110 protein-coding genes, 1 other RNA gene and 1 other annotated feature (2 of these 112 only partly in view) are annotated in these 114,086 nt (G+C 54.0%); of the genes, 54 read left to right on the top strand and 57 right to left on the bottom strand.

The features are described 5' to 3' along the window. The 4 genes in view from O3S68_RS11500 to O3S68_RS11515 are tightly spaced (at most 22 nt apart) and all read left to right on the top strand, a layout consistent with a single transcriptional unit that may run on beyond the window. On the top strand, positions 1-708 hold the 3' portion of the coding sequence (locus O3S68_RS11500) for an SPFH domain-containing protein (protein WP_017455696.1). Its footprint begins 207 nt before the window's first position; the window shows 708 of its 915 coding nt (coding positions 208-915); its start codon lies beyond the left edge, outside the window; its stop codon occupies positions 706-708. After that, positions 705-1,166, top strand: a complete 462-nt coding sequence (locus O3S68_RS11505; RefSeq protein WP_020456828.1) for an NfeD family protein — start codon at positions 705-707, stop codon at positions 1,164-1,166. Before O3S68_RS11500 ends, O3S68_RS11505 begins: the two co-directional genes overlap by 4 nt. A gap of 22 nt (positions 1,167-1,188) precedes the next feature. Beyond that, positions 1,189-3,381, top strand: a complete 2,193-nt coding sequence (locus O3S68_RS11510; RefSeq protein ID WP_269231547.1) for a hypothetical protein — start codon at positions 1,189-1,191, stop codon at positions 3,379-3,381. Continuing rightward, positions 3,351-4,091, top strand: coding sequence for a DUF3142 domain-containing protein (locus tag O3S68_RS11515; protein ID WP_269231548.1), 741 nt, complete (start codon positions 3,351-3,353; stop codon positions 4,089-4,091). The genes O3S68_RS11510 and O3S68_RS11515 overlap by 31 nt, the downstream gene beginning before the upstream one ends. On the opposite strand, the gene cueR is transcribed toward O3S68_RS11515, so the two are convergent. Continuing rightward, the gene (gene cueR / locus O3S68_RS11520; RefSeq protein WP_017455692.1) at positions 4,048-4,455 is read right to left on the bottom strand and encodes a Cu(I)-responsive transcriptional regulator; all 408 of its coding nucleotides are present in this window, start codon (positions 4,453-4,455) and stop codon (positions 4,048-4,050) included. The genes O3S68_RS11515 and cueR overlap by 44 nt on opposite strands. Positions 4,456-4,626: 171 nt before the next feature. Between cueR and O3S68_RS11525 the strand changes: the two genes are divergently transcribed. The 4 genes from O3S68_RS11525 (at position 4,627) to ybaK (ending at position 9,041) form a co-directional block, all read left to right on the top strand. Next, a complete protein-coding gene (locus O3S68_RS11525; protein WP_017455691.1) occupies positions 4,627-4,923 on the top strand; it encodes a TM2 domain-containing protein in 297 nt (98 codons plus the stop codon). Between the two features lie 164 nt (positions 4,924-5,087). Then, the gene (gene copA / locus O3S68_RS11530; protein ID WP_269231549.1) at positions 5,088-7,586 is read left to right on the top strand and encodes a copper-exporting P-type ATPase CopA; all 2,499 of its coding nucleotides are present in this window, start codon (positions 5,088-5,090) and stop codon (positions 7,584-7,586) included. Positions 7,587-7,672: 86 nt separating this feature from the next. After that, a complete protein-coding gene (locus tag O3S68_RS11535; RefSeq protein WP_269231550.1) occupies positions 7,673-8,482 on the top strand; it encodes a TraB/GumN family protein in 810 nt (269 codons plus the stop codon). A 79-nt stretch (positions 8,483-8,561) separates the two neighbouring features. Continuing rightward, a complete protein-coding gene (gene ybaK / locus O3S68_RS11540; protein WP_045509145.1) occupies positions 8,562-9,041 on the top strand; it encodes a Cys-tRNA(Pro)/Cys-tRNA(Cys) deacylase YbaK in 480 nt (159 codons plus the stop codon). 15 nt (positions 9,042-9,056) lie between these two features. Here the strand turns inward: ybaK and ushA are convergent, their stop codons facing one another. Continuing rightward, a complete protein-coding gene (gene ushA / locus O3S68_RS11545; protein ID WP_269231551.1) occupies positions 9,057-10,709 on the bottom strand; it encodes a bifunctional UDP-sugar hydrolase/5'-nucleotidase UshA in 1,653 nt (550 codons plus the stop codon). Positions 10,710-10,879: 170 nt separating this feature from the next. Between ushA and O3S68_RS11550 the strand changes: the two genes are divergently transcribed. Then, a complete protein-coding gene (locus O3S68_RS11550; RefSeq protein WP_269231552.1) occupies positions 10,880-12,079 on the top strand; it encodes an MFS transporter in 1,200 nt (399 codons plus the stop codon). Positions 12,080-12,308: 229 nt separating this feature from the next. Next, positions 12,309-13,985: a YbaL family putative K(+) efflux transporter gene (gene ybaL, locus O3S68_RS11555; protein WP_020456820.1), complete on the top strand. Its 1,677-nt coding sequence runs from the start codon at positions 12,309-12,311 to the stop codon at positions 13,983-13,985. Between the two features lie 78 nt (positions 13,986-14,063). Here the strand turns inward: ybaL and O3S68_RS11560 are convergent, their stop codons facing one another. The 9 genes from O3S68_RS11560 to O3S68_RS11600 form a co-directional block, all read right to left on the bottom strand. Beyond that, positions 14,064-15,368, bottom strand: a complete 1,305-nt coding sequence (locus O3S68_RS11560) for an inosine/guanosine kinase (RefSeq protein WP_269231686.1) — start codon at positions 15,366-15,368, stop codon at positions 14,064-14,066. A gap of 63 nt (positions 15,369-15,431) precedes the next feature. Beyond that, complete coding sequence (gene hemH, locus O3S68_RS11565; RefSeq protein ID WP_020456818.1) at positions 15,432-16,394, bottom strand: ferrochelatase; 963 nt, start codon at positions 16,392-16,394, stop codon at positions 15,432-15,434. Between the two features lie 124 nt (positions 16,395-16,518). Further along, positions 16,519-17,163 (bottom strand): adenylate kinase, encoded by a 645-nt coding sequence (gene adk / locus O3S68_RS11570; protein WP_020456817.1) that lies wholly within the window; start codon positions 17,161-17,163, stop codon positions 16,519-16,521. A gap of 235 nt (positions 17,164-17,398) precedes the next feature. Then, entirely contained in the window at positions 17,399-19,273 is a 1,875-nt protein-coding gene (gene htpG / locus O3S68_RS11575; RefSeq protein WP_269231553.1) for a molecular chaperone HtpG, read from the bottom strand. Positions 19,274-19,381: 108 nt separating this feature from the next. Beyond that, positions 19,382-19,987, bottom strand: coding sequence for a recombination mediator RecR (recR, locus tag O3S68_RS11580; protein ID WP_269231554.1), 606 nt, complete (start codon positions 19,985-19,987; stop codon positions 19,382-19,384). Continuing rightward, on the bottom strand, positions 19,987-20,316 hold the full coding sequence (locus O3S68_RS11585) for a YbaB/EbfC family nucleoid-associated protein (protein ID WP_007373594.1): 330 nt from the start codon (positions 20,314-20,316) through the stop codon (positions 19,987-19,989). The genes recR and O3S68_RS11585 overlap by 1 nt, the downstream gene beginning before the upstream one ends. An 81-nt stretch (positions 20,317-20,397) precedes the next feature. Further along, positions 20,398-22,335 (bottom strand): DNA polymerase III subunit gamma/tau, encoded by a 1,938-nt coding sequence (dnaX, locus tag O3S68_RS11590; protein WP_160271058.1) that lies wholly within the window; start codon positions 22,333-22,335, stop codon positions 20,398-20,400. Beyond that, positions 21,001-21,065: a sequence feature (DnaX frameshifting element), on the bottom strand. (Overlaps the previous gene by 65 nt.) A gap of 121 nt (positions 22,336-22,456) precedes the next feature. Beyond that, positions 22,457-23,008 carry an adenine phosphoribosyltransferase gene (apt, locus tag O3S68_RS11595; protein WP_017459999.1) on the bottom strand — a complete coding sequence of 184 codons (552 nt, stop codon included), beginning with the start codon at positions 23,006-23,008 and terminating at the stop codon, positions 22,457-22,459. A 153-nt stretch (positions 23,009-23,161) separates the two neighbouring features. Next, complete coding sequence (locus O3S68_RS11600; RefSeq protein WP_160271059.1) at positions 23,162-23,539, bottom strand: DUF454 family protein; 378 nt, start codon at positions 23,537-23,539, stop codon at positions 23,162-23,164. Between the two features lie 68 nt (positions 23,540-23,607). On the opposite strand from O3S68_RS11600, the gene priC reads away from it, so the two are divergent. After that, on the top strand, positions 23,608-24,135 hold the full coding sequence (gene priC / locus O3S68_RS11605) for a primosomal replication protein N'' (RefSeq protein WP_020456813.1): 528 nt from the start codon (positions 23,608-23,610) through the stop codon (positions 24,133-24,135). Between the two features lie 13 nt (positions 24,136-24,148). Then, the gene (rsmS, locus tag O3S68_RS11610) at positions 24,149-24,304 is read left to right on the top strand and encodes a pleiotropic regulatory protein RsmS (RefSeq protein ID WP_020456812.1); all 156 of its coding nucleotides are present in this window, start codon (positions 24,149-24,151) and stop codon (positions 24,302-24,304) included. Positions 24,305-24,318: 14 nt separating this feature from the next. Here rsmS and mscK read toward each other — a convergent pair whose 3' ends face one another. Then, complete coding sequence (gene mscK / locus O3S68_RS11615) at positions 24,319-27,675, bottom strand: mechanosensitive channel MscK (RefSeq protein WP_160271061.1); 3,357 nt, start codon at positions 27,673-27,675, stop codon at positions 24,319-24,321. 127 nt (positions 27,676-27,802) lie between these two features. Next, positions 27,803-28,456: a multidrug efflux transporter transcriptional repressor AcrR gene (gene acrR, locus O3S68_RS11620; protein WP_269231555.1), complete on the bottom strand. Its 654-nt coding sequence runs from the start codon at positions 28,454-28,456 to the stop codon at positions 27,803-27,805. Positions 28,457-28,598: 142 nt separating this feature from the next. Between acrR and acrA the strand changes: the two genes are divergently transcribed. The 6 genes from acrA to O3S68_RS11650 all read left to right on the top strand — a co-directional run bounded on the left by acrA (position 28,599) and on the right by O3S68_RS11650 (position 35,332). Further along, complete coding sequence (gene acrA / locus O3S68_RS11625) at positions 28,599-29,792, top strand: multidrug efflux RND transporter periplasmic adaptor subunit AcrA (protein WP_269231556.1); 1,194 nt, start codon at positions 28,599-28,601, stop codon at positions 29,790-29,792. A 22-nt stretch (positions 29,793-29,814) separates the two neighbouring features. Then, positions 29,815-32,964, top strand: a complete 3,150-nt coding sequence (acrB, locus tag O3S68_RS11630) for a multidrug efflux RND transporter permease subunit AcrB (RefSeq protein WP_020456808.1) — start codon at positions 29,815-29,817, stop codon at positions 32,962-32,964. A 528-nt stretch (positions 32,965-33,492) separates the two neighbouring features. Further along, positions 33,493-33,867 (top strand): Hha toxicity modulator TomB, encoded by a 375-nt coding sequence (gene tomB, locus O3S68_RS11635; RefSeq protein WP_045509164.1) that lies wholly within the window; start codon positions 33,493-33,495, stop codon positions 33,865-33,867. A gap of 23 nt (positions 33,868-33,890) precedes the next feature. After that, positions 33,891-34,109: an HHA domain-containing protein gene (locus O3S68_RS11640; RefSeq protein ID WP_017459990.1), complete on the top strand. Its 219-nt coding sequence runs from the start codon at positions 33,891-33,893 to the stop codon at positions 34,107-34,109. A 76-nt stretch (positions 34,110-34,185) separates the two neighbouring features. Then, positions 34,186-34,752 carry a maltose O-acetyltransferase gene (gene maa / locus O3S68_RS11645; RefSeq protein WP_020456806.1) on the top strand — a complete coding sequence of 189 codons (567 nt, stop codon included), beginning with the start codon at positions 34,186-34,188 and terminating at the stop codon, positions 34,750-34,752. 100 nt (positions 34,753-34,852) lie between these two features. Then, on the top strand, positions 34,853-35,332 hold the full coding sequence (locus tag O3S68_RS11650) for a YlaC family protein (RefSeq protein WP_045509168.1): 480 nt from the start codon (positions 34,853-34,855) through the stop codon (positions 35,330-35,332). Here O3S68_RS11650 and pdxR read toward each other — a convergent pair. Beyond that, positions 35,298-36,746, bottom strand: coding sequence for a MocR-like pyridoxine biosynthesis transcription factor PdxR (gene pdxR / locus O3S68_RS11655; protein WP_269231557.1), 1,449 nt, complete (start codon positions 36,744-36,746; stop codon positions 35,298-35,300). The two genes, O3S68_RS11650 and pdxR, sit on opposite strands and share 35 nt — an antisense overlap. 100 nt (positions 36,747-36,846) lie before the next feature. Here pdxR and O3S68_RS11660 point away from each other — a divergent pair, with 100 nt between their 5' ends. Next, positions 36,847-37,548: a GNAT family N-acetyltransferase gene (locus tag O3S68_RS11660; RefSeq protein WP_020456803.1), complete on the top strand. Its 702-nt coding sequence runs from the start codon at positions 36,847-36,849 to the stop codon at positions 37,546-37,548. Here O3S68_RS11660 and ykgO read toward each other — a convergent pair. Both ykgO and O3S68_RS11670 read right to left on the bottom strand, forming a co-directional pair. Continuing rightward, on the bottom strand, positions 37,545-37,685 hold the full coding sequence (gene ykgO, locus O3S68_RS11665; protein WP_025263710.1) for a type B 50S ribosomal protein L36: 141 nt from the start codon (positions 37,683-37,685) through the stop codon (positions 37,545-37,547). The two genes, O3S68_RS11660 and ykgO, sit on opposite strands and share 4 nt — an antisense overlap. Positions 37,686-37,688: 3 nt before the next feature. After that, positions 37,689-37,949, bottom strand: coding sequence for a type B 50S ribosomal protein L31 (locus O3S68_RS11670; RefSeq protein WP_017459984.1), 261 nt, complete (start codon positions 37,947-37,949; stop codon positions 37,689-37,691). Positions 37,950-38,210: 261 nt separating this feature from the next. Here O3S68_RS11670 and O3S68_RS11675 point away from each other — a divergent pair, with 261 nt between their 5' ends. Genes O3S68_RS11675 through O3S68_RS11690 form a run of 4 tightly spaced genes read left to right on the top strand, consistent with a single transcriptional unit; the run spans position 38,211 to position 41,512 of the window. Next, a complete protein-coding gene (locus O3S68_RS11675) occupies positions 38,211-39,239 on the top strand; it encodes an isopenicillin N synthase family dioxygenase (protein ID WP_269231558.1) in 1,029 nt (342 codons plus the stop codon). A 22-nt stretch (positions 39,240-39,261) separates the two neighbouring features. After that, complete coding sequence (locus tag O3S68_RS11680; protein ID WP_269231559.1) at positions 39,262-40,068, top strand: MetQ/NlpA family ABC transporter substrate-binding protein; 807 nt, start codon at positions 39,262-39,264, stop codon at positions 40,066-40,068. Beyond that, positions 40,065-40,856, top strand: coding sequence for a methionine ABC transporter ATP-binding protein (locus O3S68_RS11685; RefSeq protein WP_020456800.1), 792 nt, complete (start codon positions 40,065-40,067; stop codon positions 40,854-40,856). Before O3S68_RS11680 ends, O3S68_RS11685 begins: the two co-directional genes overlap by 4 nt. Continuing rightward, positions 40,853-41,512: a methionine ABC transporter permease gene (locus tag O3S68_RS11690; protein WP_165501864.1), complete on the top strand. Its 660-nt coding sequence runs from the start codon at positions 40,853-40,855 to the stop codon at positions 41,510-41,512. Before O3S68_RS11685 ends, O3S68_RS11690 begins: the two co-directional genes overlap by 4 nt. A 2-nt stretch (positions 41,513-41,514) precedes the next feature. Here the strand turns inward: O3S68_RS11690 and O3S68_RS11695 are convergent, their stop codons facing one another. After that, on the bottom strand, positions 41,515-42,885 hold the full coding sequence (locus O3S68_RS11695; protein WP_269231560.1) for a PTS transporter subunit EIIC: 1,371 nt from the start codon (positions 42,883-42,885) through the stop codon (positions 41,515-41,517). A gap of 276 nt (positions 42,886-43,161) precedes the next feature. On the opposite strand from O3S68_RS11695, the gene O3S68_RS11700 reads away from it, so the two are divergent. Continuing rightward, complete coding sequence (locus O3S68_RS11700) at positions 43,162-44,361, top strand: enolase C-terminal domain-like protein (protein ID WP_269231561.1); 1,200 nt, start codon at positions 43,162-43,164, stop codon at positions 44,359-44,361. Between the two features lie 2 nt (positions 44,362-44,363). Here the strand turns inward: O3S68_RS11700 and O3S68_RS11705 are convergent, their stop codons facing one another. After that, positions 44,364-45,080 (bottom strand): GntR family transcriptional regulator, encoded by a 717-nt coding sequence (locus tag O3S68_RS11705; protein ID WP_045509184.1) that lies wholly within the window; start codon positions 45,078-45,080, stop codon positions 44,364-44,366. Between the two features lie 99 nt (positions 45,081-45,179). Here O3S68_RS11705 and O3S68_RS11710 point away from each other — a divergent pair, with 99 nt between their 5' ends. Continuing rightward, positions 45,180-46,739 carry an EAL domain-containing protein gene (locus tag O3S68_RS11710; RefSeq protein WP_269231562.1) on the top strand — a complete coding sequence of 520 codons (1,560 nt, stop codon included), beginning with the start codon at positions 45,180-45,182 and terminating at the stop codon, positions 46,737-46,739. A gap of 43 nt (positions 46,740-46,782) precedes the next feature. Continuing rightward, positions 46,783-47,328: a flavin reductase family protein gene (locus O3S68_RS11715; protein ID WP_097406268.1), complete on the top strand. Its 546-nt coding sequence runs from the start codon at positions 46,783-46,785 to the stop codon at positions 47,326-47,328. An 8-nt stretch (positions 47,329-47,336) separates the two neighbouring features. On the opposite strand, the gene O3S68_RS11720 is transcribed toward O3S68_RS11715, so the two are convergent. From O3S68_RS11720 to yczE, 7 genes are all read right to left on the bottom strand, one after another. After that, positions 47,337-47,690 (bottom strand): DUF1428 domain-containing protein, encoded by a 354-nt coding sequence (locus O3S68_RS11720; RefSeq protein WP_020456793.1) that lies wholly within the window; start codon positions 47,688-47,690, stop codon positions 47,337-47,339. A 60-nt stretch (positions 47,691-47,750) separates the two neighbouring features. Then, positions 47,751-50,825, bottom strand: a complete 3,075-nt coding sequence (locus O3S68_RS11725; RefSeq protein WP_269231563.1) for a beta-galactosidase — start codon at positions 50,823-50,825, stop codon at positions 47,751-47,753. Between the two features lie 105 nt (positions 50,826-50,930). Then, positions 50,931-52,010, bottom strand: a complete 1,080-nt coding sequence (locus tag O3S68_RS11730) for a LacI family DNA-binding transcriptional regulator (protein WP_269231564.1) — start codon at positions 52,008-52,010, stop codon at positions 50,931-50,933. A gap of 256 nt (positions 52,011-52,266) precedes the next feature. Then, complete coding sequence (locus O3S68_RS11735; RefSeq protein WP_020456790.1) at positions 52,267-52,485, bottom strand: hypothetical protein; 219 nt, start codon at positions 52,483-52,485, stop codon at positions 52,267-52,269. Beyond that, the gene (locus tag O3S68_RS11740; protein WP_017459970.1) at positions 52,482-52,733 is read right to left on the bottom strand and encodes a hypothetical protein; all 252 of its coding nucleotides are present in this window, start codon (positions 52,731-52,733) and stop codon (positions 52,482-52,484) included. Before O3S68_RS11740 ends, O3S68_RS11735 begins: the two co-directional genes overlap by 4 nt. Positions 52,734-52,967: 234 nt before the next feature. Beyond that, the gene (locus tag O3S68_RS11745; protein ID WP_045509194.1) at positions 52,968-53,513 is read right to left on the bottom strand and encodes a GNAT family N-acetyltransferase; all 546 of its coding nucleotides are present in this window, start codon (positions 53,511-53,513) and stop codon (positions 52,968-52,970) included. Positions 53,514-53,646: 133 nt separating this feature from the next. Beyond that, positions 53,647-54,258: a membrane protein YczE gene (yczE, locus tag O3S68_RS11750; protein ID WP_020456788.1), complete on the bottom strand. Its 612-nt coding sequence runs from the start codon at positions 54,256-54,258 to the stop codon at positions 53,647-53,649. Between the two features lie 84 nt (positions 54,259-54,342). Between yczE and yczR the strand changes: the two genes are divergently transcribed. Further along, entirely contained in the window at positions 54,343-55,764 is a 1,422-nt protein-coding gene (gene yczR, locus O3S68_RS11755) for a MocR-like transcription factor YczR (RefSeq protein ID WP_269231565.1), read from the top strand. A gap of 3 nt (positions 55,765-55,767) precedes the next feature. Here yczR and O3S68_RS11760 read toward each other — a convergent pair whose 3' ends face one another. Then, positions 55,768-56,361: a hypothetical protein gene (locus O3S68_RS11760; RefSeq protein WP_269231566.1), complete on the bottom strand. Its 594-nt coding sequence runs from the start codon at positions 56,359-56,361 to the stop codon at positions 55,768-55,770. Positions 56,362-56,516: 155 nt separating this feature from the next. Here O3S68_RS11760 and O3S68_RS11765 point away from each other — a divergent pair, with 155 nt between their 5' ends. Further along, on the top strand, positions 56,517-56,927 hold the full coding sequence (locus tag O3S68_RS11765; protein ID WP_045509202.1) for a GFA family protein: 411 nt from the start codon (positions 56,517-56,519) through the stop codon (positions 56,925-56,927). A gap of 31 nt (positions 56,928-56,958) precedes the next feature. Here O3S68_RS11765 and ffs read toward each other — a convergent pair. After that, positions 56,959-57,055, bottom strand: an RNA gene (gene ffs, locus O3S68_RS11770) — signal recognition particle sRNA small type. Between the two features lie 165 nt (positions 57,056-57,220). Between ffs and O3S68_RS11775 the strand changes: the two genes are divergently transcribed. Further along, positions 57,221-57,532, top strand: a complete 312-nt coding sequence (locus O3S68_RS11775; RefSeq protein ID WP_017458903.1) for an MGMT family protein — start codon at positions 57,221-57,223, stop codon at positions 57,530-57,532. A 32-nt stretch (positions 57,533-57,564) separates the two neighbouring features. On the opposite strand, the gene O3S68_RS11780 is transcribed toward O3S68_RS11775, so the two are convergent. Beyond that, positions 57,565-58,134, bottom strand: coding sequence for a YbaY family lipoprotein (locus O3S68_RS11780; protein WP_020456783.1), 570 nt, complete (start codon positions 58,132-58,134; stop codon positions 57,565-57,567). 215 nt (positions 58,135-58,349) lie between these two features. On the opposite strand from O3S68_RS11780, the gene tesB reads away from it, so the two are divergent. Then, positions 58,350-59,210, top strand: a complete 861-nt coding sequence (gene tesB / locus O3S68_RS11785) for an acyl-CoA thioesterase II (RefSeq protein WP_020456782.1) — start codon at positions 58,350-58,352, stop codon at positions 59,208-59,210. Between the two features lie 84 nt (positions 59,211-59,294). Here the strand turns inward: tesB and amtB are convergent, their stop codons facing one another. The 5 genes from amtB to O3S68_RS11810 form a co-directional block, all read right to left on the bottom strand. After that, positions 59,295-60,581, bottom strand: coding sequence for an ammonium transporter AmtB (gene amtB, locus O3S68_RS11790; protein ID WP_020456781.1), 1,287 nt, complete (start codon positions 60,579-60,581; stop codon positions 59,295-59,297). A gap of 31 nt (positions 60,582-60,612) precedes the next feature. Next, the gene (gene glnK, locus O3S68_RS11795; RefSeq protein WP_002891893.1) at positions 60,613-60,951 is read right to left on the bottom strand and encodes a P-II family nitrogen regulator; all 339 of its coding nucleotides are present in this window, start codon (positions 60,949-60,951) and stop codon (positions 60,613-60,615) included. Between the two features lie 255 nt (positions 60,952-61,206). Beyond that, entirely contained in the window at positions 61,207-62,985 is a 1,779-nt protein-coding gene (locus tag O3S68_RS11800) for a SmdB family multidrug efflux ABC transporter permease/ATP-binding protein (protein WP_097406278.1), read from the bottom strand. Further along, positions 62,978-64,741, bottom strand: a complete 1,764-nt coding sequence (locus O3S68_RS11805) for a SmdA family multidrug ABC transporter permease/ATP-binding protein (protein ID WP_269231567.1) — start codon at positions 64,739-64,741, stop codon at positions 62,978-62,980. The genes O3S68_RS11800 and O3S68_RS11805 overlap by 8 nt, the downstream gene beginning before the upstream one ends. 51 nt (positions 64,742-64,792) lie before the next feature. Then, positions 64,793-65,251 (bottom strand): Lrp/AsnC family transcriptional regulator, encoded by a 459-nt coding sequence (locus O3S68_RS11810; protein ID WP_017458897.1) that lies wholly within the window; start codon positions 65,249-65,251, stop codon positions 64,793-64,795. A 115-nt stretch (positions 65,252-65,366) separates the two neighbouring features. On the opposite strand from O3S68_RS11810, the gene O3S68_RS11815 reads away from it, so the two are divergent. Next, complete coding sequence (locus O3S68_RS11815; protein ID WP_269231568.1) at positions 65,367-66,413, top strand: PLP-dependent cysteine synthase family protein; 1,047 nt, start codon at positions 65,367-65,369, stop codon at positions 66,411-66,413. Positions 66,414-66,455: 42 nt separating this feature from the next. Here the strand turns inward: O3S68_RS11815 and cof are convergent, their stop codons facing one another. Continuing rightward, a complete protein-coding gene (gene cof, locus O3S68_RS11820) occupies positions 66,456-67,274 on the bottom strand; it encodes an HMP-PP phosphatase (protein ID WP_249879645.1) in 819 nt (272 codons plus the stop codon). Positions 67,275-67,384: 110 nt separating this feature from the next. Between cof and O3S68_RS11825 the strand changes: the two genes are divergently transcribed. Further along, positions 67,385-69,082: an SgrR family transcriptional regulator gene (locus O3S68_RS11825; RefSeq protein WP_269231569.1), complete on the top strand. Its 1,698-nt coding sequence runs from the start codon at positions 67,385-67,387 to the stop codon at positions 69,080-69,082. A 66-nt stretch (positions 69,083-69,148) separates the two neighbouring features. Beyond that, positions 69,149-69,844 (top strand): 7-cyano-7-deazaguanine synthase QueC, encoded by a 696-nt coding sequence (gene queC, locus O3S68_RS11830; protein WP_269231570.1) that lies wholly within the window; start codon positions 69,149-69,151, stop codon positions 69,842-69,844. A gap of 97 nt (positions 69,845-69,941) precedes the next feature. Here the strand turns inward: queC and O3S68_RS11835 are convergent, their stop codons facing one another. From O3S68_RS11835 to bolA, 9 genes are all read right to left on the bottom strand, one after another. Then, the gene (locus O3S68_RS11835) at positions 69,942-70,349 is read right to left on the bottom strand and encodes a YbgC/FadM family acyl-CoA thioesterase (protein ID WP_020456774.1); all 408 of its coding nucleotides are present in this window, start codon (positions 70,347-70,349) and stop codon (positions 69,942-69,944) included. 95 nt (positions 70,350-70,444) lie between these two features. After that, entirely contained in the window at positions 70,445-70,828 is a 384-nt protein-coding gene (locus tag O3S68_RS11840; RefSeq protein WP_269231571.1) for a helix-hairpin-helix domain-containing protein, read from the bottom strand. 151 nt (positions 70,829-70,979) lie between these two features. Then, complete coding sequence (gene ppiD, locus O3S68_RS11845) at positions 70,980-72,857, bottom strand: peptidylprolyl isomerase (RefSeq protein WP_160271085.1); 1,878 nt, start codon at positions 72,855-72,857, stop codon at positions 70,980-70,982. A gap of 209 nt (positions 72,858-73,066) precedes the next feature. Continuing rightward, positions 73,067-73,339 carry a nucleoid-associated protein HU-beta gene (gene hupB / locus O3S68_RS11850; protein WP_017458889.1) on the bottom strand — a complete coding sequence of 91 codons (273 nt, stop codon included), beginning with the start codon at positions 73,337-73,339 and terminating at the stop codon, positions 73,067-73,069. A 210-nt stretch (positions 73,340-73,549) separates the two neighbouring features. After that, positions 73,550-75,904 carry an endopeptidase La gene (gene lon, locus O3S68_RS11855; RefSeq protein WP_020456771.1) on the bottom strand — a complete coding sequence of 785 codons (2,355 nt, stop codon included), beginning with the start codon at positions 75,902-75,904 and terminating at the stop codon, positions 73,550-73,552. Between the two features lie 183 nt (positions 75,905-76,087). Further along, the gene (gene clpX / locus O3S68_RS11860; RefSeq protein WP_017458887.1) at positions 76,088-77,362 is read right to left on the bottom strand and encodes an ATP-dependent protease ATP-binding subunit ClpX; all 1,275 of its coding nucleotides are present in this window, start codon (positions 77,360-77,362) and stop codon (positions 76,088-76,090) included. A gap of 125 nt (positions 77,363-77,487) precedes the next feature. Further along, positions 77,488-78,111 carry an ATP-dependent Clp endopeptidase proteolytic subunit ClpP gene (gene clpP, locus O3S68_RS11865; RefSeq protein WP_017458886.1) on the bottom strand — a complete coding sequence of 208 codons (624 nt, stop codon included), beginning with the start codon at positions 78,109-78,111 and terminating at the stop codon, positions 77,488-77,490. Between the two features lie 287 nt (positions 78,112-78,398). Then, entirely contained in the window at positions 78,399-79,697 is a 1,299-nt protein-coding gene (gene tig, locus O3S68_RS11870; protein WP_020456770.1) for a trigger factor, read from the bottom strand. A gap of 349 nt (positions 79,698-80,046) precedes the next feature. Next, positions 80,047-80,364: a transcriptional regulator BolA gene (bolA, locus tag O3S68_RS11875; RefSeq protein WP_017458883.1), complete on the bottom strand. Its 318-nt coding sequence runs from the start codon at positions 80,362-80,364 to the stop codon at positions 80,047-80,049. 298 nt (positions 80,365-80,662) lie between these two features. Here bolA and O3S68_RS11880 point away from each other — a divergent pair, with 298 nt between their 5' ends. From O3S68_RS11880 to O3S68_RS11915, 8 genes are all read left to right on the top strand, one after another. After that, on the top strand, positions 80,663-81,241 hold the full coding sequence (locus tag O3S68_RS11880) for a lipoprotein (protein ID WP_017458882.1): 579 nt from the start codon (positions 80,663-80,665) through the stop codon (positions 81,239-81,241). A 39-nt stretch (positions 81,242-81,280) separates the two neighbouring features. Then, on the top strand, positions 81,281-82,756 hold the full coding sequence (gene ampG, locus O3S68_RS11885) for a muropeptide MFS transporter AmpG (protein WP_020456769.1): 1,476 nt from the start codon (positions 81,281-81,283) through the stop codon (positions 82,754-82,756). 631 nt (positions 82,757-83,387) lie between these two features. Then, on the top strand, positions 83,388-84,335 hold the full coding sequence (gene cyoA / locus O3S68_RS11890) for a cytochrome o ubiquinol oxidase subunit II (RefSeq protein ID WP_017458879.1): 948 nt from the start codon (positions 83,388-83,390) through the stop codon (positions 84,333-84,335). A 19-nt stretch (positions 84,336-84,354) separates the two neighbouring features. Beyond that, positions 84,355-86,346 (top strand): cytochrome o ubiquinol oxidase subunit I, encoded by a 1,992-nt coding sequence (gene cyoB, locus O3S68_RS11895; protein ID WP_269231572.1) that lies wholly within the window; start codon positions 84,355-84,357, stop codon positions 86,344-86,346. After that, a complete protein-coding gene (locus O3S68_RS11900) occupies positions 86,336-86,950 on the top strand; it encodes a cytochrome o ubiquinol oxidase subunit III (protein WP_017458877.1) in 615 nt (204 codons plus the stop codon). The genes cyoB and O3S68_RS11900 overlap by 11 nt, the downstream gene beginning before the upstream one ends. After that, entirely contained in the window at positions 86,950-87,276 is a 327-nt protein-coding gene (locus O3S68_RS11905) for a cytochrome o ubiquinol oxidase subunit IV (RefSeq protein WP_017458876.1), read from the top strand. Before O3S68_RS11900 ends, O3S68_RS11905 begins: the two co-directional genes overlap by 1 nt. Positions 87,277-87,288: 12 nt before the next feature. Beyond that, entirely contained in the window at positions 87,289-88,176 is an 888-nt protein-coding gene (cyoE, locus tag O3S68_RS11910) for a heme o synthase (RefSeq protein WP_017458875.1), read from the top strand. 147 nt (positions 88,177-88,323) lie between these two features. Continuing rightward, the gene (locus O3S68_RS11915; protein ID WP_269231573.1) at positions 88,324-89,685 is read left to right on the top strand and encodes an MFS transporter; all 1,362 of its coding nucleotides are present in this window, start codon (positions 88,324-88,326) and stop codon (positions 89,683-89,685) included. Between the two features lie 41 nt (positions 89,686-89,726). On the opposite strand, the gene O3S68_RS11920 is transcribed toward O3S68_RS11915, so the two are convergent. Further along, complete coding sequence (locus O3S68_RS11920; RefSeq protein WP_160271088.1) at positions 89,727-90,218, bottom strand: YajQ family cyclic di-GMP-binding protein; 492 nt, start codon at positions 90,216-90,218, stop codon at positions 89,727-89,729. 139 nt (positions 90,219-90,357) lie between these two features. On the opposite strand from O3S68_RS11920, the gene panE reads away from it, so the two are divergent. After that, positions 90,358-91,269 (top strand): 2-dehydropantoate 2-reductase, encoded by a 912-nt coding sequence (gene panE, locus O3S68_RS11925; RefSeq protein WP_269231574.1) that lies wholly within the window; start codon positions 90,358-90,360, stop codon positions 91,267-91,269. Further along, positions 91,232-91,825, top strand: coding sequence for a protein deglycase YajL (gene yajL, locus O3S68_RS11930; RefSeq protein ID WP_045509234.1), 594 nt, complete (start codon positions 91,232-91,234; stop codon positions 91,823-91,825). The genes panE and yajL overlap by 38 nt, the downstream gene beginning before the upstream one ends. Positions 91,826-91,917: 92 nt before the next feature. Here yajL and thiI read toward each other — a convergent pair whose 3' ends face one another. Beyond that, positions 91,918-93,366: a tRNA uracil 4-sulfurtransferase ThiI gene (gene thiI, locus O3S68_RS11935; protein WP_269231575.1), complete on the bottom strand. Its 1,449-nt coding sequence runs from the start codon at positions 93,364-93,366 to the stop codon at positions 91,918-91,920. A 213-nt stretch (positions 93,367-93,579) separates the two neighbouring features. Here thiI and xseB point away from each other — a divergent pair, with 213 nt between their 5' ends. From xseB to O3S68_RS11955, 4 genes are read left to right on the top strand one after another with little or no spacing between them, the layout of a single operon-like run. Next, complete coding sequence (gene xseB / locus O3S68_RS11940; protein WP_017458869.1) at positions 93,580-93,822, top strand: exodeoxyribonuclease VII small subunit; 243 nt, start codon at positions 93,580-93,582, stop codon at positions 93,820-93,822. Beyond that, positions 93,823-94,722 carry a (2E,6E)-farnesyl diphosphate synthase gene (ispA, locus tag O3S68_RS11945; protein WP_045509236.1) on the top strand — a complete coding sequence of 300 codons (900 nt, stop codon included), beginning with the start codon at positions 93,823-93,825 and terminating at the stop codon, positions 94,720-94,722. A 24-nt stretch (positions 94,723-94,746) separates the two neighbouring features. Then, positions 94,747-96,609, top strand: coding sequence for a 1-deoxy-D-xylulose-5-phosphate synthase (dxs, locus tag O3S68_RS11950; RefSeq protein ID WP_269231576.1), 1,863 nt, complete (start codon positions 94,747-94,749; stop codon positions 96,607-96,609). Positions 96,610-96,669: 60 nt separating this feature from the next. Continuing rightward, the gene (locus O3S68_RS11955; protein ID WP_045509241.1) at positions 96,670-97,644 is read left to right on the top strand and encodes an aldo/keto reductase; all 975 of its coding nucleotides are present in this window, start codon (positions 96,670-96,672) and stop codon (positions 97,642-97,644) included. A 37-nt stretch (positions 97,645-97,681) separates the two neighbouring features. Here O3S68_RS11955 and pgpA read toward each other — a convergent pair whose 3' ends face one another. The 6 genes from pgpA to nrdR all read right to left on the bottom strand — a co-directional run bounded on the left by pgpA (position 97,682) and on the right by nrdR (position 101,782). Next, positions 97,682-98,197: a phosphatidylglycerophosphatase A gene (gene pgpA, locus O3S68_RS11960; RefSeq protein WP_269231577.1), complete on the bottom strand. Its 516-nt coding sequence runs from the start codon at positions 98,195-98,197 to the stop codon at positions 97,682-97,684. Further along, the gene (gene thiL, locus O3S68_RS11965) at positions 98,175-99,152 is read right to left on the bottom strand and encodes a thiamine-phosphate kinase (protein ID WP_269231578.1); all 978 of its coding nucleotides are present in this window, start codon (positions 99,150-99,152) and stop codon (positions 98,175-98,177) included. Before thiL ends, pgpA begins: the two co-directional genes overlap by 23 nt. A gap of 75 nt (positions 99,153-99,227) precedes the next feature. Continuing rightward, the gene (nusB, locus tag O3S68_RS11970; RefSeq protein ID WP_017458863.1) at positions 99,228-99,647 is read right to left on the bottom strand and encodes a transcription antitermination factor NusB; all 420 of its coding nucleotides are present in this window, start codon (positions 99,645-99,647) and stop codon (positions 99,228-99,230) included. A 19-nt stretch (positions 99,648-99,666) separates the two neighbouring features. Further along, on the bottom strand, positions 99,667-100,137 hold the full coding sequence (ribH, locus tag O3S68_RS11975) for a 6,7-dimethyl-8-ribityllumazine synthase (protein ID WP_020456756.1): 471 nt from the start codon (positions 100,135-100,137) through the stop codon (positions 99,667-99,669). A gap of 89 nt (positions 100,138-100,226) precedes the next feature. Beyond that, positions 100,227-101,330, bottom strand: a complete 1,104-nt coding sequence (ribD, locus tag O3S68_RS11980; RefSeq protein ID WP_020456755.1) for a bifunctional diaminohydroxyphosphoribosylaminopyrimidine deaminase/5-amino-6-(5-phosphoribosylamino)uracil reductase RibD — start codon at positions 101,328-101,330, stop codon at positions 100,227-100,229. Between the two features lie 2 nt (positions 101,331-101,332). Further along, the gene (gene nrdR / locus O3S68_RS11985; RefSeq protein ID WP_017458860.1) at positions 101,333-101,782 is read right to left on the bottom strand and encodes a transcriptional regulator NrdR; all 450 of its coding nucleotides are present in this window, start codon (positions 101,780-101,782) and stop codon (positions 101,333-101,335) included. A gap of 153 nt (positions 101,783-101,935) precedes the next feature. Here nrdR and O3S68_RS11990 point away from each other — a divergent pair, with 153 nt between their 5' ends. Both O3S68_RS11990 and O3S68_RS11995 read left to right on the top strand, forming a co-directional pair. After that, positions 101,936-102,478, top strand: a complete 543-nt coding sequence (locus O3S68_RS11990; RefSeq protein WP_017458859.1) for a DUF3251 domain-containing protein — start codon at positions 101,936-101,938, stop codon at positions 102,476-102,478. 294 nt (positions 102,479-102,772) lie between these two features. Then, the gene (locus tag O3S68_RS11995) at positions 102,773-103,654 is read left to right on the top strand and encodes a nucleoside-specific channel-forming protein Tsx (protein WP_269231687.1); all 882 of its coding nucleotides are present in this window, start codon (positions 102,773-102,775) and stop codon (positions 103,652-103,654) included. 40 nt (positions 103,655-103,694) lie between these two features. On the opposite strand, the gene O3S68_RS12000 is transcribed toward O3S68_RS11995, so the two are convergent. Together O3S68_RS12000 and O3S68_RS12005 are read right to left on the bottom strand one after the other, a co-directional pair. After that, the gene (locus tag O3S68_RS12000) at positions 103,695-104,384 is read right to left on the bottom strand and encodes a helix-turn-helix transcriptional regulator (protein WP_269231579.1); all 690 of its coding nucleotides are present in this window, start codon (positions 104,382-104,384) and stop codon (positions 103,695-103,697) included. A gap of 51 nt (positions 104,385-104,435) precedes the next feature. After that, positions 104,436-104,801, bottom strand: a complete 366-nt coding sequence (locus O3S68_RS12005) for a VOC family protein (RefSeq protein ID WP_020456751.1) — start codon at positions 104,799-104,801, stop codon at positions 104,436-104,438. 247 nt (positions 104,802-105,048) lie between these two features. Between O3S68_RS12005 and O3S68_RS12010 the strand changes: the two genes are divergently transcribed. The 5 genes from O3S68_RS12010 to O3S68_RS12030 all read left to right on the top strand — a co-directional run bounded on the left by O3S68_RS12010 (position 105,049) and on the right by O3S68_RS12030 (position 110,201). After that, positions 105,049-105,729, top strand: coding sequence for an ABC transporter ATP-binding protein (locus O3S68_RS12010; RefSeq protein ID WP_045509262.1), 681 nt, complete (start codon positions 105,049-105,051; stop codon positions 105,727-105,729). Between the two features lie 12 nt (positions 105,730-105,741). Then, complete coding sequence (locus O3S68_RS12015) at positions 105,742-107,139, top strand: ABC transporter permease (RefSeq protein ID WP_269231580.1); 1,398 nt, start codon at positions 105,742-105,744, stop codon at positions 107,137-107,139. Between the two features lie 35 nt (positions 107,140-107,174). Next, positions 107,175-107,966 (top strand): outer membrane lipoprotein-sorting protein, encoded by a 792-nt coding sequence (locus O3S68_RS12020; protein ID WP_269231581.1) that lies wholly within the window; start codon positions 107,175-107,177, stop codon positions 107,964-107,966. Further along, positions 107,963-109,237, top strand: a complete 1,275-nt coding sequence (locus O3S68_RS12025; RefSeq protein ID WP_269231582.1) for a hypothetical protein — start codon at positions 107,963-107,965, stop codon at positions 109,235-109,237. Before O3S68_RS12020 ends, O3S68_RS12025 begins: the two co-directional genes overlap by 4 nt. A 280-nt stretch (positions 109,238-109,517) precedes the next feature. Next, positions 109,518-110,201, top strand: a complete 684-nt coding sequence (locus tag O3S68_RS12030) for a LuxR C-terminal-related transcriptional regulator (RefSeq protein ID WP_020456746.1) — start codon at positions 109,518-109,520, stop codon at positions 110,199-110,201. A gap of 96 nt (positions 110,202-110,297) precedes the next feature. Here O3S68_RS12030 and O3S68_RS12035 read toward each other — a convergent pair whose 3' ends face one another. From O3S68_RS12035 to secF, 4 genes are all read right to left on the bottom strand, one after another. After that, a complete protein-coding gene (locus tag O3S68_RS12035; protein ID WP_269231583.1) occupies positions 110,298-112,196 on the bottom strand; it encodes an ATP-binding protein in 1,899 nt (632 codons plus the stop codon). A gap of 81 nt (positions 112,197-112,277) precedes the next feature. Further along, positions 112,278-113,003: an Hpt domain-containing protein gene (locus O3S68_RS12040; RefSeq protein WP_269231584.1), complete on the bottom strand. Its 726-nt coding sequence runs from the start codon at positions 113,001-113,003 to the stop codon at positions 112,278-112,280. Between the two features lie 16 nt (positions 113,004-113,019). Then, positions 113,020-113,652 carry a response regulator gene (locus O3S68_RS12045; RefSeq protein WP_045509274.1) on the bottom strand — a complete coding sequence of 211 codons (633 nt, stop codon included), beginning with the start codon at positions 113,650-113,652 and terminating at the stop codon, positions 113,020-113,022. Positions 113,653-113,885: 233 nt separating this feature from the next. After that, positions 113,886-114,086: the end of a protein translocase subunit SecF gene (gene secF / locus O3S68_RS12050; RefSeq protein ID WP_020456742.1), read on the bottom strand. 771 nt of this gene lie beyond the right edge of the window; 201 of the gene's 972 nt are visible here — the last part of the coding sequence; the start codon falls outside the window, past its right edge — the gene reads right to left on this strand; the stop codon is at positions 113,886-113,888.

The raw sequence follows: 114,086 nt of genomic DNA on the forward strand, positions 1-114,086 counted from the left end.
TCGCAGGAAGTTATTTCCAAAGACAACGCCAACGTCACCATTGACGCAGTGTGCTTTATTCAGGTAATCGACGCTCCGCGCGCCGCTTATGAGGTGAGCAACCTAGAGCTGGCGATCATCAACCTGACCATGACTAACATCCGTACCGTGCTCGGCTCAATGGAGCTGGACGAAATGCTTTCGCAGCGCGACAGCATCAACACCCGTCTGCTGCATATTGTGGATGAAGCCACCAATCCGTGGGGCGTAAAAGTCACGCGTATTGAAATTCGCGATGTGCGCCCACCGGCGGAATTGATTGCCTCGATGAATGCGCAGATGAAAGCAGAACGTACCAAACGCGCTTACATTCTTGAAGCTGAAGGGATCCGTCAGGCGGAGATCCTCAAAGCCGAAGGGGAAAAACAGTCGCAGATCCTCAAAGCGGAAGGCGATCGCCAGTCGGCGTTTCTGCAGGCGGAAGCGCGTGAACGTTCGGCAGAAGCCGAAGCCCGCGCCACGCAGATGGTCTCTGAAGCGATTGCCGCCGGGGATATTCAGGCAGTGAACTACTTTGTGGCCCAGAAATATACCGACGCGCTGCAACAAATTGGCTCGGCGAACAACAGCAAAGTGGTGATGATGCCGCTGGATGCCAGCAGCCTGATGGGCTCGATCGCCGGGATCGCCGAACTGGTGAAAGACAGCGCCGGCGAGCGTAAAAAATGATTGCCACTCTGCTGCTCGAACATACACACCTCGCCTGGCTGGTGCTCGGCGGCCTGTTGCTGGCTGCGGAAATGCTGGGCGGTAACGGCTATCTGTTGTGGAGCGGCGTCGCGGCGGTGGTCACCGGGTTGCTGGCGTGGGTTATTCCCTTCGGCTGGGAGTGGCAGGGTGTACTGTTCGCCGTGCTGACCATGCTGGCCGCCTGGCTGTGGTGGCAATGGCTTTCGCGGCGGGTAAAACAGCAAAAACCCGCCGACGCGTCGCTGAATCTGCGTGGGCAACAGCTCGTCGGCCGCCGCTTCCAGCTTGATAACGCACTGGTGAACGGTCGAGGCCATATGCGTGTGGGCGACAGTTCGTGGCCGGTCAGCGCCGACGACGATCTCGCTGCCGGAACGCGCGTTGAGGTAACGGCCGTTGAAGGCATCACCTTACGCATCAAAGCCGTAAACGAATAACAATAACGCAAGGATTCAGGGAATGATAAAACGCCGTCGCCTCGCGCTGGGCTTGTGTCTCTCCTTTACCGCCAGCGCACCCGTGCTGGCGTCGTCTGATATCGATAGCTGCACATGGGGGAGCACGGGATGTTTCATCACCAGCCCGCCGGTGCTGGGCATTGATACCGATACCCGTGATAACCTGCTGCGCCTGGTGGATGAGCAAAAAGGATTTTTGCCACTGCGCCAGCCCGTACCGCAAGATTTCACGCGCAGCCGAAGCTTCTATTTCGGTATTCATCACGATGACACTACCGCCCCGGCAGCAACGGCGGAACCCGTTTCCAGTGACGACACCCTGCGCCAGCAAATGAAAGCGCTGGGCATCAAACCTGATGACCAAATTCCCCCCGCGCTGTTGCGCCTGATCGCCGAAGGTGACGCGGCGCAGACAGTAACTGGTGAAGGTTTTGCATCCGATGAGATGGAAAACCGTTTTGTGTCGCGTAATAACGAGACACTTTCTGGCTTTTTCGCCGCCCTGCTGGACGAAAAAGCCTTAACACCGGAACAGCGCCTGGCGCTGGCGAAAGCGCGGACGGCAGCGGATGGCCGCGGTGAAGTCATTATCAATGCACTGAGTTTCCCGCAAGGTTCAGTTGCTCTCGGTTTCCGTACCTATTTACACGGCGCTAACGCTTTCTATGCCGGTGATTATGACGCCGCCGCGCAGGATTTTACTTCGCTCGCCAGCAACCCGCAGCCGTGGCTTGCCGAAACGGCCAGCTATATGTTGATGCGCACCGCGCTTAACGCCAGTAGCGCGAATGCCAACGGTGAATATGGCGATTTCGATGTCACAAAAGTGGACAAATCCCAGGCGCAGAAAGCGCGGGATGCAGCGCTTCATTACCTGAAAAGCTGGCCGCAGGGCCACTACGCAGAATCGGCGCAGGGGATGTTGCGCCGTATCAACTGGTATTTGCAGGACTGGAACACGCTGGCGGCGCTCTACGAACAGGCGCTGTCACAGACGGCCAGCGGTGATGCGTTAATCGCGCTGGTGAATGAAAGCGACAACAAACTTCTCGAATCGGGCGGTGATGATTTTATCAGCACGCCGGATGCCTCGCTGATGACCTTTATCCTCACGCTGCGCCGCCTGCGCGATAACAAATGCGATGAAAAGCATCCCTGTATCGATCAAGCCTGGCTCGACAGCATCAAAGCCGATTTCGACAAAAATAAACGCGGCGATCTGTGGAATTACCTGCGTCTGAAGCTGGCTTTCAGCAAACAGGATTACGCCACCGTGCGCAGCGCCATCCCCCCTGCGCAAACACTGGCACCGCACAATATTCTCGCGTTTAGCGAGCAAGTGCTGTACGGCGAAGCACTGATGGCAGAAAAACAGTGGCCGGAGGCCAAAGCGCACTGGCTGCATCTTTTGGAGCTGAGCAAAGAGGTCGAACAGCAGCAATTGCTGCAGGCCAAACTGGCGGCAACGCTGGTGGAAAGCGACGCGCTGGCGCAGATTTTTACGCCTGACAGCAAGATCACGAATCTGCGTTACCGTTCCTTAGTGCTGAAAACCAAAGCACCACGCGAGTTACTGCGCCAGCAGGCCAGCAATGGGCCAAATAACGAAGAGCGCACCATCGCGCTGCACACGCTACTGACGCGCGATTTGACCGAAGGGCATTACGCCGACTGGTTACAAGACAAACAACTGATCGCCGCGATCGCACCGCCAGTCACTGGCGAAGCGTTTGATGACGTCAATCTGAGCGCATTTACCTGGAAAGGCACCGACAAAGAGAGCGTCTACTTCTGCGCTGCGCTGGAAAAAACGGTTACTACCCTGAGCCAGAAAGCGCAGGATGGCCATGCGCTGAACTGCCTCGGCGAATTTTTCCGTATCACGCAAACCCGCGTTAACCGGGAAACCGACCAGTGGGGTAACGACGCGCTGGACGACGCAACAAAGCTTAACGCTGCGCCCGGCGTCGCGCACCGTCTGGCCTGGTATCAGCAGGTTATCAACGATGCCAAAGCCGAGCCGGAAGATAAGAGCTACGCGCTGTATCGCGCCGTAATGTGTTACGCCCCCTCCGGTTATAACGATTGCGGCGGCGAAGACGTCGATAAATCCGTGCGTAAAGCATGGTTCCAGCAACTGAAAAGCCGTTATCCGGGAAGCGTATGGGCCAAAGAGCTCAAATATTACTGGTAATGGCGCTGGCAGTTGCGCTGCTCTGCCCTGCGGCGTTATCCGCTCAGGGGAAGGCAGCAGCGTACTGGTTATGGTCTGGCGTACGCCCCACGCAAACGCTGCGTGATGCCGATATTGTCTATCTGCATCAGGGCGATGTCGTCAGCGTTGCCGGTCAAACTGTGTTTGAGCGTAAAGGGCTGCCGGTCAATCAGCTTACCTTTCCGCGCATCTGGCTCACGGTGCGTTTTACCACGCTGGATGTGCCGGATGCGCTGTTGTTACGTCTTACACGGCTGTTAGCTCGCTGGCAAGCGGCGGGAAACCATGTCGTCGGGTTGCAGGTGGATTTCGATGCCGCCACCCACCGCCTTGGCAATTACGCGCTGTTTTTGCACCGTCTGCGCCAGACGCTGCCAGCAGACTACGCCCTGGGCGTCACCGGTTTACTGGACTGGGCGAAAACCGGCAGCGTGCAAACCCTTAACGCATTGCCGGTAGATGAACTGGTGGTGCAGAGCTATCAGGGGCGCAGCACCGTTGCGAATTACACCGACTACCTGCCCGCACTTTTAGCGTTACGCATCCCGTTTAAACTGGGTCTGGTGCAGAACGGCTCGCGTGATACACACGAAGAGCAGCAACTCGCCGCCTCCCCGTGGTATCGCGGCACGGTGACATTTATGCTCAACCCTTCGCGTGGTGGCAGCAGCCAGAAAGGTTATCAATAATCGGGCAATCGGCGCTGTCGTCACCAGGGCAGGAATCCGCCAGTGCCAGCAGTTGTACCCGCATCTGTTGCAGTTCGCCAATATGCCGCTCGATCTCGGCCACTTTCTGTAACGTGCGCGCTTTGACATCTGCGCTATGACGGGCCGGGTTATTAAACAGATTCACCAGCTCGCCGCACTCTTCGAGATTAAATCCTACCTGCCGTGCCTGGCGCAGCAGCGTCAACTCATTCAGGTGTTGTTGGTTGTAGCTGCGGTAGCCGTTTTCGCTGCGCAGCGGCGGTGTCACCAGCCCTTTCTCTTCATAGAAGCGAATCGCTTTGCTGGTTAAACCGGTTCTTTTTGCCACATCGCTGATATTCACGTTTCCCCCTCACTGCCAGAACCTGCGCTAATCACTATAAATGGCTGCTATGTAATAAAACAAATATATCCATATTGTTAATGGTTTTTTATTTACCCACCTTGCCGCTTCGCTATAACATGTGGCCGGATATTTCTAAGAATGATAAATGATTTACACACAGGAGTGGTTATGAGTGATATGGCGTTTTGCCGTGGTTGCGGAAAGCAAATACATAAAGAAGCGGTGGCTTGCCCGCAGTGCGGCGCGCCTCAAAACACCGCCGGGAAGAAAAGCCGAATTTCTGCTGCGCTGTTCGCCTTCTTTTTAGGTGGTTTTGGCGCGCATAAATTTTATTTAGGGAAACCATGGCAGGGGATCCTTTATCTTCTGTTTTGCTGGACCTTTATTCCGGCGATCATCTCTTTCATCGAATTTATTATTTATCTGTGCAACTCCGATCAGGAATTTGCCCGTAAATACGGTTGAGTTTTACCCCGCCGGTAATAAACAAACCCCGCCTTGTGTGGGGTTTGTCGTTTATGGAACACCTGTCGCCTCTTTGTCATGATAAAACCTTGACCTTCCCCTTGATGGAAGGTTTAAGCTTCTACACAGTCACTATTGAAGCACCACAACTAAGGAGATTAAGTATGTCTCATACCATAGCGCTAGACCTGGATGGCCTCTCCTGCGGCCATTGCGTAAAACGCGTCAAAGAGAGCCTGGAAAAACGCCCGGATGTAGAACAGGCAGACGTCACCATTGAACGTGCGGAAGTCACCGGCAGCGCCAGCGCTGACGCGTTGATCGAAACCATCAAAGAAGCCGGATATGGTGCGAGCTTAAGCCACCCAAAGGCTAAACCGCTGGCAGAGTCATCACTCCCGTCGGAAGCACTGACAGCGGCCACACCTGAGCTTCCGGCAGCCAGCGAGCTTGATGACAGCCAACAACTGTTGATCAACGGCATGAGCTGCGCCAGTTGTGTCTCCCGGGTGCAAAAGGCCTTACAGGCCGTACCGGGCGTTACGCAGGCACGGGTCAACCTGGCGGAGCGCACCGCGCTGGTTATGGGCAGTGCCCCCGCCGCTGAATTAGTCAGCGCCGTAGAGAACGCAGGCTACGGCGCTGAAGCCATTGAAGATGACATCAAACGCCGCGAGCGCCAGCAGGAAACCGCGCTCGCCACCATGAAACGCTTCCGCTGGCAGGCGATTGTCGCGCTGCTGGTTGGCGTGCCGATCATGGTGTGGGGCATGCTCGGCGATAACATGATGGTCACCGACGCCAACCGCACGCTGTGGCTCATGCTCGGTGTTGTCACGCTAGCGGTCATGATCGTAGCGGGTGGCCATTTTTACACTAGCGCCTGGAAAAGCCTGCGTAATGGCACGGCGACCATGGATACGCTGGTGGCGCTGGGGACAGGCGCGGCCTGGCTCTACTCGATGAGCGTCAATATCTGGCCGCAGTGGTTCCCGATGGAAGCGCGTCACCTTTATTACGAAGCCAGCGCGATGATCATCGGTTTGATTAACCTCGGCCACATGCTGGAAGCCCGCGCGCGCCAGCGCTCGTCTAAAGCGCTTGAGCGGTTATTAGATTTAACCCCGCCCACCGCACGCGTGATCACCGCCGATGGCGAGAAAAATGTACCGCTGGCGGACGTTCAGCCGGGTATGACGCTGCGCCTGACAACGGGCGATCGCGTGCCGGTGGATGGTGAAATCAGCCAGGGCGAAGCCTGGTTCGATGAAGCCATGCTTACCGGCGAACCGGTGCCGCAGGAGAAAAGCTCCGGCGAGAGCATTCATGCCGGGACGGTAGTACAGGACGGCAGCGTGCTGTTTACCGCCAGCGCCGTCGGCAGCCACACCACGCTGTCGCGCATTATTCGCATGGTGCGCCAGGCACAAAGTAGCAAGCCGGAGATCGGCCAGCTTGCCGATCGCATTTCCGCCGTGTTTGTGCCGGTAGTGGTCGCTATCGCCTTGTTCAGCGGCGCTATCTGGTACGTCTTCGGCCCTGCGCCGCAAATTGTCTACACGCTGGTTATCGCCACCACGGTGCTGATCATCGCCTGCCCTTGTGCGCTGGGGCTGGCAACGCCGATGTCGATTATCTCCGGCGTCGGTCGCGCGGCGGAGTTTGGCGTGCTGGTTCGCGATGCCGATGCGCTGCAACGCGCCAGCACGCTGGATACCATCGTGTTTGATAAAACCGGCACCCTGACGCGCGGCAAACCGGAAGTGGTGAGCGTGAAAACGCTGGATATCGACGACGCAACGGCGCTCCGTCTGGCGGCGGCGCTGGAGCAAGGTTCCAGCCATCCGCTGGCGCGGGCGATTATCGAAAAAGCAGGCGCGCAGACGCTGCCGGTGGTCAATCAGTTCCGTACACTGCGCGGGCTGGGCGTAAGCGGTGAGGTCGACGGGCACAGTGTGCTGCTTGGCAACCAGGCGCTGCTGGCTGAGCAAAACGTGGATACCCGCGCGCTTGACGATGAGCTGAACGCTCAGGCAAGCCTGGGCGCCACGCCGGTACTGCTGGCGATCGACGGGAAAGCCGTGGCGCTGTTGGCGATCCGCGATCCGTTACGCGAAGACAGCATCGATGCGCTGCAACGTCTGCACCGTGAAGGCTACCGCCTGGTGATGCTGACCGGTGACAACCCCACCACCGCCAACGCTATCGCTAAAGAGGCGGGTATTGATGAGGTGATCGCCGGCGTGATGCCGGATGGCAAAGCCGAGGCGATAAAAAACCTGCAACAGCAGGGCCGCCAGGTGGCGATGGTGGGCGACGGCATTAACGATGCGCCCGCGCTGGCACAGGCCGACGTGGGGATCGCGATGGGCGGCGGCAGCGATGTGGCAATCGAAACCGCCGCCATCACGCTGATGCGCCACAGCCTGTTGGGCGTTGCCGATGCGCTGGCGATTTCAAAAGCGACGCTGCGCAACATGAAACAGAACCTGCTCGGCGCGTTTGTCTACAATTCGCTGGGTATTCCGATTGCCGCGGGCATTCTCTGGCCGCTAACCGGCACATTGCTCAATCCGGTGGTCGCAGGCGCGGCAATGGCGCTCTCGTCCATTACCGTGGTCAGCAACGCCAACCGGTTATTGCGCTTTAAACCTCATCAATAAATGCCACAACCCCGCCGTTTATCCGGCGGGGTTTGCACCTTCTGGCCGCGCGCGCTAGCATGAGATTTTTCACTCAGGAAGCGCGTATGGGCCTGTTTCAACGATTGAAAACCTTTTTTCTTGCGCTTCGTGTGCCTCATTACCGCTGGCCTGCACTGGATGTGGATTTGCCCGGCGGCCGCCATCTGCACCTAGTGGGCAGTATTCATATGGGCACCTACGGTATGTCGCCGCTCCCGGCGCAGCTCCTGCAAAAACTGCGCGATGCCGACGCGCTCATCGTGGAAGCGGATATCGCCGGTTCGGATTCGCCATTCGACAATCTGCCGCCGGTCGAACCGCTTGAGCAACGCCTTCCCCCTGAACTTCTTACCCGGCTCGACAACACGCTGCAAACCCTGTCGCTTCACCGAGATGAATTCGATCAGCGGCCCGCCTGGCATATCGCGCTGGTATTGCAGGCCACGCAGGCACAGCGGCTGGGGCTACGCCCGGAGTACGGCATCGACTATCAGTTGCTACAGGCGGCGCAGCAGTATCACGTCAATATCATGGAACTGGAAGGCACCAGCAGCCAGCTGGATATCCTGCGCAGGTTGCCGGACGAAGGAAATGAACTGTTGCAGGACACCCTGACCCACTGGCATGAAAATGCGCGTTTATTACAGGTAATGATGAGCTGGTGGCTGGAAAATCCGCCCGCAGAAGATGAACTGACGCTGCCATCAACATTCAGCCAGCCGCTGCATGATGTTTTGATGCACCAGCGTAACCAGGCGTGGTGCGAGCGTTTGTTTGCGCTGCCACCAGGGCACTATGTGGTGGCAGCAGGCGCCCTGCATCTCTATGGCGAAGGGAATTTACCGGCGTTGCTACGCGAAAGAGCGGCGCAATAGCGCAAGATGGTACTATTTTCGCGCACGCGAGCAGGCGTATGCTAAGCGCCGTGAGATGACCGTGGTAAGAAGGATTATTATGACACCCGCCGTGAAGTTACTCGAAAAAAACAAGGTTCCCTTTCAGGTACACACTTACGATCACGATCCCAATGAAACCAACTTTGGTGATGAAGTGGTGCGCAAACTGGGGCTGAACGCCGATCAGGTCTATAAAACGCTGCTGGTGGCGATCAATGGCGATATGAAACATCTTGCCGTTGCGGTCACGCCGGTCGCCGGGCAGTTAGATCTGAAAAAAGTCGCCAAAGCGCTTGGCGCGAAAAAAGTCGATATGGCCGATCCGCTGGTCGCCCAGCGCACCACGGGTTATCTGGTGGGCGGCATCAGCCCGTTGGGGCAGAAAAAACGTCTGCCGACGCTGATTGATGCCCCCGCGCAAGACTTCGCTTCCATTTATGTTTCCGGCGGCAAACGCGGGCTGGATATTGAACTGGCGGCGAGCGATCTGGCAAAAATGCTGGACGCGAAATTTGCCGATATCGCCCGCCGCGATTGACGGATAAGGAGCTGGTTACTGCCAGCTCACCTCCCCTTTAGGTTCGTAAGCATTCACATCCAGCGGTGAGTTTTTCTGGATGTACTCTTTCAGCACTTCAGCGTCAATAAAACCGGTATTCACATAGCCTGCTTTATCATCCAGACGCGGATAGCCATCACCGCCGGTTGCGTTGAAACTGAGCGTTGCCAGACGGTAGCTTTTCGCCGGATCGATCGGTTCGCCTTTGATTTTGAGATCATTGAGCTTGCCGCCTTTCGCCACAAAACTGACGTTGGCGAACTGCGGATACGCGCCTGAATCCGGCTTCATTTGCGCCACTGCGGTGAGATAATCCGTCAGCTCTTTACCGGTCAGGTTGACATACACCAGCGTGTTGCCGAACGGCTGCACTTTCAGCACGTCTTTGTAAGTGATGTCGCCCGCCTCGATAGAGTCACGCACCCCGCCGCCGCTCATCACGGCCAGATCCGCGCCGGTACGCGCCATTTGCGCGGCGAGGATCACATGTGCGAGGTTGGTTTGCACAAAACGAACTTTGCTGCGATCGCCTTCCAGATGACCATTCGCGTTACCGATTTTCACCTCTAACTGCGCTTTACCTTTGTTCTGGAACGGCGTTAACAGGGAGAGCATCTGCGGGTTTTCAGCAATTTCCGGCGTGTAGAGTACGCGCTCGCTTTTGCCGTTGTCGTAGGTGACCTTCTTCTTCAGGTTGACCGGAATCAACTGGTAACGCACCAGTTTCATTTCGCCATTACGGAACTGGAAATCCGCGCGGCCGACATATTTGCCCCACTCATGCGCCTGCACAATCCAGATGCCATTTTGCTGATCCGGCGCGCACGGCGTACCAGGCACGTAATCGACCTGTTTTTTATTTTCAGACGCCATGCAAACCGGATCTTGTGAGTGACCACCCACAATCATTGCCAGCGCGCCTTTTGGCAGGCTGCGTGCCATCTCCACATCGCCCGGCGCATTCGAGCCATGCTCGCCATTGTCGTAATGGCCCATATGCGTGGTCGCCAGAATCACATCCGGTTTTTCGTTTTGTTTCAGCTCAGCAATCACCAGCTTCGCTTCGTCGGCCGGTTTGCGGAATTCGATATCGGTGAAAAACTCCGGGTTGCCGATTTTCGCCGTGTCGTCGGTAGTTAAGCCGATAACGGCAATTTTCAGCCCCTGGCGATTAAACATCATCCACGGTTTAAACAGGCGCTCGCCGGTGCTTTTCTGGTAAATGTTGGCGGAAAGGAACGGGAACTTAGCCCATTTCTCCTGCTGGCGCAGTACGCTGAGCGGGTTGTCGAACTCATGGTTACCCACGGCCATCGCATCATAGCCAATCAGGTTCATGCCGCGAAAATCGGGTTCGGCATCCTGTAAATCCGATTCCGGCACCCCGGTGTTGATATCGCCGCCGGACAGCAGCAGCACGCTGCCGCCTTCGGCCGCTACCTCTTTGCGAATGCCATCAACCAGTGTTTTCTGCGCCGATAAACCATATTCGCCGTAATCACTGCGCCAGAAATGACCGTGATGATCATTGGTATGCAGAATGGTGATGTTATAGGTCTTATCCTGCTCGTAAGCCTGTACCTGCCAGCTGGCAACGCCCATCGCCGCCAGCAGCCCCAGCGTAATGCTCTTCTTTAACAATCTCATGCTTCCCTCCCTGACCCATTGATAAACTGAGAAATTACAGCGCCTGCCAATAATAGACAAATATGTATTCAGAATCGCAACTTCCTTCAAACTTTCAGCAAAGGTATGGTAGTCCGGGAATCATTACCGTGCTTTATCCCTAACCTCTTCTGACAACATACGTGGTATTTATGGCAATCAGTGAAACGTCGCAGACACCGCCTGCTGCGCGCACCTCGTTCGGTATTCTTGCCGCTATCAGCCTCTCGCATCTGCTTAACGATATGATCCAATCCCTGCTGCTGGCGATTTATCCGCTGTTGCAGGCCGACTTTGCATTGTCGTTTGTACAGATCGGTTTTATCACGCTGACCTTCCAGGTCGCTTCCTCGCTGCTGCAGCCGGTGGTTGGCTATTTGACTGATAAACACCCAATGCCGTGGTCGCTGCCCATCGGCATGTGTTTCACCTTAAGCGGTCTGGTGCTGCTGGCGCTGGCGGGAAGTTTTACCACGGTGCTGGTTGCTGCTGCGCTGGTAGGAACGGGTTCATCAGTGTTCCACCCGGAATCGTCGCGCGTGGCGCGCATGGCGTCTGGCGGGCGTCACGGGCTGGCGCAATCCATCTTTCAGGTCGGCGGCAACTTTGGTGCCTCGCTTGGGCCATTGCTGGCGGCAGTGATCATTGCGCCTTACGGCAAAGGCAATGTTGCCTGGTTTGTGCTGGCGGCCCTGCTGGCGATTATTGTGCTGATGCAGGTAAGCCGCTGGTATGCCGCGCAGCACCGGGTGAATAAAGGTAAAAAACCCGTTTCAGTAATCAATCCACTGCCGCGCAACAAAGTGGTGCTGGCGGTTTGCGTGCTGCTGATCCTCATTTTCTCGAAATACTTCTATATGGCGAGCATTAGCAGCTATTTCACCTTTTATTTAATGCAAAAATTTGATTTGTCGGTGCAAAACGCCCAGATGCATCTGTTTATCTTCCTGTTTGCGGTGGCGGCAGGCACGGTTATTGGCGGGCCTGTGGGTGATAAGATTGGCAGAAAATATGTGATTTGGGGCTCTATCCTCGGCGTCGCGCCATTTACCCTGCTTTTACCCTACGCAACCCTCTTCTGGACCGGGATTTTAACGGTGATTATTGGTTTTGTGCTCGCCTCAGCGTTTTCAGCCATTCTGGTTTATGCTCAGGAGCTATTACCAGGCCGTATCGGCATGGTTTCCGGGCTGTTTTTTGGTTTTGCCTTCGGGATGGGCGGCCTTGGCGCAGCAGTATTAGGGCTGGTTGCCGATCATACCAGCATCGAATTGGTCTATAAAATATGTGCTTTCCTGCCTTTACTCGGCATCCTGACCATATTCCTGCCCGATAACCGCCCGCAACACTGATTTCCTCACGGCCAAAGTCATACTTTGGCCGCTGCTTTCTCTTGCCTGCCCGCGCCTGGCGCATGATTTCTGTTACGGATACCCTACAGGCTATCTTTTTTCAGCTAAATTGCCATTTTCTTCATAATTCAACAATTATTCATAAACATAGTGGCGAAAACTGTCATAAACTGTAACGCAGTTGTCGGTTTTTAACCGCGGGATCCACGCACCAACGAAAGGAGACGGAATGCATCACGCCACACCGCTTATCACCACCATTGTCGGCGGCCTTGTGCTCGCTTTTATCCTCGGCATGCTTGCCAATAAACTGCGTATTTCTCCACTGGTGGGCTACCTGATAGCGGGTGTATTGTCCGGGCCGTTTACGCCGGGCTTTGTCGCCGATACCCAACTCGCGCCGGAGCTTGCGGAGCTGGGCGTGATTTTGTTGATGTTCGGCGTCGGGCTGCATTTCTCGTTGAAGGATCTGATGGCGGTAAAGTCCATCGCCATTCCCGGTGCGATCGCGCAGATTGCTGTTGCGACGCTACTGGGTATGGCGCTTTCCGCAATGCTGGATTGGTCACTGATGACCGGCATCGTCTTTGGGCTCTGTCTCTCCACCGCCAGTACCGTGGTGCTGCTGCGCGCGCTTGAGGAGCGGCAGCTTATCGACAGCCAGCGAGGGCAAATCGCTATCGGCTGGCTGATTGTAGAAGATCTGGTGATGGTGCTAACACTGGTGTTGCTGCCTGCCGTCGCCGGAATGGTGGAAAAAGGCAATGTCGGGCTGGCATCGCTGGCGGTGGATATGGGCATCACCATCGGCAAAGTGGTGGCCTTTATCGCCATCATGATGCTGGTTGGCCGCCGTCTGGTGCCGTGGATCATGGCGCGCAGCGCGGCGACCGGCTCACGCGAGCTGTTTACGCTCTCCGTGCTGGCACTGGCGCTCGGTATCGCTTTTGGCGCGGTGGAGCTGTTTGATGTTTCGTTTGCGCTGGGCGCGTTCTTCGCCGGAATGGTGCTCAACGAATCCGAGCTGAGCCACCGTGCGGCGCACGATACGCTGCCGCTGCGCGACGCGTTTGCGGTGCTGTTCTTTGTCTCCGTCGGTATGCTGTTTGATCCGCTGGTGCTCATTGAGCAACCACTGGCGGTGCTCGCTACGCTGGCGATCATCATCTTTGGTAAATCTGTCGCCGCGTTCCTGCTGGTGCGCATGTTTGGCCACTCGCCGCGCACCGCGCTGACCATCGCCGCAAGCCTTGCGCAGATCGGTGAGTTCGCCTTTATTCTGGCGGGCCTCGGCATGTCGCTGAACCTGCTGCCGCAGGCCGGGCAAAATCTGGTGCTGGCGGGCGCTATCCTGTCGATTATGCTCAACCCGGTGCTGTTCACACTGCTGGAAAAGTACCTCGACAAAACCGAGACGCTGGAAGAGCAAACGCTGGAAGAGGCTATCGAAGAAGAGAAACAGATCCCGGTCGATATCTGCAACCACGCGTTGCTGGTAGGTTTTGGCCGCGTCGGCAGCCTGCTGGGTGAAAAACTGATGGCACAAGGCATTCCGCTGGTGGTGATTGAAACTTCACGTACCCGCGTGGATGAACTGCGTGAGCGTGGCATCCGCGCGGTGCTGGGCAATGCCGCTAACGAAGAGATCATGAACCTGGCGCATCTCGATTGCGCCCGCTGGTTGCTGCTGACCATTCCAAATGGTTACGAAGCCGGGGAGATTGTCGCCACCGCGCGTGAGAAGTGCCCGCACATTGAAATTATCGCTCGTGCGCACTACGACGATGAAGTGGATTACATCACCGAACGTGGCGCGAATCAGGTGGTCATGGGCGAGCGCGAAATCGCCAACACCATGCTGACATTGCTGGAAAAACCGCCGGCTGAAGAAGCCGTAACGGGTTAATCCAAAAAAGCCGGAGTGCTTACGCTGCTCCGGCTTTGTCTCATCCTCGTGTCTGCCCGGCTTCGTCGGGCAATCACATTAACGTTCCCAGTATGCCTCTTCGAGGCTGTCTTCGCGTTCCGGCAGACCGCGCGTTGAACGCGGCGAGTGCTGGTTCAGCACCTGGTAACTGACGCGATTGGCGTATTTGCACACCTGTGCCAGCGAAGAGTACGTCAGCCAGTTGAATTTGTGCTTGCTGGAGTTCGGCACGTTGGTGCGGTGGTAGTTGTTGGCGGTGATGTCATGCAGCAACGCCGCGAGTGCGCCATCGCCCGCGCCGTTGGTATTCATGATTTTTTCCGGCCCGCCCATATACGGCGCAATGTGCGAGTAAATGCGCAGCGGATGTTCACAATCTTTGTGGCGCAGCGCACGGCTGAACTCGTACTGGTTAAATTCGGCAATCGCGCCCGGCAGCAAGGGATGCTGGGTTTTGCGCTTCGCTTCGTCTTCGGTGAAACCGGCCATATACAGACCAACTGGGCCTGCGGTACACAGGACGAGATCAACCCAGTCCAGCGCTTTATCGGCCGCCAGCAGCGGATCGCTTTCGCCGGTCAGCGCGTGGCCTTCCTCTTCATTCATCGCCAGAATCGAGACATTCTCTTTAAGGAAATCACGCCACCACTGCGGGTTATCGGCAATCACATATTTGGTGCCGAGCGTCAGCACCACCGGCACGTTATGCTTTTTGGCGTAAGCCACCGCCTGCATGGTGGCTTCCGGCATCGGTTCACCGGGATTACAGCGCACCAGGTAAGAGGAGAGCACCAGCGCAGACGCTCCGGCGATCACCGCTTCCGGGATGCTCTCCGGGCGCAACTGGTTCATATGGCCAGGGCTGATAGCAAAGGTGCGCTCGCCGCTGTCGCTAATCAGCGTGAAACAACGACCAATGGCGCCATCGACGCCTTGCAGATAGTTGAGATCGGTACGGCTGGAGGTGTTACATAGGTAGCGGTAGGCATAACTGCCGATTTTCACGTTGTCGCACATAACACCAAGCAGCACCGAGCGGTCATCCGCCAGCACAGAGTAATTATGCATGGTATTGCCGATGGTGCCCCCCGCGAACTGGTGCGTGATCAAATCGTTCCTGACCAGTTCCTGATAGAGCGCTTCCGCGACATCGTCGGCGATCACCAGCGAATGACCGGCACTGAGGCCGTAACGGGTAATAAACGCATCATCCACTTTCGCCTCGATATCCACCAGCGTCTGGTCGATACCGACAACCCAACACGTACCGGATTCGCTCTCGGGCTGAATTTGTTGTAACAGCGGGTCGCGGGCGTTAACGGGGAAATAATGCTTGGATTTACGTTTACCGGGAAATTTCATGATTGTAATTAGCGCCATACATTCGGGCCGGGAATGTTAACACACTCTCAGCCCGCGCTGCGATCAGCGATATTTGGCCGTCAGATTGACCATCATCTCGATATGTTCAGGAGAATCATTAAGCGCCGGAATGTACTCATATTTTTCGCCACCGGCTTCCAGGAAGAATTCGCGGTTTTGCACGGCGATCTCTTCCAGCGTTTCCAGGCAGTCGGCTGCAAAACCCGGGGACATCACCTGAATATGCTTCACACCTTTTTCGCCGAGCATTTTCAGAGTTTCATCTGTGTATGGCGTTAACCACGGTTCGCGACCAAAGCGTGACTGGAACGTCATCATCACTTTTTCCGGCGGTAAGTCGAGCGCAGAAACCAGCTCGCGTGTCGTATCGCGACAGCGCTGCGGGTAATCATCCCCTTCTGCTGCATAACGCTGGGGAATGCCGTGGTAAGAGAGCAGCAATAAATCCGGCTCGCCATGCTGCGCAAACGAGGCACGCACGCTATTGGCGAGCGCAGCGATGTAATCCGCATTGTCGGCGTAGTCGCGAATAAAGGAGACGCCCGGAATATGGCGCTTTTTCGCCAGAATGCGCGCCAGCTCGTCCCACACGGCGGCAACCGTAGAACAGGAGTATTGCGGATAGAGCGACAGCACCACAATATGCTCGACCCCTTGCGCCAGCAACTCATCGACCGCGCTTTCCAGCGACGGCGAACCGTAACTCATCCCAAGCACGACCGGCACGTCAGGCAAGCGCGCTGCCAAGGCCCGCTGCTGCCTGCGGCTGTAAACCATCAGCGGTGAGCCCTCTTCCATCCAGACAGATTGATAGAGTTTGGCGACGCGGGGAGAACGAATGGGCAGGATCACACCGCGCAGTAGCGGCCACCACAATAAACGCGGCGTATCTACCACACGTCTGTCACTCAAGAATTGCCGCAGATAGCGTTTCACCGCTTCGGGGGTCGGGGCATCGGGAGTGCCCAGATTGGCAAGCAGGATGCCGGTTTTCGCCTGACTCATTCACGCCTCTTAACCTTTTGAATGGTTGGTAATTGTAGCGTAAAAGCGGTTAAACGGAACCCATTGCTGCGATAGGTAAGATGAGAAAAATTCTCACCCGGAGACTCCGGGTGAGCGGGCGCGTTTAGCCGAGGATTTTTTCCAGCTCTGCGCGTACATCAGCAACGGCTTTGGTGCCGTCGACTTTCGCATAGCGCGTGTTACCCGCCTGCGCTTCTTTCTGGTAGTAGCCGATCAGCGGCGCGGTCATCTGATGGTATTCCACCAGGCGTTTACGCACGGTCTCTTCCTGATCGTCTTTACGCGTGGTCAGCTCTTCGCCGGTCACGTCATCTTTGCCTTCCACTTTCGGCGGGTTGAATTTGATGTGGTAAACGCGACCGGAAGCAGCGTGTACACGGCGACCGATAATGCGATCGACGATCAGCTCGTCCGGCACATCGAACTCAAGAACGAAATCAACGTTGATGCCGGCTTCTTTCATCGCGTCCGCTTGCGGAATAGTGCGCGGGAAACCGTCCAGCAGGAAACCATTGCGGCAATCTTCCTGGGCAATACGCTCTTTCACCAGCGCGATAACCAGCTCGTCAGTGACCAGCTTGCCCGCGTCCATGATGTCTTTTGCCTGTTTGCCCAGTTCGCTGCCAGATTTAACAGCGGCGCGCAGCATGTCACCGGTAGAGATTTGCGGAATACCGTATTTCTCCATGATGAACTGAGCCTGAGTTCCTTTACCCGCGCCCGGAGCGCCAAGCAGAATAATACGCATTGCGAAAATCCCCTCAAATGTTGGTTCAATTTTTCAAAAAGCGCTAAAAGATACCACCAGAACGACCCACGCTCAAGGAAGCGGGATCGGCTGAAACGGTTAATGATACGTTTTCTTATCATGCGCAAGGCATAAACGGAAAAGTGCCCGGTAACATCAACCCGGCGCAAATAAGCCCACTGAGAAATAAAAAAAGGGGCCAACGGCCCCTTATCGGTATCAGCTCAAACGCGGCTTATGAAACCAGTAACTGGTTCATGCGGCGAATAAACTGGTTCGGATCTTCCAGCGTACCGCGTTCAGCAAACAGCGCCTGATCCAGCAGTAACTCGACCCATTCTTTAAACTGGGTTTCGTCCTGCGTGTCAGCCGCGCGTTTCACTAGGGCGTGATCCGGGTTGAGTTCGAAAATGTACTTCACTTCCGGCGCATTCTGGCCCGCCGCGGCGAACAGTTTCGCCATCTGGGTGCTCATTTCGTCGGCATCGGTCACTACCACGGCTGGCGTATCGATCAGACGGTGAGTCAGGCGCACTTCTTTCACACGATCGCCCAGCAGCGTTTTCACGCGCTCAACGAACGGTTCCAGCGCTTTCTCGGCTTCTTTTGCGCTTTCATCCACTTCGTCTGCCAGTTTATCCAGCGAAGCGTCGGCTTTGGCAACAGACTGGAACGGCTTGCCGTCGAACTCGGTCAGGTAGCTCATCATCCACTCGTCGATGCGATCGGAAAGCAGCAGCACTTCGATGCCTTTCTTACGCAGCAGCTCCAGATGCGGGCTGCTCTTCGCCGCGGCGTAGCTGTCGGCGGTGATGAAGTAGATTTTTTCCTGCCCTTCTTTCATGCGCGACACATACTCTTCCAGTGACACAGTTTGTGCGGAAGAGTCGTTGTGCGTGGAGGCAAAGCGCAGCAGTTTGGCGATAGTTTCCAGGTTCGCGTGATCTTCGCCCGTGCCCTCTTTCAGCACCAGGCCAAACTGTTGCCAGAAGGTCTGGTATTTTTCCGCGTCATCTTTCGCCAGTTTTTCCAGCATTTGCAGTACGCGTTTGGTCAGCGCGGTGCGCAGGCTGCGCGTCACGCTGCTGTCTTGTAAGATTTCACGGGAAACGTTGAGCGGCAGGTCGTTGGAATCGACCAGGCCACGCACAAAGCGCAGGTAGTTCGGCATGAACTGCTCGGCTTCGTCCATGATAAACACGCGCTGAACATAGAGTTTCAGGCCGTGTTTATGATCGCGGTTCCACATATCCCACGGCGCCTGCGACGGAATGTAAAGCAGGCTGGTGTACTCCTGTTTACCTTCCACACGGTTGTGGCTCCAGATCAGCGGATCGGTAAAGTCGTGGGAGATATGTTTGTAGAACTCGTTGTATTCCTCGTCTTTGATTTCCGCTTTGTTACGCGTCCACAGGGCCTGCGCTTTGTTGATCTTCTCCCAGGAAACCACGGTTTCGCCGTCTTTCTCTTCCTGTTTTTCGATCTCTACCGGCAGCGCAATATGGTCGGAATACTTGCTGATGATCGAGCGTACGCGCCAGTCGTTGAGGAAGTCGTCTTCCCCTTCGCGCAGGTGCAGCGTGATTTCGGTACCGCGATCGGCTTTGGTGATATCGGCAACGGTGTATTCACCCGCACCTTCGGATTCCCAGAACACGCCGTTTTCAGCGCTTTCACCCGCCGCGCGGGTGCGCACGGTCACTTTATCGGCAACGATAAATGCCGAATAGAAACCGACGCCGAACTGACCAATCAGCTGGCTGTCTTTCGCCTGATCGGAACCCATGGATTCCAGAAACGCCTTGGTACCCGATTTTGCAATCGTCCCCAGGTGGTCGATCACTTCATCGCGCGTCATACCAATGCCGTTATCGGCAATGGTCAGCGTACGGTTCTCTTTATCGAAGGAGACGCGCACGTGCAGATCGCCATCGCCTTCGTACAGTTCCGGTTTGGACAGCGCGCGGAAACGCAGTTTGTCCGCCGCATCCGAGGCGTTGGAGATAAGCTCACGCAGGAAGATTTCTTTGTTCGAATAAAGAGAATGGATCATCAAGTGCAGAAGCTGTTTCACTTCAGACTGAAAACCGCGAGTTTCTTGTCCTTTCATTGGGAAAACCTCAACAATGCCATTTACAAGGTAAAAATGCGTTGAGGGAGAAGTGGGGATATTGGCGGGAATTTTCAAGCGGAGGCAAAAATTTCTGCCTCCGTTTGGTTAAAAACGAATCTTGTGGCGGCCGGCCAGCGAGTGCGACAGCGTCGTCCCGTCAACCATTTCCAGTTCGCCGCCCACCGGCACGCCGTGGGCGATACGGCTGGCTTCCACACCATACTGCACGCAAAGCTCAGCAATATAGTTAGCGGTCGCTTCACCTTCTACCGTCGGGTTGGTGGCGAGGATCAGCTCCTGGATTTTCTCGGACGCCAGACGCTGCTCCAGCCGGTCAAGGCCAATGTCGTCCGGGCCGATACCGTCGAGCGGTGACAGATGCCCCATCAGCACAAAGTAGCGACCAGAGAACTGCCCGGTCTGCTCAATGGCGTAGATATCTGCCGGGCTTTCCACCACACAGATTTGACCGTTTTCCTGGCGGCGCGGGTTGCTGCAAATGTTGCAGACTTCCTGCTCGGTGAATGTGCGGCAATCGGCGCAGTGGCCGATTTCCGACATTGCCCGAGTGAGCGCCTGTGCCAGCCGCATGCCGCCGCTGCGATCGCGCTGCAACAGCGTAAACGCCATACGCTGCGCCGACTTCGGGCCAACGCCCGGCAGGCAGCGCAGTGCTTCCATAAGCTGCGTTAACAGCGGGCTGGTCTGCATCAGAACGGCATCTTAAAGCCTGGCGGCAGCGACATACCGGAAGAGACGGAGGCCATTTTCTCTTTCTGCGTTTCGTCAATGCGGCGAGCGGCATCGTTAAAAGCAGCGGCAACCAGATCTTCCAGCATCTCTTTGTCGTCTTCGAGCAGGCTCGGATCGATCTCCACGCGACGGCAGTTATGCGCGCCGTTGATGGTCACTTTCACCAGACCCGCGCCCGATTCGCCGGTCACTTCCAGCTGCGCGATCTCTTCCTGCATTTTCTGCATTTTTTCTTGCATCTGCTGGGCCTGCTTCATCAGGTTACCCAGACCGCCTTTTCCAAACATAGGCTTCTCTCTTTAGCTGTGGTGACTAACCAGAGTGATAAGTCACATTCAGGGTTGAAAACGGGTAGCCGCAGCTGCCCGTCAAAGGGGGCGGATACTCTCTTCGTCCAGATCCGCATCGAAAAAGCGTTGCAGCGTCTGGATGTTGCTATCCGCAATGATCGACTCGCGCGCCTGCGCAAGTTTTTCCTCATAGATTGCCTGGCGCCACTCCAGCGGCGTACGCACTGCCGGATTATCATCTTCAATGATAGTCAGTTCAACCGCCGCGCCATGTAATTCACTCAGCGCCTCGCCCAGCGTTTTCAACGCGCCCTGCGAGTTTAGATGGCGCTGAGAACTACGCAAATGCAGGCATATCCGTTCGCCGTCCTGCTCTTTCCAGGCGTTCAGCGCAACCTGCTCGACCAGTTTCGGCAATTTAAGCTGGCTGACTTCTTTCGCCCAGGCGTCGCGTTCTATCGCTTCTTCCGCCAGTTTTTTCGCCAGCTCGGGCGTTTTTTCATGCTCGAGCGCTTTTTTCAACGCTTTTGGCGTGGCGACAACTTCTTTTACCGTTTCCACGACCGTTGTCGCTTTCCAGCGATAGGCTTCTTTTTTGGCCGGAGCCTGTTCGAGCGCCGACGGAGCCGGACGCGATTGCACGCGCTCGGTCACCGAAGCCAGTCGTTCCAGCGCGGCGTTACTCACCGGCCGCGCGCGGGTTGCGGCTGCCGGTTCACTCTTTTTTGCTTTGTCGGCTCCCTGCGCGCGTTGCAGTTGTCTGCGCGCCGCCAGCACCTGGCTGGTCGCGTCGGGCATCGGTACATCTTGCGGCGGCGGCATCTGCGAAGGCATTTGCGGTGCGACAGCAACCTGCTGCGGCGCGACTACCGCCGTGGGTGCCACGGGAGCAAAAGAGTGTTGTGTTGCTTCCGGCGCGGCCAGCGGCATCCGCGGGTGGAAAGCCAGCGCCCGCAGCAGCGTCATCTCGACGCCCATACGCCTGTCCGGCGCAAACGGCAGCTCTTTGCGGCCAATCAGCAACGTCTGGTAATAGAGCTGCACATCGGCAGGCGGTACCGTACGGGCCAGCTCACGCAGACGGTGTTCAACCGGCGCCATATCGCTGCCAAGCGCCGAAGGTGTTAGCTGAACCATCGCGATGCGGTGCAGTAACGTTTGCATTTCCAGCAGCAAGGCATCCCACTCAACGCCGCGCGAGGCCGCATCGTTCACCAGCGCCATTGCGCGTTCGCCGTTGGCGGCGACGATCGCTTCAACCAGCGAAAGCGCCTGGTCGTCATTGAGCGTGCCGAGCATGGAACTGACCACGTCGGCGGAAAGCTGGCCGTTGCCGCTGGCTATCGCCTGGTCAGTCAGACTCAGCGCATCACGCAGGCTGCCGTCAGCGGCGCGCGCCAGCAGTTGCAGCGCGCGGGGTTCGTGCTCGATCTTCTCGTCGTCGAGAATATGTTCGAGCTGGTTACGGATCTGGTCGACATCCAGCGCTTTAAGATGGAACTGCAGGCAACGAGAGAGAATGGTCACCGGCAGTTTTTGCGGGTCGGTGGTCGCCAGCAGGAATTTGACATGTTCGGGCGGCTCTTCCAGCGTCTTTAACAGCGCGTTAAAGCTGTGACGCGAGAGCATATGCACTTCATCGATGAGATAAACTTTGAAACGCCCACGCGCCGGTGCGTACTGCACGTTGTCCAGCAGATCGCGCGTGTCTTCCACTTTGGTGCGCGAGGCGGCGTCAATCTCGATTAAATCAACAAAGCGGCCCTGCTCGATTTCGCGGCAGTTATCACAGACGCCGCACGGTGTGGCGGTAATGCCGGTTTCGCAGTTAAGCCCCTTCGCCAGCAAGCGGGCAATAGAGGTTTTTCCGACACCACGGGTGCCAGAAAACAGATACGCATGATGGATGCGTCCTGAGGATAAGCCGTTCGCCAGTGCGGTCAGCACATGCTCCTGGCCGACGACGTCAGCAAAAGTTTGTGGTCGCCATTTTCGGGCTAAGACCTGATAACTCATTGGCAGGCTCTGAAACGCTGGAAGGTGGATTTACGAAGGGATAATGCTAACACAGCCAGGCTGTGAATACACTCCATCCCTCAGGCATGAGGAATGGAGGTAATTGGCGTAAACAGCGCGATTAATGGCCCGGGAACGGCACCAGGCTGTAGCTGGTAATGCCCTGTTTTTGCAGGCGCTGTTCGCCGCCGAGGTCGAACAGATTAATGATAAATGCGGCGTCGGTTACTTCACCACCCAGACGGCGAATCAGTTTTACCGTCGCCTCAATGGTGCCGCCGGTTGCCAGCAGATCGTCCACCACCAGCACTTTATCGCCTGGCTGGATCGCATCAACGTGGATCTCTAACTGATCGGTGCCGTACTCCAGCTCATAGCTTTCGGCGATGGTTTCGCGCGGCAGTTTACGCGGTTTACGCACCGGTACAAAACCGACGCCCAGACCGAGCGCGACCGGCGCGCCAAACAGGAAACCGCGCGCTTCGGTACCGACAACTTTGGTGATCCCGGCGTTTTTATAACGTTCAACCAGCAGTTCAATGCTGAGAGCGTACGCTTTCGGGTCTTCCAGCAAACTGGTGACATCACGGAACAGGATGCCCGGTTTCGGGTAATCCTGAATGCTTTTGATGCTGTTTTTAAGAAATTCAAGCTGCTGCGCAGTCGCTGTCATGGATTTTTTGCCTGATAGAAACGGTATTACTCACGGTACGCGCGTTGAAGGCTTGATGTAACCACTGATTAACATTTAATCAGCCGCACCCGTGCTCGAAAACGCTCGAATTTACTGGCAGTCCGCCACAATTGCAACTGCCTTCGCTGCGCTTTATGGTTTTTGTTGCTTTGCGTCAATCACCGGGATGCGCCACATAAAGAAAAGCAGACAGGACAGAATGACCAGTAACAGAATTCGAACCCATAGCATGTTCACGAAATATAATGAAATGGCGAACGTAACCAGGATGACCGCAATCGCACGCGGCTTCGCGCCCGGCGGCATCGCACGGTACTGCTGCCAGTGGCGCAGATAGCCGCCAAACCAGGAACGGTAGAGTAACCACTGGTGAAAACGCGGCGAAGAGCGGGCGAAGCACCATGCCGCCAGCAATATAAAAGGAGTGGTTGGGAGCAGCGGCAACACCACGCCGAGCGTACCAAGGGCTACCGCCAACCAGCCTATGATGATTAAAATAGTGCGTTGCATAATGCGAATCGTTATCAGGATGAGCGGCTAATGTAGCACAGTCAGGATGATTTACAGGGGGAAGACGCGTGAAAAGCGCCGTGCTTTTACAGAGGCTGGAACAACAACTCGCGACGCTACGCCAGCAGGTCGCACCGCTGGCGCATCACGCCACGGTTAGCGCCCGTTTTGACAGGCATCTTTTTCAAACCCGCAGTACGCGGATGCAATCTTATCTTGATGAAAGTACAGCGAATATGGCGGCGTTACGCCACGCGGTTGAACATGGGCGGGTAGAACAAGTGGTCTGGCTGGCGGAGCATTTGACCGCGCAAATCGCGGCGTTGACGCGTGAAAGCGCCGTCTGGTCGTTACGCGAGTGGGATCACGCATCGCCGGGCATCGCACGCTGGCAGCGCAGACGCCTGAAGCATCAGGAGTATGAGCGTCGGCTGCTGGCAATGAAACAAGAACGCGAACAGCGTTTGCGCTCGGTCACTACGCTTGTTGAACAGCAACAGTTGCAGAAGGAAGTTGAAGCGTTTGCCGGCAGGCTCACCCGTTGCCGCCATGCGCTGGAGAAGATCGAAGGCGTGCTGACGCGCTTAACCCGTTAACCCAGGAGAGAGAATGTCACTGGAAAATGCCCCGGATGAGGTCAAGCTGGCGGTGGATTTGATTATGTTGCTGGAGCAGCACGATATTGCGCCTGAGCTGGTGCTCAAGGCGCTGGAGATTGTTAAAAAAGATTTTGAAAATAAACAACTGGCTGCCCCTCTTCCGTAAGAGGGGCCATATTTTTACTGCCCGACCGACGGTGTCGGATCATCACCTTTTAGCTCACGCTTCACTTCGGTCAGCTCTTCACCTTTACCATTACGCAGGTGCACTTCCAGCTGATTGAAGGCGATATCAATATTATTCTCGCGACACAGTTTATCGATGGTGCGGTTGAGCTCATCCACCGTATAGCTGCGATCGCGCAGTTCACGCACATACAGACGCAACTCGTGATCCAGCGTACTGGCGCCAAAAGTAGTGAAGAAGACGGACGGTTCCGGATCGTGCATCACTTTTGGATGCTCCATCGCCGCTTTCAACAACACTTTTTTCACCTTGTCGAGATCTGAACCATAGGCCACGCCAATGCGGATCACCACGCGGGTAATGGTATCGGACAATGACCAGTTAATCAGACGTTCGGTGACGAACGCTTTGTTCGGGATGATGACCTCTTTGCGGTCAAAATCGGTAATAGTAGTGGCACGGATACGGATTTTGCTGACCGTACCGGAGAAAGTACCAATTGTTACCGTATCGCCTATGCGCACCGGGCGTTCAAACAGAATAATCAGGCCGGAAACAAAGTTACCGAAAATTTCCTGTAAGCCGAACCCCAGACCAACCGACAACGCGGCTGCCAGCCATTGCAGTTTATCCCACGAGACGCCAAGCGAGCCGAACACGGTTAATGCGCCAACGGCAATAATGACGTAATTAAGGATAGTAGTGACGGCATAAGACGAGCCCTGGCGCATATTCAGCCGCGAGAGGATTAGCACTTCAAGTAAGCCCGGTAAGTTGCGGATTAGCGCCCATGCCACCACAAAGACAATCACCGCAAACAGCAAGCTGCCAAGCGTCACGCTTTTCGTCACCGCCGCACCAGCTTCAGTGCCGTTGTAATGCCACAGGGTGATGCTGTCGAGATAGGCGAAAACGGTGATCAAATCAGACCAAATCGCCCAGAACACCACGCCAAACAGCGCGACCATCACCAACATCGTGATACGCAATGTTTGCTGGTTAACCTGTTCCAGCGCAATGGTCGGTTCTTCTTGCGGTTCAGCCCCTTCTGCGCCCTCTTTCACCATATTCTGCCGACGCGCCAGCGCACGACGATACGCAATACGGCGTGCCGCTACGCTTAACCCTCGCAGCACCGTCTGGTAAAGCAGGTTCCAGATAATGACCAGGTAAACCGTTTCAATCCAGCGCCCCGAGAGGCGCAGCGTGGTGTAGAAATAACCTGTCGCCGTCAGCACCATTAAGGCAATCGGTACAATCGCCAGCACGGTGACCGTCACCAGACGAATGCTGTGCGACTCTTTATCACGCCAGCTTTCGCGGAACATCGGCCATACCAGCGCGGTGATCACCAGCAAGTTGACCAGAATGACAAACTGCCCGATCACATCATCCATCAGATGCAGCGGGGAGAGTTCTGATACCACCGACCAGAAGTGCAGCGGCAATAATGCCAGGCTGATACGCACAATCTGCCGACGCCAGTGGCTGGTAAGCTGGGCGGGCATATTGAAATGACTGACCGCAACGCCGTCTTTTTCCAGCACTTTCCAGCACAGGCCAAATACCAGCCAGAACAGCGCCAGTTTTTTACTGAATGCCCACAGCAGCTCGCTAATATTTAGCTGCATGGTAAGCAGGATCAGACCGACTGCCAGGATTAGCAAACAGACTGGCAAGGCACGAATCAGATCGATAAAGATCGCTTTCGGCGTATGCAACTGGCTGTCGCTTCGCAATTGCCCGACCTGGGCGGCAAGTTTTGCCTGGTAGTTTTTCAGCCAGCGCAAACGCCAGCGGATCAGCCCGGCAATCAGTAATAATGGCAAACCGGCCAGGAAAGCAATGGCCACCGCTGGCCAGGCTTTTTCCCAGTTAACGGTGATTTTGGTGCTTTTAATCTGGTCGCGTAGCGCTTTCGGGAAAGCTTTGAACCACTCCCAGTCCATCGGCTTATTGCTGTTCACCCAGAAGATTTGCTGGGTCAGGATCTCCTGCAAGCTTTTCGACACGCTCATCAATTGCTGCTGATTCACCTGCAAGTTGATGGCCATCATGAGCTGGTTGCCAAGCTGCTTGTTCAGTTGATCGAGCAGTTCGCGGCGCATATCCACCACCTGCAACAGCGCGTCATGGACTTCGTCGTTTACCTCGGTCTGATGCCCTTCTTCCAGTTTGGCGACAAAGTTATCGCTCTGGAACAGGGCATCACGCTGCTGGTTGATGTCGAACTGCTCAAGACGCAGATCCGCAATGCGGTTGGTCATATCTTCCAGTTCATCCGCCGACGGTAAGGTCTGCTGTTGCTGGTAGAGAATACGCGACAACAGCAAGCTGCCTTTCAATACGGAAATCTGTTCTTTTATATTGCGCTCAGACTGCAACGCACGATCGAGCCAGTTTTTCACCTTGATATTCTGCTGCACCAGCGCGTTACCGCTCTCTGTTGCGGCAATCAATTTCTGGCTCAGTTGATGGTTAATATCCAGCTCTTGTTTTACCAGCGGGTTCGCCTGGATACGCGCCGTTTCGTCCGGGGTGACCGCTTCTTGCGCGGTTTTTTCGGTTAGCGTCAGGCGCTTGCTGTTTACCGCTTCCTGCAATAACTGGAGCTGGTGTTCAAGGCGGTTACTGTTCGCCGTAACGTAATCGCGCTGCTTTTGCAGCGTGTCTTGCAATACCGTGTTACCTTCCAGGCTTTTGCGCAGCTGCTCGATCTGCGCATTGAGCAATGCCTGCTGTACCAGCAACAAGTTTTGCTGCGAAGGACGCAGTGCGCCCTCGCCCGCTGCGGTGCCGTTCAGACGGTTGCGAATTTGCTGCAACTGCTGCGAAGCGGAGTACATAGAATTCTGCACACGCTCCGGCTGAGTCTGTAATGACACCAGTTGGCTGTTGTAATTGGATAAGTCGTTTTGCGCGGTTTGTAGATCTTCCAGCAGTTGTGTCACGCGGGATTCCAGCTGGCGCAGGGAGAGCGAGGCCAGGGTTTTACGCGTCTCGTCGTCGTTGTCTTTATCGTTAAGCGCGTTGAGCGCATCCGTTGCCTGGCGCAGTTTGTCTGGCGCTTGTGCGACTTTCTGCTTGAGCAGCGCGGTTTCTTGCTTGACCCGGTCAATTTTGTCGAGCGTGTCCAGCGTCTCCGTTAAATCCTGGATAACCAGTTTGTCCTGCGCGGAGTGCTCTTTTTGCTTATTCAGCGCATCAAGCTGGCTTTGCACATCGGTGCGGGAAGGCAAATCGTTGGTTGTCTGCGCCCGGGCGACATTACTCGCAAGGCAAATAAAGACAAGAAACAATGCGGCGGCAAAAGCGGCGAACGTATTTCGCGTGCGATAGTTGTGCAACATAATTTGAGCGATCGTTTTCTGTTCGGGAAGGCGGCCGGAATAGCCACGCGCGCAAGAATATCACGCTGTTATGCAACAACCTAGCGAAGTGAGAAGCCTCCAGGAGAAATCCTGGCGGCTTGCAATGTTATGCGTTGAACGCGTGCGGCTCAGCGCGCAGCGTCGGGCAGAGCTGGCACATCTCAAGCAAGACAGAAACGTAATCACGCGCTTCTTTTTTGAGGTCAAAAGATTGCGGGGCAAAGAGCCAGTTTTCCATAATCCCTGAAATATAGGCACGTATAAGCACTGCGACGCGGCGGGTGAGTAAATTGTCCGGCAGCAATTTTGCCTGCATACATTCGCGGAGTGTAAGCTCGATTCGATCATAACTTTCCAGGCACAAATTCCGCTGCGCTTCTTGCACAATCGCCATTTCGCCGACAAACTCACATTTGTGAAAAATGATCTCCATCATTAAGCGACGCCGTTCTTCAACAACTGTTGCTTCAAGGATATAAACCAATATTTCTCTTAATACAGAGAGTGGATCGTCGGGGAATTTTGCCCGATACTCAGTCTCAAGATCGCTAATACTGGACTCTGATAGCTCCCATATTTCACTAAACAAATCCGACTTGTTTTTGAAGTGCCAGTAAATCGCGCCGCGAGTCACGCCTGCCGCCTGCGCAATTTCAGCCAACGAAGTTGCAGAAACGCCATTCTGCGAAAATAGACGCATGGCGACATCAAGAATGTGCTGACGAGTCTCCAGCGCCTGTTGTTTGGTTTTTCGTGCCATATGTTGGTGAATTTACAGGAGTCAGATTTACATACATTTGTGAATGTTTGTACCATAGCACGACCATAATATAAACGCAGCAATGGGTTTTTGGGCCATTGATCCATTGATCAATTTGAAATCGGACACTCGAGGTTTACTTATGAACAAAAACAGAGGGTTAACGCCTCTGGCGGTCGTTCTGATGCTTTCGGGCAGCTTAGCGCTTACAGGATGTGACGAAAAACCTGCGCAGCAGGGAGCCGGCCAGATGCCAGAAGTTGGCGTCGTAACGGTCAAAACTGAACCTCTGCAAATCACCACAGAACTGCCGGGCCGAACCAGTGCGTACCGCATCGCAGAAGTCCGCCCGCAGGTTAGCGGCATTATCTTAAAACGCAACTTCACGGAAGGCAGTGACGTTGAAGCTGGTGTCTCGCTCTATCAGATTGATCCGGCAACTTATCAGGCTGCTTACGACAGCGCGAAAGGCGATCTTGCTAAGGCACAAGCTGCGGCGAATATCGCGCAGATGACCGTGAATCGTTATAAAAAGCTGCTCGGCACCAAGTACATCAGCCAACAGGATTACGACACCGCGCAGGCGGATGCACAGCAGGCTAATGCGTCGGTTGTCGCCGCAAAAGCAGCGGTTGAAAGCGCGCGTATCAATCTGGCTTACACCAAAGTGACCTCGCCAATTAGCGGCCGCACCGGTACCTCGACCGTAACGGAAGGCGCGTTAGTGCAGAGTGGGCAAACGACTGCGCTGACTACTGTGCAGCAGCTTGACCCGATCTACGTTGATGTAACCCAGTCGAGCAACGACTTCCTGCGCCTGAAACAAGAGATGGCCAATGGTTCTCTGAAACAGGAAAACGGCAAAGCGAAAGTGCAACTGGTCACCAATGACGGCATTGAGTATTCGCAGACTGGTACGCTGGAGTTCTCCGGTGTGACCGTTGACCAGACCACCGGTTCTATCACGCTGCGTGCGGTGTTCCCGAACCCTGACCACACTCTGCTGCCGGGCATGTTTGTGCGCGCCAGGCTTGAAGAGGGTGTAAACCCGAACGCGATGCTGGTTCCGCAGCAAGGCGTTGCCCGTACACCGCGCGGCGATGCAACGGTGATGGTTGTGGGCGAAGGTGACAAAGTTGAAATCCGTAATATCACTGCGACCCAGGCCATTGGCGACAAATGGCTCGTAACGGATGGCCTGAAAACCGGCGATCGCGTGATCATTACGGGCTTACAAAAAGTCAAACCGGGCGCGCAGGTGAAAGCGCAGGAAGTGACTTCTGACAATAAAGAGCAAGCCCAGGCCGGCGGCCAGTCAGAAAAACCGAAGTCTTAACTTAAACAGGAGCCGTTAAGACATGGCTAAGTTTTTTATCGATCGCCCCATATTTGCGTGGGTTATCGCGATTATCATCATGCTGGCGGGGGCGCTTTCGATCCTCAAATTGCCGGTAGCGCAGTATCCGACGATCGCGCCACCGGCAATTCAGATCACGGCTTCCTACCCAGGTGCTGATGCGAAAACGGTGCAGGATACCGTAACGCAGGTTATCGAACAGAACATGAACGGTATCGATAACCTGCTGTATATGTCCTCTGCCAGTGATTCCTCTGGTACGGTGCAGATCACTATCACCTTCGATTCCGGTACTGATGCGGATATCGCGCAGGTTCAGGTGCAGAACAAACTGCAGCTGGCGATGCCGTTGTTACCGCAGGAAGTACAACAGCAAGGTGTTAGCGTTGAGAAATCATCCAGTAGCTTCCTGATGGTTCTCGGTATGATCAGCACCGATGGCTCAATGACGCAGGAAGATATCGCCGACTATGTGGGCGCGACCATTAAAGATCCGGTCAGCCGTACTGCGGGCGTGGGTGATGTTCAGCTGTTCGGTGCGCAGTATGCAATGCGTATCTGGATGGATCCGAACAAACTCAATAACTTCCAGCTGACGCCGGTTGACGTGATTACGGCTATTAAAGCGCAGAACGCCCAGGTAGCGGCTGGTCAGTTAGGCGGTACACCGCCGGTGAAAGGGCAGCAGTTGAACGCCTCCATCATCGCGCAGACCCGTCTGACCTCGACCGAAGAGTTTGGCAAAATCCTGCTGAAAGTGAACAGCGATGGCTCGCAGGTTCGTCTGCGTGATGTCGCGAAGATCGAACTGGGCGGCGAAAGCTACGACGTTATCGCCCGCTACAACGGTCAACCGGCAGCGGGTCTGGGGATTAAACTGGCAACCGGCGCGAACGCACTGGATACCGCCGAGGCAGTACGCGCGACTATTGCCAAACTGGAACCGTTCTTCCCGCACGGTCTGAAAGTAGTTTACCCGTACGACACCACCCCGTTCGTTAAGATCTCAATTAACGAAGTGGTGAAAACGCTGGTTGAAGCGATCGTGCTGGTGTTCCTGGTGATGTATTTGTTCCTGCAGAACTTCCGCGCAACGCTTATCCCAACCATCGCGGTGCCGGTGGTGCTGCTCGGTACTTTCGCGATACTCGCCGCGTTTGGCTACTCGATAAACACCCTTACCATGTTTGGTATGGTGCTGGCGATAGGTCTGCTCGTGGACGACGCCATCGTGGTGGTGGAAAACGTCGAGCGTGTGATGATGGAAGAGGGCTTGCCGCCGAAAGAGGCGACACGCCGCTCGATGGAGCAGATTCAGGGCGCGCTGGTCGGTATTGCGCTGGTTCTGTCAGCCGTATTTATCCCGATGGCCTTCTTTGGTGGTTCTACCGGCGCTATCTATCGCCAGTTCTCGATTACTATCGTTTCTGCGATGGTGCTCTCTGTACTGGTGGCGTTGATCCTGACGCCTGCGCTGTGCGCCACGATGCTGAAACCGGTCGCAAAAGGCGATCACGGCGAAGGCAAAAAAGGCTTCTTCGGCTGGTTCAACCGCATGTTCGAGAAGAGCACGCACCACTACACCGACAGCGTGGGCAACATCCTGCGCAGCACCGGTCGTTATTTGCTGCTCTATATCATTATCGTTGCGGGCATGGCGGTGCTGTTTGTGCGTCTGCCAAGTTCGTTCCTGCCGGATGAAGACCAGGGTGTATTTTTGACCATGGCTCAGTTGCCTGCGGGTGCGACTCAAGAACGCACGCAGAAAGTGCTGGATGAAGTGACGAAGTATTATCTGGAAAACGAGAAAGACAACGTTAACTCCGTCTTTACCGTTAACGGTTTCGGCTTCTCCGGTCGCGGTCAGAACACCGGTCTGGCATTCGTTTCGCTGAAAAACTGGGATGAACGCCCAGGTGAAGCGAACAAGGTTCCGGCCATTGCGGGCCGTGCCAGTGCGCACTTTGCCTCGATTAAAGATGCGATGGTCTTCGCCTTTAACCTGCCAGCGATTGTCGAGCTGGGTACGGCTACCGGCTTTGACTTCCAGTTAATCGATCAGGCCAACCTCGGTCATGAGAAGTTAACGCAGGCACGTAACCAGTTGTTTGGTGAAATCGCGCAGCATCCGGATCTGCTGGTCGGTGTGCGTCCTAACGGACTTGAAGATACACCGCAATTCAAGATCGATATCGATCAGGAAAAAGCGCAGGCGCTGGGCGTCTCAATTAGCGATATCAACACCACGCTGGGAGCAGCATGGGGTGGGAGCTACGTTAACGACTTCATCGACCGTGGTCGTGTGAAGAAAGTGTACGTGATGTCGCAGGCGAAATACCGCATGTTGCCAAGCGACATCGGTAACTGGTACGTCCGTGCAACCGATGGTCAGATGGTGCCGTTCTCGGCCTTCTCCACCACGCACTGGGAATATGGTTCACCGCGTCTGGAACGTTACAACGGTTTACCGTCAATGGAACTTCTTGGCCAGGCGGCTCCGGGTAAAAGTACCGGTGAAGCAATGGCAATGATGGAAGAACTGGCCAGCAAGTTGCCTACAGGCATCGGCTATGACTGGACGGGGATGTCCTACCAGGAACGTCTCTCCGGTAACCAGGCGCCAGCGCTGTACGCCATTTCGCTGATTGTGGTCTTCCTCTGTCTGGCGGCATTGTATGAGAGCTGGTCGATTCCGTTCTCGGTCATGCTGGTGGTGCCACTGGGGGTAGTTGGCGCATTGCTGGCGGCGACTTTCCGTGGCCTGACCAATGACGTGTACTTCCAGGTAGGCCTGCTGACAACCATTGGCTTGTCGGCGAAGAACGCGATACTTATCGTCGAATTCGCCAAGGATCTGATGGATAAAGAGGGTAAAGGGCTGATAGAAGCGACGCTCGAAGCAGTACGTATGCGTTTGCGCCCGATTCTGATGACGTCTCTGGCGTTTATCCTCGGGGTACTGCCGTTGGTTATCAGCTCCGGTGCAGGTTCTGGTGCGCAGAACGCCGTAGGTACCGGCGTAATGGGCGGCATGATCACCGCAACCGTACTGGCTATCTTCTTTGTTCCGGTGTTCTTTGTGGTGGTCCGCCGCCGCTTTAGCCGCCGCAGCGAAGATATCGAACATAGCCACAAGGTTGAGCAGCAGTAAGTTTCTCAGTCTCTATATTAGAAAAGGCCGCGCTTAGCGGCCTTTTTCACATCAACGCATTCGTCCATAAACAGCCATTAAAAGCATTTATTGTCTGTTTGTTTATTTTATGCTGCAAATATAAGGCATATAATTACTGTGTATTTGGGATAAAACTTTGATCGCCAGGTAATACTCTTAATTAGCTGGTACAATCAGATTAAGTCAGAAAAATCCTGGTATAAAAATATTCCCATTTGAGGAATAATCTCAATTGCGCTAACTTAATGAATCGTAAGGATGCGCGAACAATAAAACGCATATCCGCGACATTTTATCTCCATTGAGTCGATTGCTATTTCGTCCATTTTGGGCAGAAAAACATATTATTTGTAATTTTTCATGATGGCACCATGAAATCCTATTCAGACTAGCTTATAGTTATATCAACATCATAAAGCAGCCTGTGTCTCTGGTCAGAGCAGAAGTTTCCCATCCTGAAACAGCGTTTGGTTAGTAAAAAAATTACCACTCAGAAGGGGATGCGTTATGGACGAATACTCGCCGAAAAGGCATGATATTGCGCAGCTCAAATTTCTCTGCGAAACGTTGTACCATGATTGCCTCGTAAATCTTGAAGAGAGCCATCATGGGTGGGTTAACGATCCTACTTCAGCAATCAATTTGCAGTTAAACGAGCTGATAGAACACATAGCCACTTTCGCACTTAATTATAAAATTAAGTACAATGAAGATAATAAGCTGATTGAACAGATAGACGAATACCTCGACGATACGTTTATGTTGTTCAGTAGCTATGGCATAAATACACACGACTTACAGAAATGGCGTAAAACAGGTAACAAATTGTTCCGCAGTTTCGTCAATGTAAGCAAGGCTAATCCTGTTAGCCACTCTTGTTAATTTTTCAACACTAAGGTGAAGGTATGTCCGAAAAACCATTAACAAAAATTGATTATTTGATGCGTTTAAGACGCTGTCAGACAATTGATACCCTTGAACGTGTAATTGAAAAAAATAAATATGAACTCCCCGACGAGGAACTCGCGGTGTTTTATTCAGCAGCGGATCATCGTCTGGCAGAACTGACCATGAATAAGCTTTATGACAAAATCCCCTCCTCCGTGTGGAAGTTTGTGCGCTAATTATCCTGAATGTTTATCGAAGATTTTTCTACCGCAACATGGCGTTCAACCTTGGTGACAGGTGTATCCGCTCCCAATGAATGATGAAAAACAAAAAATGACAGCCGGCCTACCCTACCGCCCGTCTGATGAAACCTTGCGTGCCGACCGTCTGCGCGCCCGGCAGTTGCTTCATCGCTATAACCATTCAGGCCCTGAGGAAAAAGCTGAACGCAAAGCCATTCTCAAAGATCTGCTTGGTAAAAGTGAAGATGCTTACATTGAACCCAGTTTCCGCTGTGACTATGGGTACAATATTTTCCTCGGTAAGTCGTTTTACGCTAATTTTGATTGCGTGATGCTCGATGTCTGCCCTATTCACATCGGCGACAATTGCATGCTGGCACCTGGCGTGCATATTTACACGGCAACGCATCCGGTTGATGCCGCTGAACGCATAAGCGGCATTGAATATGGAAAGCCCGTCACCATTGGTCATAACGTCTGGATTGGCGGGCGAGCGGTGATTAATCCTGGCGTCACAATCGGGGATAACGCCGTGATTGCTTCCGGTGCGGTTGTGGTCAAAGATGTACCACCCAATGTGATCGTCGGCGGTAACCCGGCGCAGATCATCAAAACATTGCCCCCCGCCGCGCGGTAACTGTTATCGTTTTTTGTGCTGAAACTGTTACTTTTTTCATACATGGTGGCAACTTAAAATAGGCTGTCCACCTGCAAAACAGTATCAACAAAGGCGTAAGATGACAGAGATACAGCGGCTGCTCACCGAAACGATTGAAGAGATAAATCAGCGCGAGAAACGGGATAACCGGCCGCGCTTCAGTATCAGTTTTATCCGCAAACATCCTGGCTTGTTTATCGGCATGTATCTGGCCTGGCTGGCTACGCTCGCCGTGATGCTGCAGTCCGAAACCCTCTCCGGTTCGGTATGGTTGCTGGTTGTGCTGTTCATCGTGCTAAACGGCTTTTTCTTTTTCGATGTATATCCGCGCTACAACTACGACGATATCGATGTTCTCGATTTTCGCGTCTGTTATAACGGCGAGTGGTACAACACCCGTTTTGTACCTGATGGTTTGATTGAGGCCATTCTTCACTCGCCGAGTGTAGACGAGGAACACAAAGCGCAGCTACGGAAAATGGTTGAGCGTAAAGGCGAACTCTCTTTTTACGATGTTTTCACTCTTACCCGCCCTGCTGGCGCACAATCAGCCGGTTAAGTGCACTTACCGCCGCCGGAAACCGCGCGGCGGAGGTATTACCGTAACCCAATACCAGCCCACTTGATGCCGCGTTTTGCTTAAGCCAGAAACGGCTTAATGCATGCGGCGCAAGCTGGAGTTGATGCGCTTCGCGAACAAGAGCCTGATCGTCAATCCCCGGAATCGACAACGCTAAATGCAGCCCACCGCCGCCACCATATACATGATGATCAACCCGCATTTCGCTGTGTAACGCCTCCAGCAAATGTGCCTGCCGCTTGCGGTAAAGACGCCGCATCGCCGCCAGATGGCGCGTGTAATGTCCCTCTTCAATAAAACGCGCCAGCGTTAGTTGCTCTGCCCGGTGGCCCCCGCGTAATAAACTACCAATAACCGGCGCAGCAACCTGCGCCAGGGCGGGCGGCATGACCATAAAGCCAATACGCAGCGATGGAAACAGCGTCTTGCTGAATGTCCCGATATAGACCACCGGCGGATGAACCACCATGCCAAGCATCGCGGGAATAGGCTCGCCCGGATAACGGAACTCGCTGTCATAATCGTCCTCGATAATCCAGCTCCCCGCACGACGGGCATAATCCAGCAACGCCAGTCGCCGGGTTGCACTCATCACCTGGCCTAAGGGATATTGATGCGACGGCGAGGTGTAAATAATGCGCGGCGTAGTTGCCTTCACATCCAGCCGCATACCTTCGTTATCGACACCGATTCCCGTGACATTTAACCCCGCCGATAAAAACGCGGTTTTTGCACCGCCATAACCAGGCTCTTCCACCCACGCTTCATCACCGGCATCGCACAACAAACGCACACACAACATCAGTGCTTCCTGCGCACCTTCAGTGATCACAATCTGTTCGGCGTCACAATGAATACCGCGGGAAATCGCCAGATGGCGCGCAATCGCCGCGCGCAGACGCAGTTCACCGGCAGACGCGCCATAATTCAGCAACGTGTTGCCCTCGTCGCGCCATACTCGCTCCGTCAGACGCCGCCAGATAGCCAGCGGAAAATAGTTGGCGGCGGGAATGCCGGGAGTGAATGCCAGCGCGGGTGAATTACGCTGAACACCGCCGGGTAGCTGTTGTACGCCGCGCGCCAGCCTGACCGGTGGCGGCGTCTGCGGTGAACGTTCAACACTTGTCAGTGTAGCGACACGCGTTCCTTGCCGGTCACGCAATACATATCCTTCCACCGCCAGCTGCTCAAGCGCCGTGTTAACGGTATTGCGCGAAAGCACCAACGCCTGCGCCAGTACGCGCGAACCCGGCAACAGGCTGCCCGATTTTAACCTGCCATTACGTATCGCATCACGCAGCGCCAGATAAAGCGTCCGCTGCCGCGTCACTCCCACGCGCGCCGCCAGCGGCTGGCGCAGTAGCGCATATAACTCATCGTCCGGAATGTTCATTACACGCTCTCAATCGTGGCCCCATAAGACTATAGCGGTATGGATCTTTTTATGGAACCAGTACCACGTTACGCTGGCGGCATATCAAAAGGAGCCACAAATGAACGCATTCAACGTGTATCAACAGCCGATCGGTGCAGCGCTGCCGGGCTGGCAGCCGCGACCTTTCCCCGAGCGCGTAGTGCTGAAAGGCGATTATTGTCGTCTCGAACCCTTGCAACCAGGACACGCCGCCGCGCTGTTTCAGGCGCATCAACGTGCAGGCGACAACCGTAGCTGGACATGGTTGTTGCGCGAACCCGAGCAGGATGAAGCCGCATTTAGCGCGTGGGTCACCAGCGTATGCGACCTTCGCGATCCGCTGCATTTTGCCGTTATCGATAAGCCAACCGGTTTGCCGGTTGGCAGCTTATCGTTGATGCGCATTGATGAAAAAAACGGCGTGGTGGAAGTGGGCAGCGTGCATTTTTCGCCCCTGCTAAGCCGTACCCCGGCATCGACAGAAGCCCAATGGTTACTGATGCGCTACGTTTTCGACACGCTTGGCTATCGCCGCTATGAGTGGAAATGCAACAGTCTGAATGAACCTTCACGCCAGGCCGCGCTGCGCTTAGGTTTTCAGTTTGAAGGCCGCTTTCGTCAGGCACTGGTGAGTAAAGGCCATAACCGCGACACAGACTGGTTTTCAATTATTGATAGTGAATGGCCTGCCGTGGATAGCGCGCTGCAACGCTGGCTTGCCGCCGATAATTTCACGGCTGACGGCAAGCAGCGTTATTCCCTGGCATCGCTTCGCGCTTAGCGTCTTTTCTTTTTACCCTGCACGGCTTTGAAGCGCGGGTTAGATTTGCAAATCACATACAAACGCCCCTTGCGCTTAACGATTTGGCAGTCAGGGTGGCGTTGCTTCGCGCTACGTAGTGAATTCAGCACCTGCATCATTTACTCCTTTTTATCGGCAAAAAAGCGGCCATAACGCTGCTGGAAACGCGCCGCGCTGCCTTCGTTAGCAATCACTTTCTGTTTACCGGTGTAATACGGGTGCGAAGCGGAAGAGACGTCAATCGTGACGTACGGATACGTCACGCCTTCCAGTTCAATTTCGCGGTCCGTTTTAATGGTCGAACCCACTTTGAAATACTCATTGGCGCTGGTGTCGTGAAACACAACGGTACGGTAATGGGGGTGGATATCAGGTCTCATTATTCGCTCTTTTGTTTTGTTATAACATAACAAAAGTCTATCGAACTTATTTGCCCATTTCAAGCATTCCGCGTTATGCGTTTTTTGCAAAAGCACATGATCCTGCTCGGTCATAAATTAGAAAAGAACGTTATTGGTTGAAGTGTTTGTCATAAGGCAAGCTGTGACGACACCCAAAATGTGAGGAAAAGAAAATGCGCTGTTGTTGCCGCCGAACCCTGAGCCAGAACCGACATCTTTTTAACGTCCCCGGAGACCACAATGACCGCGACAACACTGCCTATTCTCGATCTCGCCCGCTATACGCAACGCGCTGAGCGCGACACCTTTCTTGCCGACCTGCGCCATGCCGCGCGCGATATCGGCTTCTTTTACCTTATTAACCACGGCGTCGATGACGCGCTACAGCAGGCTGTCCAGCACGAAGCCCGGCAATTTTTCGCGCTTTCTGATGCGCAAAAACAGCAAGTGGCGATGATCCACTCTCCGCATTTTCGCGGCTACAACCGCGCAGCATCAGAAATCACCCGCGGGCAGCCTGACTGGCGCGAACAGTTTGATATTGGCGCGGAACGCCCGGCTTTGCAGCTCAGTGAAAATGACCCGCGCTGGCGACGGTTACAAGGCCCAAACTTGTGGCCAACGGCGCAGCCGACGCTAAAACCCGCCCTGCTTAACTGGCAACAGGCAATGACCAACATGGCGATCACCTTGCTGCGCGCCTTTGCCGAAGCACTGCACCTGCCAGCCAACGCCTTTGATGCGTTGTATGGCAGCAAGCCCAACGAACACATCAAACTGATCCGCTATCCAGGCCAGCAAAACACGCAGAGCTCACAGGGCGTCGGCGCTCATAAAGATTCGGGTTTCCTCAGTTTCCTGCTGCAGGACGAGCAAAAAGGGTTGCAGGTCGAAATCGAACCCGGCCGCTGGATCGATGCGTTACCGCTGCCAGGCAGCTTTGTGGTCAATATTGGCGAGTTGCTAGAGCTGGCGACAAACGGTTATCTGCGCGCCACCGTGCATCGCGTGGTATCGCCCCCGGCCGGCCAGCAGCGCCTCTCTATCGCCTTCTTCCTCGGCGCGCAACTGGATGCCGTCGTCCCGCTTTACACACTGCCACCTGAGCTGGCACAGGAAGCGCGCGGGCCAGAGAGCGCCCCACAAAATCCGCTACTGCGCGACGTGGGATGGAACTACCTGAAAGGGCGTCTGCGCTCCCACCCGGATGTGGCGGAACGCTATTACCGCGATGTGCTGCGCGAACGCACAGAACAACTGATCGTCTAATAACAACACAGGAACACACATCATGAAACATGCCGCATTCACTCTGGCAGGGGTTGCACTGTCTCTTTCACTGGCCTGGTCTTCCGCCCAGGCTGCCGCTCTGCGCGTTGCTGCCGACCCGGTACCACACGCAGAAATTCTCAACTACATCAAAAAGATCGACCCAAAACTGGATCTGCAAGTTGTCGAGCTAACCAGTGGTGCTAACGCCAACGAACTGCTGGCGAACGGCGACGTCGATGCGAACTATTTCCAGCATGTTCCTTACCTGAAGGATCAGGAAAAAGCGCTGGGCAAAACCTTTGCGGTTGCCGCGACGGTACATATCGAACCTCTGGGTATTTACTCGCACAAATATAAAGATTTCAAATCGCTGCCCAATAACGCCACCGTAGCCGTACCGAACAACGCCACCAACCTGAGTCGCGCGCTGTTTCTGCTGCAAGCGCAGGGATTAATAAAACTCAACAGTAAGTTCACCGACCCGGCAACTACGCTGGCAACACCGAAAGATATTGCCGAAAACCCAAAACACCTGAAGATCCTTGAGATCGAATCGCCGCAGATCCCACGCTCGCTGGATGATGTCGATATGGCGGTAATAAACGGTAACTACGCGCTGGAAGCCGGGTTAACCCCGGCGAAAGATGCGCTCGGCCTGGAGAGCGCGAACCACAACCCGTATGCCAATATTCTGGTTACCAACCCGCAGTTGGCTAACGATCCGCGCATCAAAGAGCTGGCGAAAGATCTCACCTCGCCGCAGGTGGCGGAGTTTATCCGTAAGCAATATAACGGCTCGGTAATTCCGGTCGCACCGCAGTCATGATAGAGATTGAAGGGCTGAGCAAAACCTATGCCGGAACAGGCCGACCGGCGCTGAAAGAGGTCTCGCTGAGCGTACCGAAGGGGGCGATCTACGGCATCCTTGGGCGCAGTGGCGCGGGCAAAAGCACGTTGATTCGCTGCCTTAACTTGCTGGAGCGGCCCACGGCGGGCCGCATTATTATCAACGGCAACGACATCACGCAGTTAGACAAAGCGGCATTACGCGAGCATCGCCTGCGCACCGGCATGATTTTCCAGCACTTCAATTTACTGCATGCGCGCACAGTGGCCGACAATATTGCCGTGCCGCTGGAAATTGCCGGTGTCGCAAAAGCGCAGCGCCAGGCGCGCGTCGAAGAGCTGCTCTGGCTGGTCGGCTTGAGTGAAAAAGCCGATGCCTTTCCCTCGCAGCTTTCCGGTGGGCAAAAACAGCGCGTCGGTATCGCCCGCGCGCTGGCGACAAGGCCAGACGTGCTGCTGTGCGATGAAGCCACCAGCGCGTTAGATCCCCAAACCACCGCGTCTGTGCTTGAGCTGCTGGCAGATATCAACCAGAAACTGAAGCTCACCATAGTGCTGATCACCCACGAGCTGGAAGTGGTGAAAACCCTGTGCGATCACGCCGCGCTGCTGGAAAATGGCGAGCTTATCGAGAGCGGAAAAATCGCCGATTTGCTGGTCGCGCCGTGGTCAAAACTGCGCCAGGCGCTACTGCACGATCCAAAAGCCGAACAGGCGTTTTTGGCCCGCCATGGTTTTAACGGGAGGCCGTTATGCGTGGTCGCATGAGCTGGGACGATCTCTGGCCGCTGCTGCTTAACGGCACGCTGGAGACGATTTATATGGTTGGGCTGGCGGCATTTTTCACCGTACTGATCGGTTTGCCCGTCGGCGTGCTGTTATTTGTCTCCCGCGGTAACGGGCTGGCACCAATGCCAAAACTGAATGCCTTGCTGGGTGCGGTGATTAACTTTGGCCGCTCACTGCCTTTTATTGTGCTGCTGATTGCGCTCATCCCTTTTACCCGCGCGCTGATTGGTACCACGCTTGGCAGCACGGCGGCCGTGGTGCCGGTGACTATCGGCGCATTTCCCTTCTTCGCACGGTTAACGGAAAACGCGCTCGATGAAGTGGATTACGGGCGTATTGAAGCCATTCTTTCGATGGGCGGTAATCTGTGGCATGTGATTGCCAAAGCGCTGCTGCCGGAGGCGTTACCCACCCTGCTGGCGAGTATCACGCTTACTATCGTTATGCTGATAGGTTTCTCGTCGATGGCTGGCGTAATTGGCGGCGGCGGTCTTGGCGATTTGGCGATTCGATACGGCTATCAGCGGTTCAACGATCAGGTCATGGTCGGCACAGTGGTGATTCTGGTGGCGCTGGTGCAAGGGGTACAAATGGCGGGCGACAGGCTGGTGCGCCGCCTGGCGCACCGACGATAAGGTTACTCTTGCGCCTCTTTACCCACGAGCAAGGTGGTCAGCACAAACGACAGGACAAGCGCGATGATCACACCTGAAACCGCAAAGACAAAGTACGGGCCAATATAGGCCGGTAGGCTGAAAATGCTCGACAAAATATAGCCATACAGCCGCACGCCGAAGAAGGCGATGAACGCAGAGGCCAGCGAGCTTGCGACGGTGGCGGCGATAAAGGCTTTTTTGTAGCGCGTCAGTACGCCAAACAGCGCCGGTTCCGTGATCCCCAGCAGCGCGGAGATAGCCGCCGACAGCGTAACGGTTTTGTCCTGGCGGTTTTTACTCAACCGCCAGATAGCAAACGTCGCCCCGGCAATCGCCATGTTTGCCATAAACATCATCGGCATTAGCATGTCGTAGCCGCGCTCGCTAAAGTTCTGTAAGGCAATCGGCGTCATCGCGTGATGCATCCCGGTGAGGATCGCCACCGGGCGAATCGCGCCGACAATCAGCCCGGCAAAACTCGCCGACACGCCAAACAGCCCTTCAATAAACCACGCCAGCGCTTTGCCCAGGTAAATACCAATCGGGCCAATCACCACCAGCGCCGCCAGCGCGCCGAGAAACAGCGTCAATGTTGGGGTAAAAACGGTTTTCAACACATCAGGCATGATGCTATCGACCCAGCGATGAATGTAACTTAACGCGAGGATCGAGAAGATAACCGGGATGACGCTGGCCGAGTAGTTAAACACCGACACTGGCAGCGCATTAAGCAACCAGAACGCGCTGACCGCGCCATCCTGATGTGTTGCCAGCGCTTTTGCCGCCTCAATCAGCGACGGATACATCAGGCAAGCGGCAATCGCCGCTGCGAGATATTCATTGGTCTTGAATATTTTTGCCGCCGAAACCGCAAGGAAAAACGGCAGGAAATAGAAAACACCGCTGGCGATAAGATCGATAACCATCACCGTATCGCTTTTCGCCGATACCACTTTTAGCGCAATCAACCCGGCCAGCAGACCTTTAATCATCCCGGCACCAGCAATGGCGGGCACAATCGGCCCAAACACGCCAGATACCGTATCCATAAACATCGACACTAGGCTTTTGCGCGCTTTCCCCTGCCCTGCCGCATGTTGTGGTGCCTTACCCAGCATGGCCAGTAGTTGCTCGTACCAGCTATTCACTTTTGGACCAATCACAATCTGGAACTGGTCACTTTGCAGCTGTGCGCCCAGCACGCCCGGCAGTTTTTTAATTTCGTTCTGATCCACTTTGTCATCATCGATCAGATCAAAACGTAAGCGTGTCATGCAGTGCCAGACGTTGTTGATATTATCCCGTCCGCCCACCAGGCGAATAATATTGCCGATGGCTTCTTGCGTCCCCATAAAAACTCCTGCCGGATGTGTTGTCGTTTTACTCATTGCCTCAAATGGTAGAGAAAGCCAAATTTTAAAACAAACCAATAAAATATGAATCGCATCACAATTACCAATCAACAAGCCATAAAAACGCAACAAACCTTAAATTGGTTTGGTTTTTAATTAAAAAAGGAAGCAATAACTGACCAAAAAATTTATTCCACAAAACAGTTTACCTTTCGCCAAAATTAAGGTGAAGATAATAGCCCTCACTTGCTTATCTCACGTTGTAAAGGAGTTCCCGTGACGCCCACGCTTATCCAGAATATCGAATGTTTTATCACCCGGCCCGACCGCCACAACCTGGTGGTAGTGCGGGTGACAACCGATAAAGGCATCTCGGGGCACGGCTGTGCCACTTTCCAGCAACGCCCACTGGCGGTGAAAACGCTGGTCGATGAATATCTGAAACCCTTGCTGATAGGCCGTGATGCCAACAACATTGAAGATCTCTGGCAAATGATGAACGTTAACGCCTACTGGCGTAACGGCCCGATCATGAACAACGCCATCTCCGGCGTTGATATGGCGCTGTGGGATATCAAAGGTCAGTTGGCGGGCATGCCGCTGTACCAGTTGCTCGGCGGGAAATCACGGGATGCTATCGCCGCCTACAGCCATGCCAGTGGCGAAACGCTGGAAGAATTATTCACCGCCGTCGACAAGCTGGCGGCTCAGGGCTATCGCCACATTCGCTGCCAGCTCGGTTTTTACGGCGGCACGCCCGCGCAACTGCATACGCCGGAAAATCCCACGACCGGCGCCTATTTTGATCAGCAGGAGTACATGGCCAACACCGTGGCGATGTTTAAAGCGTTGCGGGAAAAATATGGTTATCGCTTGCAGATCCTGCACGATGTTCACGAGCGCTTATTCCCGCAACAAGCGGTGCAGTTAGCAAAGCAGCTTGAGCCGTATCAGCCTTATTTTATTGAAGATATTCTGCCGCCAGCGCAAAGCGCATGGCTGGAACAAGTGCGCCAGCACAGCAGTGCGCCGCTGGCGATGGGAGAGTTGTTTAACAACCCGGCAGAGTGGCACGAGTTGATTGTCAATCGCCGCATCGATTTCATCCGCTGCCACATTTCGCAGATTGGCGGCATCACACCGGCATTAAAACTGGCGATTCTGTGCCAGGCATTCGGCGTACGGCTGGCCTGGCACGGGCCGGGAGATATGACGCCCATTGGTGTGGCGGTGAATACGCATTTGAATATTCACCTGCATAATGCGGCGATCCAGGAGTATATCCCCCGCTCCGCCAGCACAGACGCGGTGTTTCCTGGCGCGCCGGAAGTCAAAGATGGCTTCGTCTATGCGCCGGAAAAACCGGGCATTGGCGTCAGTTTCGACGAGCAGCAAGCGCTGGCGCACCCTGGCATCTATCGCCCGCATGAGTGGACGCAAAGCCGCCTTGCCGATGGCGCCATCCACACGCCGTAACGTCAGCCACCACCCTGGCGGAAGGTGAGGTTTTCGCGGTTATGCGGAATGACATACGTACAGGTGTAGTTGATATCAATAATGTCGCTGATCTCATACACCTGCCCGCCTTCCAGGATACCGCGGTTACTAATATGCATTGCCGGGCTGCCCTTTTTACAGCCCAACAGCACCGCCTGTTCGCGGCTCACGCTCACCGCCCGGTAGGTGGTCAGGAGATGTGAGATCCGGTAGCCTTTGCCCAGCACATACTGCTGGATCGAACGTTCAATGACCTGCTGGTTGAGATCGGCAAACCCTTCCACCGGCATGCGGGAAATCTCAATCTGTACCGCTTGTTCGTCGACAAACCGCAGGCGGCAAAATTGCCAGATAAAGCTCTCTTCGTTCAGGCCAAAGATTTGCTGTTCATCGCGGTCCGGGCGCTTTTTATGCAGGCTAATCATGCGAAAACGAATCTGATCAAAACGCTTTTCGGTGATGGAGTTGTAAACCAGCGGATTGCTGCGCGCCTGCTCGTTAATCCAGATGCCGGAACCCTGCACAATATTCACCACACCAATACTCGCGAGTTTTTCCAGCGCCTGTCGGATAGTAAAGCGCGAGACGCCATACTCCTGAGCCAGTTGGCGTTCAGGCGGGAGTTTGCGCGGACCAGGCGCGCTGATTTGATAAATTTTGCTTAGCAAATCCTGGGTCACAAACTCTTTTTTCTTCATCCTTTCTTTCCTGAAAGAAAACAATCGCTGCCGCGTGTTATAACATCAGCGGCTAAAAGATACTCCTCGTTTATCAGTATCAAAGAAGGATTTTTGATCATGACCAACCGACGACTGATGAGTCTTGCGACAGTTGCTCTGGTGCTCGCCATTTTCCTGCCGGTGAGCCTGAGTATCTGGATGAGTCACCGCCAGGCTGAAGAAAACTTTATGAATGATCTGGACGCGTACTCTACGCTGGCAGAAATGCGTACCCAACGCGTCATCAACCAGAGTAAAGCCGCGCTTCGTGAGCTGGATGCCTACGATGGCGCGCCCTGTACGCCAGAACATTTGTTGACGATGCGGCGTATTTCTTATTCATGGCGCTATGTGCGCGAAGTTCTTTATATGAACGGGCTGCAACCGATCTGCTCATCACTACAAGCCGACAGCCATATTCCGCCTTTTCCCGAGCCCGGGAAGATCACCACCGATGGCTTTCGCGCCTGGCTGACTCGCCACAACGATCTGGGTTTGGCGAAATATATGGTCGCAATCGGCAGTGCGCACTATGTGGTGATGGTCGATCCGACGTCGTTTATTGATATTTTGTCGCATGGCACCGCCCCCGTTTATATCGCGCTTATCAATACCAAAACGCACCAGCGCATTGCCGGAAGCCCCCGGCTGACTGCGGCCAGGCTGGCACAAATAAACCAGCAGGGTCCAACGCGCATCATTACCAATGGCGAGGTCTACCGGATCGAGCGCGATGCGGACATGGGGCTGGCAATTGTTACCTGGATGGCGATTGCGCCGCTGGAAAAAAACTGGCATCGGTTACTGATGATTTGGTTGCCACTCGGCTTGCTGGTAAGCCTGCTGCTCGCTTTTGTCATGTTAAGGCTGCTGCGCCGTTTGCATTCACCGCGCGCGCAGTTGCAGGACGCCATTCACGGACGCGAAATTACCGTTTTTTTTCAACCGATTGTTGAGCTCGATAACGGCAAGATAGTCGGCGCGGAGGCGCTGGCACGCTGGCGGCAGAAAGATGGCAGTTACCTTGCGCCAGATATTTTTATTCCGCTGGCGGTGCACAGCGGCCTGATGCCGCAGCTGACCAAACTGGTGGTCGAAACCGTATTTTCCACCCTCGGATCCTGGCTGCACCAACACCCGGATCAACATATTTCGATTAACCTTGAGCCGGCGGATCTGCTTGATCCCACACTGCCGGATCTGCTGGCGCGTCTCATCGCCCAGTGGCAGCTCTCGCCAACACAAATCGCCCTTGAACTCACCGAACGCGGTTTCGCCGATCCGGCGGTGAGCGGCCCGGCAATCAGTGCGCTGCGCGCCGCCGGACACGAAATTTACATTGATGACTTTGGCACCGGCTATTGCAGCCTGAGCTATCTGCAAAATCTGGATGTCGACATCATCAAAATCGACAAATCGTTTGTCGATGCGCTGGAGTACAAAGCCGTAACGCCGCACATCATCGATATGGCGAAAGCGCTCAGGCTGGCGATGGTGGCAGAAGGCATTGAAACCGAAGGCCAGCTTCAGTGGCTAAAGAAGTATGGCGTGGAGTACGGCCAGGGCTGGCTCTACAGCAAAGCGCTGCCGCCTGACGCGTTTATTCAGTGGGCGGAAAACAACCTGCGCGCCGCCTAGTTTTGCTACTGTTAAAAGTGGTTTAACACGCGGAGGAAGCATGATGAAAAAGCAATCCTGGCCGCTGCATGATGTCCGGCACTGGCTGGAACCCGGCCCGGTGGTACTGCTCAGCAGCCACTGGCAAGGGCAAAACAATATTATGACCCTGGGCTGGCACACGATTCTGGAGTTTACGCCGTCGCTGGTGGGCTGCATGATTTCAGCGGGAAACGCCAGTTTTGCGCGTATTCGCCAGAGCGGTGAATGTGTGATTAATCTGCCGGAAGCCAGCATGATTGATACCGTTTCACGCATCGGTAACTGCACCGGCGATGACGTCGACAAGTTCGCGAAATTTGGCCTGACGGCAGAAAAAAGCGACAAGGTCAGCGCACCGTCGATAAAAGAGTGTTTCGGGCAGTTCGAGTGCCGGCTCTACGATGACGCGATGGTGGATAACTACAACTTCTTTATTTTTGAAGTGGTTGCCGCACGGGTTAACCCCCAGCCGGAGTGGCCGCAAACCCTGCATTATGTCGGTGGGGGAGTATTCCGTACTGATGGCGACGTGCTGGAGCGCAAGGCGCTGTTTACCAAAGTTTCCTGAGCGGCCACTTATTCGTCAAGAATGGGAACGAAGCCCCCGTAAATCAAACGCTTGCCGTCAAAGGGCATCTCGTTGCCCAGCTCGCGCATCCGCGGGTCAGCCATGATTTTCTGATTCGCGGCGTCGCGTATCTCTTTTGATGGATATTCAATCCAGCTGAAGACGACCTCTTCGTTGTCTTCAGCTTTCACGGCCATGCGAAAGTCTGTGAAATTACCGTCGGGAACATCGTCCGCCCAGCATTCGACAATCCGCGTGGCGCCATACGCTTTAAACAACGCGACAGATTTTGCTGCCAACTGGCGGTAGGCCTCTTTTTGATCGGCCGGCACGGCAACCACAAAACCATCAACATACTTCATGAGTTGATCTCCGAAGTGGCCGTGCGGCAGGACACCCCCGCCGCATCAGGCCCTATAAGTTTAGTCTTGCCGCCAGCAAAAGGCGTAACGCACCTTGTCCGTGTTGAGAATAAACTCTGCCGACACGCTTGGGCTCCAGGAGTCATCGCCGCCGACTCCCATATGGAACGCATCAACATGCAGCCAGCAACCAGCCTCTTCACGCAGCAGATGATGATGTGTGGTTTCGCGCAGTTGCTTATCGCTGTAGCGCCCCAGCGAGAAGTGGAAATCGCCGTCCAGCCGATGCGCGCCATAGCGCAACATGCGCGTATCGCAACGCAGGCCATTCTCGCCGGGGAAAATATAGGGCGTATGCAGCGCAGCAAGCGGCAATGTCCACAAACCCTGGCGCGCCGCCAGTTTACGGTCGGGGTAGTTTTCATGCGGCCCTAACCCTAACCAGCTTGCCTGCGAATGGAGTTCTGCGAGCTGGCAAACCAGACCGACACGCGCCGGTGGCGGAATATCGGTTGCCACCTGTACCTCCACGTCACCGTGCAATACACCGTGGCTATCAATGCGCCAGCGCTTATAGCTGATAAACACCGTTTTTCCCGCGCCCACCCAGCAATGTCCCGTATGAATAACAACGTCTGCTGCCCCCTCTTCCGCCTCGCAATAGAGCAACTGCGCGTGCAGGTCATACATGCCAGCCGCTTTCCAGCGCTCTACCCAGGCGTTGGGATCAATGCGCGTCACTTCGCTGATGCCGATATCGTTGTCCAGCGGCGCGCGGGCAAAGCAGTCCGTGAGCGGCGTTAACAGCGTCGGTTGCTCATCGCGCCACCACTGCACCAGGTTGCCGCTTTGGCGACTGAACTGCCAGCGCTGATGACCAGCGCTGACTGTGTAATCCAGCTCGCTCGTCTGCAACGCCGGACGCGCACCTCTTGCCACGCGCGGCGCGCTATACAGCGGGGCAGGTAAACGCCACTGATCCCACGCGCAAAGGTGTTCCGCCGCCGACCAGTGCGTTGCCGCCCGCTGGTAAACCTCGACATTCAGCCATACATCTCCCGGGGCCGCATGCAGTTCAGGGAGCGTGAGCGCAATTTTCTGTTTTCCTTGCGGCGCGATATCGAGTGCCGTTTCTCCCTGTGCCAGAACCTCGCCATCACGCTCCACGCGCCAGCGCAGGGACTCGTTATCGGCAGCGCGGAACAGGTATTCGCTCTCAACCTCAATAACCAGCGGCTGGGTACTCAGCAGGCTGAACTGGAAAAATTGCTGGGCGCGCTGCGCTTCATACAGCGCCGGATGCGGTGTTCTGTCCGGGAAAACCAGCCCATTCATACAGAACTGTCGATCATTTGGCGTATCGCCAAAGTCACCGCCATACGCCCAGAACGGTTGTCCGTTCTCGTCCTTTTTCGTTAGCGCCTGGTCGACCCAGTCCCAGACAAAACCGCCCTGCAAGCGCGGCGCGGCGCGAAAGGCCTGCCAGTATTTGGCAAAGCCGCCGAAGCTGTTGCCCATCGCGTGGGCGTATTCACATAAAATCAGCGGGCGGTTTTCATCCGGCAAACCGATCCACTTTTTGATTGACCACTTCGGCACCGCCGGAAATGGCTGATCCTGGTCAACGCGCGCATACATTGGGCAAATAATATCGGTCGCGGCGGTGTTCGCCCCGCCACCTTCATACTGCACCGGGCGCGTCGGATCGGTGGTTTTCAGCCAGCGATAGAGCGCATCGTGGTTGGCACCATGCCCCGACTCATTTCCCAGCGACCAGATGATGATCGATGGATGGTTACGATCGCGTTGCACCATGCGGGTTACGCGTTCGCTCATCGCCGGAAGCCAGAGTGGATCGTCAGCGAGACGGCTCATCGGCACCATACCGTGGGTTTCGATATTGGCTTCATCCACCACATATAAACCGTACTCATCGCACAGCTGATACCACAACGGATGATTGGGATAGTGAGAGCAGCGCACCGCATTAAAGTTATGCTGTTTCATTAGCTCAATGTCGCGACGCATGGTGGCTTCATCTATCGCCTGCCCGTTTTCCGGGTGGTGCTCGTGGCGGTTAACGCCACGGATCAGCAACGGTTTTCCATTAAGTTTCAGCAAGCCGTTGCTGATTTCAACCTGGCGGAACCCGACATTACAGGCTTCCACTTCCAGTACATTTCCCCGTGCGTCGAGCAGTGTTAGCGTCAGGCGATAAAGGTGCGGCGTTTCGGCGTTCCACAACAATGGAGAAGCCACCGGCAACGTGACGCTCAGGCGCTCTGCCCAGCATCCGCGCTCATCAACCACTGCGCTACCCGGCGTTTGTTGCGCTTCGGCGATTTTTTCTTCCCCTCGCCATAACGCAAAAGCGACGCGGCAATCGGTAAAATCGCCTGCAAGCCGGGCATAAACCTGCAACTGCCCGTGAGTCAGTTCCGCATTTAACTGCGTAACGTGGTGAAAGTCGGCAATGTGCGTGACGGGCTTACGCTGTAGAGAAACGTCACGGAAAATGCCGCTCATCCGCCACATATCCTGATCTTCCAGGTAACTGCCATCGCACCAGCGCAGCACCATCACCGCCAGCCGGTTCTCTCCGACCTTCAGTGCCTGACTTAAATCAAACTCAGCAGGCAGGCGGCTGTCCTGTGAGTAGCCGATCCATTGCCCGTTACACCACAGATAAAAAGCCGAGTTCACCCCGTCAAAAACAATACGGGTTTGCCCGTGCACCAGCTCTGATTCGCTCACCTCGAATGTGAGCGAGTAACAACCGGTCGGATTTTGTTGTGGTACAAACGGAGGATTTACCGGGATCGGGTAAGTGACATTGGTATAAATCGGCGTATCGAAACCCTGCATTTGCCAGTTTGAAGGGACTGGCATTACCACCGCATCAGCGCAATCTTCCTCGATCCACCCTGCCGGCACCGCTTCTGGCGCAGCGAAAAAACTGAATTGCCATTGACCGTTGAGTAAGCGGCGTGCGGGCGATGGCGCGTTATCACGCGCAGAGACTTCATCGCGCCAGCTGCGCATCGGCGCATGCGCGGGTAAACGGTGCCAGTGCGTGAGGACCGGGTTCTCCCAGTCGCGGCGGGAGAGAAGCGAATTTAACGCGGAAGCAGACATAAAAACCTCATTTTGCGAAGCGCTCACAATTAACGGCACAATGACGCATTTTTCACCACAGGTAAAGCCGGTAGCAGGATCAAAGCGAAGGGGATCACAAAAGTGTTAACGGCGATCCAGCATCGCAATCTGCTGCGCCAGTTCGTTTAAGCGTCTGGCAAGGGTTTCACCGCTCAGTTTCTGTTGCCGGGCTGGCGCGGTGGAGTGACGTTCGATGAGCATCACCGGCAGCCGCGTTTGACCTGTGACATCGCCCTGAGCTGACGGGCTGAGTAGCCAGTCGACGCTTCGCTCCCCGGCCTCTTTAAATGCCTGACGGATAGTGGTGAGCGGTGGGGAAAACCAGGCGCTATCGGCGGTATCGTCATAACCCACCACCGAGATTTGCGCCGGCACATCAATTCCTTTCTCGACGCAGGCGCGAATAACGCCAAGCGCCATTTGATCATTTGCCACCAGCACCGCGTCGGGTAACTGGTTGCCCGCAAGCAAACTGTGCGCTTTTTCATAACCGGAAGCCGCGCTCCAGTCACCGTGCGCGCTGGCACAAGGCGTAAGCCCTGCCTGCTGGAGCGCCGTCAGCCAGCCAGCAAAGCGGGTGCGCGCGGAAACCGAAGTCTGCGGCCCGCCGAGTAACGCAATCTGACGATGCCCCTGCGCCAGCAGATGTTCTACGCCAAGCCGCGCGCCTTGCATGGCATCAAACACCAGGCTGTTCACCGCGGCCGTCTCGCCAACATCCAGGAACAACACAGGCGTGGGTGCCGCCTGCGCCGCGAGTTGCTGCGCCAGCGCATCATCAAGCGGCACGTTGATCAACACGCCTTCAACGCGCTGCGCCAGCAGTTCCTGTAAGGCAGCCGAGCAGCTGGCTGCATCGTGCTGCTCCAGCATAGAGATGATCACGCTGGCCGCGGCCTGACCAGCGCGGGATTTTACCGCCGACGCGATTTGCGATGGCGCATGCAAAGCCAGATCGGTCGTCAACAAACCGAGCGTTTTTGTGCGTTTACCTGCCAGTTGCTGAGCACCGCGATTGGGGATGTAATGCAGTTTCGCCATTGCAGCGAGCACTTTCTCGCGCGTCCTTGGCGAGACATGTGCCGCATCGTTAATCACGCGCGAAACGGTCTGGTAAGAGACGCCCGCATGGCTGGCGACATCATAAAGAGTGATGGTTTTCATAGCGCTTCCCGGCTGCAAACAGTTTTCCAGTATACCCGGTTTGCCGGTCAGCGCCTGTGAGCGCTTCGGAGAAAATACCAGACGGGGCTAAATACAGTTGAAGGATATTTTGCGGGAAAAGAAATAGCGACGAGCCACAAAAGGCTCGTCGGAAACATCATCCGTAATGTGCATTTGAGATGGTTACGTATTTTTATTATGAAACCACCATCACATTTTTTAATGCAATTAAAATGACAGTTTCATGACAAATACATTACTGCTGACGCGGGATCGGGAAGCCTTTTATCGAAATAATAAAGCTGTGCCCTTCTTTTTTAATTTTCGCTCCGGCGTCGCACCAGTCTGATGCGATGCGAAAAAACTCATCACTTCCGATATTCCAGTCCAGACGAACTTGTTTAACAAAACCTGAGCGCAGAAGCTCACAGGCTTCGCCATAGTTGCTGGCGGTTGATAGCAGTTGTTGGTTCATTTTTTCTTCTTCAGAAGTTTACGTAACGCTTTAATTTCTTTAGGAGTTAACGGAGTAGAACTCTCTTCTTCGGTATGCTGGTTATCAATGTCGTCTTCCGATACTCCCGCCTCTTCCGCAGCCTGAAAAGCCAGCAGCAACAGTTTTTCTGTCGCGGTACCGAGATTTTCACTATTTACTTCTGCGTAATGACGAAGTTTCTCTTTTAGCGCTTCATCAATTTTGACGTTTAATACAGCACTGGCCATGATTATCCCTTCTTGTGTGAATAAACATGCTAATTAATACACGAACTTATGGAACTGATCCAGAAATATATTTCAGAATTATAACAACTTAAAAAAACCCTAGATTAATCTGCCTAAGAATTATGACAAAAATATTAAATTAATATGTCATTTAAATGACAAATAAACCTGCGTAAATAAATATATCGACAATGAAATTTAAATAACCTGCCAGCCTCCTGCGGCTGACAGGTTTCAGCGGTGAAAATTATTCCATTCGTCGCGCGTTATCTCCCAAAGCTCGGTGTCCAGTTCTCCGGAGACGTATTGCCCTTTCTCGCAGCGAACCAGCCGCATTCCGCTACGTTCAGAAATCTTTTTCGAACGCGCATTCGCCACAGCTTTCGGTGCGCGCAGCACATCGCGATCGAGCACATTGAACCAGTAATCATTCACCGCATGGCAAGCTTCCGTCATATAGCCCTGCCCTTGCCACTCCGGTGCCAGCCAGAAACCCCGGTTATTATCTGGCGTATTCATTAAGCAAATAACCCCCATCAACTCTGTCGGGTCTGCTTTGCGACGCAGCGTCCAAAACCAGCCCTCCCCTGCGCGGTTTGCCGCCAGCGCAACATTATCTACATAATGCTGCGCGGCACCTTCCGGATAGGGCCAGGGCACACTGGCTATCAGGTAGCGCACGATTTCCCAGCGCGGGAAAATACGCTGAATTTGCGTGGCATCTTCCGATGCCAGCGGCTTGAGAAGAAGTCTTGCGGTTTCGAGCTCGGGTGTTGCCATTGACCATCACTCCTTTTCAACGCCAACGGATGTTGTTACACCAGAATCCCCTGGTCGTTTTATAAAGTAAACCGCCCGCTCAACACCAAAATTGAGGGGGTGAATGGCGCAGCGCATTGCAGTGAATACACATTTATAAGGCTGGCTCGCTTTGTGGCTCAGGCTTTCGCGTTGGTTTCTGACGAAACCACGGCAGGCAAAGCTGGATCAGCGGGCCAATCGCCAGTGCGTAAACCACCGTGCCCACGCCAACGGTTCCCCCCAGCAGCCAGCCGATAAACAGCACAGAAACTTCAATCGCCGTGCGGATAGTCCGCACCGACCAGCCGGTGCGCGCATGAATACCGGTCATTAACCCATCACGCGGCCCGGCACCAAACCCCGCGCCAATATACATTCCGGTCGCGATGGCATTCACTACCACGGCGCAAACCAGTAAGGTGCCGCGAGCCACCAGCGAATCCAGCACCGGCATCAGCGACAACGCAGCATCGGCGGCCAGACCTAATACAATCACATTACTGATCGTTCCTAATCCGGGCCGCTGGCGCAGCGGGATCCACAGTAGCAGCACCAGCGCACCGGTCACGATCATCACCGTACCAATATCCAGCGATAACAATTTCATTATGCCTAAATGAAAGACGTTCCATGGGTCCGCGCCCAGATCCGCGCGTACAAACATGGCGGTAGAAACGCCGTACAGAACCAGACCTGTATACAGTTGAATTAATCGACGCAGCATTATTTTTCTCCGGTTGTCCAGGCTTTCATCTTTATCGGAAATGGACTTATTATTAATGTCCAGTTTTCAAATAGTGGACTGTATATGTCATCACGCCGTCTGGGTAGCCACTCGTTACACCGTCTGTTGGGCCACTGGCAACAACCCGCTTCGCGTACGCCGTTATGGCGACAACTTGCCGACGCGCTGCGCCTGCTGATCCTTGATGGCAGGCTGGCAATGGAGACACGCCTTCCCGGAGAGCGTGAACTGGCCTCAATGCTCGAGATCAGCCGCACAACCGTTGCCAGTGCACTCGCACACTTGCGTGATGAAGGTTATCTGGAAAGCCGCCACGGCAGTGGCTCGCGCGTGATCCTGCCCGATAGCCGCGCGATACCCACGCTAAGCACGGCGGGCACAGCACTCGATCTCTCCACTGCCGCGCTCAGCGCTGGCCCGGAAATTCACCAGGCTTATACCCATGCGCTGGCGGCCATTCCGCCTTATCTTTCCCGCACCGGTTACGGGCAATTAGGTGTGCAGGCATTGCGCGAAGCGATTGCCACACGATACACCGCCCGCGGCTTACCCACGCATGCTGATGAAGTGATGGTGGTCAATGGTGCGCTCAGCGGTCTGGCGCTGATTCTGCGCATGCTGACCGGGCCCGGCGATCGCGTGGTGGTCGATCATCCGACCTATCCGCTGGCGATTGCCTCCATTCAGGGAGCGTCGTGCAGGCCGGTTGGCGTTTCTTTACCACAAACGGGCTGGGACATCGACGGTTTCGCCGCGACGCTGGCGCAGACCGCGCCACGGCTGGCTTATTTAATGCCTGATTATCACAATCCAACCGGCCGCTGTATGGATATCGCCACGCGCAAGGCCATCGTCAGCGTTGCCGCGCAAGCGCGCACCACTCTGGTGGTTGACGAAACGATGGTGGATTTATGGTACGAATCTCCGCCACCACCGCCAATGGCGGCGTTTGATAGTAGCAGCACGGTAATTACGCTCGGTTCGGCGGGGAAAACGTTCTGGGGTGGGCTGCGTTTAGGGTGGATCCGCGCCTCATCGCGAACCATTGTCACGCTGGTGCAGACGCGCGATACGCTGGAACTCGGCTCACCGCTGCTGGAACAACTGGCAACGCTATGGCTGATGGAAAATGGCGAAAACTTCCTGCCCGCGCGTCGCGATATGCTCAAAGCACGACGCGATCGCTGTGCAGCGCTGCTGCGGGAACACTTCCCCGACTGGCGTTTCTCACTGCCGGAAGGCGGCCTCTCTTTCTGGATAGAATTGCCCGATATGCTGGCAACGCAGTTTGCCGCCCGTGCAGAAACGATTGGTATCCACCTCGGCGCTGGCCCGCGTTTTGGGCTGACAGGGGCGTTTGAGCGTTATCTGCGTATCCCTTTCGCGCTGGATTCAAATGAGCTGGAAAACGCGCTACTGCGACTTAAACCCTTGTGGCTGGCGCTTCGCGAAACGCAAGCGCCATTAAAACGTAGCGTGGTGTAAAACTCAGGCCGCAGGCGCTGTCAGCGGCTTTATCGACTGGCTGTTAACCCAGCCAGTGGTACTTTTCCCTGACTCGCTAATAAACTGGATCTGCGTCCAGCCCTGCCCGGTTTTCAGCACTCCCACCACATCATTTTTGACAATCCACGCCTTGCGCCGCGTGCTGGTATCCGGTGTGCTGCTGAGATAAACCCGCTCATCAAGCACTTCGGCGAGAGAAACCCATTGTGTCGACTGGGTTTTACTCAACTCAATCCCCTCGTTGATCTGCGGCACCATCACATTCATGCAGCCGTCATGGTTTTGCCCGTTCGCAATCTTCAATGTCACGCTGTCCGCCGTAGCGGAAAGATGCCCCGGCAGCACATCGGAAGACCAGCTGGAAATTTCCGCCTCCCCGGCCGGAGAGACGTTACCCGCCAACGCAAAGGAACAGTTTCGCGTCATGCCAACACCCATGGTTTCAGAGTAGTAGCCCGTGACCTGCCCGGAGGGTGATACCGCCAGTTGCAGCTCTTCATAAACCCCCGACTGCAACGTAGCGGCAAAAGATGCCGTCGATACCGATAACGTCAATGCCAATACGATGTTGCGCATACTCCCTGCCCTTTTATCAGAATTATTTTTTGCGGCTACAGCGTACCGTTTCTGTATAAAAACATCACCAATGAACCCACGCGTTTCCCCCACCAAAAAAGGTAAAAAAGGCTAAGGTTGAAAGACCCGTTTGATTTGTCTTGATGAGGAAAGCGATGGCGGAAAAATTAATGGCGCAGTGTCACTGCGGCGCGGTGGCGTTTTCTGTGCAGCTTTCGGATGGTTTTAACACTGTGCGGCGCTGTAATTGCTCTTTTTGCCGAATGCGCGGCGCAGTTACCGTGTCGGCCCCGCTCTCGGGCATTGAGGTGATTAAAGGCAAGGATAAATTGACCGAATATCGCTTTAACACCGGAACAGCTGTGCACTATTTTTGCTCGATTTGCGGCATCTACACCTTCCATCAGCGGCGCTCAAACCCGGATCAGTATGGTGTCAATGTGGCCTGTATTGCTGGCGTTTCGCCCTTCGATTTTGCGCAAGTTCCGGTTTCAGAAGGTGTTAATCACCCTTCGGATGGCGGAAACGATGGCATTGCGGGGTATTTGCGTTATTCACGCGAGTGAGAAAAACAAAGGAAGCAGAATTGGGTGGGGGCCCTGCCAGCTACATCCCGGCACACACGTCATCTGCCCTGGCTGCTTCCTTCCGGACCTGACCTGGTGAACAGAGTAGCGTTGCGGGAGAACCAACAGAGCCCCCATTGAGAGCGTTGTTAACCAACGCGCTGGCGCATTATCCCTATCCGGGATGGCAATTGCAAGCCGCGCCGGGGCGGATGCTGGTTTCTTGCGCAATCCCCTCTTCACAGCACACGATTGGCTGTTTATGCTGCCTCTTCTTCCTTCAGGACATCACAATGGATACACAGGACTCTTTCCCGCAGCGAGTGTGGCAAATCGTTGCCGCCATCCCCGAAGGCTATGTAACGACCTATGGTGATGTGGCGAAGCTGGCCGGTTCACCGCGCGCGGCACGCCAGGTGGGCGGCGTGCTGAAACGCTTACCGGAAGGCAGCACATTACCGTGGCATCGGGTGGTGAATCGTCATGGTTGTATCTCGCTGACCGGGCCGGATCTACAGCGTCAGCGTCAGGCGCTGCTGGCGGAAGGCGTGGTGGTGTCGGGAAGTGGGCAAATCGATTTACAGCATTATCGCTGGATCTATTAAGGCTCCTCCCAACCGGGAGGAGCACAATCAGATTAGTACTGCGTCGGCGCAGGTGTCGCTTCCGACGGGTTTACCTGAGTGGGAGAAGTGGAAGGCACTGTTGTTGCCGCCCCACCACTTTGTTGCAGCGGCACAGCGGTTTGCTGTACCGGCACCAGCGTCAGGTCAACTTTCGTACCGCCCTGGTTGATAACCGGCTTAACCGTATCGGTAATAAAGACGATTTTGTTGTCAATGGTAATCGCCGCGCTCAGCAGGATGCGGGCGTTGGGCTGAATATCTGCCGGGTTAAATGGCAGCACAAAGCTAAACGGTGACTGTTTACCTTCAGTACGGACAGCTTTCTGCGCCAGTACCTTCGACGGGGCATCTGCCTGCGAAGCATCAGAAACCGTCACGGTGAGTACCGCGTTTGGCGGCAACGCCACTTTCTGACGGATCCAAACCGTACCCGAAACATTCGGTTGCGTGATCGCCGGTTTATTTGTTGCCGCAGGTGCATTTGGGTTAGGTGCAGGTGTCGGAATATCGCCGCCCTTTTGGGCGCAGGCAGACAGCGCGACCGCGACTGCTAAACCACTTAACATGTGCACGAGTTTCATTGATTTCTCCTTATCTTCAATGCACCGGCAGGCGTTTCGCCCGCCAGGATGTGTGGTCAAACCATCGTAACCTGAACAAGTGTGGCACACGTGCGGGATATATTCCTGCAAACTGCCATCTATTCAGATTATTGAACCCATCGGACCAGCAATTTTTCCAGGTTATACTATTCGGATAATTCGCTCCGTCAGCCGTTATTAATTTGAGGAAATCTATGAGTCAGGCGTTATCCAATCTGCTGGCATTACTGAACCTGGAAAAAATTGAAGAGGGCTTGTTTCGCGGGCAGAGCGAAGATCTCGGCTTGCGCCAGGTTTTTGGCGGCCAGGTCGTCGGCCAGGCTTTGTATGCCGCCAAAGAGACCGTTCCTGCCGAGCGCCTGGTGCATTCATTCCATAGTTACTTTTTACGTCCGGGCGATAGCGAAAAACCGATTGTTTATGATGTGGAAGTGCTGCGTGATGGCAACAGTTTCAGCGCCCGACGCGTTGCGGCCATCCAGAACGGCAAACCTATTTTCTATATGACCGCGTCGTTCCAGGCACCGGAAACCGGCTACGAGCACCAAAAAACGATGCCGCCGGCACCGTCGCCGGATTCACTGCAATCTGAAACGGATATTGCCCGCGCGCTTGCCCACTTGTTACCTCCGCAGGCCAAAGAGAAATTTCTCAGTGACAAGCCTCTGGAGATCCGCCCGGTTGAGTTTCATAACCCGCTAAAAGGCCACGTTGCCGATCCCACCCGCCAGGTATGGATCCGCGCAAACGGCACCGTGCCGGACGATTTCCGCGTGCATCAATATCTGCTTGGATATGCTTCGGACTTTAACTTCCTGCCGGTTGCGCTTCAGCCGCATGGTGTGGGCTTTCTTGAGCGCGGTATGCAGGTTGCCACCATTGACCACTCCATGTGGTTCCATCGCCCGTTTAATATGAACGAGTGGTTGCTCTACAGTGTGGAAAGTACGTCAGCTTCCAGCGCTCGCGGTTTTGTGCGCGGTGAGTTCTATACGCAAGAGGGTGTGCTGGTGGCCTCCAGCGTGCAGGAAGGCGTTATGCGCAATCGCAACTAACTGCGCTTTAAACGCTTTAAATGCTTTAAAAAGAAAAGCCTCCGATCGGAGGCTTTTTTATGCTCAGGAGATAACTCAACGTAATCAGGCGTTATAGGCGTTTTCGCCGTGGCTGTTCACATCCAGCCCTTCACGCTCTTGCTCTTCCGGTACGCGCAGACCTACCGTCATGTCCGCCAGTTTGTAGCCGATAAAGGCCACCACGCCAGACCACACGATAGTGATGGCAACGCTTTCCAGCTGTACCAGCACCTGATGGCCCATGGTCACACCTTCAGCGAAACCGACACCGCCCAGCGACGTAGACGCGAAGATACCCGTCAGGATACAACCGACGATGCCGCACACACCGTGCACACCGAAGACATCGCACGGGTCATCTACACGCAACATACGTTTCAGCGCAGTAACGCCCCACAGACCAGCCAGACCGGCAATCAGACCCACAATCAGTGCGCCGCCGACACCCACATAACCACAGGCCGGGGTGATACCAACCAGACCCGCGATGGCACCAGAACAAGCACCGAGCAGAGACGGCTTGCCGCGCATTGCCCATTCGCCAAATACCCACGCCAGAATAGCGGCCGCAGTAGCAACGACAGTGTTCACAAAGGCCAGCGCCGCGATTTCGTTCGCCGAGCTTGCAGAGCCAGCGTTGAAGCCAAACCAACCAACATAGAGGATAGCGGTACCGGTGAAGACCATCGGCAGGTTATGCGGTTTGAATGCTTCTTTGCCAAAGCCCACGCGTTTACCAATCAGGTAAGCACCCACCAGACCTGCAATCGCGGCGTTGATGTGAACAACCGTACCGCCCGCGAAATCCAGCGCGCCGTGGGTTGCCAGCAGACCGCCGCCCCAGACCATGTGTGCAATCGGCACGTAAGAGAGCGTCAGCCATACCACCACAAAAATCAGCACCGCAGAGAAGCGAATACGCTCAGCCAGCGCGCCGACAATCAGGCCAACGGTGATACAAGCGAAGGAACCCTGGAACGCCACGTGGATGTACTGATAAATGCTGCCCATCACGGCTTTCAGTTCGATGTTTTTCAACATTGCCCAGTTGAAGCTGCCGAAGAAGCTGTTGCCCTCGCCAAATGCCAGCGAGTAGCCATACACCACCCACAGGATGCACACCAGAGCGAAGGTGACGGCAACCTGCGTCAGCATCGACAGTACGTTTTTACCGCGGATCAAACCGCCGTAAAAAAGCGCAATGCCCGGAATGGTCATAAACAGCACCAGCGCGGTGCAAATCATCATAAAGCCGTTGTCGGCTTTATCCGCCACAGCGGGAGCCGCCATCGCCAGGCCTGGCAGCAACGCCAGCGAAGCAAGAGCTGTTTTTAATGTTGTGTTTTTCATTGTTCCGATCCCCATCACTGTGTGTCTTGTATTACAGTGCCGCTTCGTCGGCTTCGCCGGTACGAATACGAATGACGCGTTGCAGCTCGGCAACGAAGATTTTGCCGTCGCCAATTTTTCCGGTGTAGGCCGCTTTGCTGATCACATCGATCACTTCATCGAGTTGATCGTCAGCGATAGCCACATCAATTTTCACTTTTGGCAGGAAATTGACGCTATATTCCGCACCGCGGTACAGCTCAGCGTGACCCTTCTGACGGCCAAAGCCTTTCACTTCAGTTACGGTCAGCCCTTGAATACCAATAGAAGAAAGCGCTTCACGCACGTCTTCAAGTTTGAATGGCTTAATCACCACGGTAACCAGCTTCATAGATCCCCCTCCAGTCGAATTCGATAATGGCCGCAGCTAACACGCAATAGACATTGCAATCGTTGTGCCAGGAATGAAAACAGGGAAGATTTCAGGTTGTTAGTGCGCCCGGACGGGCAGAGCAAGAAAGGGGAAAAACTTTGCTTATGATTCGGCAGGTTAAGCGCAAAGAAAAACGCACCATGACAGTGCATGGTGCGTTACTTTTTTGCACCAACAGAGAGTCCGTGAAGGTGCGTGCTTAATTTTGGTGCATCAGGCGATAAGCGACTCTTCGCGCGCGCTGGCAGCCAGCTCTTCACCGGCAAGCTGTAACTGATACATCTGCCAGTAACGGCCCTTCGCTTCAAGCAGTTGCTGATGAGTACCGCGCTCAACCGCCTGACCGCGATGCAGCACCAGAATCGTTTCTGCCTCAACAATGGTCGATAAACGGTGGGCGATCACCACCAGCGTCGTATGCTCACGCACGGCCGCCAGCGCGTGCTGAATTGCCTGTTCGGTGCCGGAATCGATGTTCGCTGTCGCTTCATCCAGAATCAGGATCTGCGGCGTATCAACCAGCACGCGCGCCAGCGCCAGCAGCTGTTTTTGCCCCACCGAGAGGTTATTACCCTGCTCGCCCAATCGTGTGTAAATACCGTCGCTCATCGTGCGCGCCAGCTCAGCTAACTGCACCGTTTCCAGCGCTTTCCACACCTGTTCTTCGCTGATTTCACGCCCCAGCGTCACGTTGGCGTAGAAGCTGTCCGCCAGCACTACCGGATCCTGCTGCACCATCGCCACACCTTTGCGCAGCGGCGCATGCCCTAATGCAGACAGAGGACGCCCGTCCAGCCGGATCTCCCCTTTCGTCAGCGGGTAATAGCCCATTAACAGGCTGGCCAGCGTACTTTTGCCACTGCCGGTGTGCCCGACCAGCGCGACAAAACTGCGCGGCTCCACGTGCAAGGAGATATCCTGCAGCACCAGTTGATCGTCGCGGTAAGCAAAAGAGAGATTGTCGATATCGATAGACCCGCTTTGCAGCGGCGCGTCATCGTAGCCGTAAGTCTGGCGCGGCCTGTCCATCAGCTCGAACACGCGCTCACCAGCGACTACCGCCTGCTGCAGCATTGACTGCTGCGTTGTCAGTTCAATCAACGGCTCGTTAAGACGCCCGAGATAGCTGATGAAGGCATACAGCACTCCGACCTCTACCGTGCCTACGGACGAGAAACCGAACAGCATCAGCAAGCCACACAGCACCAGCGCGGAGAAAAGACTCAACAGCGGACGCAGCAAAAAGCCGTCCAGCCGCAGGGTTTGCATGCGGGCGATATAGTGCGAACGGCTGGATTCGCTCATGCGTTCCCCAAAACGCGCCTGCTGGCGAAACTGCTGAATAACGCTCATCCCGTTGATGATTTCGTTGAAACCATCATTGATATCCGCCAGATAAGCACGCATGCGCCGCACAATGGGCGTGCTGTAACGCTGGTAAAGCAGCATCACTATCAGCACCGCCGGGAAAATCGCCATCGCTACCAGCGCCATGCGCCAGTCGAGGCTAAACATCGCTACCAGCATTGCGCCAATCAGCGCCGCGCTGCGCAACACCGTTGCCACCACCGTGACGTAGAGATCGCGGATCACTTCAGTATCATTGGTCACGCGCGAAATAATCTGCCCGACGGGCTGGGTGTCAAACGCACTGAGCGGCTGACGCAGGGCGGCATCCATCACATCGGTACGCAACTGTTGCACCACGCCGACCGCCGCCTGGTTAAACAGCAGTGCTTGCGCATAATGCAGCAGGGCCGCAAGTAATTGCAGGCCGACATACACCGCCGCCATCCCGGCAACCACGCCGAGCGGCAGATAGTTTTTCGCCACCATATTATCGATAAAGTAGCTGATCAGCGCCGGGCCGGAGACTTCGGCAATCGCCGCGACCCACAGCATCAGCACCGCTTTAGCCAACGGTTTGCGCCACGGCGAGCCGTATTTCAGCAAGCGTTTCAGCGTTGGCCACTGTTTGGTGAAATTACGCATCAACCGCCTCCTGCGGAACATCATTCAGCGCCGCCTCAAGTTGCTGATAGCGATACATATCGCGATACCAGCCCGGCTGGCGCGCCAGTTGCTCGTGCTGGCCACGTTGTGCGATGTGCCCATGCTGCATGACAATAATCTCACTGGCCTCGGTCAGCGCCGACAGGCGATGCGCGCTGATAATAACGGTGCGCCCTTCGCCCCACTGGCGCAGGTTGTGCAAGATCTGGTGTTCAGTACGCCCATCTACAGCGGAGAGCGCATCATCAAGGATTAAAATCTCCGCATTCAGCAGCAGCGCACGGGCAATCGAGATCCGCTGTTTTTGCCCGCCGGAAAGCATCACACCGCGCTCACCCACTTCGGTGTCATACCCCTGCGGCAAACGCAGAATATCGTCGTGCACGCTGGCAAGTTTCGCCACATGCTCGATCTCCTCCTGCGTCGCGCCAGGTTTACCCAGCGCAATATTGTTGCCCACAGTATCGGAAAAGAGGAATGGCGTCTGGTTGACCACCGCCAGCCGGCTGCGCCAGGCGTCCAGTTGCAGGCGCGTCAGGGGGATATCATGAAAACGGATATCGCCCTGCTCAACATCGAAATGGCGCTGAATCAGAGAAAGCAAGGTGGTTTTCCCGGCGCCTGTCGGGCCGCAAATGCCCAACATCTGGCCTGGCGCCAGCGTCGCTGCCACGTTGTTAAGCACCGCGCTCCCGGTCTGCGGGTAACGAAATTCACGGATGGCGATATTCAGGTTACCGCGCCCTTCCGGCACCGGTTCGGTGCCATCATTCACTACCGGTGCTTCCGCCAGCATATCGCGGATACGGCTATAAGCCGCGCTGCCGCGCTCGACGATATTAAACATCCACGCCAGCGCCAGCATCGGCCAAATCATCAGCCCCAGATACATAGCGAAGCTGGTCAACTGGCCGAGCGTTAATGAACCGTGTACTACCATCCAGCTACCGCCGCCAATCGCCAGCATATTTGCCATACCAATGGCGATATAAATAGTGGGATCAAAACGGGCATCAACGCGCGCCACGCGCATGTTTTTTGCACCGGTATCTGCCGCCTCACGGCTGAACAACGCCGACTGGCGATCCTCCAGACCAAACGCTTTGATCATGCGAATGCTGGTCATGCTCTCCTGGGTTCGATCGTTTAACGCGGAAAACGCCGCCTGCGCCAGCTTAAAGCGCTGATGCAATTGATCGCCGTAACGCTTGATAACCAGCGCCATAATCGGCATAGGTAATAGCGACAGCAGCGTGAGCTGCCAGCTGATTTGCGTTGACATCACCACCAGCACCACGCAGCCCATCACCAGCGAATCCACCAGCGTCAGCACCCCTTCGCCCGCGGCGAAAACGACGCGATCGACATCGTTGGTCGCGCGGGCCATCAAATCACCGGTGCGGTGGCGGAGATAAAATTCCGGGTGTTGTCGGCTCAACTGACGGTAAAAATCTTCCCGCAACTCAACGGCCAGTTGATAGGATGCGCCGAACAGCCAGACGCGCCAGACGTAGCGCAGCAAGTAGGTGATAATAGCCACAGCGACTAAAACACCTACCCACATCCACACTTGTTGCGTGGTGAAGTGCTGTTCGGTGACGCCATCCACCACGATCCCCACCACTTTGGGCGGGATAAGCTGCAAGATAGCAATGATAATAAGTAAGGCGACAGCCCCGAGATAGCGTTGCCATTCCCGGCGAAAGTACCAGCCTAACTGAGCAAATAATCGCACGCGGTTACATCCTGAACGTGATTTTCCGGCAGTGAATTACTGCCGCGAGGGTTATTCAATGGGCAAAGCCGTGGTGTATTTTATCTGTTCCATGGCGAAGCTAGAAGTGACATCTGACAGCCCCGGAACGCTGTTCACCAGCTTCTTGTAAAAGTCGTCATAACGTTTCATATCTGCCACCTGCACACGCAGAAGATAGTCGTATTCTCCCGCCATGCGCCAGAAACCGAGCACTTCCGGCATCTGCGTGACTTCGTTAACGAAACGGCAGTACCAGTCGCTGCTGTGATGCTGGGTTTTGATCAGCACAAATGCCGTTAAATTTAACCCCAGTTTTTCGGCATCCAGCACCGCCACCCGACCGAGTAAAATGCCGTCATCTTCCAGCCGCTTCAGACGTTTCCAGCACGGTGTGGTGGTCAGATTAACGGCATCTGCCAGCGCCTGCAAAGAGAGCGAACAATCCTGTTGCAGCAGCGAAAGCAGTTTGCGGTCAATTTTATCTAACATTACCCACCTCAGGAGAATATTTTTCTCTTAACAGTCTAATACAAAGGCGAAATGACAACCCTTTTTTCTTTCTCTTTCGCTAGACTGGGCACAAAATGACAAACGGATAACCACCATGAATAGCAACTGGGTTAAATACGCTATCAATGAAATCAACGCGGACGCACAGCGCTCAGCAGATACCCATTTGATCCGCCTGGCATTGCCGGGTTTTGCAGGCATCAACCTCTATTTAAAAGATGAAAGCACTCACCCGACCGGCAGCCTGAAGCACCGTCTGGCGCGCTCGCTGTTTCTTTACGGCTTATGCAACGGCTGGATCAAAGAGGGCACCACGATTATTGAAGCCTCCTCCGGTTCCACGGCGGTTTCAGAGGCGTGGTTCGCACGGCTTTTAGGTTTACCGTTTATTGCCGTGATGCCGCACTGTACGGCGAAACGCAAGATTGAGCAGATTGAGTTCTACGGCGGTCGCTGCCACTTTGTCGATAGCGCCTGCGAGATTTACGCCGAGTCCGAACGGCTGGCGAAAGAACTGAACGGTCACTATATGGATCAGTTTACTTTTGCCGAGCGCGCAACCGACTGGCGTGGCAATAACAACATTGCCGACAGTATTTTCCGCCAGATGAAAAATGAACCGCATCCGCAACCCGACTATATTGTGATGAGCGCGGGCACTGGCGGGACTTCCGCCACCATTGGCCGCTATATTCGCAGCCAGGGGTATGGCACCCAGCTGATGGTGGTCGATCCTGAAAATTCAGTGTTTCTCGACTACTGGCAGCATCGCGACGCCAGTCTGCGAAGCGCAGTGGGCAGTAAAATCGAAGGCATTGGCCGCCCGCGTGTGGAACCCTCGTTCATCGCCGACGTTGTTGATGAGATGCTGCGCGTGCCGGATGCGGCAAGCATTGCCACCGCGCAATGGCTGGAAACGCAACTGGGGCGCAAAGTGGGTGCATCCACCGGTACCAATATGTGGGGCGTGTTGCAGCTTGCCGCACGAATGCGTGAAGAAGGCCGCAGCGGCTCTATCGTGACGCTGCTCTGCGACAGCGGTGAACGCTATCTGGACACCTACTACAACCCGCAATGGGTAGCGGCGAACTTTGGTGATATTGAGCAGTGGAAAGCCGAAATCACCCGCCTTACGGCATAAAAAAAGCCAGGCAGTAGTGCCTGGCTCGCTGGAAAGATCTTTTCATTCGGGGGAATAAGGAAGATTGGGTGTGTCCAGCCAGTGGGTCAAAAAGTGTGATACCGCCTGATCCCGGCAGTGTCCAATTACCGGTAAATGGGGCAGCGCCGCACGCAGTTGCGGCATGGCGTTGCCCATGATCATTCCTTTTCCGACGCTTTCGAGCATCTCTCTGTCATTCATCGCATCGCCAAATGCCATGCAATCCTGCAACGAATAACCCAGCGTTGTGCTGAGCACCGCCAGCGCCGAGCCTTTATTGCACCCCACCGGCAGGATTTCCAGGCAGTCCATCGCGGAGAAACACAAGTGTGCGCGTGCGCCCAGCACCTCATTTAACTGAATGCGCAAACGGCAAAGATCGTCGTGATCGCCAACAAAGCAGATTTTGGTCACGTCATGCGCGGACAGGCGTTTGAGATCGGTGAGCTGGTAAGTAAACCCGCTGTAAAGGTGCGCCTGCAATGTCTCTGGCAGCGCTTTGTCGGTCAACCAACCCGAATCATTGAAAACATGGACAGTGGCCTCGGTTTCCCAGCGGCTGTGCAGCACCAGATCGGCCACTTCCGGGCTGAGATCCTGCCGATATAACACGTCACCTTCACGAGAATGGATCCGCGTACCGTTGCCGGTAATTAAAAAAGCGTCAATCGCGATAGCGCTAAGAATACGGCGCATCTCCAGCGCGTGACGCCCGGTGGCAAAAGCGAGCGTCACCTCCCGCTCATGCAAGCGCCGGAGGGTTGCTAAGGTTTGGTCGCCCAAACGATGGTCGGGCATTAACAGGGTGCCATCCATGTCAAAAGCGGCCAGACGTGCCATGATTTTTCTCCGCTTGTAGTGCGTTTTTGTGAAGTTCAGTGTTGTGTTCCAGTATTGCGTGGGATATACGGAAGTAATAGTGAATAGATAAAAATTATTATTCCGGGTTTATGCGACAACTTAATCGGCTTAATCAATACCAGCGTCTGTGGCAGGCATCCGCCGGTGAGGCGCAATCCGTCAGCATTGGTGAACTGGCGGCGCGCTGTTTTTGCAGCGAGAGGCATATGCGCACGCTGCTGCGCCAGATGCAGGAAGCAGGTTGGTTAAGCTGGCAGTCGCAATCCGGGCGCGGCAAGCGCGGCGAGCTTCATTTTCTCGCCACACCTGAATCCCTGCGTAGCGAAATGCTGGAGTTCGCGTTAAACGCCGGGCAACAGCAGAACGCGCTGGCGTTAGCGCAGCTCGATCCTGACGATCTGCGCGCGTTGCTCAATCCCTTTCTGGGTGGCTTATGGCAAAACGAAACGCCGACGCTGCGTATTCCCTATTATCGCCCACTGGATCCGCTGGTACCGGGCTTTCTCCCCGGCCGTGCGGAGCAGCATTTAGCCGGGCAGATTTTTAGCGGCTTAACGCGTTTCGTCACGCGCAGTTTCCAGCCGCAGGGCGACCTGGCACATCACTGGGATATCAGCCCGGATGGCTTGTGCTGGCGTTTTCATCTGCACTCAACGTTGCACTGGCATAACGGCGACGCCGTGACGGCTGAACAGTTGCAGGCGCAACTGCACAAGCTGCTGACGCTGCCCGCCCTGCAAAAGCTATTTGCCAGTGTCGAACGCATCGACATAACGCATCCCTGGTGTTTGACCTTCAAGCTGCATCACCCGGATTACTGGCTGGCGCACAGGCTAGCCAGCTATGGCAGCCGTCTGGCGCACCCGCAGCAGCCGATGCTGGGCACCGGGCCTTTTCGGCTGGTGACATTCAGCCGGGAACTGGTTCGCCTGGAAAGCCACGACTATTACCACCAGGGCCACCCGCTGCTTAAAGCGGTGGAATTCTGGATAACCCCGCAACTCTTTGAGCAAGATCTCGGCACCAGTTGTCGGCACCCGGTACAGATTGCCATTGGCGAGGCCGATGAGTTGCAACACTTGCAGCCGGTGAGTAACAGTATCAGCCTGGGGTTCTGCTACCTTACTCTGCGCCCGGGTGCGCGGTTAAATGACGCCCAGTTACGCAGGCTGGTGCAGATTATTCATCACTCTTCGCTGCTGCAAACGCTGCCGCTGGATGAGAATCTCATCACGCCAAGCCAGGAGCTATTACCCGGCTGGCAAATGCCTGACTGGCCCGCCGAACAGGTTTCGCTACCGGGCAGACTTACGCTGGTTTATCACTTACCCGTGGAGTTACACACCATGGCGGAACAGTTTAAGCGGCATTTGCAGACACTTGGCTGCGAGTTGACGGTGATTTTCCATGACGGCAAAAACTGGGAAGGTTGTACTCATCTCGCCAGCGCCGATTTGATGATGGGTGACAGGCTGATCGGCGAAGCGCCAGAATGCACGCTGGAACAGTGGTTGCGCTGCGATCCGCTGTGGCCAAACCTGCTGAGTACGCAACAATTTGCGCATCTGCAAGCCACACTGGATGCGGTTCAGCGCCAGCCCGACGAACAGCAGCGCAACCGCGCGCTACAGGATGTTTTTTATCACTTGATGGACAACGCCATTCTCACGCCGATGTTTAATTATCAGTACCGTATCAGTGCACCGCCGGGCGTGGAAGGGATCCACTTAAATACGCGCGGCTGGTTTGATTTTGCCGAAGCCTGGCTCCCTGCCCCATTGCTGTGAAGAAGCTGGTCGCTGCCAGTCGCTCGCGCTACCATAGCGCTTTATTTGTCATTGTCAGGAAGAATTATGAAACGTGCCGTTGTTGTGTTTAGTGGCGGACAAGACTCCACAACCTGCCTGGTCCAGGCGTTACAGCAGTACGATGAAGTGCATTGCGTAACCTTTGATTACGGCCAGCGCCATCGTGCAGAAATTGATGTGGCACGAGAACTGGCGCTAACGCTGGGCGCACGCGCGCATAAAGTGCTGGATGTAACGCTGCTGAATGAACTGGCGGTGAGTAGCCTGACGCGTGACAGCATCCCGGTTCCGGATTATGAACCCGACGCGACCGGCATTCCGAACACCTTCGTACCGGGGCGTAATATTCTGTTTCTGACGCTGGCCGCCGTGTATGCCTATCAGGTGCAGGCGGAAGCGGTGATCACCGGCGTATGCGAAACTGATTTTTCTGGTTATCCCGACTGCCGCGATGAGTTTGTTAAGGCGCTGAATCATGCGGTTAACCTGGGCCTGGCAAAAGAGATTCGTTTCGAAACGCCGCTGATGTGGATTGATAAAGCCGAAACCTGGGCGCTCGCTGATTACTGGGGCAAGCTGGATCTGGTACGCAGCGAGACACTGACCTGCTATAACGGCATCAAAGGCGATGGCTGCAGGCATTGCGCAGCCTGTAACCTGCGCGCCAACGGTTTACAGCACTACCTGGCGGATAAACCCGCCGTGATGGCGGCAATGAAACAAAAAACCGGGTTGAAGTAAGCACAATACATAGCCCGGTGAGTATGCTCGCCACCGGGCTTTAGCCTGATGGCGGCATTGCTTTATCCGAACGACGAAACGACGCGAAAAGGGTGAATTAATCGCCTTCGCGGATCATCTTCTCAAGCCTTTCTCTCAGTTCGCCTTCCAGCGCCAGCGCTTTTTGCGTTTTGAGATCGATACAGACGAACGTCACCAGCGCGTCAGCAACCATTTGCCCCTCAGGGTTCAATGTCACCGCCTGGCTCAGTACACCGCTTTTGCCATTAATCTGCTGCACATGGCTGGTCACTGTAAGCACATCGCCCAATACGGCCGGACGGCGATAGTTGATATTGATATTGACCACTACGAAAGCGATGTTGTTGGCAGTCATCCATTTAAAGCTCTCGTTGTTTTCCAGCCCATCCCAGCGCGCCTCTTCAAGGAACTCAAGATAGCGGGCATTATTCACATGTTGGTAGACATCTAGATGAAAACCACGAACTTTGATTTGCGTCTGCATAGCGCTTTAACCTTCACTGTTTATAGTTATAGAGACAGAGGTCATACTGGTATGACCTCTCTATTCTGGCAAAGATTAGCGACTACGCAAGCGGCTTACAGCTTCAGATTCGACAAATTACGCTCAACCAGCGTCCCTCCTATGCCTGGCACCTGCTTAAGATCGTCTACAGATTTAAACGGGCCGTACTCTTCCCGATAGCTGACAATCGCCTGGGCTTTCTTGATACCCACGCCATTCATGACCCGCGACAGCTCTTCCGCCGTTGCGCTATTGATACTCACCCGGGTACCACCTTCATCATCCGCGCTTTTCGCCGCATCCTGCGCTTTGGTTTGCGCTGATGTGGCGGTATCGCTTTTACTTTGCTGCGCAGCGGGTGGCTTAGCCGCAGCAGAAGGCGCTGCCAGCGCACTGTGGCTCAGCGTCGCGCAAGCGAAGGACAGCGAAATTAAGAGTGCTTTGATTCCATGTTGCATTGTGTTTCTCCTTTGTTTTCAACGCCAGGCAACAATAACCACAACAAAGGACGCAGACAAAACACAAACATTCAAAATGGAAAAGGCCGCGAAAGCGGCCTTTAAGGTTTGCAGAGTATTACTCTTTTTTTGCGAGACGCATCGAGCCTTTTTATTGCTGTGGCTCAGCGACGATGTCACCCAGTTTGATCTTCGCTTCTTTACGCAAGTTGCTCATCAACGCTTCAAAAGCGATTTGCGCATTGTTCTGCGTGATGCCCTGCACCATCGCTTTCTTCTGCGCATCCGGCATCGTGCCTGCTTTCACTTCGTCCAGCGCCATGATAACGACATTGCCTTGCTGATCGTTAGCAGTACCGAAGGAAGGTTTATCTTTTGCTGGCAGCGGCAGATTAAACGCCGCCTGGCTTACCGGATCCTGGCCAGTACGTGCCAGCGTTTTCGCCTCACCAAAGCTCAGCCCCGCCGCTTTCAGCGCATCATCACCTTTACCGGCTTTCAGCTCACCCAGCAGTTTATCCGCATCGAGTTTTGCTTGTTGCTCCGCTTTGTTGTGCTTCACGATATCGCTGACCTGAGTTTTTACCTCGTCCAGTGGCTTGATCGCTTCGGCTTTGTGATCGGAGATACGCAGCACAAATGCGCGGTCACCATCAACGGTGATGATGTCGGAGTTGCTGCCCGGCGTGCCGTTCTGCCCTACCAGACCACCATTGAAAATGGCATCGCTTACTGGTTTGAAATTCAGCTCTTCCGGCAGGTTATCGCGACCGAACCAGCCGGTCTGTACTGCTTTAGCACCAGCAGCCTGCTCCGCACCTGCCAGCGATTCGTTATCGTTGCTCGCCGCTTCGCTCACTTTCTGCTGCAGCGCGTACCATGCATCCAGCGCTTTTTCCTGCTTCACTTTTGCTGCCAGTTCATCACGCACATCATTCAGCGGTTTCACCTGCGCAGGCTGGATATCATCCAGACGTGCAACCAGGTAACCCACAGAAGATTTAATGACGCCAGACAGCTGGCCTTTCTCTTTCAAACCGGCGTTTTTAAGCTCTTCCGGCGTGGTGGCGTCTTCAAGCCAGCCCATATCACCGCCGTTACGCGCAGAGATAATGTCCGCAGATTTCGTTTTTGCCAGAGCCGCAAAGTCCGCGCCTTTTTTCAGCTCATCCAGCACCGCTTTCGCTTCATCTTCCGTTTTGGTCTGGATAATGCTGTAGCGATTACGCTGCGGCTGCGTGAACTGATCCTGATGCTGATCGTAATAGGCCTGGATTTGCTCGTCGGTGACGTTTTCCTGCATCGATGCAGCATCCAGCTTGATATAGCTTACGCGGAATTGCTCCGGCGAAACAAAGCGGCTCTTGTTCTGATCGTAATAACTGGCAACTTCTTCATCGCTTGCGGTCTGCTTCGCCGCCAGCGCGTTGACATCAATCACTGCCTGACGCACAACACGCTGTTGAGCGACCAGTGCAGCCAGCTCGTCAGTCTCACCTTTGAGCATGAAATCAGTACCGGCAACGGCGTTAACCAGCTGCTGCGAGGTTAACTGGTTGCGCAGCGCCTGAGCATATTGATCGGTGCTCATCCCCATCTGGTTTACGATGGCGCTGAAGCGATTGTTATCAAATTTACCGTTAGCCTGAAATGCCTGAGTAGCGAAAATCGCTTTTTTCACCTGATCATCGCTAATGCCAAGACCCAGGCTTTTTGCGTACTGGTCCAGCAGCGCTTCATCAATTAAGCGGTTAAGCACTTGCTGGCGCACAGATTTCATGTAGTTTTCGTTGGCCGCCAGCTCCGAGAACTGATCGCCCAGCTGTTGCGCCATGCGGTTGCGCTCGCTATTCACCGCATTTTCAAACTGTGAACGGCCGATTTCCTGACCATTTACTTTTGCGGCGTAATTATTGTTACCGCCAATCAGGTAGTTACCTACGCCAGTCAAAATGAATGACACGATAATCAAACCCAGAATGATCTTGAGCACGACGTGATTTGCCGCCGCGCGTAAATTGTCCATCATGGTGTAACAACACTCCGCTGTAGGTGACTGTAGATCTCAGGCAGCTCAAGTTGCCCGCTGCGTGTAAACGCGTATTTTGACAAGAAAACGGGGCAATTGTTAGCCCGCATCGCGTATTAACTCGCAGAAAGTGCGTTTGCACAAATAAAAAAGGCACATCTCGCGATGCGCCCTTGTAGTTTGTCGCTATCCCTTCAAGGGGAAGGCGATCAGTTTACTGCGTCTTTCAGTGCTTTGCCTGCGCGGAAACCAGGAACTTTAGCCGCAGCAATGGTGATTTCTTTGCCGGTCTGAGGGTTGCGGCCTGTACGGGCAGCACGCTCTTTAACAACAAAAGAGCCAAAACCTACCAGCGCTACGTCGTCCCCGGATTTCAAAGAATCAGTAACGGCAGCAATAAAAGCATCTAACACACGTCCAGCCGCAGCTTTAGAGATGTCAGCATCTGCGGCAATCTTGTCTACCAGTTGAGATTTATTCACTCTACTCTTCCTCTCTTTATAATTTATATCGCACCTGAATCCTTCACAGCGCGACCGCGCAGCAGTTATATCAGGCCTGTCATGCCCTTACAACACCAGTTGATGATGACACACCCAACCAGCAATCTAAATTAGCTATACAAAAAAAGGCTGGCAAGTCCGAAATCACTCACCAGCCTTGTTTTTATTAACGCACTTTGCGCAAGGTCACTATTTTGCCGTTACGACTTGCATACCAAAGGGTTCATTCTGCAGCGCGAGGGCGAGAACTTCTTCAATACGCTTGACCGGATGGATATCCAGATCGGCTACAACGTTGTCCGGGATCTCTTCCAGATCGCGCTTGTTTTCGTAAGGAATCAGAACAGTCTTAATGCCCCCACGATGCGCCGCCAGCAGTTTTTCCTTCAGTCCGCCAATCGGCAGAACCTGTCCACGCAGGGTGATTTCCCCTGTCATCGCCACGTCTGCACGAACCGGATTACCGGTCAGACAAGAAACCAGCGCGGTGCACATCGCAATACCTGCGCTCGGGCCATCTTTTGGCGTCGCACCTTCCGGCACGTGAACGTGAATATCACGTTTTTCATAGAAATCGCCGTTGATACCGAGTTTTTCCGCGCGGGCACGCACAACCGTCAGCGCCGCCTGGATAGACTCCTGCATCACTTCACCCAGAGAACCGGTATAAGTCAGCTTACCTTTGCCTGGGACACAGGCGGTTTCAATAGTCAGCAAGTCGCCGCCCACTTCCGTCCAGGCCAGGCCGGTGACCTGACCCACACGGTTTTCATCGTCCGCTCGACCGTAATCAAAGCGCTGCACACCAAGGTAGTCATGCAGGTTTTCACCGTTGATTTCGATATGCTTCAGAGACGGATCCAGCAGCAGCTGTTTCACCGCTTTCCGGCACAGTTTCGAAATTTCGCGTTCCAGACCACGCACACCCGCTTCGCGGGTGTAGTAACGGATAATGCCAATGATCGCGCTGTCATCAACGGTCAACTCACCCGGTTTCAGTGCGTTACGCTCAATCTGTTTGGTCAACAGGTGACGTTTGGCAATGTTCAGTTTTTCGTCTTCGGTGTAACCAGAAAGACGGATCACTTCCATACGGTCCAGCAGCGGCGCCGGAATATTCATAGAGTTGGAGGTCGCAACGAACATAACGTCGCTGAGATCGTAGTCCACTTCCAGATAGTGATCGCTAAATGCCACGTTCTGTTCCGGATCCAGCACTTCCAGTAGCGCTGAAGCCGGATCGCCGCGCATATCGGACGACATTTTGTCGATCTCATCGAGCAGGAACAGCGGGTTTTTCACGCCCACTTTCGCCATCTTCTGAATCAATTTACCCGGCATAGAACCGATGTAAGTACGGCGGTGACCGCGGATTTCTGCTTCATCACGTACGCCGCCCAGCGCCATACGGATGTATTTGCGCCCGGTAGCCTTCGCTATCGACTGACCCAGAGAGGTTTTACCTACCCCCGGCGGTCCAACCAGGCACAGAATCGGCCCTTTCAGTTTGTTCATACGGCTCTGAACCGCAAGATATTCAAGGATGCGATCTTTGACACGTTCGAGGCCGTAATGGTCGGTATCAAGGATTTCCTGCGCCTGGCGCAGATCTTTTTTGACCTTGCTACGCGCGTTCCACGGTACCTGCACCATCCATTCGATATAGCCGCGCACCACGGTTGCTTCCGCAGACATCGGCGACATCATTTTCAGCTTTTGCAGCTCCGATTCGGCTTTTTCTTTTGCCTCTTTCGGCATTTTCGAAGCGTCGATTTTACGCTTCAGCGCTTCGTTTTCGTCCGGCGCGTCATCCATTTCGCCCAGCTCTTTCTGAATGGCTTTCATCTGTTCATTCAGATAGTACTCACGCTGGGATTTCTCCATCTGCTTTTTCACGCGATTGCGGATGCGTTTCTCAACCTGCAGCAGATCGATTTCAGACTCCATCATCGCCATCAGATATTCCAGACGTTCGTTGACGTCGGACATCTCCAGCACGGACTGCTTATCCGCCAGCTTCAGCGGCATGTGTGCAGCGATGGTGTCAGCCAGACGCGCAGGATCGTCGATGCTATTGAGCGACGTCAGCACTTCTGGCGGGATTTTTTTGTTGAGCTTGATATAGCCTTCAAACTGGCTGATCGCAGTGCGCACCAGCACTTCCTGCTCGCGCTCATCGATAGCCGGCGAGTCAAGGTATTCTGCTTTCGCTGAGAAATGCTCACCATCGTCAGCAAGCGTGGTAATGCGCGCGCGCTGAAGCCCCTCGACCAGCACTTTTACCGTGCCATCGGGCAGTTTCAACATTTGCAAAATAGACGCCACGGTCCCGACGGTGAATAGATCGTTTACACCCGGCTCATCCGTTGAGGCTTCCTTCTGTGCAACCAGCATGATTTTTTTATCATGGTCCATGGCCGCTTCCAGACAACGGATAGATTTTTCCCGTCCCACAAATAACGGAATGACCATGTGCGGATAAACCACCACATCGCGCAACGGCAATACGGGGATTTCAATGCGTTCAGAACGCTCAGGATTCATAGAGCTCTCTCTTAGTTTAAAGTCCGCCAGGTAATCAGGTGACGTGACTGTGCAACACGCACCATTAACATGTAAAGCAGTATATGGGGATGTTTCCCACACATTCAACGCTGTGTTTACGGAAAAATAAAAGGGGAGATAAAATCCCCCCTTTTCGATTAACTGATTGTAAGATTTGGCTAATTATTCGCCAGACGCCTGCTGCGCTTCCGGTTTGCCATAAATCAGCAAGGGTTTGGTTTGACCCGCGATGACCGACTCATCAATCACCACTTTCTCGACATCTTCAAGTGATGGCAGATCATACATGGTGTCCAGCAGCGCGGCTTCAACGATAGAACGCAGCCCACGAGCGCCGGTTTTGCGCACCATTGCTTTCTTCGCGATAGCGTCGAGCGCTTCGTCGCGGAATTCGAGATCCACGCCTTCCAGGTTGAACAGCGCCTGATACTGCTTAGTCAGGGCATTTTTAGGCTCTTTCAGGATCTGAATCAGCGCTTCTTCACTCAATTCACTCAGCGTGGCAACAACTGGCAGACGGCCGATGAATTCAGGGATCAGACCGAATTTAATCAAATCTTCCGGTTCAACCTGCGCCAGCAGTTCCCCTTCGTTGGCTTTTTCAGATTTTCCTTTCACCGTTGCGCCAAAACCAATGCCGGAGCCGGTTTCAACACGGTGAGAAATCACTTTATCCAGGCCTGCGAACGCACCGCCACAGATAAACAGGATCTTAGAGGTATCAACCTGCAAAAACTCCTGCTGCGGATGCTTACGTCCACCCTGCGGCGGAACCGCAGCCACGGTGCCTTCGATCAGCTTCAGCAGCGCCTGCTGTACACCTTCGCCGGAGACATCACGAGTAATCGACGGGTTATCAGACTTACGGGAGATCTTGTCGATTTCATCGATGTAGACAATCCCACGCTGCGCTTTCTGCACGTCGTAGTCGCACTTCTGCAACAGTTTCTGAATGATGTTTTCTACGTCTTCACCCACGTAACCTGCTTCGGTTAACGTCGTAGCATCGGCCATGGTGAACGGGACATCCAACAGACGCGCGAGCGTTTCCGCCAACAGCGTTTTACCGGAACCCGTCGGCCCGATAAGCAGGATGTTACTTTTACCCAGTTCAACGCCGTTGCTGGTGTCGCCATTGCGCAGACGTTTGTAGTGGTTATATACCGCGACCGCCAGCACTTTTTTCGCCTGCTCCTGACCGATGACATAATCATCAAGATGGTGGCGAATTTCATGCGGGGTCGGCAGCGCGCTGCGCTCGCGATGCGGCGCAACCTCTTTAATCTCTTCGCGAATAATGTCGTTACACAGATCCACACATTCGTCGCAGATATACACGGATGGCCCGGCGATCAGCTTACGCACTTCATGCTGGCTTTTGCCGCAAAAAGAGCAGTACAACAGTTTGCCCGAACCATCTTTGCGTTTATCTGTCATGAGTCAAAACCTCTTATCTGTTCTTTGTGCCGCACATGACGACGCATATGCCATTCCAGGCGCAAAACGTTACTCAAGCGTGTGCCGCTTGTACTCATTAGTATAGCGGCACCTGCAGCCTGAGCTTAGTTACGATGGGTTAAAATTGAATCAACCAGCCCGTATTCAACCGCCTCTTGCGCGGCAAGGAAGCGGTCACGTTCTGTATCGCGTTCAATTTGTTCTAAAGATTGACCCGTATGATGCGCCATAAGTTCATTCATGCGCCCTTTCACTTTCAGAATCTCACGCGCGTGGATTTCAATATCCGTCGCCTGGCCCTGATAGCCGCCCAGCGGCTGGTGAATCATCACACGTGAGTTTGGCAGGCAGAAACGCTTGCCCTTCGCACCCGCCGTCAGCAGGAATGCGCCCATTGACGCAGCCTGGCCCATACAAATTGTGCTGACGTCCGGCTTAATAAATTGCATGGTGTCATAAATTGACATCCCTGCGGTAATTACCCCGCCAGGCGAGTTAATGTACAGGTAAATGTCCTTTTCCGGGTTTTCCGCTTCCAGAAACAGCATTTGTGCCACAATCAGGTTCGCCATGTGGTCTTCAACCTGACCGGTCAGAAAAATTACGCGTTCCTTGAGAAGACGGGAGTAGATATCGAAAGAGCGCTCACCGCGTGAGGTCTGTTCAATAACCATTGGCACCAGGGCCATATGGGGTGCAAAGTTGTCTCGTTCGCCGCTGTATGACATTTCCGTCTCCTGGATAAAAAATTAACAAACCTGCTGTACTGATTGTACTTGAGTGAGTGGGGTCTGACTACGACGCCTCACGGACGGATTATCAGCCAGAGTCTTTTCTGTCGCTATTCCCTTAGTGGGGATGACATTACCTGATTTCAAGCATAACAATCTTTTGCTGTTACGCTAACACTGAAACGCCCTTTTAGCACAGATCTGATAGTCCTGATGCGATAAAAAAAGCCCGTCACCAGCAAGCAGGTGACGGGCTTATTGCTTTTAGCTATCGCAGAAGTCGATTAAGCCTGTTGGTTCATCAGTTCGTTAAAGGAAGTGGCTTTTTCAGTCACTTTCGCTTTTTCCAGAACCGCTTCAACCGCTTGTTCTTCCAGCGCAACGTTACGCATGTTTTCCATCAGCTCTTTATTTTTGCTGTAGAATTCGATCACTTCTTTCGGATCTTCATATGCAGAAGCCATCTCTTCAATCAGGCCTTTAACGCGCTCTTCGTCAGCTTTCAGCTCGTGGGTACGAATAACTTCGCCCAGCAGCAGACCAACCACAACACGACGTTTTGCCTGCTCTTCGAACAGCTCGCGCGGCAGTTCCAGGGCTTGTTTCTCGTTGCCACCGAAACGCTGTGCAGCCTGACGGCGCAGAACGTCGATTTCGCTGTCAATCAGTGCGGCCGGAACGTCGATTTCGTTCGCTTTCACCAGGCCTTCAATCGCCTGAGATTTAACACGGTTACGCACCGCGCCTTTCAGCTCACGCTCCATGTTTTTGCGTACTTCAGCGCGCAGACCCGCAACGGAGCCATCTTCCACGCCAAAGCGTTTGATGAACTCTTCGGTCAGTTCCGGCAGTTCACGCTCTTCAACTTTCTTCAGGTTAATGACGAATTTCGCCGCTTTACCTTTCAGGTTTTCTGCGTGGTACTCTTCCGGGAAGGTCACGTCGATGGTGAACTCTTCGCCCGCTTTGTGGCCTTTAATACCGTCTTCGAAACCCGGGATCATACGACCCTGGCCCATTGCCAGTACGAAATCAGTGGCTTTGCCGCCTTCGAATTCTTCGCCATCAACGGAACCAGTGAAATCAACGGTCACGCGATCTTCAGCGTCAGCAGCGCCGTCTTTGTCTTTCCAGGTCGCCTGCTGCTTGCGCAGCGTTTCCAGCATGGTGTCCACGTCAGCATCGGTCACTTCAACAACCGGTTTTTCAACTTCGATGGTATCCAGCGCTTTCAGCTCAACTTCCGGGTACACTTCGAACTCTACAGAGTAGGTGAAGTCTTCGCCCAGTTTGTATTCGCCCGGAACATAGTTCGGCGCACCAGCTGGGTTGATTTTTTCCTGAATGATCGCATCGATAAAGTTGCGGCTCATCAGATCGCCCAGAACGTCCTGGCGAACAGACGCGCCATAACGCTGAGCAACAACGGTCATCGGTACTTTACCCTTACGGAAGCCGTCAATACGCACTTTCTTCGCTACGTTGACCAGCTCGCTCTTCACAGCGGTCTCGATGCTGTCAGCAGCGATTGTAATCGTTACACGGCGCCCAAGGCCCTGAGTGGTTTCAACTGAAACTTGCATCTTGTTACCTCAAAAAATCACAGTGCTCGGTCAACTCTACTCTGCGAAGCAAACCGTTTCGCTTGCAGAACCGGGATGTTCTCTCAAATCAGATATACATTCCCTGTCGTCAGAATCATCCCGAAGACATTCCGAAAAATAAGACGCAGCATTATAGCGGCATCACAGATATGAGTCGAGAACGGGAATGTCGCAATGGTGCGTCATTTTTCACACTTCTGAAGCAATTTCGCTCAAAAAAGGGCGTTTCTCGCTCAAAATTCAGACAAAACAAAACGGCCCGTAGGCCGTTTTTACATAATCTGCATGCAACATACTGGAAAAGTTTGGGCTGTTGCAACCAGGTTTTCTACGCGATGCTTCCGGCACCGCGACAGGCTGGCGAGGTCAGCAGGGTATCCTGCAAACCTTCCCACTCCTTAAGCGTGTAAGTATGCAGAGCCAGTGCATGAATCGTCGTAGACAGTTCATCTGCCAACGTGCCGTAAATCATGCGATGACGGTTAAGAAAACGCTCTCCGGTAAAACGGTCGCTCACCAGTACAACTTTGAAGTGACTTTCAGAACCTGCGGGGACATTGTGACGATAGCTCTCGTCAACAACCTCGAGAATGAGGGGCTCAAACGCCGCCTTCAGCTTTGCTTCTATTTGTTCACGCATCATCATGATATTACACCTCCGACAACGCTGAGATGCCAGCCATCTCTTTAAATGTTAGCCGCTTTTACCGTCTCTATAACAATAAAACAACAAAAAATTAGCGTTCGTCCTATTTTCCCGCTCAAGGGGATGAACTCTACTGAAAGCAGCTTTTTTTGCGTGGCATCACCCATAAAACGGTTTTTGACGGCAAAAAAAGCACAAGACGATGAATTTCCATGCATTGAGGACTTCCTCTTAACAGCGGCAATGTTATGATGGCGAGAATTTTCCCCCAGAAGCTTAGATCCTTGAGAGCCTGAACATGTTTAAAAAACTACTCTTCCCGTTGGTCGCTTTATTTATGCTGGCCGGGTGCGCAACCCCGCCGACAACACTTGATGTCACCCCAAAAATTACTCTGCCGCAGCAGGATCCAAGCCTGATGGGTGTCACCGTGAGCATCAACGGTGCCGATCAGCGCCCGGATCAAGCGCTGGCCAAAGTGACACGCGATAACCAGCTGGTTACCCTGACAGCCTCCCGCGATCTGCGTTTCCTGCTGCAAGAAGTGCTGGAAAAACAGATGACCGCGCGCGGTTATATGATCGGGCCGAACGGCGCGGTAAACCTGCAGATTATTGTTAACCAGCTGTATGCGGATGTCTCTCAGGGCAACGTCCGCTACAACATCGCGACCAAAGCGGATATCGCAATCATCGCGACTGCTGCGAACGGCAACAAGATGACCAAAAACTACCGCGCAAGCTATAACGTCGAAGGCGCATTCCAGGCTACCAACGACAAGATTGCCGGTGCGGTTAACAGCGTGTTGACTGACACCATCGCTGATATGTCTCAGGACACCAGCATTCACGACTTCATCAAGCAAAACGCTCGTTAATCTTTTTCTGGCCCGGTTTTCCGGGCCAGTTTTTAACTCATGTCCAGTCACTACTTACGTATCTTCACCCAACCGAAATCAGCCATCCTGCTGATTCTGGGTTTTGCTTCCGGTTTGCCTCTCGCCCTGACCAGCGGCACGCTCCAGGCGTGGATGACCGTTGAAAACATCGATTTAAAAACCATCGGTTTCTTCTCTCTGGTCGGCCAGGCTTACGTGTTTAAGTTTTTGTGGTCGCCGCTGATGGATCGCTACACGCCGCCTTTACTCGGGCGTCGTCGCGGCTGGCTGCTCCTCACGCAAATTCTGCTGCTGGTGTCGATTGCCGCAATGGGTTTCCTCGATCCGGCCAACCATCTGCGCTGGATGGCGGCGCTGGCTGTGCTTATCGCTTTCTGCTCTGCGTCTCAGGATATTGTATTCGACGCCTGGAAAACGGATGTACTGCCGCTTGAAGAGCGAGGCGCAGGTGCGGCAATAAGCGTGCTGGGCTACCGACTCGGAATGTTGGTTTCCGGAGGACTGGCTTTATGGCTGGCGGATCGCTGGCTCGGCTGGCAGGGAATGTACTGGTTGATGGCCGTGCTACTGGTCCCGTGCATTATCGCCACCCTGCTCGCACCGGAGCCAGAGGATGTGATTCCGGTGCCGAAAACGCTGGAACGCGCCGTTGTTGAACCGCTGCGTGATTTCTTTGGGCGTAACAACGCCTGGCTTATTCTTCTATTAATAGTGCTGTATAAACTGGGCGATGCGTTCGCCATGAGTCTGACAACAACATTTCTCATCCGCGGCGTTGGTTTTGACGCCGGAGAAGTGGGAGTGGTGAACAAAACGCTGGGGCTTATCGCCACGATTATCGGCGCGTTGTTTGGCGGCGTACTGATGCAGCGGTTATCCCTGTTCCGTGCGCTGTTAATTTTCGGCGTACTGCAGGCCATTTCGAATGCCGGTTACTGGCTGCTTTCGATAACGGCGAAAAGCATTTTTACGATGGGTTCAGCCGTCTTTTTAGAAAACTTGTGTGGCGGCATGGGGACTGCGGCGTTTGTTGCGCTATTAATGACGCTCTGCAACAAATCCTTCTCCGCAACGCAGTTTGCTCTGCTCTCGGCGCTATCGGCGGTTGGACGCGTCTATGTCGGCCCGCTGGCTGGCTGGTTTGTTGAAAGTTACAGCTGGTCGACGTTCTATCTCTTTTCGATTGTGGCCGCGCTTCCCGGTCTGTTATTGCTGATGCTGTGCAAAAAAACACTGGCATTTACGCAACAGAGTGAAAGTTTTCTCTGCAGAACGGAATACGCTACGGCCTACCGGCTGGCGCTGCGCATACTGAGCGCCGGTTGCGTACTGTTAGGATGCTGGCTGCTGGTGTTAATGATCAACGCCACAGGGTTTACCGACTGGTCTTTCGGCACCACGCTGCTGGAATGGGGCGCACTGTTAGCGTTTATCGGCATTGTGTTTGGCGGTGTGTTGGATCTGCTGGCGCTACGTAAAACAGAGTTGCTATAACCTGTTAAAACGACGTGATAAAAAAGCGCCTGCGGGCGCTTTTTTTGGCGTCAAAGCCTCAGAATGTTAAAAAACAGTAAAATGGCAAATAAAATCGCTTAAGAATATATTTACTGGCTATTTTCCTATTAAAATCAGGCCACCAAAAAATAAAAACGGCCTAAAACAATTCACCTCAGTTATTATTATGTTCAATAAATAAACACCACATCTTTTTAGCAAATCGCCTAATTCAAATTGAGCAAATAAAAAAATCTTAATTGTTTTGTGCCTTATAAATTAAAGGCTACTCTTTAACGATTCAGCACGGTTATTAATTGTTGGGTTTCAAGTTCGTTCCAATAATGTTCGATATTTGCTGGATATTTGTTAAATAAATGTATATTTAACTGATTGGTTATACCAATTTACCCCCTGGACTGATTGTCATGTAATTTTTCCGTTATAATCTCACTCTCTGGCAGTGCGAATCGCTTTTTTTACAGATTGTTGCATTCGATGTGACATAAACGGCAAAAGCCAGTAACACCTTACTGACACAGAGCCAATCATGTTTACAGTAACGTAACCTTTCCGTAAAATGCCCGCACACTTTAAGCGCCACCAGATCCCGTGGAATTGAGGTCGTTAAATGAGACTCAGGAAATACAATAAAAGTTTGGGATGGTTGTCATTAATCGCCGGTACTGTTTTACTCAGTGGCTGCGATTCTGCACTTCTTGACCCCAAAGGACAGATTGGACTGGAGCAACGTTCGCTGATACTGACGGCTTTTGGCCTGATGTTGATTGTCGTTATTCCCGCCATCTTGATGGCCGTTGGTTTCGCCTGGAAGTATCGTGCGAGCAATAAAGATGCGAAGTATAGCCCTAACTGGTCACACTCCAATAAAGTGGAAGCTGTGGTCTGGACGGTACCTATTCTGATCATCCTGTTCCTCGCCGTATTGACATGGAAAACCACCCACGCGCTCGAACCGAGCAAACCATTAGCCCATGACGAACAACCGATCACCATTGAAGTTGTTTCTATGGACTGGAAATGGTTCTTCATCTATCCGGAGCAGGGCATTGCTACCGTGAACGAAATCGCCTTCCCGGCTAACGTTCCGGTTCAGTTCAAAGTGACCTCCAACTCCGTGATGAACTCGTTCTTTATCCCGAAACTGGGTAGCCAGATTTATGCGATGGCCGGTATGCAGACTAACCTGCATCTGATCGCCAACGAAGCTGGTACCTACGATGGTATCTCCGCAAGCTACAGCGGCCCGGGCTTCTCGGGTATGAAGTTTAAAGCAATTGCTACGCCGGACCGTGCCGCATTCGACCAGTGGGTCGCAAAAGCGAAACAAGCACCGAATACCCTGCCGGATATGGCAGCGTATGACAAACTTGCTGCGCCAAGCGAATACAACAAGGTTGAATACTTCTCCAGCGTGAAACCCGATTTGTTTAAAGACGTTATCAACAAATTTATGGGCCACGGCATGAGCATGGACATGAACCAACCGAAGGGCGAGCATAGCGAGCACGAAGGTATGGAAGGCATGGACATGAGCCACGCGGAAACCTCTCACTAAGGGGTCGAGGAAGAAAACGATGTTCGGAAAATTGACACTGGATGCAGTCCCCTACCATGAACCCATTATTGTGGTTACGGTGGCTGCCATTATCATCGGTGGCCTGGCATTACTGGCCCTGATTACTTACTTCGGTAAGTGGAACTACTTGTGGAAAGAGTGGCTGACTTCGGTTGACCACAAAAAGCTCGGTATCATGTACTGCATCGTCGGTATCGTGATGCTGATTCGTGGCTTTGCTGACGCCATCATGATGCGTAGCCAGCAAGCACTCGCCTCGGCCGGTGAAGCAGGCTTCCTGCCGCCGCACCACTACGATCAGATCTTCACCGCCCATGGCGTGATCATGATCTTCTTCGTAGCAATGCCGCTGGTTATCGGTCTGATGAACGTGGTGATCCCACTGCAGATCGGCGCTCGCGACGTGGCGTTCCCGTTCCTCAACAACCTGAGCTTCTGGTTCACGGTTGTCGGTGTGATCCTGGTTAACCTGTCTCTCGGCGTGGGTGAATTCGCGCAGACTGGCTGGCTGGCTTATCCGCCGCTATCGGGAATTGAATACAGTCCTGGTGTCGGGGTTGATTACTGGATCTGGGCACTTCAGCTCTCCGGTATCGGTACGACGCTGACCGGTATCAACTTCTTCGTGACCATTCTGAAGATGCGTGCGCCGGGCATGACCATGTTCAAGATGCCGGTATTTACCTGGGCATCACTGTGCGCCAACGTGCTGATCATCGCCTCGTTCCCGATCCTGACTGTTACCATCGCGCTGCTGACCCTGGACCGCTATCTGGGTACCCATTTCTTCACCAACGAAATGGGCGGCAACATGATGATGTACATCAACCTGATCTGGGCCTGGGGCCATCCGGAAGTGTACATCCTGGTTCTGCCGGTATTCGGTGTGTTCTCGGAAGTCGCCGCGACCTTCTCGCGTAAGCGTCTGTTCGGTTACACCTCGCTGGTTTGGGCGACCGTGTGTATTACCGTACTGTCGTTTATCGTTTGGTTGCACCACTTCTTCACCATGGGTGCAGGCGCGAACGTTAACGCCTTCTTCGGTATCGCCACCATGATTATCGCCATCCCGACCGGGGTGAAGATCTTCAACTGGCTGTTCACCATGTACCAGGGCCGTATCGTGTTCCATTCAGCAATGATGTGGACCATCGGCTTTATCATGACCTTCTCTGTGGGCGGTATGACCGGCGTACTGCTGGCGGTACCGGGCGCGGACTTTGTGCTGCATAACAGTCTGTTCCTGATTGCTCACTTCCATAACGTCATCATCGGCGGTGTGGTATTTGGTTGCTTTGCGGGTATCACTTACTGGTGGCCAAAAGCGTTTGGCTTCACCCTGAATGAAACCTGGGGTAAACGCGCGTTCTGGTTCTGGATCATCGGCTTCTTCGTAGCATTTATGCCGCTGTATGTGCTGGGCTTTATGGGTATGACCCGTCGCCTGAGCCAGCAGATCGATCCACAGTTCCACTCAATGCTGGTGGTTGCCGCTTGCGGCGCTGCGCTGATTGCCTGCGGTATTCTGTGCCAGTTGATTCAGTACTACGTCTCCATCCGCGACCGTCACCTCAACCGTGACCTGACCGGTGACCCGTGGGGCGGTCGTACGCTGGAGTGGGCAACCTCTTCTCCGCCGCCGTTCTACAACTTCGCTGAAGTGCCACACGTTCATGAGCGTGATGCATTCTGGGAAATGAAAGAAAAAGGCGAAGCGTACAAGCAACCTGCGCATTATGAAGAAATTCATATGCCGAAAAACAGCGGTGCGGGCATTGTTATTGCCGCTTTCGCAACGGTGTTTGGCTTTGCCATGATCTGGCACATCTGGTGGATGGCGATCGTCGGTTTCGCCGGCATCGTAATTAGCTGGATTGTGAAAAGCTTTGACGAGGACGTGGATTACTACGTACCGGTTGCAGAAATCGAAAAACTGGAAAACCAGCATTTCGATGAGATCAAAAAGGCAGGGCTGAAAAATGGCAACTGATACTCTGACGACTGCGAACGCCCACGCGCACGAACATGGGCACCATGATTCAGGACCGACCAAAGTCTTCGGTTTCTGGATCTACCTGATGAGCGACTGCATTCTGTTCTCGATCCTGTTCGCGACCTATGCCGTGTTAGTGAATAACACGGCGGGTGGTCCGTCGGGTAAAGACATCTTTGAACTGCCGTTCGTTCTGGTGGAAACCGCCCTGCTGCTGTTCAGCTCCATCACCTATGGCATGGCGGCGATCGCCATGTATAAGAACAACAAAAGCCAGGTTGTTTCCTGGCTGGCATTGACCTGGCTGTTCGGCGCAGGCTTCATCGGGATGGAACTCTATGAATTCCATCACCTGATTGTTGAAGGTATGGGTCCGGATCGCAGCGGCTTCCTGTCAGCGTTCTTCGCGCTGGTTGGCACCCACGGTCTGCACGTGACCTCGGGTCTGATCTGGATGGCAGTGCTGATGTTCCAGATTTCCCGTCGCGGCCTGACCAGTACAAACCGTACGCGTATCCTGTGCCTGAGCCTGTTCTGGCACTTCCTGGACGTCGTATGGATTTGTGTATTCTCAGTCGTTTATCTGATGGGGGCGATGTAATGAGTCATTCAACCGATCATGGCGCTTCCCACGGTAGCGTAAAAACCTACATGACAGGTTTTATCCTGTCGATCATCCTGACGGTGATCCCGTTCTGGATGGTGATGAGCGGTACTGCGTCCCACGTGGCGATTCTCGGCACTGTGCTGGTGACAGCGGTGGTACAGATTCTGGTGCATCTGGTGTGCTTCCTGCACATGAACACCAAGTCTGATGAAGGCTGGAACATGACGGCTTTCGTCTTTACTGTGCTGATCATCGCGATCGTGGTGGTAGGTTCCATCTGGATTATGTGGAACCTCAACTACAACATGATGGTTCGATAAGAGCGGCGAAGTATGTTTAAGCAATACCTGCAAGTCACGAAACCGGGCATTATTTTTGGCAACTTGATCTCCGTGATCGGGGGATTCCTGCTGGCCTCTAAAGGCCACATTGATTACCCCCTGTTCATCTACACGCTGATTGGTGTGTCGCTGGTGGTCGCCTCTGGTTGTGTTTTTAACAACTACATCGATCGTGACATCGACAAAAAGATGGAACGGACGAAAAACAGGGTGCTGGTCAGAGGGCTGATCTCGCCAAAAGTCTCGCTGGTTTACGCCGCCTTGCTGGGTATTGCTGGCTTCATGCTGCTGTGGTTTGGCGCCAACCCGCTGGCTTGCTGGCTGGGGGTAATGGGGTTCGTGGTATATGTGGGCGTCTACAGCCTGTATATGAAACGCCACTCCGTTTACGGTACGCTGATTGGTTCACTCTCCGGCGCTGCGCCGCCGGTGATTGGCTACTGCGCCGTCACCAACGAGTTTGACAGCGGCGCGGCGATCCTGCTGGCGATTTTCAGCCTGTGGCAGATGCCTCACTCGTATGCCATCGCGATTTTCCGCTTTAAGGATTATCAGGCAGCGAATATCCCGGTACTGCCGGTGGTGAAAGGTATTTCCGTGGCGAAAAACCATATCACGCTCTACATCCTGGCGTTCGCTATCGCCACTTTGATGCTGTCGCTTGGCGGCTACGCCGGTTACAAATACCTGGTCGTTGCCGCAGCGGTAAGCCTCTGGTGGCTGGGCATGGCGCTACGTGGTTATAAAGTTGAGGATGACAAGGTGTGGGCGCGCAAACTGTTCGTCTTCTCCATTGTCGCTATCACCTCGCTCAGCGTGATGATGTCGGTCGATTTTATGGTGCCGGATTCCCATAACCTGTTGACCTACGTCTGGTGATCCAAACCGCCATTATAAAGGGTGCTACGGCACCCTTTTTTCATGCCCAAACGCCCCGCTCTACAGGTAATATTTGTTAATTAAGCTGTTATTTACCCCGCCCTGCCCCCGCACTACACTATGTCCGGTTTTCAAATTGAGGTGGTAATGAACGATTATAAAATGACGCCAGGCGAGTTGCGCGCCACCTGGGGTTTAGGGACTGTATTCTCACTGCGCATGCTCGGCATGTTTATGGTCCTGCCCGTTCTGACCACGTACGGTATGGCGCTGCAGGGCGCCAGTGAAGCACTCATCGGTTTGGCGATTGGTATTTATGGCCTCGCGCAAGCCGTGTTTCAAATTCCCTTTGGCTTGCTTTCTGACCGCATCGGTCGCAAGCCGCTTATCGTTGGCGGGTTAGCGATTTTTGTCGCCGGGAGCGTGATTGCCGCCCTTTCCGATTCTATCTGGGGCATTATTCTTGGCCGCGCATTACAAGGCTCCGGTGCCATCGCCGCCGCTGTTATGGCGCTTCTTTCCGATCTCACTCGCGAACAGAATCGTACCAAAGCGATGGCCTTTATCGGCGTTAGTTTTGGCGTCACCTTCGCCATCGCCATGGTGCTTGGCCCGATTATCACGCATCAGTTGGGTTTGCATGCGCTGTTCTGGATGATTGCCGGGCTGGCAACTGCCGGTATTGCGTTGACTATCTGGATCGTGCCAGACAGTCAGCAACATGTGCGTAACCGCGAATCCGGCATGGTGAAAGACTGTTTCCAGATGGTGATGGTCAACCCGAAGCTGCTAAAACTCAACTTTGGCATTATGTGCCTGCATATCCTGCTGATGTCGACGTTTGTTGCCCTGCCAGGCCAACTCGAAGCCGCCGGTTTTCTCGCACCGGATCACTGGAAAATCTACCTGGTCACCATGCTTATCTCTTTCGTTTCGGTGGTGCCATTTATTATCTACGCCGAAGTGAAGCGCCGCATGAAGCGCGTTTTCGTGTTCTGCGTGGCGTTGCTGCTGATTGCGGAAATCGTGTTGTGGGGCGCGGGGCCACATTTCTGGGAAATCGTCATTGGTGTACAGATCTTTTTCCTCGCTTTTAACCTGATGGAAGCATTACTACCCTCGTTAATCAGCAAAGAAGCGCCCGCGGGCTATAAAGGCACGGCGATGGGGATTTACTCCACCAGCCAGTTTATCGGCGTGGCAATTGGCGGCGCGCTCGGCGGCTGGGTAGATGGTCTGTTTGATTCACAAACGGTATTTCTTGCCGGTGCATTGCTGGCGATGGTCTGGTTGCTTGTCGCAGGCACCATGCAGGAACCGCCCTATGTCAGCAGCCTGCGCATCGCGATCCCGGAAAATGTCACCATCAATGAAGCGTTGCAAAAACGTTTGCTGGCAACAAAGGGAGTAAGTGAAGTATTAGTGGTTGCCGAAGAGCGTAGCGCTTACGTCAAGATTGACAGTAAGGTCACTAACCGCTTTGAGGTTGAACAAGCCGTAGCGGGTTAACGCTGCGACACGCTCTCTCCGCTAGGGAGAGAGCGCGCACATTAATCGCGGAAGTTTTTGAACTGGAACGGCTGGCCAAGATTACCGCCGCGCACCAGTGCCATAACAGACTGCAAGTCATCACGGGATTTCCCGGTCACACGAATTTCTTCGCCCTGAATCTGCGCCTGCACTTTCAGTTTGCTGTCTTTAATCAGTTTGATGATTTTCTTCGCTGTCGGCGCATCAATGCCCTGTTTCAGTTTTGCTTCCACGAACCAGGTCTTGCCGCTGTGTACAAACTCTTCCGGCACGTCCAGCGACGCCCCTTCAATGCCGCGTTTCAGCAATTTCGCGCGCAAAATATCCAAAAGCTGGTTAACCTGGAAATCGGATTCGCTCAGAACTTTAATGGTCTGTTTCTCTTCGTTCAGTTCAAACGTGGCTTCAACGTTGCGAAAATCAAAGCGAGTCCCTACTTCACGGGTCGCATTCTCAACGCCGTTTTGCACTTCACGCATTTCAACTTCGGAAACGATATCGAAAGATGGCATCTTTTCTTCTCCCTCTGCATTTGTTGCGTTGCATAATACCCGCAACGAGGCATAACTCAACTTGTAATACGGGAAGCTTAGCCGACAGCGCTATAATGGTGAAAGCAACACCTGGCGACGTTGCAGGTGAGGAGGATAAATGAGAATTACCGTACTCGGATGCGGTGCTTTAGGGCAATTGTGGTTAACCGCGTTGTGTAAAAAGGGACATGAGGTACAGGGTTGGTTGCGCGTGCCACAGCCATTTTGCAGTGTGAATGTCGTTGATGAAGACGGCTCAATATTTAACGAATCCCTGACGGCCAACGATCCTGAATTCCTGGCGCGTAGCGATTTATTGCTGGTGACGTTAAAAGCGTGGCAAGTTTCCGATGCGGTGAAAGGGCTGGCAGCAACGCTCTCACCTTCAACCCCCGTGCTACTGATTCACAACGGCATGGGCACTGTCGAAGAGTTGAAAGCACTGGCGAATCCGTTACTGATCGGTACGACTACTCATGCTGCGCGCCGTGATGGCAACGTTATCGTGCACGTTGCCAGCGGTACCACGCACATTGGTCCGGCGCGACAGCAGGATGGCGAGTTCAGCTATCTGGCCGACATCCTGCAGGATGTGCTGCCGGACGTGGCCTGGCATAACACGATCCGTCCGGCGCTGTGGCGCAAGCTGGCGGTGAACTGCGTCATCAACCCGTTAACCGCGCTGCATGACTGTAAAAATGGCGATCTGCGAGCGTTCCCGGAGGAGATCCAAAAGGTGACGCGTGAAGTTGCCGCGGTGATTGAACGTGAAGGCAACCATATTTCTGCCGATGATTTACTGAGCTACGTGAATCAGATTATTGAAAACACGGCAGAAAATATCTCATCTATGCTGCAGGACGTACGCGCGATGCGCCATACCGAGTGTGATTATATTACGGGTTACCTGCTCAGACGCGCCCGCGCGCACGGTATTGCGGTGCCGGAAAACGCCCGTCTGTATGAAATGATTAAACGTAAGGAGAGTGAGTATGAGCGCATCGGCTCTGATATGTCTCGCCCCTGGTAGTGAAGAAACCGAAGCGGTCACCACTATCGATCTGCTGGTACGTGGTGGAATTGCCGTTACTACCGCCAGCGTCGCCAGTGATGGCAACCTGGTCGTTACTTGCTCACGCGGCGTAAAACTGCTGGCGGATGCGCCGTTAGTAGAAGTAGCCGATGGCGATTACGACGTGATTGTGCTGCCCGGCGGCCTGAAAGGGGCGGAGTGTTTTCGCGATAGTCCGTTACTGGTGGAAACCGTGCGCCAGTTTCACCTCTCGGGCCGTATCGTCGCCGCAATTTGTGCGGCGGCGGGCACCGTGCTGGTGCCGCATGAGATTTTCCCGCTGGGCAATATGACCGGCTTTCCAGGCCTGAAAGAGACTATTCCCGCCGAACAGTGGCAGGATAAACGCGTCGTGTGGGATCCGCGCGTTAATCTGCTCACCAGCCAGGGGCCGGGTACCGCCATCGATTTTGGTTTGAAGATCATTGATTTACTAGTGGGGCGCGAAAAAGCGCACGAAGTGGCATCACAGCTGGTGATGGCTGCCGGAATTTATAACTACTACGAAGCCTGAAAACAAAAAGCCCGGCGGTGCGATGCCTGCCGGGCTTTCAATGCAAAGTAACGCGAAAGCTGCCGGAAAAGGTCACCCTCTCCGGCAGTTTTTTATGGGCGATAAACTTTAACGTTGGTAAAACCCTGCTCGCGCAGATAGAGCGCCTGCAGACGGCTCATCACGCCGCGTTCGCACCACAGCAACCAGGTTTTGTTCTGATCGAGGTCGCCAAATTTGGTGCTCAGTTTATAGAACGGCAGCGAAACCACGTCGATCCCTTCCAGCTTCAGCGGTTTGTCATCCTGTTCATCAATAGAGCGGATATCCAGGATCACATCGTTCGGGCCAAAACCATTGACCGTTTCAACTTCGACCACGGTTTCCTGGGTCTGCTGAGCGATTTCGCGGATATCGATATTGCTCGCTTCAGCAACCACTTTATCGAGGATGGAGAAGTCGAAATGCTCCTCTTCCGCTTCGATTTTCGCCTTCACCGCTTTTACAGTTGGGCTTTTCGAGATCACACCACAATACTCCGGCATGGTACGGGCGAAATCTTCAGTACCGATTTCACGCGCCAGATCGATGATGTGCTCTTTATCGTAAGAGATAAGCGGGCGCAAAATCAGCGTGTCAGAAACGTTGTCGATTAAACGCAGGTTGGTCAGTGTCTGGCTGGACACCTGGCCCAGTGCTTCACCGGTCACCAGCGCCTGCACGCCGTAGCGTTCAGCCACTTTTGACGCTGCGCGCACCATCATGCGTTTCAACACCACGCCCATCTGGCCATCATCCACTTTTTCGAGGATTTCACCGACCACTGGCTCAAAGTTGATCGCCACAAACCGTACACGGTGAGAACTGCCAAAACGGTTCCACAGGTAGTGCGCGACCTGGCGAACACCAATTTCATGCGCGGCGCCGCCCAGGTTAAAGAAGCAGTAGTGTACGCGGCAACCGCGACGCATCAGCATATAGCTGGAAACGCCGGAGTCGAAACCGCCGGAGACGAGCGACAGCACATCTTCCTGAGTGCCGATCGGGAAACCGCCAATACCTTCATAACGGCCTTTCACTAACAGCAGGCGATCGTCTTCGATCTCCAGATTCACCGTCACATCCGGGTGAGTCAGTTTGACGCGCGCAGAGTCGACATGCTGGTTCAGACCGCCGCCGACGTAACGTTCAACTTCAATCGAGCTAAACTCATGTTTGCCGCGGCGTTTAACGCGCACGCAGAAGGATTTACCTTCGATCTGCTCGCGGTACTGCACCAGCGCTTTCTCAAAAATGTCGTGCAGCGAGGTGAAAGGAACATCTTCCACTTCGAGAATATGGTGGATGCCCGGAATACGGGTCAGCGCGTCGCGGATAGCCAGGCGCTGATTTTCATCTTTGGCGCGCACTTCGATATGATCCCAGTGGCGGACAACGGCGAGGGTCTCGTCGTAGTGCTTCAGAACGTTACGAATGTTCCCGGTCAAAATTTTAATAAAGCGCAAACGCACAGATTGGCTTTTGATGGTGATTTCCGGGAACAATTTAATGATAAACTTCATGGCGGCAATGGTTCGTTGGCAAGCCCGGCTGGGCCTGTATAGGAAAATAGTACAGCAGCCCCATACCCGCGGCTGCATCCAGGCGCAGGAGTATACCACCATCGCAATAAAGCTGCGCACATTGCATTACCATTGCGCGTTATTTGCTAAGCGCCGTGACTTCGCTACCATAGCTACGTTGAGCCAGAACAATAGAAGAGTCAGACATTCACTATGCCAAAGAAAAACGACGCACCGGCCAGTTTTGAAACAGCGCTAAGCGAACTGGAACAGATTGTCACTCGTCTTGAAAGCGGCGATCTACCGCTTGAAGAGGCACTCAATGAATTCGAACGCGGCGTGCAGCTGGCGCGCCAGGGACAGGTGAAACTCCAGCAAGCGGAACAACGCGTGCAGATCCTGCTCTCTGATTCACAAGAGGCTCCCCTTACGCCTTTTGCTCCGGACGCTGAATAAATGGATTTCGATCAACAGCTACAGGCCTGTGTCTCTCAGGCCAATGAAGCGCTGCGCCGATTTATCGCGCCACTGCCCTTTCAGAACACTCCTCTGGTTGAGGCCATTTCCTATGGCGCATTATTAGGCGGTAAACGTCTGCGTCCTTTTTTGGTTTATGCCACAGGCAACATGTTCGGCGTTAGCCAGCAAACGCTGGATGCGCCTGCAGCGGCGGTGGAGTGTATTCACGCTTACTCGCTGATCCACGACGATCTGCCCGCCATGGATGATGATGATCTCCGCCGGGGTTTACCGACATGCCATATTAAGTTTGGTGAAGCCAGCGCCATCCTCGCGGGTGATGCGTTACAAACTCTGGCTTTCTCCATTCTTGCAGATGCGCCAATGGCAGAAGTCGATGCGCGTGACCGGCTGGCGATGGTTTCGGAACTGGCTCACGCCAGCGGCGTAGCAGGAATGTGCGGCGGCCAGGCGCTGGATCTCGCAGCGGAAGGCAAGCGGGTTTCGCTGGCTGAACTGGAGCAGATCCATCGCCACAAAACCGGCGCGCTGATTCGCGCAGCGGTGCGAATGGGCGCGCTAAGCGCTGGGGATAAAGGCCGCGAAGCCCTGCCATTGCTCGATCGCTATGCCGAATGCGTTGGTCTGGCGTTCCAGGTTCAGGATGACATTCTGGATGTTGTCGGCGATACTGCGACGCTTGGCAAACGCCAGGGCGCTGACCAGCAACTGGGGAAAAGCACCTATCCCGCACTACTGGGCCTTGAGCAAGCCCGGACAAAAGCCCGCGACCTGATTGACGACGCCCGGCAAGCTTTAAGCCTGCTTGCGGCACAGTCGCTGGATACGACGGCACTGGAAGCACTGGCGAATTACATAATCCAGCGTGATAAATAACGAAAACACCACGATGAGTCTCTGATGAGTTTTGATATAGCCAAATACCCGACGCTGGCGCTGGTTGATACCACGCAAGAGTTGCGCCTGCTGCCGAAAGAGAGCCTGCCGAAGCTATGCGACGAACTGCGCCGCTATCTGCTCGACAGCGTGAGCCGCTCCAGCGGGCACTTCGCCTCCGGGCTTGGCACGGTTGAATTGACCGTCGCGCTACATTACGTCTACAACACGCCGTTTGATCAATTGATCTGGGACGTGGGCCACCAGGCGTATCCGCATAAAATTCTGACCGGACGTCGTGACAAAATCGGCACCATCCGACAGAAGAACGGGTTGCACCCTTTTCCCTGGCGCGGCGAAAGCGAATACGACGTGCTGAGCGTTGGTCATTCATCGACGTCCATTAGCGCCGGTATTGGTGTCGCCGTCGCGGCGGCAAAAGAGGGTAAACAGCGCCGCACCGTCTGCGTGATTGGCGATGGTGCGATCACCGCTGGCATGGCATTTGAAGCCATGAACCACGCGGGTGATATCCGCCCGGATATGCTGGTGGTGTTAAACGACAACGAGATGTCGATTTCTGAGAATGTCGGCGCGCTGAATAATCACCTGGCGCAGCTGCTCTCCGGCAAGCTCTACTCCACGCTGCGCGAAGGCGGCAAAAAAGTGCTTTCCGGCGTACCGCCGATTAAAGAGCTGATTAAGCGCACCGAAGAGCACATCAAAGGCATGGTGGTGCCGGGTACGCTCTTTGAAGAGCTGGGCTTTAATTATATCGGCCCGGTCGACGGTCACGATGTGCTGGGTTTAGTGCAGACGCTGCGTAATATGCGCGATCTGAAAGGCCCGCAGTTCCTGCATATCATGACCAAAAAAGGGCGCGGTTATGAACCGGCCGAAAAAGATCCGATCACTTTCCACGCCGTACCGAAATTCGATCCGACCAGCGGAACGCTGCCAAAAAGCAGCGGCGGCATGCCGAGCTATTCGAAGATTTTCGGCGACTGGCTGTGCGAAACCGCGGCGAAAGACAGCAAGCTGATGGCGATCACACCGGCGATGCGTGAAGGTTCCGGCATGGTCGAGTTCTCACGCAAATACCCGGCTCAATACTTTGATGTGGCGATTGCCGAACAGCACGCGGTGACATTTGCCGCAGGTCTTGCGATTGGCGGCTACAAGCCGGTGGTGGCGATTTACTCCACCTTCCTGCAACGCGCCTACGATCAGGTTATTCATGATGTGGCGATCCAGAAACTGCCGGTGCTGTTCGCTATCGACCGCGCCGGGATCGTTGGCGCAGACGGCCAGACTCACCAGGGGGCGTTTGATATTTCGTATCTGCGCTGCATCCCGGGAATGGTGGTGATGACACCGAGCGACGAGAACGAATGTCGCCAGATGCTGTTTACCGGCTATCACTACGCAGATGGCCCAAGCGCGGTGCGCTACCCGCGCGGTAATGCAGTTGGTGTGCCGCTGCAACCGCTGGAAAAAATGCCTATCGGCAAAGGTGTGGTGAAACGCCGTGGCGAAAAAGTGGCAATACTTAATTTTGGCACGCTATTGCCGGAGGCCGAAAAAGCCGCCGAAGCGCTGAACGCCACGCTTATCGATATGCGTTTTGCCAAACCGCTGGATGAGGCGTTGATTCTGGAAACCGCCGCACACCATGAATCGCTGGTAACGCTGGAAGAAAACGCCATTATCGGTGGCGCAGGTAGCGGCGTGAATGAAGTGCTGATGGCTCACCGCAAACCAGTACCGGTGCTGAATCTTGGACTGCCGGATTTCTTTATCCCGCAGGGCACGCAGGATGAAGCCCGCGCTGAAATAGGCCTGGATGCCGCAGGCATTGAATCCCGCATCAGAAACTGGCTTGCCTGATCCTCCCCCATCCGCTCCTGCTATGCTTAAACGTACGTTTTGACAAGCAGGAGTGGAACCATGCAATACAACACATTAGGAAAAACAGACCTGAAGGTTTCCCGCCTTTGTCTGGGCTGCATGACGTTTGGCGAACCGGATCGCGGTAAACACGCCTGGACTTTGCCCGAAGAGAGCAGCCGCCCCATCATCAAACGCGCCCTGGAAGGCGGGATTAACTTTTTCGATACCGCAAACAGCTACTCAGACGGCAGCAGTGAAGAGATTGTTGGCCGGGCGCTGCGTGATTTCGCCCGTCGCGAAGATGTGGTCGTCGCGACCAAAGTGTATCACCAGGTTGGCGATCTGCCCGAAGGCCTGTCACGCGCGCAAATTTTGCGCTCCATTGACGACAGCCTGCGGCGTCTTGGCATGGACTATGTGGATTTACTGCAAATTCATCGCTGGGATTACACCACGCCTATCGAAGAGACACTTGAAGCGCTGGACGAGGTTGTAAAAGCCGGTAAGGCCCGCTATATCGGGGCATCATCAATGCATGCCCGCCAGTTTGCCCAGGCGTTAGCGTTGCAGGAGCAAAACGGCTGGGCGCGCTTTGTCACCATGCAGGATCATTACAATCTGATCTACCGCGAAGAAGAGCGCGAGATGTTGCCGCTGTGCTACAAAGAGGGCGTAGCGATTATTCCGTGGAGCCCGCTGGCGCGCGGTCGTTTAACGCGCCCGTGGGGGGAAACCACTGCACGTCTGGTGTCGGATGAATTTGGCAAAACACTATACAGCGAAACGGATGACAACGACGCGCAGATCGCCGAGCGGCTGGCGGGTGTGGCAGAAGAGATTGGCGCATCGCGCGCGCAGGTCGCGCTGGCGTGGCTGCTGAGTAAACCCGGTGTTGCCGCGCCGATTATCGGGACATCGCGTGAAGAGCAACTGGACGACTTGCTGGGCGCGGTAGATTTAACGCTGAAACCGGAGCAGATAGCCGAGCTGGAAACGCCATATAAACCGCATCCAGTGGTTGGCTTTAAGTAAACGCGAAACCTCCCTCTCCCGCCGGGAGAGGGAAAGCTCAGATAAGGCCAGGCGGCCAGTGATGGCCAATCAGATAGAGCAGCCCGGCGGCGATGATCCCGGCGACAATATCATCGACCATGATCCCCATTCCGCCGTGAACATTGCGATCAAACCAGCCGATCGGCCACGGCTTCCACATATCCAGAATACGGAACAGCACAAACCCCACGGCGACCCATTGCCAGTCATTGGTCGGGAGGGCCATGAGCGTTATCCACATGCCGATGAACTCATCCCAGACAATACTGCCGTGATCGTGCACACCCATATCTTTTGCCGTCTGGTGGCAGAGGTAAACGCCAAGCGAGATCCCAAACATCACCAGCAGCGAGTAGAGCTGCCAGGGCAAAAAGGTCATCGCCCACCAGAAGGGAATCGAGGCCAGCGATCCCATCGTTCCCGGAACGATGGGGCTTAAACCGCTACCAAAGCCGGTAGCCAGCAGATGCCAGGGGTTGCGTAAATTGAGACGGCTTTTAGCCACATCTTTAGTACGCGGCAAAGTGGTCATATCCTTTCCAGTCAAGCGTCACGGCTTTGCCGTCACGGGTGAAATGCAACCCTTCAATATCCGCACTGATCTGCCCGATACAGGTAAAAGGCGCACCCAACTGACCAATCGCGACATCCAGCGCACCGCGGTTCAGCTCCGGCACGGTAAAGCACAACTCGTAATCTTCCCCGCCGGAAAGCGCCCAGCGCAGTGCCTGATCCGGCATGACATGGCGGCGAACGGCGTTGGAAAATGGCAACGCATCCAGATCGATACGCGCGCCGCAGCCGCTGGCTTTCAGCACATGCGCCAGGTCGGAAATCAGGCCATCAGAAAGATCAATCGCCGAACTTGCGAGATTACGCAGCGCCTGCCCCTGCAATACGCGCGGCGTTGGTCGCAGATGGCGCTTGAGCAAATACCGTGCATCGGCACTGTCGTTAACGACTAAACGCTGTTGCAAAATCGCCAGCCCGGCAGCGCTGTCACCTGGCGTGCCGGTGACGTAAATCCAGTCACCTGGCTTCGCGCCAGAACGTTTCATTGCCCGCCCAACCGGCACATAACCATGAATGCCAATCGTCATCGACAGCGGGCCACGCGTGGTGTCGCCGCCAATCAGTTGCATATCGTAGTAATTGAGCTGTTCGAACAGGCTATCACTAAAGGCTTGCAGCCAGGCTTCATCCGCCTCGGGCAGCGTCAGAGCCAGCGTTAACCACGCCGGATCGGCACCCATCGCCGCCAAATCGCTGAGATTCGATGCCATCGCTTTATACGCCAGATCGGCCGGATCGATATCCGGCAGAAAATGGTTGCCCGCCACCAGCGTATCGACGCTTATCGCCAGCGTCTGTTTTTCGGGAACATTGAGTAGCGCGCAGTCGTCGCCGATGCCAGTTTCTACATCGCGACGGGAATTTCGTACGCGGTCAAAATAACGGGCAATCAGGGAAAATTCGCCGCATGCCATACGTTATGCCTCTGTAGAAAAAAGAAAAAGCCGGAACCGACGCGCAACGTGCAGCGCCAGTTTCCGGCTTGCGGATCACTTCTTGTGGGGACGGATCGCAGGTGCGGCTTTATCCAGCACGCCGTTAACAAACTTGTGGCTGTCTTCAGCGCCGAAGGTTTTTGCCAGTTCGATAGCCTCGTTGATTGCCACTTTGTACGGCACATCATCACGTTTGGACAGTTCGAACAGTGCGATACGCAATACCGCTTTCTCGACCTGGCCCAGCTCTTCGAGCAAACGGGACAGGTAAGGCTTCATTAAGCCATCGAGATATGCGCTATTAGTCGCCACCCCGGTCAACAGCTCGCGGAAATACAGGACGTCAACATCTTTAACGTCTTGCTCTGCCAGGAACTGGTATTCAACATCAGAGATGTCGTTCTGGGACAACTGCCAGGAGTAGAGCGCCTGGACGGCACACTCACGGGCGCGGCGACGAGCAGCAGGTTTCACGGAATTCCCCTTACAAAAATCAGGCCTTGATGGCTTTCAATACATTAATCATTTCAAGCGCGGTCAGTGCGGCTTCCGCACCTTTATTACCGGCTTTGGTGCCAGCGCGTTCGATGGCTTGTTCAATACTTTCAGTGGTCAGCACGCCGAAAGCCACCGGGATCTCACTATCCTGGGCAACATGCGCCAGGCCATTGCTTGCACCGCCAGCAACATATTCGAAGTGCGCGGTACCGCCGCGGATCACGGTGCCAAGTGCAATCACCGCGTCATATTTGCCGGTTTTGGCCAGCGCGCCTGCCGCCAGCGGCAGTTCGTAAGCGCCAGGCACCCACACAACGGTGATGTTGTTATCTTTCACCTGACCGATGCGTTTCAGCGCATCAACCGCGCCTTCCAGCAGGCTGTCGTTGATGAAGTTGTTGAAACGCGCAATGGTGATGGCGACGCGAGCGTCCGGAGCAGCAACGTTGGCTTCAATAATGTTCATACACTTCCTTCACAGGTTCAGTTCGGACCCCGCAGGGGGGCGGATTTTAGCATAATATTTTACGCGCTGCTTCCCTTTTACAGCAGGCATCACGCATGAGTGAGATGCAGGCAGACATCCGGGCCAACCTGACGTATCTCATTGAATTTAAAGTGTGGTGCGTCCGCAAGCGCCGATAACCCCGGCAGCACGCACAGACCGCGCGCATCGCTGCCTAACAGTGTAGGTGCCAGATAGACAATCAGTTCATCCACCAGGCCTGCCTGCAGTAACGCGCCGGCAAGGTGCGCACCCGCTTCGACCCACACACTGTTGATCTGCTGTTTGCCGAGCAGCATCATCAGCGTGACCAGATCGGCGTGGCCATTATGTTCCGGCACAATAATTTCACGCACATTTTCAGGCCACTGGCGCGCATCGGCGCGCGTGCGGGCAAACCAGGTTTCTCCCGGCAGGCCGACTAACTGATGCTGCGGTGTCACCCGGTTCTGGCTGTCGACAACAATGCGTACCGGTTGGCGCAAATTTTCCTGCGGGTAAAGCGCCTGCGTATCCGCATTTAACTCTGCCCAGCGCACGGTCAGCGCCGGATTGTCCGCCAGCACCGTTTCGCTGCTGGTCAGTATCGCGTGGCTTTGCGCGCGTAAAAGCTGTACATCACGGCGCGCCTGCGCTGAGGTGATCCACTGACTTTCGCCGCTGGCCATCGCGGTACGGCCATCAAGCGACGCGCCAAGCTTGAGTTGCACGTAAGGGAACCCGGTGCGCATGCGTTTGAGAAAGCCTTTATTCAGCGCTTCGGCTTCACTCATCATTAACCCGTGGCTGACTTCAATGCCCTCCTGCTGCAAGCGATACAAACCACGCCCGGCAACCTGTGGGTTCGGATCCTGCATTGCGGCAACCACGCGCGCAACGCCGGCATTAATCAGCGCTTCACAGCATGGCGGTGTGCGTCCGTGATGGCTGCACGGTTCGAGCGTGACGTACGCCGTCGCGCCGCGAGCCCGTTCGCCCGCCATGCGCAGCGCATGAACTTCCGCGTGCGGTTCGCCAGCGCGGTAATGAAAACCTTCGCCGACAATTTCGCCATTGTTGACAATTACGCAGCCGACACGCGGGTTCGGGTGAGTTGTAAAACGCCCGCGCTGCGCCAGTTTCAGCGCCCGCGCCATGTACATTTCGTCGTGCATGATTAGTCCTGTAGACGGGCGATCTCTTCGCCAAATTCGCGAATATCTTCAAAGCTACGGTAAACGGAGGCAAAGCGGACATAGGCCACTTTATCGAGCTTTTTCAGCTGTTCCATCACCAAATTGCCAATCATCTTACTCGGCACTTCCCTTTCGCCGGTTGCGCGAAGTTGCGATTTAATGTGATTCAGCGCCATTTCGACGTCATCTGCGCTGACCGGGCGCTTTTCGAGCGCTTTTAACATGCCACGACGCAGCTTCTCTTCATTGAAAGGTTCACGCACATCATTGCTTTTCACGACGCGCGGCATCACAAGCTCCGCCACTTCAAACGTGGTGAAACGCTCATTGCAGACCAGGCACTGCCGGCGACGGCGAACGGATGAACCTTCACCCACCAGGCGAGAATCGATAACTTTGGTATCCACGGCGAAACAGAATGGGCAATGCATACGGCGTCCTGATGTTAGAGTTAACTGAAATCTATTTTACCCTGAACTGGCATGACAACAAAGGCAGACCGTTTTTGAGACAATGGATCGATGGCAACGAGGCCGTTGCGATCTACCATTACAGAGAAGATCCTATCCAAGGAAACAGACACAATGACAAGACGTTACCTAAGAACCCTGTTACTGGGAAGCCTTTTTGCCCTCAGTGCCTGCGCCCAGCAAAGCGAAGTTCGCCAGCTTCATCAAAGTGTCAGTACGCTAAATAATGAAATGAGCAAGCTGAACAAAGAGACGGTGAAAATCACCCAGCAAAACACGCTGAATGCCAAATCCGGGAGCGGCGTTTACCTGCTGCCCGGTGCGAACACGCCCGCCCGCTTGAATAGCCAAATCGGTATGCTGCGAATGTCGTTGCAAAATATCGCGCCGAATGCAGCGGGAACCCGCGTCGTGCTGCGGATCCAGGGCGAATCAAACGATCCGTTACCGGCTTTTAGCGGCACCGTTGAGTGGGGACAAATTCAGGGTACCACCGAGAACTATCAGGAGGTGAATGTACAAAACCAACTGATTAACGCACCGGCCAGCACACTCGCACCGAGCGACGTTGATATTCCGCTGCAACTTAACGGCATCACGCCAGAACAGTTAGGCTTTGTCCGCATTCATGATATCCAGCCCGCCAATTTGCAGTAACATCCGGGGCGACGCTGTCGCCCTTTCTTACTCTCTGTCATGCATTTTCTTCTTTTTTGTCATCTCTTCATCACATTCACCAATTTGCAATATCGATAAATGCCAGTACAATCGCCGTCGTTTATTGCACGCAAACGTGAACGCAATCGATTACGCGTGTGTCAATAATGTGAAACAACACATATTTTTGTGAACGCGGATACTTATAATAGGCGCGCAGAAATATGAAACATTTAGAAACTCCATGCGTGCTTTCTTTCACTCCCGTCTGGGATCTCAATCAGTGGCGTAATGATGAAAAAAACAATTCTCGCAGCCGGTGCTGCTCTGGCGCTTTCCGCTTCTTTTACTGCTAACGCAGCGGAAAACAGCAAACCTGAATACGTTTCCGACTGGTGGCACCAGAGCGTAAACGTGGTGGGCAGCTACCACACTCGTTTCTCACCTGTTCCGCGTAACGATACTTATCTGGAATATGAAGCGTTCGCCAAGAAAGATTGGTTTGATTTCTACGGCTACCTGGATGCGCCGGTCTTCTTCGGTGGTAACACCGGTGCGAAGGGGATCTGGAACCACGGTTCGCCGCTGTTTATGGAAATCGAGCCGCGTTTCTCTATTGATAAACTGACTGGAACCGACCTGAGTTTCGGTCCGTTCAAAGAGTGGTACTTCGCCAACAACTACATTTACGACATGGGGCGCAACGCCTCCGGTCGCCAGAGCACCTGGTACATGGGTCTGGGTACCGACATCGACACCGGTCTGCCGATGAGCCTCTCCCTGAACGTCTATGCGAAATACCAGTGGCAGAACTATGGTGCCACAAACGAAAACGAGTGGGACGGTTACCGTTTCAAAGTGAAATATTTCGTGCCGATCACCAGCCTGTGGGGCGGCCAACTGAGCTATATCGGTTTTACCAACTTTGACTGGGGTTCAGATCTGGGCGATAGTCGCTACTATGTTAACGGCGAGCAGCAACGTACCAACAACTCCATCGCTTCCAGCCACATTCTTTCTCTGGGCTACGATCACTGGCACTACTCTGTAGTTGCACGTTACTGGCATAACGGTGGTCAGTTCAAAGACGATGCAACGCTGAACTGGGGCGCAGGCGACTTCAGCGCGCGTTCTACCGGTTGGGGTGGTTACCTGGTTGTTGGTTACAACTTCTAATCCCACTGCATTGCAAAAAGCCGACCTATGGTCGGCTTTTTTATTGGAAGCGCGCTTTCTGCAGGTTAACGAAATCCTGCATCGTTCTGTCCGCGCGTTCCGTAAATGTCTTGCCTGTAAAAGCGACCGACGTGCAGCGATCGAGACGAAAACAACGATAGTCATCGCGTAACGTACACCACGACACCAGTACCCACACGCTTCCCATAAACGACAACCCTAACGGATGGATCACCCGCTCCGAGGCTTTTCCTTTATCGTCTTCATAATGCAGATGCAGCTCCTGACGCAGCCGCATCGCCTGGTGCATCACATCAAACCAGACGCGTACCTGTGGGTATTTATCAAAATTGGGTGAAACGATGCGGTTGCGTTCAGCCGTAATGCGCTTGTCGTAGGGTAGCACTGCCAAAAGTTTTTCCTGCGCCGAACCGGCAGCCTGTGCCAGCGTATCGCCGCTCCAGGTTTGTAACATGCCGATAGCGGCAATTAATGCTTCAACTTCCAGACCGGTAAACATTAACGGCGGCAAATCGAAACCGGGCAGCAAACGGTAGCCACTACCCGCTTCGCCCTGAATCGGTACGCCGGAGAGCGACAAATCGCGAATGTCGCGGTAGATGGTGCGTTCAGAAACCTCCAGCCGCTCGGCCAGTAGCGCCGCGGTCACGCGACGTCGGGTACGCAAAACCTGAACTATCTGAAACAATCGATCAGCACGGCGGCTCATAACTTATCCGGTTGAGGAAAAGCCCGCACTTTCAGCGCGGGCATCAGTGGTTCATGCAGGTTGATGCAGTCCAACCCGGTTACCCTCACTGTCAATAATCAGGGCAATAGTACCAATGCCCTGCGGCAATACTTCCGGGCCAAAACAGCATTCACCGCCCTTTTCACGCACGCGCTCCAGCGCAGCCGCGAGGTTTGCCGTCGCCAGGTAAACCACTGTACCACCGCTTACCGGCTGGAACATTGGTCCTTTTACCAGCGCACCGCCGGTGGCGGGTTTGACATGGGGAAATACCGCCATTTCGATACCGGCTACGCTCTCATGGCGAAACTGACCGCCCAATACATGCTCATAAAACGCTACCGCACGATCCAGTTGCTGTACCGGCAATTCAAACCAATTCACTAATGTGTTCATGCTCTGTTCCTCTGCGTTAAAAAAATCAACACAGCGAGTCTGCCAGAGGGCTACTGACAGCATATTGTCAGTAGGGATCGTCTTACTATTTTCCGTTCCGCCGTGATAATTATCCGAAAAACATAATTAATCAAAGCATTAATGAGCAGGCTATATATTCAAAGCAAAATGATATCTATAAACTCCGCCCCCTGCCGTAATCGGTAGCCGACACAAACAGGAATTACACGCTAAGGAACAGGGAACGATGTGGGCAGTTGAAATGCAGGCCGTCAGTAAAAGTTATTTGTTAGGGCAGGTTCGTGTTGACGCATTAAAAGAGGTGACGCTCAACATTGCAGCAAAACGGTTTACCGTATTATCCGGTCAGTCCGGCAGTGGCAAAACGACACTACTGAACTTAATCGGCGGCATCGATACGCCCGACAGTGGCCGTCTGGTGATTGCCGATCGCGAAATGAACAGCCTCAATGACGACCAGTGCAGCGCTTTTCGCGCCCGTAACCTTGGATTTATCTTCCAGAACTTCAATCTTATCCCTGTACTGACCGCACGTGAAAATGTCGAAATTCCACTTCTCGCACAGCATCGAACGGCGGCCTGGCGCAAACAGGCGGTCAACGACATGCTCGAGAGCGTCGGCCTTGGCGATAAAGCCGATTCATTGCCGAACCAGCTCTCTGGCGGGCAGCGCCAGCGCGTCGCCATCGCCCGGGCGCTTATTCACCGCCCAGCGCTGGTGGTGGCCGACGAACCCACGGCGAATCTTGACAGCAAAACCGGCAAATCCATTTTACAGCTGTTACGGCGTTTGCAGCAGGAGCATGCCGTCACGGTGGTGTTCTCTTCCCACGATCCGCAGGTGATTGCCGAGGCCGATGACCTGTATGTCGTCCACGATGGCAGTGTGAACGGCCCGGGGGCTTGATAAGGAGAGAACATGCTGAAACTAAAAACGCTGAAACACGCGCTGCGCAACCTTCTGCGTAACCGTCGCCGTACCTTATCAACGCTTTGCGCCATCGTGGTTGGCGCCGTCGGTATTCTGCTGTTTGGCGGTTATAACCACTCGATCAAATACAGTTTGCAAACGACTTTTGTGCGTAGCACCGGTCATCTGCAAATTCAGCATCGGGATTATTTACTGCACGGTACGGGAAACCCGGCGCAATACAGCATCCGCCATTATCAGAAAGTGATGGATATCATTGCCCACGATCCGGTACTGCAACCAATGCTCACCGTCAGCACACCAGTGCTCATGCTGACAGGCATCGCCGGGCATTATGCGGTCGGGACGTCACCTCCGGCACTTATTTACGGCAGTGAAGCCGCAGGAAAAGTGCAACTGAACAAATGGGACGAATACCATCTCGGGGATTTCCTGCAAAACCGCCAGATATACTCTGGTGCCGCAGCGGATTCGGCATTTATTGGCGGCGGTCTGGCGCGTTTGCTGCAACTGTGCAACCTCGCCAGAAACCAGCCTTGCAGTGCTCTACCAGCCAAAGAGAACCACGCCGCCGATCTCCCAAGCGATCTTTTGCAACTGTCGCAACAAGCGCGGCAGGCACACGCTGCGGACAGTGATAATTACATCGAACTGCTGGCGGCTTCCGGTAACGGTGCGCCAAATATTGTGCGCGTCAAAGTGGAAGGGATTCAGCCGCAACCCGCTCGCGAGCTGGATGATAGCTTCGTTGGCATCCACCTGCACCAGGCGCAACAACTGCTGTTTGGTCAGGAGACGCCAGGCGTGACGGCAATCATCCTGCAACTGCACAGCACCTCGCAACTGGCGGCAGCGCGAGCGCGTCTCCAGCAGCTTTTTACCAGCGAACTCGCGGATTACCCACTGGCAGTATACGACTTCACCGAGCTACAACCGTTGTATAACCAGGTGCTGAAAATGTTCGCCAATATGCTCAATTTCATGCTGGTTCTTATCCTCGCCATCGCATTATTTACCGTAACTAACACCATGGGAATGGCGGTAATGGAGCGCACGGTGGAGATTGGTACGCTGCGTGCTGTCGGGCAGAAACGGCGTGATATCCAGCGCCTGTTCCTCAGCGAAGGCTCGCTCCTGGGGATGTTTGGCTCGATTATCGGGGTCATCGTCTCTTTATTGCTGGCGTTTCTGATTAATCACGCCGGGCTTACCTGGCAGCCTCCCGGCGTGACAGTGCCAATCAGGATCCATATCAGCGTGTGGGGAGAGTGGGCAATGATTAGCAGTGTGGTCGGTGTGTTGTTGCTAATAACCGTGATCTCATCGTGGTGGCCTGCACACCGCGCGGCGAATGTCTCGATCGTCGAGGCGCTGCGCCATATCTGACTCCTGCCCTTCATCTATTAACAAGGAAGAACGTCATGCAATTGCAAAAGAAACCACTGGCACCATTGTGCCTGATGTGGCTCCTGTTGGCCGCTATGCCAGCAAGTGCCGCGCTTGATGCGCAACAAATCCTGAAAAAAAGCGACGAGGTGCGTAACCCGGATCGCTCCTTTAGCCTGGTCACAACGCTCATAAGCTATAAAAACGGCAAGCAGAACGACACCAGCAAACTGGTGCTTTACTCGCGCGCATCGCCGAATGGCGGCCAATTCCGCAGCCTGCTGCGCTTTATCAGCCCGCAACGCGATGCGGGTAAATTGACCCTGAAAAGCGGTCGCGATCTCTGGCTTTATGACCCGGCAAGCCAGGCGAGCGTGCCAATTTCCCCGCAACAGCGCCTGTTGGGGCAAGCGTCTAACGGCGATGTCGTAACAGCAAACTGGGCTGAAGATTACAAGGCAAGCCTGCTGGCGGAAGAGCAGATCATGGATGGTGAAAAGCAAATGCGCGACTGCTACCACTTGCATTTGGTCGCCACCAATCCGGACGCGCCGTACCCTTCGATGGATCTTTGGGTCGATAAAAACGATTTCAAAAGCCGTAAAGCGGAGTTTTACGCCGTTAATGGCAACCTGCTGAAAACGACCTGGCATCGTCGCTACGAACCCGCGCTGGGCGGTGTGCGTCCCACCGAGGCGGTGATCATAGATGGCGTCAACGCCCAGCTTGTTACTGTTCTGCGCCAGCAGAATTTTACCTGGCGGGATGTTCCGGAAGCGTGGCTACAACGCGATTATCTGGCGCACTTTAAGGATACTGATCAATGAAGGCAACGCGCGCGCACTTAAGCTGGTTCATCGCACTCGGCGCGCTGTGCAACGCCTCTGCCAGCGCACAGCAGGACAGCACCATGGCGGCGCTTGAACTGGCGGATAAAACCGAGTTTACCGCCGTGGAAAACAAGGCGCTGAGTGCACTACTCGAAATTGCCGGTAGCCTGAACGAAAACAGCGCCAAAGAACAACGCGTGTCACTGGATATGCGTTGGGACAAAAACCTGTTACGCAACTGGCGGGTTGTACTTTCGAACCGCTTCGACAGCCGTTTCTCCAGTCATCTGCGCCAAAACCGCAATATCAATACGTTGCGTGAAGCCTGGCTTAGCCATGCGCTGACCTCTCAGGCTTCCGTCGATGTCGGGCGCATTAACACCCGTTATGGCGTTGCGCTGGGCTACAACCCTACTGACTTTCTTGGGCGCGGTACGGTGCGTTCAGCCATTTCGGCCGATCCGGAGTCGTTGCGCAGTAACCGTCTGGGCAATGCGATGATCCGTTTGCAAAAGTTTTGGGATAAGGCGGCTGCAACGGTGATCTGGTCGCCAAAAATCAGTGCCAGCCGGCGGCAGAACAGCGCCAGCCTGGACTGGAATGCCAGTAATCCCCGGGAACGCGTCTTACTGGCGGGAAGCTATCGCTTTGCCGAAAACCTTAATCCGCAATTGTTGCTGCTGCAGGAAGAACACCGCTCTGCACAGTTGGGCGTAAATCTTTCGCGGGTGCTGTCGCGCTCCGCACTGGTCTATGCTGAATGGGCGGGAGGACGCCAGCCCTTCAACTGGCAGGAAGCGCTGTCTGAAAGCCAGTGGGATACGGCGTGGCGTAACCGTGCAGCCGTTGGTTTAACCTGGACTGGCGAGAACCATCTAACTCTGCGCCTGGAGGGCCACTATAACGGCAGTGCCGACAGCAAAAAGGCCATCTCCGCACTTCGTGCCGCGCCCCCTTATATTGCCGCGCAGAGTGCCGCCGCTCCCGCAGACAGCACAGCGCAGTTAGCACAAGACGGGCTGACACCACGCTGTGGTGCACTATTTCAGGCATACTGGAAAGACATCGCCGACCAGTATGATTTCAATCTGATTTGGCAGCGGGATTTGCAGCGCCAGAAAAATATGGGATTTGTGGAGCTAAGGCGTCACCTGAATTCGGTGGATATCGCTCTTCAGTGGCAAAAAATCTACCGCGCTGAGGTGAAAAAGACTTATAGCGTGCAGCCAGACAGGCGCTGGCAACTCTCCGTGGATTACTATTTTTAAACTGCGTGATATTGCCGGGGGCGTCATCAATCCCCCACCCGCAATGATAATACGAATAACCTGACTCATCACCTCAACAATTGTTGAATGGGAATCTATCCATTTCAGTAATATAACGAGCAGCCCTGAAAATAACGTTGACAGTTTATTTATCACATTTTACAAACCAGGCTTAAATATAATGGTCATTTTTCTTACTGGTCAGATAGAAAACAGGAATAGAACATCGTATCTTCTCTATCCCGCTTACATTCCTCAGGCAGGTTTAGGAGGTTAATCTATGTCCATTAATATTTTAATTGTGGATGAGCATGCAATTATACGTCGGGGAATGACCTCGATGATTAACTCACTAAAAAACAGCAATCTTAATACCGATAAACTTGATATCGACGTTATCGGTGATACCAATGAGCAAACAGAGCTTCTTGATATTCTCGCCAGTAAAAAAGTGGATCTTCTCTTTCTGGGGTATGGCCTGCACACCATTAAAACCGGTAACCCTGTGTCGGAGCTCGATGGCGTTGCGCTGGTGAAATGGATTTCAAGCCGTTATCCCAATACAAAAACCATCGTTTTATCCCCTTATAACAATACGAATCTTATTCGTATTGCGCTGGAGGCGGGTGCCAAAGGCTATATCAGCCGTAACACCAGCGAACGAACGCTCTGGCGTGCCATTACTACCGTGCTGATGGACGAAGTCTATATTGAACGAGGGCTAATGGATTCACTTTTCCGCCGCGATGCGCTGGCACCGCAGGAATTGTCAACGCGCGAAAGTGAGGTTTTACGCTTACTATGCCGCGGGCTTTCGTTAACAACGATTTCCAAACGCATGAATATCAGTATTAAAACAGTCAGCGCACATAAACTCCGCGCCATGGGAAAATTAAATGTGCGAACAGATTGCCAGCTTTACTGTTTATTATTTCAGACGCGGATGTTTGATATCGCCATGTAAATCGCCGTCCCGCATTTAATCTATTACCCGGTAAATGAAAAGGCCTCTGTATTTTCCCACTCAGGCCTTTATGTAGAACTTTAAAATTATCACCGGTTATTTAATCCATTTATTGATAACTTCCTGACTGCAGGGCTTGAACAAACAGCCATCCATTCCTGCCGCGATGCACTGTTCAACAACCTCTGCTTGCGCAATGGCGGTAAACCCCAACAGGGTTGCACGCGTCTCTGCGGAGCGCAGCTCTTCCGCACGTATCAGCTTTGCAAGCGTGAAACCATCCATCACCGGCATGTTGCAATCAATCAGTATGTAATCGTAATTGCGGGTCATCAGCCAAAGGGTTAGCGCTTCTTCTCCATTCGTTGCTTCGCTGACCTGATGACCGAGAAATTCGAGTTGATGACGCAACAACATAAGGTTCGGCGGGTAATCATCAACAATGAGTACCCGTTTAACGCCACAAGATGGGCGCCATACTGGCGCAATCGACACGAGCTCAGCGGGATTTATCGCCACAGCAGGCAGGCGCAGGCGCACATGGACCGCAGTACCTACGCCTGGAGTACTTTCCAGCGTTAATTCGCCTTTCATCAGTTCACACAGGGTACGGCAGATAAACAGCCCCAGCCCTGAGCCGAGCCGCGAGGCGTCTTTATCGGAACCCAACTGGGTGAAGGGTTCAAAAAGCCTTTTTTGGTCTTCGGGCGTAATCCCAATGCCGGTGTCTTTAACGGTCAGCGAAACCGCAATCATCCCCTCAACAGCCGGTTCATGTTTTAGAATAACCTCTATTGAACCTTTGCGAGTAAATTTAACCGCATTACTTAGCAGGTTAGAAAGGATCTGTTTATAACGATGAGGGTCAATTTTTAGCAGACACCGATCGCCACCTTCGACGTGCATATTAATAGTTAGCTGTTTTTGATCGGTCGCCTCTTTGAATAACAGCGCCACCGAGCGTGTCAACGCAATCAGCTCCTCTTTTCGCGGCGCTATTGCCATACGACCCGATTCAATCCGTGAAATATCCAGGATATCTCCCACGACAGCGAGTAAATTTTTTGCGGCATCGTGCGCAACTTCCAGCATGGGCTGTGACTGTTGCGCCAGCACATTCTGTTTAATTTGCAGTTCCAGAATGCCCAGGATTGCGTTTAACGGCGTGCGAATTTCATGACTCATCACCGAGAGAAAATTCGTCTTCGCCCGGTTTGCCGCTACGGCTTCATCCCTCGCTTCATTCAATTGCTGAATAAATTCCTGCCGCTCGGTCATGTCTATCCAGCCACTTAAAACACCATTGTTTCTGCCATCGCTCCCGTGAAAAGGAATAATCCAGTAAAAAACAGTGCGTGATTGCGCAGAGTGGTTAAACATCAGCAACCTGTCACGCATGTGCGGGACACCTGTGGTAATCACCCGTTGGTAGTCCCGGTGAAACTCACGGATCATGAAATCCGGCAAAGGCAAAACATCGACGGTTTTCCCATACACCTCTTCGCGCGTGACGTTCATCTCTTCCAGATAGCGGCTATTACAACTGACAAGCTCCCCGCGCAGATTACGCACCGCAACCGGCCAGGGGACGGAAAACATCATATTGCTCATGCAGGAGAGTTGCTCTTTAAGCCGCTGCTGCATACGTATGCGCTGGTTGACCTGGCGTCTGAGCGAAATAATCCACAGCATCGAGATGACAACAATCGCCAACATCATCAGGCTAATGACCTTGATATGACGACGTCCGCCCTGCCAGAACACGCTCTTTTGCGCAGCAAACCCAGCATTATTCACCGGAAACGTGTTCACGACTGCCGACCCGACAGGAGGCGTTGCTTGAGCTATTTGCTTTTCTGCTGCTCTGCTGCCGGAAATATCGGCTGTATAAAAAGCGATATTTGTCGGATGAGCATTAACTACGAGGCAGCAAGTAAAGAGGAGCGATAATAAAAAGATGCACCACTTAATACGGTGAAAAATAAAAGAAGACATTCGCTTTTCCCGTTTGCAATTGCTGGTCGATGCAATACGTAAAACCTATTAATAATTCGACGCGAGCATACTCACAGTAAATCAACCCAATAATAAAACCAGTTGCTTATAATCTTTAAACATGAGCGAAATAAAACGCTGACGCATTTTAGAAATACTCCTTTGATTTATAACTCCCTCATCAATCAACTTCGGCAATTGTTCCATCACAATGCAGCGGCGTATCGCCCGGCGCATTCCCAAAAGATACCAGGAAGATTTCATTCGGTGGGCAAGCCTGGCGATCTGAAGAAGTGTTCCAGCCCGCGCGATGATTTCGAGTTGTTGAATATCACTGGCCAACGCTTGCAAAAGTTTAGGGAGCATTGCATCAATGACTGGCTGCTGATGATTCGCCAGCTTATGTAATTCATGCAGTTCCGGTTGCGCCATATCCCTCGATTGAGATACGCAGCGTAAGCGTGCTTCAGATAAAGGAAAATACAAAATATGATCGAAACCTTTCAGACGCAGCATTGATTCTGTTTCCGCCTGTTCATCGTCTGTGCAGGCCAGTAATAACGGAGGTAGTGTTAATTCTCCTGCCAGTTCCGCTGCGAGTAGCTTCTCAACTAATGCAACACCTGAATTTGCATTCTCGCTTAAATCGACCAGTAGCGCGTGCCAGACGTGACGGGAAAGCGCATCATGCGCATCGCTTATATTCACAGTAGCGATATTTAAATCACTGCAAAAACGCAGCTGTTGGGCGAGAGTGCGCTGCTGTTTAGCACTGTACGTCGCAAGTAGTGTCTGCATTCCATGCATAACAAACTCCGTGTTGTTAACTTGTTAATCCAATTTGCTGTAAGTATTGATAGAGTTCGTACTCGGAGGTGACACCCAGTTTACGCATGGCACTTTTTTTCTGTGCGCTGACGGTTTGTTTCGTCCTGTTAAGCCGGGTACTGATATCGTTCACTGTCATACCGCGCAGTAACAGGCGCAGCACCTCATTCTCTTTTGGCGTTAGCCTCACCTCAAGTTGCGCTACAGCGTCCAATTGCGGCGTATTCGTTTTTGGGGAAATAGCAGGCGAGGTGAGCGCTTGCAATGTCTGTAATAGCTTTGTCGACAAACTGGCTTTATTTAATACTCTGTGCACTCCGAGACGGAGTAACGAGTGCTGAATTCCGGGGTTATTGATCATCGAAACGACAATTATCAGCAAATCTGGCCAGCGTCTTTTTAATAATTGAATGAGCGCCAGACCATCGTTGTATCGTTCTCCGGGCATGCTGAGATCGGTTATCAGAATATCGGTTGCGTGCTGCTCCAGCTTTGCCACAACTTCATCGGCGGTCCTGGCTTCATCAATAATGAGGTATTGCGCGGAAAGTGGTGCGAGCAACGTTCGCATCCCCATTAAATAAATAGGGTGATCATCAGCAATCAACACTTTTTTAGGTTTCAACACGCTTACAAATCTCTGGTCACAGCCATAGCATTACGAGTTCTCGCACTTTAACAAAAAAAAATGGCAATGCAGAATGAATATTGAATAAAGGAAAGGCGCTCACATTTTATAAAAATAAAAAAAGCAGATTAATATCTTTAATAAATAAACACTCTTTTATTATAAATAGAAAAAATACTACAGATAAAAAAAACCGCAGCACATGGCTGCGGTTTGTTCTGTGCAACGAATGATTACGGCAGAATAGACGGCTGATCCGCCCCTTCTTTTTCCACTTTCTGCTGCAGTAAATGCTCGCGCTTCATCCCCATTTTCAGCGCCAGAGCAGACGCGACATAGATAGACGAAGCCGTACCGATGGAAACACCGATAAGCATGGTCAGTGAGAAGCCCTTCAGCATCGCGCCGCCAAAGAGATAAAGCATCAAAATCAC

This window comes from Kosakonia sp. SOY2, from assembly GCF_027109175.1.
Taxonomy (GTDB): domain Bacteria; phylum Pseudomonadota; class Gammaproteobacteria; order Enterobacterales; family Enterobacteriaceae; genus Kosakonia.

What these genes read in the sequence shown, in the direction of transcription:
- clpX (WP_017458887.1), bottom strand. Translation starts at nt 77,362, where the DNA reads ATGACAGATAAACGCAAAGATGGTTCGGGCAAACTGTTGTACTGCTCT.
- copA (WP_269231549.1), top strand. Translation starts at nt 5,088, where the DNA reads ATGTCTCATACCATAGCGCTAGACCTGGATGGCCTCTCCTGCGGCCAT.
- tesB (WP_020456782.1), top strand. Translation starts at nt 58,350, where the DNA reads ATGAGTCAGGCGTTATCCAATCTGCTGGCATTACTGAACCTGGAAAAA.
- O3S68_RS11995 (WP_269231687.1), top strand. Translation starts at nt 102,773, where the DNA reads ATGAAAAAAACAATTCTCGCAGCCGGTGCTGCTCTGGCGCTTTCCGCT.
- O3S68_RS11810 (WP_017458897.1), bottom strand. Translation starts at nt 65,251, where the DNA reads ATGTTAGATAAAATTGACCGCAAACTGCTTTCGCTGCTGCAACAGGAT.
- O3S68_RS11840 (WP_269231571.1), bottom strand. Translation starts at nt 70,828, where the DNA reads ATGCAACATGGAATCAAAGCACTCTTAATTTCGCTGTCCTTCGCTTGC.
- O3S68_RS11640 (WP_017459990.1), top strand. Translation starts at nt 33,891, where the DNA reads ATGTCCGAAAAACCATTAACAAAAATTGATTATTTGATGCGTTTAAGA.
- ppiD (WP_160271085.1), bottom strand. Translation starts at nt 72,857, where the DNA reads ATGATGGACAATTTACGCGCGGCGGCAAATCACGTCGTGCTCAAGATC.
- lon (WP_020456771.1), bottom strand. Translation starts at nt 75,904, where the DNA reads ATGAATCCTGAGCGTTCTGAACGCATTGAAATCCCCGTATTGCCGTTG.
- acrB (WP_020456808.1), top strand. Translation starts at nt 29,815, where the DNA reads ATGGCTAAGTTTTTTATCGATCGCCCCATATTTGCGTGGGTTATCGCG.
- O3S68_RS12035 (WP_269231583.1), bottom strand. Translation starts at nt 112,196, where the DNA reads ATGTCTTCTTTTATTTTTCACCGTATTAAGTGGTGCATCTTTTTATTA.
- queC (WP_269231570.1), top strand. Translation starts at nt 69,149, where the DNA reads ATGAAACGTGCCGTTGTTGTGTTTAGTGGCGGACAAGACTCCACAACC.
- O3S68_RS11650 (WP_045509168.1), top strand. Translation starts at nt 34,853, where the DNA reads ATGACAGAGATACAGCGGCTGCTCACCGAAACGATTGAAGAGATAAAT.
- thiI (WP_269231575.1), bottom strand. Translation starts at nt 93,366, where the DNA reads ATGAAGTTTATCATTAAATTGTTCCCGGAAATCACCATCAAAAGCCAA.
- acrA (WP_269231556.1), top strand. Translation starts at nt 28,599, where the DNA reads ATGAACAAAAACAGAGGGTTAACGCCTCTGGCGGTCGTTCTGATGCTT.
- adk (WP_020456817.1), bottom strand. Translation starts at nt 17,163, where the DNA reads ATGCGTATTATTCTGCTTGGCGCTCCGGGCGCGGGTAAAGGAACTCAG.
- O3S68_RS11730 (WP_269231564.1), bottom strand. Translation starts at nt 52,010, where the DNA reads ATGAAAACCATCACTCTTTATGATGTCGCCAGCCATGCGGGCGTCTCT.
- O3S68_RS11670 (WP_017459984.1), bottom strand. Translation starts at nt 37,949, where the DNA reads ATGAGACCTGATATCCACCCCCATTACCGTACCGTTGTGTTTCACGAC.
- O3S68_RS11955 (WP_045509241.1), top strand. Translation starts at nt 96,670, where the DNA reads ATGCAATACAACACATTAGGAAAAACAGACCTGAAGGTTTCCCGCCTT.
- O3S68_RS11825 (WP_269231569.1), top strand. Translation starts at nt 67,385, where the DNA reads ATGCGACAACTTAATCGGCTTAATCAATACCAGCGTCTGTGGCAGGCA.
- maa (WP_020456806.1), top strand. Translation starts at nt 34,186, where the DNA reads ATGAATGATGAAAAACAAAAAATGACAGCCGGCCTACCCTACCGCCCG.
- O3S68_RS11765 (WP_045509202.1), top strand. Translation starts at nt 56,517, where the DNA reads ATGGCGGAAAAATTAATGGCGCAGTGTCACTGCGGCGCGGTGGCGTTT.
- amtB (WP_020456781.1), bottom strand. Translation starts at nt 60,581, where the DNA reads ATGAAAAACACAACATTAAAAACAGCTCTTGCTTCGCTGGCGTTGCTG.
- O3S68_RS11815 (WP_269231568.1), top strand. Translation starts at nt 65,367, where the DNA reads ATGAATAGCAACTGGGTTAAATACGCTATCAATGAAATCAACGCGGAC.
- O3S68_RS11680 (WP_269231559.1), top strand. Translation starts at nt 39,262, where the DNA reads ATGAAACATGCCGCATTCACTCTGGCAGGGGTTGCACTGTCTCTTTCA.
- recR (WP_269231554.1), bottom strand. Translation starts at nt 19,987, where the DNA reads ATGCAGACCAGCCCGCTGTTAACGCAGCTTATGGAAGCACTGCGCTGC.
- O3S68_RS11660 (WP_020456803.1), top strand. Translation starts at nt 36,847, where the DNA reads ATGAACGCATTCAACGTGTATCAACAGCCGATCGGTGCAGCGCTGCCG.
- mscK (WP_160271061.1), bottom strand. Translation starts at nt 27,675, where the DNA reads ATGTTGCACAACTATCGCACGCGAAATACGTTCGCCGCTTTTGCCGCC.
- cyoB (WP_269231572.1), top strand. Translation starts at nt 84,355, where the DNA reads ATGTTCGGAAAATTGACACTGGATGCAGTCCCCTACCATGAACCCATT.
- O3S68_RS12005 (WP_020456751.1), bottom strand. Translation starts at nt 104,801, where the DNA reads ATGAACACATTAGTGAATTGGTTTGAATTGCCGGTACAGCAACTGGAT.
- yczR (WP_269231565.1), top strand. Translation starts at nt 54,343, where the DNA reads ATGTCATCACGCCGTCTGGGTAGCCACTCGTTACACCGTCTGTTGGGC.
- O3S68_RS11780 (WP_020456783.1), bottom strand. Translation starts at nt 58,134, where the DNA reads ATGAAACTCGTGCACATGTTAAGTGGTTTAGCAGTCGCGGTCGCGCTG.
- O3S68_RS11800 (WP_097406278.1), bottom strand. Translation starts at nt 62,985, where the DNA reads ATGCGTAATTTCACCAAACAGTGGCCAACGCTGAAACGCTTGCTGAAA.
- O3S68_RS11745 (WP_045509194.1), bottom strand. Translation starts at nt 53,513, where the DNA reads ATGGCAACACCCGAGCTCGAAACCGCAAGACTTCTTCTCAAGCCGCTG.
- O3S68_RS11585 (WP_007373594.1), bottom strand. Translation starts at nt 20,316, where the DNA reads ATGTTTGGAAAAGGCGGTCTGGGTAACCTGATGAAGCAGGCCCAGCAG.
- ispA (WP_045509236.1), top strand. Translation starts at nt 93,823, where the DNA reads ATGGATTTCGATCAACAGCTACAGGCCTGTGTCTCTCAGGCCAATGAA.
- pgpA (WP_269231577.1), bottom strand. Translation starts at nt 98,197, where the DNA reads ATGACCACTTTGCCGCGTACTAAAGATGTGGCTAAAAGCCGTCTCAAT.
- O3S68_RS11525 (WP_017455691.1), top strand. Translation starts at nt 4,627, where the DNA reads ATGAGTGATATGGCGTTTTGCCGTGGTTGCGGAAAGCAAATACATAAA.
- O3S68_RS12030 (WP_020456746.1), top strand. Translation starts at nt 109,518, where the DNA reads ATGTCCATTAATATTTTAATTGTGGATGAGCATGCAATTATACGTCGG.
- O3S68_RS11535 (WP_269231550.1), top strand. Translation starts at nt 7,673, where the DNA reads ATGGGCCTGTTTCAACGATTGAAAACCTTTTTTCTTGCGCTTCGTGTG.
- tomB (WP_045509164.1), top strand. Translation starts at nt 33,493, where the DNA reads ATGGACGAATACTCGCCGAAAAGGCATGATATTGCGCAGCTCAAATTT.
- pdxR (WP_269231557.1), bottom strand. Translation starts at nt 36,746, where the DNA reads ATGAACATTCCGGACGATGAGTTATATGCGCTACTGCGCCAGCCGCTG.
- O3S68_RS11915 (WP_269231573.1), top strand. Translation starts at nt 88,324, where the DNA reads ATGAACGATTATAAAATGACGCCAGGCGAGTTGCGCGCCACCTGGGGT.
- rsmS (WP_020456812.1), top strand. Translation starts at nt 24,149, where the DNA reads ATGTCACTGGAAAATGCCCCGGATGAGGTCAAGCTGGCGGTGGATTTG.
- O3S68_RS11835 (WP_020456774.1), bottom strand. Translation starts at nt 70,349, where the DNA reads ATGCAGACGCAAATCAAAGTTCGTGGTTTTCATCTAGATGTCTACCAA.
- O3S68_RS11900 (WP_017458877.1), top strand. Translation starts at nt 86,336, where the DNA reads ATGGCAACTGATACTCTGACGACTGCGAACGCCCACGCGCACGAACAT.
- ribD (WP_020456755.1), bottom strand. Translation starts at nt 101,330, where the DNA reads ATGCACGACGAAATGTACATGGCGCGGGCGCTGAAACTGGCGCAGCGC.
- yczE (WP_020456788.1), bottom strand. Translation starts at nt 54,258, where the DNA reads ATGCTGCGTCGATTAATTCAACTGTATACAGGTCTGGTTCTGTACGGC.
- bolA (WP_017458883.1), bottom strand. Translation starts at nt 80,364, where the DNA reads ATGATGATGCGTGAACAAATAGAAGCAAAGCTGAAGGCGGCGTTTGAG.
- O3S68_RS11685 (WP_020456800.1), top strand. Translation starts at nt 40,065, where the DNA reads ATGATAGAGATTGAAGGGCTGAGCAAAACCTATGCCGGAACAGGCCGA.
- acrR (WP_269231555.1), bottom strand. Translation starts at nt 28,456, where the DNA reads ATGGCACGAAAAACCAAACAACAGGCGCTGGAGACTCGTCAGCACATT.
- dxs (WP_269231576.1), top strand. Translation starts at nt 94,747, where the DNA reads ATGAGTTTTGATATAGCCAAATACCCGACGCTGGCGCTGGTTGATACC.
- ampG (WP_020456769.1), top strand. Translation starts at nt 81,281, where the DNA reads ATGTCCAGTCACTACTTACGTATCTTCACCCAACCGAAATCAGCCATC.
- glnK (WP_002891893.1), bottom strand. Translation starts at nt 60,951, where the DNA reads ATGAAGCTGGTTACCGTGGTGATTAAGCCATTCAAACTTGAAGACGTG.
- clpP (WP_017458886.1), bottom strand. Translation starts at nt 78,111, where the DNA reads ATGTCATACAGCGGCGAACGAGACAACTTTGCACCCCATATGGCCCTG.
- ribH (WP_020456756.1), bottom strand. Translation starts at nt 100,137, where the DNA reads ATGAACATTATTGAAGCCAACGTTGCTGCTCCGGACGCTCGCGTCGCC.
- O3S68_RS12025 (WP_269231582.1), top strand. Translation starts at nt 107,963, where the DNA reads ATGAAGGCAACGCGCGCGCACTTAAGCTGGTTCATCGCACTCGGCGCG.
- O3S68_RS11725 (WP_269231563.1), bottom strand. Translation starts at nt 50,825, where the DNA reads ATGTCTGCTTCCGCGTTAAATTCGCTTCTCTCCCGCCGCGACTGGGAG.
- cof (WP_249879645.1), bottom strand. Translation starts at nt 67,274, where the DNA reads ATGGCACGTCTGGCCGCTTTTGACATGGATGGCACCCTGTTAATGCCC.
- apt (WP_017459999.1), bottom strand. Translation starts at nt 23,008, where the DNA reads ATGACAGCGACTGCGCAGCAGCTTGAATTTCTTAAAAACAGCATCAAA.
- O3S68_RS11550 (WP_269231552.1), top strand. Translation starts at nt 10,880, where the DNA reads ATGGCAATCAGTGAAACGTCGCAGACACCGCCTGCTGCGCGCACCTCG.
- O3S68_RS11760 (WP_269231566.1), bottom strand. Translation starts at nt 56,361, where the DNA reads ATGCGCAACATCGTATTGGCATTGACGTTATCGGTATCGACGGCATCT.
- O3S68_RS12000 (WP_269231579.1), bottom strand. Translation starts at nt 104,384, where the DNA reads ATGAGCCGCCGTGCTGATCGATTGTTTCAGATAGTTCAGGTTTTGCGT.
- O3S68_RS12020 (WP_269231581.1), top strand. Translation starts at nt 107,175, where the DNA reads ATGCAATTGCAAAAGAAACCACTGGCACCATTGTGCCTGATGTGGCTC.
- O3S68_RS12010 (WP_045509262.1), top strand. Translation starts at nt 105,049, where the DNA reads ATGTGGGCAGTTGAAATGCAGGCCGTCAGTAAAAGTTATTTGTTAGGG.
- O3S68_RS11990 (WP_017458859.1), top strand. Translation starts at nt 101,936, where the DNA reads ATGACAAGACGTTACCTAAGAACCCTGTTACTGGGAAGCCTTTTTGCC.
- htpG (WP_269231553.1), bottom strand. Translation starts at nt 19,273, where the DNA reads ATGAAAGGACAAGAAACTCGCGGTTTTCAGTCTGAAGTGAAACAGCTT.
- O3S68_RS11560 (WP_269231686.1), bottom strand. Translation starts at nt 15,368, where the DNA reads ATGAAATTTCCCGGTAAACGTAAATCCAAGCATTATTTCCCCGTTAAC.
- panE (WP_269231574.1), top strand. Translation starts at nt 90,358, where the DNA reads ATGAGAATTACCGTACTCGGATGCGGTGCTTTAGGGCAATTGTGGTTA.
- O3S68_RS11510 (WP_269231547.1), top strand. Translation starts at nt 1,189, where the DNA reads ATGATAAAACGCCGTCGCCTCGCGCTGGGCTTGTGTCTCTCCTTTACC.
- ybaK (WP_045509145.1), top strand. Translation starts at nt 8,562, where the DNA reads ATGACACCCGCCGTGAAGTTACTCGAAAAAAACAAGGTTCCCTTTCAG.
- O3S68_RS11880 (WP_017458882.1), top strand. Translation starts at nt 80,663, where the DNA reads ATGTTTAAAAAACTACTCTTCCCGTTGGTCGCTTTATTTATGCTGGCC.
- cyoE (WP_017458875.1), top strand. Translation starts at nt 87,289, where the DNA reads ATGTTTAAGCAATACCTGCAAGTCACGAAACCGGGCATTATTTTTGGC.
- cyoA (WP_017458879.1), top strand. Translation starts at nt 83,388, where the DNA reads ATGAGACTCAGGAAATACAATAAAAGTTTGGGATGGTTGTCATTAATC.
- O3S68_RS11920 (WP_160271088.1), bottom strand. Translation starts at nt 90,218, where the DNA reads ATGCCATCTTTCGATATCGTTTCCGAAGTTGAAATGCGTGAAGTGCAA.
- O3S68_RS12015 (WP_269231580.1), top strand. Translation starts at nt 105,742, where the DNA reads ATGCTGAAACTAAAAACGCTGAAACACGCGCTGCGCAACCTTCTGCGT.
- hemH (WP_020456818.1), bottom strand. Translation starts at nt 16,394, where the DNA reads ATGAGTCAGGCGAAAACCGGCATCCTGCTTGCCAATCTGGGCACTCCC.
- ushA (WP_269231551.1), bottom strand. Translation starts at nt 10,709, where the DNA reads ATGAGATTGTTAAAGAAGAGCATTACGCTGGGGCTGCTGGCGGCGATG.
- O3S68_RS11695 (WP_269231560.1), bottom strand. Translation starts at nt 42,885, where the DNA reads ATGGGGACGCAAGAAGCCATCGGCAATATTATTCGCCTGGTGGGCGGA.
- ykgO (WP_025263710.1), bottom strand. Translation starts at nt 37,685, where the DNA reads ATGCAGGTGCTGAATTCACTACGTAGCGCGAAGCAACGCCACCCTGAC.
- xseB (WP_017458869.1), top strand. Translation starts at nt 93,580, where the DNA reads ATGCCAAAGAAAAACGACGCACCGGCCAGTTTTGAAACAGCGCTAAGC.
- O3S68_RS11505 (WP_020456828.1), top strand. Translation starts at nt 705, where the DNA reads ATGATTGCCACTCTGCTGCTCGAACATACACACCTCGCCTGGCTGGTG.
- O3S68_RS11705 (WP_045509184.1), bottom strand. Translation starts at nt 45,080, where the DNA reads ATGAAGAAAAAAGAGTTTGTGACCCAGGATTTGCTAAGCAAAATTTAT.
- O3S68_RS11740 (WP_017459970.1), bottom strand. Translation starts at nt 52,733, where the DNA reads ATGGCCAGTGCTGTATTAAACGTCAAAATTGATGAAGCGCTAAAAGAG.
- thiL (WP_269231578.1), bottom strand. Translation starts at nt 99,152, where the DNA reads ATGGCATGCGGCGAATTTTCCCTGATTGCCCGTTATTTTGACCGCGTA.
- nrdR (WP_017458860.1), bottom strand. Translation starts at nt 101,782, where the DNA reads ATGCATTGCCCATTCTGTTTCGCCGTGGATACCAAAGTTATCGATTCT.
- O3S68_RS11690 (WP_165501864.1), top strand. Translation starts at nt 40,853, where the DNA reads ATGAGCTGGGACGATCTCTGGCCGCTGCTGCTTAACGGCACGCTGGAG.
- O3S68_RS11675 (WP_269231558.1), top strand. Translation starts at nt 38,211, where the DNA reads ATGACCGCGACAACACTGCCTATTCTCGATCTCGCCCGCTATACGCAA.
- O3S68_RS11720 (WP_020456793.1), bottom strand. Translation starts at nt 47,690, where the DNA reads ATGAAGTATGTTGATGGTTTTGTGGTTGCCGTGCCGGCCGATCAAAAA.
- O3S68_RS11710 (WP_269231562.1), top strand. Translation starts at nt 45,180, where the DNA reads ATGACCAACCGACGACTGATGAGTCTTGCGACAGTTGCTCTGGTGCTC.
- tig (WP_020456770.1), bottom strand. Translation starts at nt 79,697, where the DNA reads ATGCAAGTTTCAGTTGAAACCACTCAGGGCCTTGGGCGCCGTGTAACG.
- O3S68_RS11775 (WP_017458903.1), top strand. Translation starts at nt 57,221, where the DNA reads ATGGATACACAGGACTCTTTCCCGCAGCGAGTGTGGCAAATCGTTGCC.
- O3S68_RS11600 (WP_160271059.1), bottom strand. Translation starts at nt 23,539, where the DNA reads ATGCAACGCACTATTTTAATCATCATAGGCTGGTTGGCGGTAGCCCTT.
- O3S68_RS11735 (WP_020456790.1), bottom strand. Translation starts at nt 52,485, where the DNA reads ATGAACCAACAACTGCTATCAACCGCCAGCAACTATGGCGAAGCCTGT.
- dnaX (WP_160271058.1), bottom strand. Translation starts at nt 22,335, where the DNA reads ATGAGTTATCAGGTCTTAGCCCGAAAATGGCGACCACAAACTTTTGCT.
- O3S68_RS11905 (WP_017458876.1), top strand. Translation starts at nt 86,950, where the DNA reads ATGAGTCATTCAACCGATCATGGCGCTTCCCACGGTAGCGTAAAAACC.
- yajL (WP_045509234.1), top strand. Translation starts at nt 91,232, where the DNA reads ATGAGCGCATCGGCTCTGATATGTCTCGCCCCTGGTAGTGAAGAAACC.
- O3S68_RS11515 (WP_269231548.1), top strand. Translation starts at nt 3,351, where the DNA reads ATGGGCCAAAGAGCTCAAATATTACTGGTAATGGCGCTGGCAGTTGCG.
- O3S68_RS12040 (WP_269231584.1), bottom strand. Translation starts at nt 113,003, where the DNA reads ATGCATGGAATGCAGACACTACTTGCGACGTACAGTGCTAAACAGCAG.
- O3S68_RS11715 (WP_097406268.1), top strand. Translation starts at nt 46,783, where the DNA reads ATGAAAAAGCAATCCTGGCCGCTGCATGATGTCCGGCACTGGCTGGAA.
- ybaL (WP_020456820.1), top strand. Translation starts at nt 12,309, where the DNA reads ATGCATCACGCCACACCGCTTATCACCACCATTGTCGGCGGCCTTGTG.